General features: G+C 68.5%; 87 protein-coding genes, 1 pseudogene and 3 riboswitches (1 of these 91 only partly in view). Of the genes and pseudogenes, 21 read left to right on the top strand and 67 right to left on the bottom strand.

From position 1 onward, the window contains the following. Window positions 1-226 precede the first annotated feature (226 nt). Together CFB41_RS38080 and CFB41_RS08790 are read right to left on the bottom strand one after the other, a co-directional pair. Window positions 227-382 carry a hypothetical protein gene (locus CFB41_RS38080; protein ID WP_179249989.1) on the bottom strand — a complete coding sequence of 52 codons (156 nt, stop codon included), beginning with the start codon at window positions 380-382 and terminating at the stop codon, window positions 227-229. Between the two features lie 297 nt (window positions 383-679). Then, window positions 680-1,195 carry a MarR family winged helix-turn-helix transcriptional regulator gene (locus CFB41_RS08790; RefSeq protein ID WP_089440100.1) on the bottom strand — a complete coding sequence of 172 codons (516 nt, stop codon included), beginning with the start codon at window positions 1,193-1,195 and terminating at the stop codon, window positions 680-682. A 133-nt stretch (window positions 1,196-1,328) separates the two neighbouring features. Between CFB41_RS08790 and CFB41_RS08785 the strand changes: the two genes are divergently transcribed. Beyond that, on the top strand, window positions 1,329-2,507 hold the full coding sequence (locus CFB41_RS08785) for an MFS transporter (RefSeq protein WP_089456227.1): 1,179 nt from the start codon (window positions 1,329-1,331) through the stop codon (window positions 2,505-2,507). A 202-nt stretch (window positions 2,508-2,709) separates the two neighbouring features. Here the strand turns inward: CFB41_RS08785 and cobM are convergent, their stop codons facing one another. The 5 genes from cobM to CFB41_RS08755 form a co-directional block, all read right to left on the bottom strand. After that, window positions 2,710-3,438, bottom strand: a complete 729-nt coding sequence (gene cobM, locus CFB41_RS08775) for a precorrin-4 C(11)-methyltransferase (RefSeq protein ID WP_089456225.1) — start codon at window positions 3,436-3,438, stop codon at window positions 2,710-2,712. A 43-nt stretch (window positions 3,439-3,481) separates the two neighbouring features. Beyond that, a complete protein-coding gene (locus tag CFB41_RS08770; protein WP_089456224.1) occupies window positions 3,482-4,213 on the bottom strand; it encodes a cobalt-precorrin-6A reductase in 732 nt (243 codons plus the stop codon). Further along, window positions 4,210-5,298 carry a cobalt-precorrin-5B (C(1))-methyltransferase gene (locus CFB41_RS08765; RefSeq protein ID WP_089456223.1) on the bottom strand — a complete coding sequence of 363 codons (1,089 nt, stop codon included), beginning with the start codon at window positions 5,296-5,298 and terminating at the stop codon, window positions 4,210-4,212. The genes CFB41_RS08770 and CFB41_RS08765 overlap by 4 nt, the downstream gene beginning before the upstream one ends. Next, window positions 5,298-6,551, bottom strand: coding sequence for a precorrin-6y C5,15-methyltransferase (decarboxylating) subunit CbiE (cbiE, locus tag CFB41_RS08760; protein ID WP_089456222.1), 1,254 nt, complete (start codon window positions 6,549-6,551; stop codon window positions 5,298-5,300). Before cbiE ends, CFB41_RS08765 begins: the two co-directional genes overlap by 1 nt. Window positions 6,552-6,692: 141 nt before the next feature. Then, window positions 6,693-6,989, bottom strand: coding sequence for a hypothetical protein (locus CFB41_RS08755; RefSeq protein ID WP_144029911.1), 297 nt, complete (start codon window positions 6,987-6,989; stop codon window positions 6,693-6,695). A 142-nt stretch (window positions 6,990-7,131) separates the two neighbouring features. After that, window positions 7,132-7,323, top strand: a riboswitch (cobalamin riboswitch). Between the two features lie 106 nt (window positions 7,324-7,429). On the opposite strand from CFB41_RS08755, the gene cobG reads away from it, so the two are divergent. From cobG to cobJ, 4 genes are read left to right on the top strand one after another with little or no spacing between them, the layout of a single operon-like run. Then, window positions 7,430-8,794 carry a precorrin-3B synthase gene (gene cobG / locus CFB41_RS08750; protein ID WP_306427069.1) on the top strand — a complete coding sequence of 455 codons (1,365 nt, stop codon included), beginning with the start codon at window positions 7,430-7,432 and terminating at the stop codon, window positions 8,792-8,794. Beyond that, window positions 8,787-9,413 carry a precorrin-8X methylmutase gene (locus CFB41_RS08745; RefSeq protein WP_089456219.1) on the top strand — a complete coding sequence of 209 codons (627 nt, stop codon included), beginning with the start codon at window positions 8,787-8,789 and terminating at the stop codon, window positions 9,411-9,413. The genes cobG and CFB41_RS08745 overlap by 8 nt, the downstream gene beginning before the upstream one ends. Further along, on the top strand, window positions 9,410-10,144 hold the full coding sequence (locus CFB41_RS08740) for a precorrin-2 C(20)-methyltransferase (protein ID WP_089440092.1): 735 nt from the start codon (window positions 9,410-9,412) through the stop codon (window positions 10,142-10,144). Before CFB41_RS08745 ends, CFB41_RS08740 begins: the two co-directional genes overlap by 4 nt. Then, a complete protein-coding gene (gene cobJ, locus CFB41_RS08735; RefSeq protein ID WP_089456218.1) occupies window positions 10,141-11,886 on the top strand; it encodes a precorrin-3B C(17)-methyltransferase in 1,746 nt (581 codons plus the stop codon). Before CFB41_RS08740 ends, cobJ begins: the two co-directional genes overlap by 4 nt. 6 nt (window positions 11,887-11,892) lie before the next feature. On the opposite strand, the gene CFB41_RS08730 is transcribed toward cobJ, so the two are convergent. Further along, window positions 11,893-13,101: an MFS transporter gene (locus CFB41_RS08730; protein ID WP_089456217.1), complete on the bottom strand. Its 1,209-nt coding sequence runs from the start codon at window positions 13,099-13,101 to the stop codon at window positions 11,893-11,895. 94 nt (window positions 13,102-13,195) lie between these two features. On the opposite strand from CFB41_RS08730, the gene CFB41_RS08725 reads away from it, so the two are divergent. Beyond that, entirely contained in the window at window positions 13,196-14,098 is a 903-nt protein-coding gene (locus tag CFB41_RS08725; protein WP_089456216.1) for a LysR substrate-binding domain-containing protein, read from the top strand. A 250-nt stretch (window positions 14,099-14,348) separates the two neighbouring features. Further along, window positions 14,349-15,704: a chitinase gene (locus CFB41_RS08720; protein WP_089456215.1), complete on the top strand. Its 1,356-nt coding sequence runs from the start codon at window positions 14,349-14,351 to the stop codon at window positions 15,702-15,704. Window positions 15,705-15,821: 117 nt separating this feature from the next. Here CFB41_RS08720 and CFB41_RS08715 read toward each other — a convergent pair whose 3' ends face one another. The 4 genes from CFB41_RS08715 to CFB41_RS08700 all read right to left on the bottom strand — a co-directional run bounded on the left by CFB41_RS08715 (window position 15,822) and on the right by CFB41_RS08700 (window position 20,524). After that, complete coding sequence (locus CFB41_RS08715; protein ID WP_069247952.1) at window positions 15,822-16,565, bottom strand: IclR family transcriptional regulator; 744 nt, start codon at window positions 16,563-16,565, stop codon at window positions 15,822-15,824. A 60-nt stretch (window positions 16,566-16,625) separates the two neighbouring features. Next, on the bottom strand, window positions 16,626-17,792 hold the full coding sequence (locus CFB41_RS08710; RefSeq protein ID WP_089456214.1) for an acyl-CoA dehydrogenase family protein: 1,167 nt from the start codon (window positions 17,790-17,792) through the stop codon (window positions 16,626-16,628). A 145-nt stretch (window positions 17,793-17,937) separates the two neighbouring features. Continuing rightward, window positions 17,938-19,239 carry a CitMHS family transporter gene (locus CFB41_RS08705; protein ID WP_089456213.1) on the bottom strand — a complete coding sequence of 434 codons (1,302 nt, stop codon included), beginning with the start codon at window positions 19,237-19,239 and terminating at the stop codon, window positions 17,938-17,940. A 106-nt stretch (window positions 19,240-19,345) separates the two neighbouring features. Next, complete coding sequence (locus tag CFB41_RS08700; RefSeq protein WP_089456212.1) at window positions 19,346-20,524, bottom strand: CaiB/BaiF CoA-transferase family protein; 1,179 nt, start codon at window positions 20,522-20,524, stop codon at window positions 19,346-19,348. A gap of 275 nt (window positions 20,525-20,799) precedes the next feature. On the opposite strand from CFB41_RS08700, the gene CFB41_RS08695 reads away from it, so the two are divergent. Then, window positions 20,800-21,060, top strand: coding sequence for a hypothetical protein (locus CFB41_RS08695; protein ID WP_089456211.1), 261 nt, complete (start codon window positions 20,800-20,802; stop codon window positions 21,058-21,060). Between the two features lie 150 nt (window positions 21,061-21,210). Next, window positions 21,211-21,633 (top strand): NUDIX hydrolase, encoded by a 423-nt coding sequence (locus CFB41_RS08690; protein ID WP_089456210.1) that lies wholly within the window; start codon window positions 21,211-21,213, stop codon window positions 21,631-21,633. Window positions 21,634-21,654: 21 nt separating this feature from the next. Here CFB41_RS08690 and CFB41_RS08685 read toward each other — a convergent pair whose 3' ends face one another. The 7 genes from CFB41_RS08685 to cobW all read right to left on the bottom strand — a co-directional run bounded on the left by CFB41_RS08685 (window position 21,655) and on the right by cobW (window position 29,925). Next, a complete protein-coding gene (locus CFB41_RS08685; RefSeq protein ID WP_089456209.1) occupies window positions 21,655-21,981 on the bottom strand; it encodes a low molecular weight protein tyrosine phosphatase family protein in 327 nt (108 codons plus the stop codon). 31 nt (window positions 21,982-22,012) lie between these two features. Further along, complete coding sequence (locus CFB41_RS08680; protein WP_089456208.1) at window positions 22,013-22,585, bottom strand: DUF1993 family protein; 573 nt, start codon at window positions 22,583-22,585, stop codon at window positions 22,013-22,015. A 174-nt stretch (window positions 22,586-22,759) separates the two neighbouring features. Next, window positions 22,760-23,212: a YaiI/YqxD family protein gene (locus CFB41_RS08675; protein WP_089456207.1), complete on the bottom strand. Its 453-nt coding sequence runs from the start codon at window positions 23,210-23,212 to the stop codon at window positions 22,760-22,762. Window positions 23,213-23,273: 61 nt separating this feature from the next. Beyond that, window positions 23,274-23,882, bottom strand: coding sequence for a VWA domain-containing protein (locus CFB41_RS08670; protein ID WP_089456206.1), 609 nt, complete (start codon window positions 23,880-23,882; stop codon window positions 23,274-23,276). Window positions 23,883-23,950: 68 nt separating this feature from the next. Continuing rightward, window positions 23,951-25,027 carry an ATP-binding protein gene (locus CFB41_RS08665; protein ID WP_089456205.1) on the bottom strand — a complete coding sequence of 359 codons (1,077 nt, stop codon included), beginning with the start codon at window positions 25,025-25,027 and terminating at the stop codon, window positions 23,951-23,953. Beyond that, window positions 25,024-28,830, bottom strand: a complete 3,807-nt coding sequence (gene cobN / locus CFB41_RS08660) for a cobaltochelatase subunit CobN (RefSeq protein WP_089456204.1) — start codon at window positions 28,828-28,830, stop codon at window positions 25,024-25,026. Before cobN ends, CFB41_RS08665 begins: the two co-directional genes overlap by 4 nt. Window positions 28,831-28,836: 6 nt before the next feature. Beyond that, on the bottom strand, window positions 28,837-29,925 hold the full coding sequence (gene cobW, locus CFB41_RS08655; RefSeq protein WP_089440078.1) for a cobalamin biosynthesis protein CobW: 1,089 nt from the start codon (window positions 29,923-29,925) through the stop codon (window positions 28,837-28,839). Between the two features lie 333 nt (window positions 29,926-30,258). Then, window positions 30,259-30,523: riboswitch (cobalamin riboswitch) on the bottom strand. A gap of 113 nt (window positions 30,524-30,636) precedes the next feature. Continuing rightward, a riboswitch (cobalamin riboswitch) is annotated at window positions 30,637-30,874 on the top strand. A gap of 169 nt (window positions 30,875-31,043) precedes the next feature. Between cobW and cobA the strand changes: the two genes are divergently transcribed. From cobA to CFB41_RS08635, 4 genes are read left to right on the top strand one after another with little or no spacing between them, the layout of a single operon-like run. After that, window positions 31,044-31,793, top strand: coding sequence for a uroporphyrinogen-III C-methyltransferase (cobA, locus tag CFB41_RS08650; RefSeq protein WP_089456605.1), 750 nt, complete (start codon window positions 31,044-31,046; stop codon window positions 31,791-31,793). After that, complete coding sequence (locus tag CFB41_RS08645) at window positions 31,790-32,167, top strand: cobalamin biosynthesis protein (protein ID WP_089456203.1); 378 nt, start codon at window positions 31,790-31,792, stop codon at window positions 32,165-32,167. Before cobA ends, CFB41_RS08645 begins: the two co-directional genes overlap by 4 nt. A gap of 37 nt (window positions 32,168-32,204) precedes the next feature. Further along, complete coding sequence (gene cobO, locus CFB41_RS08640; protein ID WP_059552006.1) at window positions 32,205-32,807, top strand: cob(I)yrinic acid a,c-diamide adenosyltransferase; 603 nt, start codon at window positions 32,205-32,207, stop codon at window positions 32,805-32,807. A gap of 2 nt (window positions 32,808-32,809) precedes the next feature. Then, entirely contained in the window at window positions 32,810-34,114 is a 1,305-nt protein-coding gene (locus tag CFB41_RS08635; RefSeq protein WP_089456202.1) for a cobyrinate a,c-diamide synthase, read from the top strand. 70 nt (window positions 34,115-34,184) lie between these two features. Here the strand turns inward: CFB41_RS08635 and CFB41_RS08630 are convergent, their stop codons facing one another. From CFB41_RS08630 to CFB41_RS08620, 3 genes are all read right to left on the bottom strand, one after another. Then, the gene (locus CFB41_RS08630) at window positions 34,185-34,424 is read right to left on the bottom strand and encodes a type II toxin-antitoxin system RelE/ParE family toxin (protein WP_256940978.1); all 240 of its coding nucleotides are present in this window, start codon (window positions 34,422-34,424) and stop codon (window positions 34,185-34,187) included. A gap of 45 nt (window positions 34,425-34,469) precedes the next feature. Next, window positions 34,470-34,715 carry a type II toxin-antitoxin system ParD family antitoxin gene (locus CFB41_RS08625; RefSeq protein ID WP_089456200.1) on the bottom strand — a complete coding sequence of 82 codons (246 nt, stop codon included), beginning with the start codon at window positions 34,713-34,715 and terminating at the stop codon, window positions 34,470-34,472. Between the two features lie 116 nt (window positions 34,716-34,831). Next, complete coding sequence (locus CFB41_RS08620; protein ID WP_089456199.1) at window positions 34,832-35,995, bottom strand: M20 aminoacylase family protein; 1,164 nt, start codon at window positions 35,993-35,995, stop codon at window positions 34,832-34,834. A 341-nt stretch (window positions 35,996-36,336) separates the two neighbouring features. On the opposite strand from CFB41_RS08620, the gene CFB41_RS08615 reads away from it, so the two are divergent. Both CFB41_RS08615 and CFB41_RS08610 read left to right on the top strand, forming a co-directional pair. Next, complete coding sequence (locus CFB41_RS08615) at window positions 36,337-37,407, top strand: type IV toxin-antitoxin system AbiEi family antitoxin (protein ID WP_089456198.1); 1,071 nt, start codon at window positions 36,337-36,339, stop codon at window positions 37,405-37,407. Beyond that, entirely contained in the window at window positions 37,376-38,281 is a 906-nt protein-coding gene (locus CFB41_RS08610) for a nucleotidyl transferase AbiEii/AbiGii toxin family protein (protein WP_089456197.1), read from the top strand. Before CFB41_RS08615 ends, CFB41_RS08610 begins: the two co-directional genes overlap by 32 nt. Window positions 38,282-38,329: 48 nt before the next feature. Here CFB41_RS08610 and CFB41_RS08605 read toward each other — a convergent pair whose 3' ends face one another. The 9 genes from CFB41_RS08605 to CFB41_RS08565 form a co-directional block, all read right to left on the bottom strand. Then, on the bottom strand, window positions 38,330-38,746 hold the full coding sequence (locus tag CFB41_RS08605) for a PIN domain-containing protein (RefSeq protein WP_089456196.1): 417 nt from the start codon (window positions 38,744-38,746) through the stop codon (window positions 38,330-38,332). Then, on the bottom strand, window positions 38,743-39,006 hold the full coding sequence (vapB, locus tag CFB41_RS08600; protein WP_089440069.1) for a type II toxin-antitoxin system VapB family antitoxin: 264 nt from the start codon (window positions 39,004-39,006) through the stop codon (window positions 38,743-38,745). Before vapB ends, CFB41_RS08605 begins: the two co-directional genes overlap by 4 nt. Before the next feature lie 249 nt (window positions 39,007-39,255). Continuing rightward, window positions 39,256-40,272: a GNAT family N-acetyltransferase gene (locus tag CFB41_RS08595; protein ID WP_089456195.1), complete on the bottom strand. Its 1,017-nt coding sequence runs from the start codon at window positions 40,270-40,272 to the stop codon at window positions 39,256-39,258. Beyond that, entirely contained in the window at window positions 40,272-41,111 is an 840-nt protein-coding gene (locus CFB41_RS08590; RefSeq protein ID WP_089456604.1) for a formyltransferase family protein, read from the bottom strand. The genes CFB41_RS08595 and CFB41_RS08590 overlap by 1 nt, the downstream gene beginning before the upstream one ends. An 86-nt stretch (window positions 41,112-41,197) precedes the next feature. Beyond that, window positions 41,198-43,459, bottom strand: a complete 2,262-nt coding sequence (locus CFB41_RS08585) for a TonB-dependent siderophore receptor (protein ID WP_089456194.1) — start codon at window positions 43,457-43,459, stop codon at window positions 41,198-41,200. Between the two features lie 22 nt (window positions 43,460-43,481). Then, the gene (locus tag CFB41_RS08580; RefSeq protein WP_089456193.1) at window positions 43,482-44,858 is read right to left on the bottom strand and encodes a lysine N(6)-hydroxylase/L-ornithine N(5)-oxygenase family protein; all 1,377 of its coding nucleotides are present in this window, start codon (window positions 44,856-44,858) and stop codon (window positions 43,482-43,484) included. A gap of 32 nt (window positions 44,859-44,890) precedes the next feature. After that, window positions 44,891-45,925 (bottom strand): GNAT family N-acetyltransferase, encoded by a 1,035-nt coding sequence (locus tag CFB41_RS08575; protein ID WP_089456192.1) that lies wholly within the window; start codon window positions 45,923-45,925, stop codon window positions 44,891-44,893. Then, entirely contained in the window at window positions 45,915-50,915 is a 5,001-nt protein-coding gene (locus CFB41_RS08570; RefSeq protein WP_089456191.1) for a non-ribosomal peptide synthetase, read from the bottom strand. Before CFB41_RS08570 ends, CFB41_RS08575 begins: the two co-directional genes overlap by 11 nt. Before the next feature lie 9 nt (window positions 50,916-50,924). Further along, window positions 50,925-60,590 (bottom strand): non-ribosomal peptide synthetase, encoded by a 9,666-nt coding sequence (locus CFB41_RS08565; protein ID WP_089456190.1) that lies wholly within the window; start codon window positions 60,588-60,590, stop codon window positions 50,925-50,927. A gap of 272 nt (window positions 60,591-60,862) precedes the next feature. Between CFB41_RS08565 and CFB41_RS08555 the strand changes: the two genes are divergently transcribed. Continuing rightward, complete coding sequence (locus CFB41_RS08555; protein ID WP_089456189.1) at window positions 60,863-62,608, top strand: cyclic peptide export ABC transporter; 1,746 nt, start codon at window positions 60,863-60,865, stop codon at window positions 62,606-62,608. 347 nt (window positions 62,609-62,955) lie between these two features. On the opposite strand, the gene CFB41_RS08550 is transcribed toward CFB41_RS08555, so the two are convergent. The 7 genes from CFB41_RS08550 to CFB41_RS08520 form a co-directional block, all read right to left on the bottom strand. Then, window positions 62,956-63,996: an ABC transporter substrate-binding protein gene (locus CFB41_RS08550; RefSeq protein ID WP_089456188.1), complete on the bottom strand. Its 1,041-nt coding sequence runs from the start codon at window positions 63,994-63,996 to the stop codon at window positions 62,956-62,958. After that, the gene (gene fhuF, locus CFB41_RS08545; RefSeq protein ID WP_089456187.1) at window positions 63,993-64,796 is read right to left on the bottom strand and encodes a siderophore-iron reductase FhuF; all 804 of its coding nucleotides are present in this window, start codon (window positions 64,794-64,796) and stop codon (window positions 63,993-63,995) included. Before fhuF ends, CFB41_RS08550 begins: the two co-directional genes overlap by 4 nt. Then, the gene (gene fhuB, locus CFB41_RS08540) at window positions 64,793-66,883 is read right to left on the bottom strand and encodes a Fe(3+)-hydroxamate ABC transporter permease FhuB (RefSeq protein WP_089456186.1); all 2,091 of its coding nucleotides are present in this window, start codon (window positions 66,881-66,883) and stop codon (window positions 64,793-64,795) included. The genes fhuF and fhuB overlap by 4 nt, the downstream gene beginning before the upstream one ends. Beyond that, entirely contained in the window at window positions 66,880-67,728 is an 849-nt protein-coding gene (locus tag CFB41_RS08535) for an ABC transporter ATP-binding protein (protein WP_089456185.1), read from the bottom strand. Before CFB41_RS08535 ends, fhuB begins: the two co-directional genes overlap by 4 nt. Further along, window positions 67,725-68,735 (bottom strand): TauD/TfdA family dioxygenase, encoded by a 1,011-nt coding sequence (locus tag CFB41_RS08530; RefSeq protein WP_089456184.1) that lies wholly within the window; start codon window positions 68,733-68,735, stop codon window positions 67,725-67,727. The genes CFB41_RS08535 and CFB41_RS08530 overlap by 4 nt, the downstream gene beginning before the upstream one ends. Before the next feature lie 44 nt (window positions 68,736-68,779). Beyond that, a complete protein-coding gene (locus CFB41_RS08525; RefSeq protein ID WP_011351933.1) occupies window positions 68,780-69,022 on the bottom strand; it encodes an MbtH family NRPS accessory protein in 243 nt (80 codons plus the stop codon). An 86-nt stretch (window positions 69,023-69,108) separates the two neighbouring features. Then, window positions 69,109-69,765, bottom strand: coding sequence for an RNA polymerase factor sigma-70 (locus CFB41_RS08520; protein WP_089440055.1), 657 nt, complete (start codon window positions 69,763-69,765; stop codon window positions 69,109-69,111). A 320-nt stretch (window positions 69,766-70,085) separates the two neighbouring features. Between CFB41_RS08520 and CFB41_RS08515 the strand changes: the two genes are divergently transcribed. Together CFB41_RS08515 and CFB41_RS38075 are read left to right on the top strand one after the other, a co-directional pair. Continuing rightward, window positions 70,086-70,325, top strand: a complete 240-nt coding sequence (locus CFB41_RS08515) for a hypothetical protein (RefSeq protein ID WP_089440054.1) — start codon at window positions 70,086-70,088, stop codon at window positions 70,323-70,325. A gap of 46 nt (window positions 70,326-70,371) precedes the next feature. Beyond that, on the top strand, window positions 70,372-70,509 hold the full coding sequence (locus tag CFB41_RS38075) for an HHHH-motif protein (RefSeq protein ID WP_179243633.1): 138 nt from the start codon (window positions 70,372-70,374) through the stop codon (window positions 70,507-70,509). A 165-nt stretch (window positions 70,510-70,674) separates the two neighbouring features. Here CFB41_RS38075 and CFB41_RS08510 read toward each other — a convergent pair whose 3' ends face one another. The 7 genes from CFB41_RS08510 to CFB41_RS08480 form a co-directional block, all read right to left on the bottom strand. Next, a complete protein-coding gene (locus CFB41_RS08510; protein ID WP_089456183.1) occupies window positions 70,675-71,697 on the bottom strand; it encodes a fimbrial protein in 1,023 nt (340 codons plus the stop codon). Continuing rightward, the gene (locus CFB41_RS08505; RefSeq protein ID WP_089456603.1) at window positions 71,694-72,446 is read right to left on the bottom strand and encodes a molecular chaperone; all 753 of its coding nucleotides are present in this window, start codon (window positions 72,444-72,446) and stop codon (window positions 71,694-71,696) included. Before CFB41_RS08505 ends, CFB41_RS08510 begins: the two co-directional genes overlap by 4 nt. A gap of 16 nt (window positions 72,447-72,462) precedes the next feature. Then, window positions 72,463-74,916 carry a fimbria/pilus outer membrane usher protein gene (locus tag CFB41_RS08500; protein WP_089456182.1) on the bottom strand — a complete coding sequence of 818 codons (2,454 nt, stop codon included), beginning with the start codon at window positions 74,914-74,916 and terminating at the stop codon, window positions 72,463-72,465. A 119-nt stretch (window positions 74,917-75,035) separates the two neighbouring features. Then, entirely contained in the window at window positions 75,036-75,548 is a 513-nt protein-coding gene (locus CFB41_RS08495) for a fimbrial protein (protein ID WP_039358675.1), read from the bottom strand. Window positions 75,549-76,384: 836 nt separating this feature from the next. Further along, window positions 76,385-77,842 (bottom strand): efflux transporter outer membrane subunit, encoded by a 1,458-nt coding sequence (locus CFB41_RS08490; protein ID WP_089456602.1) that lies wholly within the window; start codon window positions 77,840-77,842, stop codon window positions 76,385-76,387. Further along, on the bottom strand, window positions 77,842-80,979 hold the full coding sequence (locus CFB41_RS08485) for a multidrug efflux RND transporter permease subunit (protein ID WP_089456181.1): 3,138 nt from the start codon (window positions 80,977-80,979) through the stop codon (window positions 77,842-77,844). The genes CFB41_RS08490 and CFB41_RS08485 overlap by 1 nt, the downstream gene beginning before the upstream one ends. A gap of 20 nt (window positions 80,980-80,999) precedes the next feature. Then, a complete protein-coding gene (locus tag CFB41_RS08480; RefSeq protein WP_089456180.1) occupies window positions 81,000-82,199 on the bottom strand; it encodes a MexX/AxyX family multidrug efflux RND transporter periplasmic adaptor subunit in 1,200 nt (399 codons plus the stop codon). A gap of 150 nt (window positions 82,200-82,349) precedes the next feature. Here CFB41_RS08480 and CFB41_RS08475 point away from each other — a divergent pair, with 150 nt between their 5' ends. Together CFB41_RS08475 and CFB41_RS08470 are read left to right on the top strand one after the other, a co-directional pair. Next, window positions 82,350-82,997 carry a TetR family transcriptional regulator gene (locus tag CFB41_RS08475; protein WP_089456179.1) on the top strand — a complete coding sequence of 216 codons (648 nt, stop codon included), beginning with the start codon at window positions 82,350-82,352 and terminating at the stop codon, window positions 82,995-82,997. A 338-nt stretch (window positions 82,998-83,335) separates the two neighbouring features. After that, complete coding sequence (locus CFB41_RS08470; RefSeq protein ID WP_089456178.1) at window positions 83,336-84,598, top strand: M23 family metallopeptidase; 1,263 nt, start codon at window positions 83,336-83,338, stop codon at window positions 84,596-84,598. 163 nt (window positions 84,599-84,761) lie between these two features. On the opposite strand, the gene CFB41_RS08465 is transcribed toward CFB41_RS08470, so the two are convergent. The 15 genes and pseudogenes from CFB41_RS08465 to CFB41_RS08395 all read right to left on the bottom strand — a co-directional run bounded on the left by CFB41_RS08465 (window position 84,762) and on the right by CFB41_RS08395 (window position 103,782). Further along, entirely contained in the window at window positions 84,762-85,487 is a 726-nt protein-coding gene (locus CFB41_RS08465; protein ID WP_089456601.1) for an amino acid ABC transporter permease, read from the bottom strand. 2 nt (window positions 85,488-85,489) lie between these two features. Further along, entirely contained in the window at window positions 85,490-86,212 is a 723-nt protein-coding gene (locus tag CFB41_RS08460; protein WP_089440047.1) for an amino acid ABC transporter permease, read from the bottom strand. Between the two features lie 97 nt (window positions 86,213-86,309). Further along, complete coding sequence (locus tag CFB41_RS08455) at window positions 86,310-87,125, bottom strand: ABC transporter substrate-binding protein (protein ID WP_089456177.1); 816 nt, start codon at window positions 87,123-87,125, stop codon at window positions 86,310-86,312. Between the two features lie 186 nt (window positions 87,126-87,311). Continuing rightward, window positions 87,312-88,295: a fimbrial protein gene (locus CFB41_RS08450; protein ID WP_256940895.1), complete on the bottom strand. Its 984-nt coding sequence runs from the start codon at window positions 88,293-88,295 to the stop codon at window positions 87,312-87,314. 241 nt (window positions 88,296-88,536) lie between these two features. Then, entirely contained in the window at window positions 88,537-91,545 is a 3,009-nt protein-coding gene (locus tag CFB41_RS08445) for a GLUG motif-containing protein (RefSeq protein ID WP_089456175.1), read from the bottom strand. 78 nt (window positions 91,546-91,623) lie between these two features. Continuing rightward, complete coding sequence (locus CFB41_RS08440; RefSeq protein ID WP_256940894.1) at window positions 91,624-92,328, bottom strand: molecular chaperone; 705 nt, start codon at window positions 92,326-92,328, stop codon at window positions 91,624-91,626. A 100-nt stretch (window positions 92,329-92,428) separates the two neighbouring features. Continuing rightward, the gene (locus CFB41_RS08435) at window positions 92,429-95,143 is read right to left on the bottom strand and encodes a fimbria/pilus outer membrane usher protein (RefSeq protein ID WP_256940893.1); all 2,715 of its coding nucleotides are present in this window, start codon (window positions 95,141-95,143) and stop codon (window positions 92,429-92,431) included. A gap of 90 nt (window positions 95,144-95,233) precedes the next feature. After that, window positions 95,234-95,989: a molecular chaperone gene (locus tag CFB41_RS08430; protein ID WP_089456172.1), complete on the bottom strand. Its 756-nt coding sequence runs from the start codon at window positions 95,987-95,989 to the stop codon at window positions 95,234-95,236. 24 nt (window positions 95,990-96,013) lie between these two features. Then, entirely contained in the window at window positions 96,014-96,592 is a 579-nt protein-coding gene (locus tag CFB41_RS08425) for a fimbrial protein (protein ID WP_089456171.1), read from the bottom strand. A 696-nt stretch (window positions 96,593-97,288) separates the two neighbouring features. Further along, window positions 97,289-97,558 (bottom strand): annotated as a pseudogene (locus CFB41_RS08420) (alpha/beta hydrolase); the annotation flags it as partial. A 272-nt stretch (window positions 97,559-97,830) separates the two neighbouring features. After that, complete coding sequence (locus CFB41_RS08415) at window positions 97,831-99,357, bottom strand: agmatine/peptidylarginine deiminase (protein ID WP_089456170.1); 1,527 nt, start codon at window positions 99,355-99,357, stop codon at window positions 97,831-97,833. 150 nt (window positions 99,358-99,507) lie between these two features. Then, the gene (locus tag CFB41_RS08410) at window positions 99,508-100,620 is read right to left on the bottom strand and encodes an agmatine/peptidylarginine deiminase (RefSeq protein ID WP_089456169.1); all 1,113 of its coding nucleotides are present in this window, start codon (window positions 100,618-100,620) and stop codon (window positions 99,508-99,510) included. A 76-nt stretch (window positions 100,621-100,696) separates the two neighbouring features. Beyond that, window positions 100,697-101,809, bottom strand: a complete 1,113-nt coding sequence (locus CFB41_RS08405; protein ID WP_089456168.1) for a polyamine ABC transporter substrate-binding protein — start codon at window positions 101,807-101,809, stop codon at window positions 100,697-100,699. A 10-nt stretch (window positions 101,810-101,819) separates the two neighbouring features. Continuing rightward, a complete protein-coding gene (gene aguB / locus CFB41_RS08400; RefSeq protein WP_089456167.1) occupies window positions 101,820-102,734 on the bottom strand; it encodes an N-carbamoylputrescine amidase in 915 nt (304 codons plus the stop codon). A 46-nt stretch (window positions 102,735-102,780) separates the two neighbouring features. Then, window positions 102,781-103,782, bottom strand: coding sequence for an agmatine/peptidylarginine deiminase (locus CFB41_RS08395; protein ID WP_256940977.1), 1,002 nt, complete (start codon window positions 103,780-103,782; stop codon window positions 102,781-102,783). 137 nt (window positions 103,783-103,919) lie between these two features. On the opposite strand from CFB41_RS08395, the gene CFB41_RS08390 reads away from it, so the two are divergent. Next, window positions 103,920-104,849, top strand: a complete 930-nt coding sequence (locus tag CFB41_RS08390; RefSeq protein ID WP_089456165.1) for a LysR family transcriptional regulator — start codon at window positions 103,920-103,922, stop codon at window positions 104,847-104,849. 87 nt (window positions 104,850-104,936) lie between these two features. Here the strand turns inward: CFB41_RS08390 and CFB41_RS08385 are convergent, their stop codons facing one another. The 7 genes from CFB41_RS08385 to CFB41_RS08350 form a co-directional block, all read right to left on the bottom strand. Continuing rightward, entirely contained in the window at window positions 104,937-106,241 is a 1,305-nt protein-coding gene (locus CFB41_RS08385) for an MFS family transporter (protein WP_089456164.1), read from the bottom strand. A gap of 234 nt (window positions 106,242-106,475) precedes the next feature. Beyond that, the gene (locus CFB41_RS08380; protein ID WP_089440032.1) at window positions 106,476-108,155 is read right to left on the bottom strand and encodes a SpoVR family protein; all 1,680 of its coding nucleotides are present in this window, start codon (window positions 108,153-108,155) and stop codon (window positions 106,476-106,478) included. Beyond that, complete coding sequence (locus tag CFB41_RS08375; protein ID WP_089456163.1) at window positions 108,152-109,420, bottom strand: YeaH/YhbH family protein; 1,269 nt, start codon at window positions 109,418-109,420, stop codon at window positions 108,152-108,154. Before CFB41_RS08375 ends, CFB41_RS08380 begins: the two co-directional genes overlap by 4 nt. A 125-nt stretch (window positions 109,421-109,545) precedes the next feature. After that, entirely contained in the window at window positions 109,546-111,468 is a 1,923-nt protein-coding gene (locus CFB41_RS08370; protein ID WP_011351905.1) for a PrkA family serine protein kinase, read from the bottom strand. A 553-nt stretch (window positions 111,469-112,021) separates the two neighbouring features. Then, complete coding sequence (locus CFB41_RS08360; protein ID WP_089456600.1) at window positions 112,022-113,788, bottom strand: methyl-accepting chemotaxis protein; 1,767 nt, start codon at window positions 113,786-113,788, stop codon at window positions 112,022-112,024. Window positions 113,789-114,066: 278 nt separating this feature from the next. Then, window positions 114,067-114,996 (bottom strand): ribokinase, encoded by a 930-nt coding sequence (gene rbsK, locus CFB41_RS08355; protein ID WP_089456162.1) that lies wholly within the window; start codon window positions 114,994-114,996, stop codon window positions 114,067-114,069. Next, on the bottom strand, window positions 114,993-115,343 hold the 3' portion of the coding sequence (locus CFB41_RS08350; protein WP_011351902.1) for a LacI family DNA-binding transcriptional regulator. Its footprint extends 681 nt past the window's final position; only the last 351 of its 1,032 coding nucleotides appear in the window; its start codon lies beyond the right edge, outside the window; the stop codon is at window positions 114,993-114,995. The genes rbsK and CFB41_RS08350 overlap by 4 nt, the downstream gene beginning before the upstream one ends.

The following is a 115,343-nucleotide window of genomic DNA, read 5'->3' as shown; positions in this document are numbered from 1 at the left end:
CCGCAAGCATTGCACCTGTAGATGCCTGCGTCCGGAGCTTGTGTGCCTGGATCGCGCAGAGCGTCGAAATTACCGTGCTGGTTTTGTTGCAAGTGATTGGAGTATTTGTAAAGCGCCATTTGTCACCCCGTTTTTCGATGCGTGGAAACGATTTATTTGAAAAGAATTTGGCTATCCATGAATCCGCAAAACCGTACCTCTTCTTTCCACTGCATTGCCAGCAATTTCATTTCTTCTTTGACTTTGCAGCGCCTTGCTTTACTGCGACAGATTTGTCTGCCATAGTGCGGCCGGCAGAGGAATGTCCCTTCGGCAACTGTTTGCTTGCGTCTTTCAATTCTTTCGATGTCGGTGGCTTTATTGTTTCCTTCTTGGTAACCATTTGTGCACCTCGTCGGCCAGTAGCTTAGATGGGTATGCCATTTGAATGGCAATAGCGAGCCTAGGATGTTCAACGTCGCCCATAAAGAGGTGTTAACCCGATGTTCTAACTGGATAAAAATACCAAAATGCTCGTCCTCACTCAGTTTGAATGTTTGGACGGCCGTTCTAACTTAGAAGCCACCATTTACACCGGAGTACGTTGACAGTCCACTCCGGGTCGGCAAGCGACATCCGAGAAAATTCACGAAGAACTTTTTTGTCCGCCTCGTGCGTTCGCGTCACGCATGCTGCGGCGCTACTTTCCCTCCGCCCCTTTCGACGCCCCGTCTCCCAGCCCCGCCAGCAACTTTCCCAGCAGTTCGGACAACTGCGCCTGTTCCGCATCCGACAACACGGCCAGCAATTCCCGCTGGTTGTCGATATGCGCGACGACTGCCTCATCGATCAGCGCGCGGCCGGTCTCCGTCAGCGCGACGAGCGTGCCGCGCCCGTCCGCCGGGTTCGGCCGGCGCTCCACCCACCCGGCCTTCTGCAACCGGTCGATGCGCGCGGTCATCCCGCCCGACGACATCATCAGCGCGTCGTACAGCGCCGTCGGCGTCAAGGCGAACGGCGCCCCGCCACGCCGCAGCGTGGCCAGCACGTCGAACTCACCGGGCTGCATCCCGTAGCGCGCGAACAGCGGATTGAGACGGTCGCGCGCGATCACGAGCGCCGCTTCCTGCAGCCGCCCCATCACCACCATCGACGACGCGTCGAGATCCGGGCGCTCGGCGCGCCATTGTGCGAGCGCATGCGCGGCTCGATCCATTAACCCTCCTCGGCTCACCAGTTATCTTGACGTCGAGATAAATCAGCATTTATCTTGATGTCGAGATACTTTACATGAAAAGCGCGCGGCACCTCCCCGGAGGCGGCCGCGCACCGATATCGAGGGCCTTGCAATGAATCGCTTCACTTCCCCCGGATGGCGGCTTGCCGCCATCGTCCTCGTCGGGCTGAACCTGCGGCCGGCGCTAGCCGCGGTCGGCCCGCTGCTCGACATGATCCAGCGCGCGACCGGCATCAGTGACGGCGCGGCGAGCCTGCTGACGACGATCCCGATCCTGCTGATGGGCCTCGGCGCGCTGAGTGCGCGGCGTCTGCAGCGCCTGACCGGCATCGCGGGCGGCGTCTGGCTCGGCGTCGCGCTGATCGGGCTCGCCTGCGTGTCGCGCATCGGCGCGCAGCATGCGTGGCTGCTGCTCGCGAGCGCCTGCTGCGCGGGCGTCGGGATCGCGATGGTGCAGGCGCTGCTGCCCGGCTTCGTGAAGGCGCATTTCGCGTCGCGGATCGGTGGTGCGATGGGCGTCTATTCGACGTCGATCATGGGCGGCGCCGTGCTCGCGAGCGTCGTCGCGCCGTTCGCCGCGGCCCAATGGGGCTGGCTCCCCGCGCTCGCGGGCTGGGCGCTGCCGGCCGGGGTGGCCGCGCTCGCGTGGCCGCTGGCCAGCCGCGGCGGCGACGCGCTCGCCGCCGGGCCGACGTCGGCGTCGAACGCGCAGCCGTCGCGCTCGCCGCGCGCGTGGCGGCTCGCGCTGTTCTTCGGCATCGCGACGGGTGCGTACACGCTCGTGCTCGCGTGGCTGCCGCCGTACTACATGCGGCTCGGCTGGTCGCCGACGGCGGCCGGCAGCCTGCTCGGCGGTGTGACGCTCGCGGAAGTCGTCGCGGGGCTGACGATCTCCGCGACGATCGACCGCCTGCCCGACCGCCGGCCCGCGCTGCATGCGGCGATCGCGTCGCTGTTCGTCGGCTTGCTGGTGATGCTGGCCGCACCGGAAGCGCTCGCGCTGCCGGCCGCGCTGCTGATGGGCGCGGGGATCGGCGCGCTGTTTCCGCTGTCGCTGATCGTCACCGTCGACCATGCGGCGACGCCGGCCGATGCTGCGTCGCTGACGGGGTTCGTGCAGGGCATCGGTTACCTGATCGCCGGGCTGTTCCCGTTCGCGGCAGGCATCGTGCGCCAGCATCTCGCGGATCTGTCACCGGCGTGGATCGCGATGGCCTGCCTGTGTGTCGCGCTGTTCGCGCTGGCGGCGGGGTTTGCGCCGAAGCGGGTGCTGCACGCCGCGCGCGCGTAGCACGTATCCCGCGCAATGTTGCCCCGCCGCGATCGGACAGGACGGTGGTCGTGCTCAACTGCTCAACCTGATCCCCGTCGTCGGCATTCTCGGTGAGTCGGCGTCGCCGATCCATTTCGCCGGCGGCGCGATCACGATCGGCGCGGCGCGCGACACGCCCCTGCGCGCACGCCGTACCGAACTCAGGGCGGCCCGGGCGTGATCAGCCCGCGCTCGCATACAGCGTCGAATCGGCGAACCCTTCGGCGTCGAGCACGCGCCCGATCAGGATCAGCGCGGTGCGCTCGATCTGCGTGCCCTGCACCTTGGCGACGATGTCGGCGAGCGTGCCGGTCACGCGTTCTTCATCCGGCCAGCTCGCGCGATAGATCACCGCGACCGGGCAATCGGCGCCGTAATGCGGCAGCACTTCGTCGACGATACGGGCGAGATGGCGCACGCCGAGATGGATCGCGAGCGTTGCGCGGTGCGCGGCGAGCGCGCCGAGCGCTTCGCCTTCCGGCATCGTCGTCTTGCCCGCGAAGCGCGTGAGGATCACCGTCTGCGCGACACCGGGCAGCGTCAGCTCGACGCCGAGCGTCGCCGCGCACGCGGCCGTGGCCGTGACGCCGGGCACGATTTCATACGGTATCCCGAGCGCTTTCAAGCGGCGAATCTGCTCGCCGATCGCACCGTACAGCGACGGGTCGCCCGAATGCACGCGCGCGACGTCCTGCCCTTTCGCATGCGCGCCGGCGAGCAGCGCGACGATGGCGTCGAGGTCGAGTTCGGCCGTATTGACGACCTGCTCGGCGCGATGGCCGTCGAGCACGGCCGCCGGCACGAGCGAGCCCGCATACAGGATCACCGGGCACGTGCGCACGAGGCGCTGGCCCTTCACCGTGATCAGCTCCGGGTCGCCGGGGCCCGCGCCGATGAAATACACCGTCATCGAAAAATCTCCGTCAATTCATGGGATGACCGGCCGCGCGGCGTCATGCGCGCGCGGCCGGATCGAGCGCGTCGATGAGCGCCGTGGCAGAATCGAACGCGCGGTCGGCGTCGGGCAGCGGCGGCCGGCGCAGCATCACGACCGGCAGCCTGCGTTCGCGCGCGACCTCGAGCTTGGCTTCCGTGGCCGTGCCGCCGCTGTTCTTGCTGACGACGACGTCGATGCCCATCAGCGCGAACAGCGTGCGCTCGCCGTCGAGCGTGAACGGCCCGCGCGCGGCGACGATCTGCGCATGCGCGTTGCCGGGATGCGCGTCGAGGCAGCGCACGAGCCAGAACTGGTGCGGCGGGATCGCGTCGAGATGCGCGAGCGGTTCGCGGCCGAGCGTGAACAGCGGCCGCCTGAACGGCGCGAGCACGGCCTCGATGCCGGCCCAGTCGTCGACCATGCGCCAGTCGTCGCCGGGTTGCGGCACCCACGGCGCGCGGCGCAGCGCCCACAGCGGCACGCCCGCTTCACGCGCCGCGACGGCGGCATTCGCGCTGATTTGCGCCGCATAAGGGTGGGTCGCGTCGATCACGAGGCCGATGCCGGCGTCGCGCAGATAGGCGGCCAGCCCGGCCGCGCCACCGAAGCCGCCGACGCGCACGTCGCAGCGCAGATCGTCGGGCACCTTGCCGAGGCCGGCCAGGCTGTAGACGTGCCGAGGCCCGAGCGCGCGCGCGATCTTCAGCGCATCGCCGGTGCCGCCGAGCAGCAGGATGCGCAGGCTCATCGCGCCTCCCCGACGAAGCGGCCCTGCCGGTCGATCGCGAACATCTCGACCGCGACGGACGGCGGCACGATGTCGCGCGCGACGCGCAACGCCTGCGCACAGACGAGATCGCCGAGCGGCACGCCGTCGGCGTGCGCGAGTTTCAGCGCTTCCTGGGTCGTGTTCGCGGCGCGCATCGCGGCCTGCAGTGCATCGCTTGCGCCCGCCTCGGCCGCCCACTGCGCGAGCAGCGGCAGGTCGATGCTCGAATGGCGGCTGTGCAGGTCGAGATGGCCGGCCGCGAGCTTGCTGAGCTTGCCGAAGCCGCCGCACATCGACAGCCGCGCGACCGGCGCGCGCCGCAGGTGCTTGAGCACCGCGCCCGCGAAGTCACCCATTTCGATCAGCGCCATGTCGGGCAGTTGATAGTGCGCGCGCATCGCGTCCTCGCTCGCGTTGCCGGTGCACGCGGCAATGTGCGCGATGCCGTTCGCGCGGGCGACGTCGATGCCCTGGTGGATCGACGCGATATAGGCCGAACACGAGAACGGCCGCACGATGCCGGTCGTGCCGAGGATCGACAGTCCGCCGACGATGCCGAGGCGCGGGTTCATCGTCTTCAGCGCGAGCGCTTCGCCGCCTTCGACGCCGATCGTCACGTCGAAGCCGCCCGCATAGCCGTGCTCGGCCGCCAGCGCGTCCAGGTGCGTCGTCATCATCTGGCGCGGCACCGGGTTGATCGCCGGTTCCCCGACCGGCAGCGTCAGCCCCGCGCGCGTGACCGTGCCGACGCCCGGGCCCGCATGAAACCGCACGCCGGGCGCCGCCGCGAGCGCGACGCGCGCGAAGATCAACGCGCCGTGCGTGACGTCCGGATCGTCGCCGGCATCCTTGATCGTGCCGGCTTCCGCACCGTCGGCGGTGGCCCGGCAGAACGCGAGCCGCATCATCACGCGCTGCCCCTTCGGCAGCACGATCTCGACCGCGTCGTCCGCACGACCCGCGAGCAGCAGCCGCGCGGCGGCGAGCGACGTCGCGGTCGCGCAGCTGCCGGTCGTATAGCCGAAACGTAGCGGCGCGGGCTGTTCGGGAGTCTCGTCGCGCATCACGCGTCCGTTGCGTTCGTCGCGGCCGACGCGGCGGGTGTGTCGGCCGCATCGGGCTTGCGCACGTCGTACAGCGTGACCGGCAACGGCTGCCGCCACGTATCGAAGCGGCCGAGCGGCTCGGCGTGTGCGAGCGACACGCGCGTGAGCGTGCCGCCATGCGCGTCGCGCCAGGCGGCGAGCGTCATCTCGCCCTGCAGCGTGACCGCGTTCGCGATCAGCCGGCCACCGGGCTTCAGCGTGGCCCAGCACGCGTCGAGCACGCCGGGCGCGGTCGCCCCGCCGCCGATGAAGATCGCGTCGGGTGCGGCGAGTCCCGCGAGCGCGTCGGGCGCGCGGCCCGCGACGAGCTGCAGGCCGGGCACGCCGAGCGCGTCGCGGTTGTGCTCGATGAAGCGCTGCCGCTCCGCATGCGCTTCGATCGCGATCGCCTGGCATGACGGATGCGCGCGCATCCATTCGATGCTGATCGAGCCGCTGCCGGCACCGACGTCCCACAGCAGCTCGCCGGGCGCGGGCGCGAGACGCCCGAGCGTCATCGCGCGCAGGTCGCGCTTGGTGAGCTGGCCGTCGTGACGGTACGCATCGTCCGGCAGGCCGGGCGTGAGCGCGCGGCGCGGCGCGTCGGGGCCGGCCTGGCAGTCGAGCGCGACCAGGTTGAGCGCGGCCGTTTCGTCGATGCGCCAGTCCTGCGCGAGGCCGTCGAGCCGCCGCTCGAGCGGGCCGCCCAGATGTTCGAACACGCTGATGCGCGTCGGCCCGAAGCCGCGTGCGACGAGCTCGGCCGCGACGGCGGCCGGCGTGCGTCCGTCGGCGCTCAGCACGAACAGGCGGCGCCCGGGCAGCAGGTGACGCGCGAGCGTCGCCAGCGGCCGGCCGACGAGCGAGACCGCGCCGACCTCCTGCAGCGCCCAGCCGAGGCGCGCGGCCGCGAGCGACAGCGACGACGGCGCGGGCAGTACGCGCCATTCGTCGGGGGAAAGCCGGCGCGCGAGCGTGGCGCCCACGCCGAACAGCATCGGGTCGCCGCTGGCGAGCACGCAGACGGGCGACGCGCGCCGCGCCAGCACGCCCGCGAGGTCGAACGGCGACGGCCACGCTTCGCGCGCGGCCGGCAGCCGCGCGGGCAGCATGTCGAGATGCCGCCTCGCGCCGACGACGAGCGTCGCGTCGAGCAATGCGCGCCGCGCACTGCGTCCGAGCCCCGCGTAACCGTCGTCGCCGATGCCCACTACCGTCAGCCACGCCGTCATGCACCCTTCCCCATCGTTCGATTTCCTACCGTGTGTTGCGATGCGCGGCGGCCGGGCTGCCGCGCGTTGATTCGTTGATGATCCCGATCCGCCCCCGCGCCGTGCGTGCTGCCCGCCCGCCGGTGCGATGCGGCGACGACGTCACCCGAGCGGCACGCCGACGACGAACGTCAGCAAGGCGAGAACCATCCCGCCGATCGACGCGATCAGCAGCCGGCCGAGCAGCAGCCACGTGAGCGAGCGTGCATCGGTTTTCCGGTACAGGACCGTGCCGCCCGCCACGATCGGCACGCCGAGGCCCGCGAGGCCGACATTCTTCGGCCACTCGACCGACGGCGCAAGCGGGATCAGTACGCACGCGAGCAGCATCCAGGCCGGGATGGCCAGCAGGCCGAGCGCAATGCCCATGCCGAACAGCTCCGTCCTGGCGAGTCTCATCGCGGATACCGGCGGTCGCCGGCCTGGTGTCGAGCTGCCAATCGTACCATTTGCGAGATAGAGCAAAACCGGCTGAAACTGCGCTGTGACGCGGTTGTGCGGCAAATCGACAATGCCGGATCGTCTCGAAAATCGGGTATCCTACGGCCGTTCGTTCGCCGGTGCCCCTCGGGGCCGAAGAGGGAACACAGGGCGCGCCACGCGCCGCTGTGGCTGCCCCCGCAACTGTAGACAGCGAGCCGATCTCCCCCTCATGCCACTGGTTCCACCGGGAAGGCCGGGAGCCGGCGCCGACCTGTCAGCCAGGAGACCTGCCGGCCAGAAAGTGCGTGCGTGCCAGTCGGCGTCGGGCGGGGTGTACCGATGCGTTGGCCGCGGCCCGACACTGTCCCGGTACCCCGTTGAGTTCCGCCCCCGTTTCGATTCCTGCGTCGCCCGTCGTGCGCCCGTCGGCCTGCCCGGGGCTCGTGCGCGTGGTCGCGGCCGCCGACGGCGGGCTGTGCCGGATCAAGCTGCCGGGCGGCCGGCTCGATGCGCGCCAGGCGCGTGCGATCGCCGCCGCCGCGCGCGCCTTCGGCTCGGGCGCGATCGACGCGACCAATCGCGCGAATCTCCAGCTGCGCGGCATTCGCGACGGCGCGGCCGACGCGCTGACGCGTGCGTTGCTCGAAGCGGGTCTCGGCCCGCCCGTCGACGCCACCTCGAATGCAGACGCCGATGCGGCCGCGCTCGCCGCGAGCGACGACGTGCGCAACGTGATGCTCAGCCCGCTCGCCGGCCACGACCCTGCCGCACTCGTCGACAGCCGCGCGCTCGCCGCGCCGCTCTTCGACATGCTGGCGCGCGAGCCGCGCCGCGGCGAGCTGTCGCCGAAATTCTCGATCCAGCTCGACGGCGGCGAATCGGTTGCGGCGCTCGACCATCCGCACGACATCTGGCTGGCTGCCTGGCGTCGCGGCGATGGCGCGGTGCGCGTCGCGGCCGGGCTGGCCGGTTGCCCGCCGGTCGCGCACGATGACCGTCCCGCTTCTGTCGATGTCGCGCCCGATCAAGGCGTCGCGCTGGTTCGCGCGCTGCTGCTCGCGTTCCTCGATCTCGCGCCGGCGGATGTCACGCGAATGCGCGCACTGCTCGCAACATGCGGCGAGCGCACATTACTCGAACGCGCACAGCACTACCTGCCCTTCCCGCTTGAAGCCGATCCGGCGCTTGCCGGCTGGCGCCGCACGTGCACCGACCCGACGCTGCGTTTCGGCGTGCGCCCGTCGCTCGATGCGACGCGCTGCAACGTCGGCGCGCAATTCGTGCTCGGCCGGCTCGATGCCACCCAACTGGAACGGCTCGCCGCGCTGGCCGAAACCGACGGCGACGGCACGCTGTCGATGACGCCATGGCAAGGCGTATTCCTGCATCGCGTATCGCGCGAACGCGCACCGGCCACGCTCGATGCGCTCGCGTCGCTCGGCCTCGTCTGCGCGTCGTCCGACGCGCTGGCGACGCTCGTCGCGTGCACTGGCAGCGCGGGCTGCGCGAAGGCGCGCGCCGACACGAAGCACGACGCCCTCGCGCTCGCCGCCCGCATCGGCCACGCAGTCGACGTGCACCTGACCGGCTGCGAGCGCCACTGCGCGCTGCCGCATCCCGCGACGCACACGCTCGTCGCGGTTGCGCCCGCGCACTACGACCTTTACCGGCGCGACGCCGCCGCGGGCCTCGGCGCCCCGCTCGCGCGCCATCTGACGATTGACCAGGCCGCGGCCCGACTGACGGGCGCGCGGCACAGCCAGGACACCACCGATGCTTGACTACATTCGCGACGGGCAGGAAATCTACCGCCAGTCGTTCGCGACGATCCGCGCCGAGGCCGACCTGTCGCAGGTTCCGCCCGACCTCGAGAAACTCGCGGTGCGCGTGATCCATGCGTGCGGGATGGTCGACGTCGTCTACGACTTGCGTTTCTCGGCCGGTGCCGGCACGGCGGGCCGCACGGCGCTCGCGGCCGGCGCGCCGATCCTGTGCGACGCGCGGATGGTCGCCGAAGGCATCACGCGTGCGCGGCTGCCTGCCGACAACCGCGTGATCTGCACGCTCGGCGAGCCCGAGGTGCCGGATCTCGCGCGGCATCTCGGCAACACGCGTTCGGCCGCCGCGCTCGAGCTGTGGCGCCCGCATCTCGCGGGCGCCGTCGTCGTGATCGGCAATGCGCCGACCGCGCTGTTCCACCTGCTCGACATGATCGACGCCGGTGCGCCGCGCCCCGCGCTGATCCTCGGTTTCCCGGTCGGCTTCATCGGCGCGGCCGAATCGAAGGCGCTGCTCGATGCCGACAGCCGCGGCGTGCCGTACGTCGCCCTGCTCGGCCGGCGCGGCGGCAGCGCGATGGCGGCGGCTGCGGTCAACGCACTCGCGACGGAGGTCGAATGACGACCGCGCGCGGACGCCTGTTCGGGGTCGGCGTCGGCCCCGGCGATCCCGAACTGATGACGATCAAGGCGCTGCGCGTGCTGCAGGCCGCGCCCGTGGTCGCGTATTTCGTCGCGAAGGGCAAGAAAGGCAATGCGTACGGCATCGTCGAAGCGCACCTGCAGGACGCGCAGACGCAACTGCCGCTCGTCTATCCGGTGACGACCGAGGCCTTGCCGCCGCCGCTGTGCTACGAGACGGTGATCGCCGACTTCTACGACACGGCTGCCGAGATCGTTGCCGCGCACCTCGACGCGGGGCGCGACGTCGCGGTGATCTGCGAAGGCGACCCGTTCTTCTACGGCTCGTACATGTACCTGCACGACCGCCTCGCGCCGCGCTACGACACCGAGGTGATCCCCGGCGTGTGTTCAATGCTCGGGGGCACCGCGGTGCTCGGCCAGCCGCTCGTCTATCGCAACCAGAGCCTGTCGGTGCTGTCGGGCGTGCTGCCCGAGCCCGAACTGCGCGAGCGGCTCGCGCGGGCCGACGCGGCCGTCGTGATGAAGCTCGGCCGCAATTTCGACAAGGTGCGGCGCGTGCTCGACGAACTGGGGCTCGCGAAGCGCGCGCTGTATGTCGAGCGCGCGACGATGGCGAGCCAGCGCATCGTGCCGCTCGACGAAGTCGATCCGATGGCGTCGCCGTATTTCTCGCTGCTCGTCGTGCCGGGGGAAAAATGGCAAGGATGACGACTCCGCCCGCGATCGTGATTCTCGGCGCGGGCGCGCTCGATACCGCGCGGCGCATCCAGGCGCGCTATCCGGGCGCGCGCGTGCATGGCCTCGCATCGCGCGTCGCGGCCGACGTGCCGTTCGACGATCTCGGCGCGCACCTGCGTGAACTCTATGCGCGCGGGCTGCCGATCGTCGCGCTGTGCGCGGCCGGCATCGTGATCCGCTGCATTGCCGCCGCGCTCGCCGACAAGGGCGTCGAGCCGCCCGTGCTCGCGGTGGCGGAAGACGGCTCGGCGGTCGTGCCGCTGCTCGGCGGGCTGACGGGCGTCAACGTGATCGCGCGGGAAATCGCCGCATGCGTCGGCGTTGCGCCGGCGATCACGACGAGCGGCGAACTGCGTTTCGGCGCGTGCGTGCTCAATCCGCCGGAAGGCTATGCGCTCGCCGATCTCGGCCAGGGCAAGCGCTTCGTGTCCGATCTGCTCGCGGGCGCGTCGACGCGCATCGACGGCGCGGCGCCGTGGCTCGACGATGTCGCGCTGCCGCGCGACGAAGCCGCCGCGCATGCGATCCGCGTGACCCCCGACGCATGGCGCGGCGCGCGCGACGAACTCGTGATTCATCCGCGCAGCGTCGTGATCGGCGTGGATGCGCAGGCTATCCACGCGGATGAAGCGCTTGCCGCACGCATCGATGCGGCACTCGATTCGCAAGGTCTCGCACGGCTGGCGCTCGCGGCCATCGTTGCGCCCGCATCGGCAATCGGTGATGGCGTGCTGGAAGAAGCCGCGCACACGCTCGACGTGCCGCTACGCTTCGTCGATACCGATACCGATACCGATACCGATACCGATAAAGACGGCGACGCTGACGCGACAGATGATGCGGCCACCCTGCTCGGTCGCGCGTTGCGCGTCGCACACACGCTGCGCGCCACGACGAACGGCATCGCATGCGCGGTCGCGTCGCATCCGGTCGACCCCGCCACGCTCGGCCGTGCGCGCGGCCGGCTAACGGTGCTCGGCCTCGGCCCAGGCTGCGCCGCGTGGCTCACGCCGGCTGCGCGCGCCGCGCTCGCGGACGCGACCGACATCCTCGGCTACACGACCTACGTGAACATGGCCGGCCCGTTCCGCAACGACCAACGCGTGCACGGCACCGACAATCGCGAAGAGATGCAGCGCGCCCGCCATGCGTTCGAACTCGCGGCCGAGGGCCGGCGCGTCGCGGTCGTGTCGTCGGGCGACCCGGGCGTGTTCGCGATGGCCGCGGCCGTGCTCGAAGCGCTCGACGAAGCGCGCGACCCGCATTGGGCCGCGGTTGACCTGCGCATTGAACCCGGCATCTCGGCGTCGCTCGCGACGGCCGCGCAGGCCGGTGCGCCGCTTGGCCATGATTTCTGTGCAATCTCGCTGTCGGACAACCTGAAGCCGTGGGACGTGATCGAGACGCGCCTGCGGCATGCGGCGCAGGCCGATCTGGTGATGGCGTTCTACAACCCGATCTCGCGCGCACGGCCGTGGCAGCTCGATCGTGCGCTCGATGCCGTGCGCGCGCACCGCAGCGCCGAGACGGTGGTCGTGCTCGGCCGCGACATCGGCCGGCCGGGCGCCACGCTCACGACGACGACGCTCGGCGCGCTGCGCAGCGATCAGGTCGACATGCGCACGATGGTGATCGTCGGCTCGTCGACGACGCGGCGCTTCGCGGTCGGCAACGCACGCGAGTGGGTCTATACGCCGCGCTGGTATCGCTGAACCCGGTCAGCGCGTCGGCGTAACGCCGCGCGTGTCTGCCTGCGCAGTGCCGGCTGCACCGTCGGCATGCCAGAACCGGCATACGAGCACGCCGACGATGGCCTGCGCCGCGACCACGAACGCGACGCAGCCGGCCCATCCCCACCGATGCCAGCCGGGCACCGGCAGGATCGAGCCGAGGCTGCCGCCGAAGTAATAGCAGGACAGGTAGATGCCGATCGCCGTCGAGCGCGCGCTCGACGCCGCCTGCGAGATGAACGTGTTGGCCGACGCCTGTTCGACGAACACGGCGGTCGAGCTGAGCGCGAGGCCGGCCAGGATCACCGGCACGTGGTCGGACAGCGTGAGCAGCGCCCCGCCGATCGCGAGCGCGGCCGCGGCAAGCCCCGGCGCGCGCGGACCGCGATGCCGCGCGAGGCGTCCTGCCAGCGGGGTCACGACCACCGCCACCAGAAACACCGCGTAGATCGCGCCGATCCCGACCGTGCCGAAATTGAACGGCGGGCGGGCGAGGCGCAGGCCGACGAACGTGAACGTCGCGACCTGCGACGCGAGCACGCATGCGCCGATCGCGAACGACGCAAGCAGCGGGCCGCGCGTGACGATGCGCCAGGACGGCCCCGCGCCGCTATCCGCATTGTGCTCGACGCGCCGCGCGATTGCGCCGGACGCCGGCAGGCTCGCGTAGATCGCGACGCCCGTGACGAGACACAACGCCGCGACGACGTCGAGCGCATGCCGCCAGCCCCAGATCGATGTCATCAGGTTGGTCGCGAAGCGGCCGGCGAAACCGCCGAGCGTCGTGCCGGCGACGAACAGCGCGCTGATCTCGGCCGACGTGCCGCGATCGAAGCGCTCGGCGATATACGCGATCGACAGCGCGAAAATGAACGGCATGACGAGACCGGCCGCAAAGCGCGCGCCGAGGAACGACGCGAAACTGCCCGCCTGCGCGGACCACACGACCGGCAGCGCGACGGCCACCGCCGCTAGCGAGATCGCGACGCGCCGCTCGATGCGCGCGGCCAGCACGCCGACGAACGGCGCGATAATGGCGACGGCCGTCGTGGTGGCGCTCACGCCCTGCCCCGCGCGCTCCGCGCTGACACCGAAGGTGGCCGCGAGTTCGTGCAGGATGCCCTGCGTCGAATACAGATTGAGAAACGCGGCGAAGCCGCAGAGAAAGAACGCGATGCGCGTGGTCCTGTCGTTCATCGGAGCGGCCTGGTCGTCGATACCGACAGTCTGACGAGCGCGCCGCGTGCACGCCAATACCGTTTTCATCGCGATTGATACCGGAACGACAACAATGCTCGACCTGCGCCGCCTCCGCTATTTCGTGGTCGTCGCCGACGAACTGCACTTCGGCCGCGCGGCGTTGCGCCTGCGGGTCGCGCAGCCGCCGCTGACGCGCCATATCGCCGCGCTGGAAAGCGAGCTCGGCGTCCGGCTGTTCGAGCGTTCGACGCGCGCGGTGCGGCTGACGCCGGAGGGCGCCGCGTTCCTCGACCATGCGCGCCACGTCGTCAGCGCGGCCGCCGAGGCCGAGGCGAGTGCACGCAAGATCGCGCAGGGCGTCGCCGGGCGCATCGTGATCGGCTATGCGAGCTCGATTCCGATGTCCGACACGTTCCCCGACGTGATCCGCGTCGCGAGCCGGACGATGCCCGATGTCGAACTCGCGTTTCGCGAGGCGGCGACCGCGAGCCAGCGCCAGCAGATCGCGGACGGCACGATGGACATCGGTTTCGGCTGGGCATGGCACGGTGCGCCCGGCGCGCCGGTGGCGTCGCTCGTCGTGTCGCGCGAACCGCTCGTCGCGGCCGTGCCGGCCGGCGATCCGCTCGCGAGCCGTGCGAGCGTGGATGTCGCGGCGCTTGCGCACGCAACCTTCGTCACCTTTCCGCCCGGTTACGGTTCGGCATTGACCGCGGCACTGGACGACTTGTGCGCGCAAGCCGGATTCACGCCGCGGATCGGCGCGACCGCCGCTCAGATCACGACGCTCGTGTCGCTGGTGGCCGCCGAGCGCGGCATCGCGATCGTGCCGGGCTTCACGGCGACGCTGCAGCGTCCGGGCGTCGTCTACGTGCCGCTCGCCGGCACGCGCGCGGTCGAGCAGATCGTGTCATGGAACGAGCCGTTCGCGTCGGCGTGCGTCGAGCGCTTCGTCGCACTGGCGCGCTCGCTCGTGCAGCCGCCATCGGCTTGAAGCGCGACGAACGGCACGCATCGGGCCTCACCCGATCGATCGGAAAAATCACCCGCGTCACGCATGCCGGAACTGTGTCGAATCGGCAAGATCGTTACGTATCGGGAATCAAATAACAAAAAGAACTCCTGACCATTCACTATTCGACGCGAATCCTCCAAGATGAGCACGCCGTCGGCCGGGCATGCCCGGTCGCCCGACCGGCGGCGATACGCGGGCCAGCGTATCCCTCTTCCACTTGGAGAACACAATGAACAACAATGTGTTGCCGCGTTTCATCCCGCGCGCACTTGCAGCGGGTTGCCTGCTTGCCGTGGCGAGCGTGTCCCACGGCGCCGGCGTCTATGCGCCCTATGTCGACGTGACGCTCTATCCGACGCCGCTCGTCGACCAGATCGGCGTCCGGCAAGGCATCCAGCAGTTCACGCTCGCGTTCGTGGTCGCGGGCAACGGCTGTGTGCCGTCGTGGGGCGGCGTGCAGCCAATCGGCAACGGCGCGAGCGGCGGCCTGCTGACCGCGCTGTCGACGTCGATCGCGAGCTATCGCGCGAAAGGCGGCGAAGTCGCCGTGTCGTTCGGCGGTGCGAACGGCACGCCGCTGATGCAGGCGTGCACGACGGTCCCCGCGCTGGCGAGCGCGTACCAGACCGTGATCGACACGTACGGCCTCACGCACGTCGACTTCGACATCGAAGGTGCGTCGCAAACGGACACGGCCGCGGTCGCACGCAACTTCCAGGCGGTCACGCAGCTGCAGGCGAGCTATGCGGCGAAAGGCAAGCCGCTGCACGTCACGCTGACGCTGCCGACGATGCCGACCGGGCTCACGCAGGACGGCCTGAACGTCGTCAACGCGGCGATCTCGAACAAGACCGCGTTCGATGCGGTGAACGTGATGGCGATGGACTATGGCCCCGCGAACCTCGACATGGGCGCGGCCGCAATCAGTGCCGCGCAAGCGCTCTATTCGCAGCTCGATACGGCCTTCAAGTCGGCCGGCCAGCCGAAGACGAATGCGCAGCTCTGGCAGATGGTCGGCGTCACGCCGATGATCGGCGTGAACGACGTGCAAGGCGAAACCTTCACGCTCGCGAATGCGCAAAGCGTGCTGAATGCGGCCGTCAGCAACGGCTACGGCTTCTTCGGCAACTGGTCGGTCGGCCGCGACCAGGCGTGCCCGTCAGGCGGCACGTATGCGTCGCCGACCTGCTCGGGCGTCGCGCAGCAGCCGTATGCGTTCGCGACGATCTTCAAGCAGCTCGACGGCAAGTGGGGCGCGGGCGTCACGCAGGATCCGAACTACGGCGGCGGCTCGAACGGCGGCACGCCGCAGCCGGGTGCGCCCTGGGCGGCCGGCCAGGTCTATACGGCCGGCGCGACGGTCACCTACCAGGGCACGACGTACCAGGCGCAATGGTGGACGCAGGGCGACGTGCCCGGCCAGGCCGCCGTGTGGAAGGCGGTCGGCGGCGGCACCGCCACGTGGTCGGCCACCACCGCGTATTCAGGCGGCACCTGCGTGATGTACCAGGGCGCGAAATACTGCGCGAAATGGTGGACGCAAGGCGACAACCCGAGTGCGGGCGGTGTGTGGGTGAAGTCGTGATGCGGCGTAGCGGCCGGCGCTAGGCTTCAGGCCCGTGCATCGGGGGCCGTTCACGGCGATCACCCGCTACCGGATCGCCAGCGGACGGCCCGCTGATCGGTAGCACCCTGCCCGCTTTCAGTCGCGCGCGTGCTCGGCCAGCAGCCTGGCCTTCGCGTCGACGAGCAGCGCCGCATGCGTGTCGCGATGCTGGCGAATCCGCTCGGTCGGCCCGACCACCGACAGCCCGTACCAGTCGCCGTCGAGCGTCAGTGCGACCGCAATGGCCGACAGCTCGGGCGCGCTCTCGCCGAAGTTCTCGGCCCAGCCGAGTTCGCGAAACCGGGCGGTTTGCGCGACGAGCGCGGGTAGATCCGCCACCGTCGCGTCGGTGAAGCGCTCGAACGGCAACTGCGCGCCGAGCGCCTGCTGCGCGTCGCCGGCCAGTTCCGCGAAGATCGCCTTGCCGATCGAGTTCGCATGCAGCGGGCGCAGTTCGCCCGGCGCGCGCGTGTAGCGGATCGCCTGCTCCGATTCGACGACGTCGAGATACGTGACCGACACCCCCTGGATCTTGCCGAGCACCGCCGTCTCGCGGCTCGCGTCGCGCAGCGCGACGAGATGCGGATGGACGATGTCGACGACCGGATCGGTCGCGTCGATCGCGGCGGCGAGCGTCTGCAGGCGGCGCGTCGGGTAGTAGCCGCCGCGCTTGCGTACTTCGTACAGGTAGCCGCGGCTCACGAGCGTGCGCGCCATCGCGAGGCAGCTCGACGCCGGCACATTGAGCAGGCGCGCGAGTTCGGTGAGCGGCAGCGGCCGCCGTTCGGCGGCGAACAGCTCGAACAGGTCGAGCGTGCGGGCAACGAGTTTGACGTCCATGACGAGTGCTTGAATCGGAACGGGACACCGCGCACCGGGCCGGCCGCCGGGTCGGACCGGTCAGTACGACTTCGGCAGCCCGAGCACCTTCTCCGCGATGTAGCACAGGATCAGTTGCGGACTCACGGGCGCGAGCCTCGGAATCATACACTCGCGCAGGTAGCGCTCGACATGGTATTCCTTCGCGTAGCCCATTCCGCCGTGCGTCGCGACGGCCGTCTGGCACGCCTGGAACGCGGCTTCCGCGCCGAGGTATTTCGCGGCGTTGGCCTCCGCGCCGCACGACTGCCCCGCGTCGTAGCGCGTCGCGGCCTTCATCACCATCAGCCACGCGGCCTCGAGCTGCATCCACGCCTGCGCGAGCGGATGCTGGATCGACTGGTTCTGCCCGATCGGCCGCCCGAACACGACGCGCTCGCACGCATACTGCGTCGCGCGACGCAGCGCGGCCTGTCCGAGCCCGATCGCCTCCGCGGCGATCAGGATCCGCTCGGGATTCAGCCCATGCAGCAGGTAGCGGAAGCCGTCGCCTTCGTTGCCGATCAGGTCGCCTTCCGGCACGCGCAGGTTGTCGATGAACAGCATGTTCGAATCGACCGCCTTGCGGCCCATTTTCTCGATCTCGCGCACCTCGACGCGCGAGCGGTCGAGGTCGGTATAGAACAGGCTCAGCCCGTCGGTCGGCTTCGCGACCTGGTCGAGCGGCGTCGTGCGCGCGATGATCAGCATCTTGTTCGCGACCTGCGCGGTCGAGATCCAGATCTTGCGCCCGCTCAGCACGTAATGGTCGCCGTCGCGGCGCGCCTGCGTGCTCAGGTGCGTGGTGTCGAGGCCCGCATCGGGTTCGGTCACCGCGAAGCACGCCTTGTCGCGCCCGGCGATCAGCGGCGGCAGGAAGCGCGCCTTCTGTGCGCCGGTGCCGAACACCTGCACCGGATTCAGCCCGAAGATGTTCATGTGGACGGCCGACGCACCGGACAGGCCGGCGCCCGACGCGCTGATCGTGCGCATCATCAACGCGGCCTCGGTCATCCCGAGCCCGGCGCCGCCATGGGCCGGGTCCATCGCGATGCCGAGCCAGCCGGCCTCGGCGAGCGCCGCATGGAAGTCGGCCGGAAACCCGCCCGCGCGGTCGCGTTCGAGCCAGTAGTCGTCGCCGAAGCGTGCACAGATTTTCTCGATCGCGCTTTCGATCGCGCGCTGGTCATCGGTCAGGTCGAACTGCATGGCATGCACTCCTGGAAAAGGCCAAGCGGCTGCGCCGCTTTCAAGAAGGAAAACGCCCGGCGGCGTCGAAGCTTGCGCTCCGACGAGCGTCCCTTGCGGGATCGCCCTCCCGGAGCGCAGGCACGAAGCGGCAGGTCCCGGGCGCTCACAACGGAAACACGCCCGCGATCACCGCGGCGAATACCATCAGCACCGTGGCGGCGAACAGGAACGGAATCGTGAATTTCTGGTGCTCGGCGAGCTCGACGCCGGTCAGGCCGACGATCAGGAACGTCGCGGGCGTGAGCGGGCTGACCGGAAAGCCCGTCGTCATCTGGCCGAGCAGTGCTGCCTGCGCCATCTGGATCGGTGGCACGCCGAGCAGCTTCGCGCTTTCCGCGAGCACCGGCAGCACGCCGAAGTAGAACGAATCGGGGTCGAACAGCAGGCTGAGCGGCATCGACAGCAGCCCGAGCACGAACGGCATGTGGCGCGCATGCTCGACCGGCACGTGCGCGACGACCACGTCCGCCATCGCCTTCAGCATGCCCGTGCCGGACATGATGCCGGTGAACGCGCCGGCCGCAAGCAGCACGCTCGCCATCATCAGCGCGGCCTTGGCATGCGCGTCGATCCGCTCGCGCTGGGCCTGCACGTCCGGGTAGTTGATCACGAGCGCGGCGACCGTGCCGAGCATGAACATCACCATCGGGTCGACGATACCCGACACGAGCGTGACGAGCACGACGAGCGTCAGCACGAGATTGATCCGGAAGCGTTCCGGCCGGCGCAATGCGCGCTCGTCGTCGGTCAGCGCCCGGGGCGCGATCGCGAGCGACGCCGCGCCGGCACGATCGAGCCCGAGCCGCTTCGCCTCGCGCACGCCGAGCACGTAGGCGGTGCCGAACACGAATACCAGCCCGACGATCTGCACCGGAATCATCGGCATGAAGATCGCGGAGCCGGGAATGTGCAGCGCCGCCGATGCGCGCAGCATCGGCCCGACCCACGGCAGGAAATTGACGCCGGCCGCCATCGACGCGACGCACGCGAGGATGCGGCGATCCATCCCGAGCCGCGTATAGAGCGGCATCATCGCGGGCAGCGTGACGAGAAACGTGACGGCGCCCGAACCGTCGAGATGGATCAGCAGCGCGAGCAGCGCCGAGCCCATCACGATACGCGGCGGATGGCAGCCGATCACGCGCAGCACGCCCGCGATGATCGGATCGAGCATTCCGGCATCGGTGAGGATTCCGAAAAAAAGAATCGCAAAAACGAACATCCCGGCGATCGGGCCGATGTTCTGCACGCCGTGCACGATGAACTTGCCGGTCGCGAGCCCGAACCCGGCCGCGAGCGACGCGGCCACCGGCACGACGATCAGCGCGACGAGCGGCGACAGCCGCTTCGTGATGATCAGGCCGAACAGCGCGACGATGGCGATCGCGCCGATCCATGCAAGCATGATGCGTCTCCTTTTCAGCCGGTGCGCGCGTCGTCGCCCGGCGTGGTGTGCGAGTGGCCGTGCGGCGCCGTCGGGCGCGCGACACGGCCGGCGGCCGCGGTGCCGGTCAGTCCCGGTGCGTGTCGTGGTCGCGGTCTTCAGCGTTGGGCTCCGCGTCGGCAAACACCTGCGCCGCGTGTTCGTTCAGCGCGGGCGGCGGCCGCCGGTACGTGGCCGGCGTGCGGCCGAGCTTGATCGGCGACGCGATGCCGCGATGCCGGCCCAGCTCGACCTTCATCTGCCGATGCGCGACATGCGGATGGTCGAGCGCCGCATCGAGCCCGAGCACCGGCGCGCACGGCACGCCGCGGCGCATCAGTTGCTCGGCGAGCGCCGCGCCGTCGTGGGCGGCCAGCGCCGTTTCGAGCAGCGTGCGCAACGCGGCGCGGTTCGCGCTGCGCGCGCGGTTGTCCGCGAAACGCGGATCGTCGAGCCAGTCGCGCGTGCCGAGCACGTCGCACAAGCCCGCGAACTGCCCGTTGTTGCCGACCGCCAGAAAGATGTCGACGCTCGCCGTCGGAAAGCTGTCGTACGGCGTGATGTTCGGATGCGCATTGCCGGTGCGCACGGGTGCCTTCCCCGAATGGAAGAAGTTCGGCGTATGCGGATGCAGGATCGACAGCGCGCAGTCGAACAGCGTCGATTCGACGAACTGGCCGCGGCCGCTCGCATCGCGCTCGCGCAATGCCATCAGCACGCCGAGCGCCGCGTTCAGCCCGGTGACGAGATCGACGATCGGCACGCCGACCCGCAGCGGCGCGCCACCGGCTTCTCCATTGACGCTCATCAGCCCCGCGAGCGCCTGCACGGCCGCGTCGTAGCCGGGCAGCCCGCCGAGCGGGCCGTCCGCGCCGAAGCCCGATACACGGCAATGAACGAGGCGCGGAAACCGCGCATGCAGCACGTCGAAGCCGAGCCCCCAGCGCTCCATCGTGCCGATCTTGAAGTTCTCGACGATCGCGTCCGCGTGTTCGAGCAGGCCTAGCAGCCGCTCGCGGTCGGCCGGTTGGGTCAGGTCGAGCGCGATGCCGAGCTTGTTGCGGTTCACGCCGAGGAAGTACAACGCGGTGTCGCCGTAGAACGGCGGGCCCCAGGTGCGCGTCTCGTCCCCGGACGGCGGTTCGACCTTGATTACCTCCGCGCCGTGGTCGGCCAGGATCTGCGTCGCATACGGGCCGCCCAGCACCCGCGACAGATCGATGATGCGCAATCCCGCCAGCGCGCCCTGCTGCTCGTGTTCCGCCATGCGTCCCGCTCCTGGTTCCGGTTGATCGGACGGCCGGTCCGGCAGGCCCGGCGCCTGGGCGCGAGCTTCCGGATTCGGCGAATAATTCTTGTATATGAATTTATATTCACACTCAGGAATTACATTGTCAACCCCGGCGGCATCCTGACGCGAAGCGAAAGACGCCGCCGTGAGTTAGCGGGAGCGACGCCGAACACGGGCCGGTTGCGGTGGCGTCCCGCCTTTCGTTAAGCTGGCGGGCAACCTTCATCTCAAAAAAATCGGACGGATCATTCATGAAACGGATGCTGCTGGCGGCCTTCATGCTGGCGTCGACGCTGGGCGTCGGACATGCGCAAACCCAGACGTTCCACTTCGGCGAAGGACAGACCGGGATGCCGGGTGGATCGCCGCAGGCGGCCTCACCGACCGCACGGCCCGCGCCCGCGCGCCGGCACGTCACACCGCCGCCGTCCCACCATCGGCGGGCCGTCCACAAGCGCCGCCAGTCGCGCCACGTGAAACCCACGCGCAGCGGCATCTATACGCACGCGTGACCCGGCGCGTGTCCCGCGAACGCGTGCATGGAACTGTCATGAACGGCGGCTAAGATCGGTGCGGCTGCCTGTACGCCGTTGCGGCCCGCTGCCGGGTCGCGCGCCGCCGACACGCATTTTCTCCACGATTCAGCACCTGTTTTACCGAACATGAGGACCGGGCTGGACACTCTCGCCGTCATCAAGGAACGCGCCACGATCGTGTGCCGTCAGCGCAGCAGCGTGCTGCTGGTCGCTCGCACCGCAGCGCGCTGGTCGCTGCCGGGCGGCACGATCCGGCGTGGCGAGACGCCGCTCGATGCTGCCCTGCGGGAGCTTGCGGAGGAAACGCGGCTGGAGGGGCTCGCGCTCGATTACGCGGTGCAGTTCGGCGGCCTGACGAAGCTCCATCACGTGTTCGTGGCCGACGTGCCGGCGCACCTGACGCCGCGCGCGAGCAACGAGATCGCCCGCTGCAAGTGGTTCACCGTCGACCGGCTCGACACGCTGCGTGCGAGCGTGCCGACGCGCAAGATCATCGAGCTGCTGCGTCTCGACTGTTTCTCGGCGATCGCGAACGGCCGGCTGCGCTGACGTCGATAGCGCTCCCGCCGGTCATGCGCGCAGCAACGGGCCAGCCTTGCGTTCGAGCAACGTGACAAGTTCCGGCTGCATGTAGGCGTACCGGTCGGGAATATCGAGGCACACGATCTTCTTCTCCCGCAGATGCACACCGAATTGCGCTGCCAGCCGCGCCTTGTGCGCACGTTCCATCACGAATACGACATCGGCCCAGTCGAGCTGCTCGGCGGACACGCGCGTGTCCGCATCCGGCGCGAGGCCCGCGGAGTCGGTTTCGACGCCCGGCCACGCGGCGAACACCGCTTCGGCCGTCGGGCTGCGCAGCCGGTTGCGGCTGCAGATGAAGAGTGCCCGCGTCATGTCGCTTCGCGGTTGCCCGGCGCCTGCCCGCTCAACCTTGCGGAATCGTGCCCGGCCGGACGTACGCGAGCATGTGCGGCACGTAGTCGGCCTTGCCGAGTTCGACGCCGTGGTGGCGCAGGATTGCGTACGCGGTGATCGCGTGGAAGTAGAACTGCGGCAGCGCCCAGTCGCGCGCGTACTGTTCGCCCGTCATGTCGAACGCGATCCCGTTCGGCATCTCGAGCGCGATCGGCCGCGCGGCACCGCCGTCGAGCGCATCCGGCGCGAGGTCGCCGAGAAACGTGAGCGTGCCGGCGATGATCGCCTGCGCATCGGCGAGCGTGCCGGGCTGCGCATCCGCATGCCATCCTGCCTCGCGCAATGCGAGCAACGCGGCCGGCAGCGGTTCGCCGCGCAGCCGGTGGACGGGCTCCATCGCCTGGAAGCACGAGAAGCGCACCTGCGCCGCGAGCGGATACATGTCGGGCGCCAGCTTCAGCGACATCGCCGCGTCGGGCGGATCGCCCGCGGCCTGACGATGTGCGGCAGCCTTGTCGAGCCACGCGGACTGCGCGCGCAGCATCTGGGTGAAGGTCGGAACGAGAAGTTGAGTCGGTGACACGCGCGCCCTCCTATGCTGTGTTGTGGTTTGCGCCACGATAGCAGCGTAGGGAGAAACCTGCATCCTCGCAGGGGCAACGAGCGCGATTGAACGCGGATTCGGTGAGGTAGCGCATGGCGCGCAGGTGCCGCCCCACGCGGGGCGATCACGACGCGCGGCCGCCGCGACCCAACCTCAAGGCTTGCCCTGTCGCGCCAGGAAGCGGTCGAACTGCGCGGCGAACGCCTTGCCGTCGCGTGCGCTGAACGGCGCCGGCCCGCCCGTGTCGATGCCCGCGCTGCGCAACTGATCCATCATCGCGCGCGTCGACAGGCGTTCCTCGATGTTCTCGCGGCTGAACCAGTTGCCGCGCGGGTCGAGCGCATGCGCGCCCTTGTCGAGCACGGCGGCGGCCAGCGGAATGTCGGCGGTGATCACGAGGTCGCCCGCTTCCACCAGCTCGACGATGCGCGCATCGGCCACGTCGAAACCGGCCGGCACCTGCACCGCCTTGATGAACGGCGACGGCGGCGTGCGCAGAAACTGGTTCGCGACCAGCGTCACGCAGATTTCGGCACGACGCGCGGCGCGAAACAGCATGTCCTTGACGACGGCGGGACACGCGTCGGCATCGACCAGTACTTGCATGGCGGGTTGTTCCAATGGGTTGAAGCAGAAGCGGCGATCATAGCGCACCGCCGGCCGGCCATCAGCCGGCGCGGCCCGTGCACAGCGCGTCGGCCGTCACCCACTGCGCGCCCCACGCCGCGGTGAGCCGCGCGCCCTGCCCGATCCGCACGGCCGCATCGTCGAAGTCGACGAACACGACGTGATCGGCCGCCGCGGGTTTCGCGGGCGTCTCACGCGTGCGGCCGTCGGACAGCACCCACAGCCAGCGCTGCTTGCCCGGCTCACGCCGCGCCGCGCGCGCGAGCAATTGCGCGGCGGCCGCGATGCCGTCCGCGAGCGGCGTGCCGCCGCCGCCTTCGACCGGTTCGAGCCAGCGCGCATTCCACCAGCGCGGCACGGCCGGGCCGAAGCGGCGCACGGCGCCATGGCCGCCGAAACAGATCAGCGCGGTTTCGACGCGGTCGCGCGCGGCCTGGTCGAAATACGCCACGATCAGCCCCTTCGCCAGTGCGAGCCGCTCGTGCGACAGCATCGACGCCGAGCAGTCGAGCACGAAGCAATGCAGTGCGTCCGGCGTGCCGGCGCGTGGGCGGAAGCGCAGATGGTCGCGCTGCAGCGGGCCGCCGCGCTTCGCGACGAGCGTCGCCGGCCACGCCACGGCCGCGCCGGCGCGCACCGTGCCCGGCACGCGCGCGGCTGCGCCTGATTGCCATCGAGGACCGCGAACGGTGTTCGCGGCGGCGCCGGCTCGATGGCTCAGCGTTTTTTTAGCGGCAGCGGCACCACGCCTTTCACGTCGCGCAGCCCGGCCGGCTCGGGTGGCAGGTAGCCCCAGTCGCCCTGGGATGCCGTGGCATTGCTTTGCGCGGCACCCGGTGAATCGTCGGGGCGATCGCGCGCATCGTGCGCAGAGCGACCGTCGCGTTCGTCGTTGGGTTGCTGCGCGCCGGACGACGGCGGTGGGCCCGCGTGGCGCCGATGCCGCAGCACCGCGTCGGCCACCCGCTCCACATGCGACACCGTCACCGCGTCGGCCTGCTCCAGCGCGGCGAGCGCACGCGCCGCGCGCAGCATCACGAGATCGGCACGCAGCCCGTCGACGGCCGCGTCGATGCACAGCGCGCTGACGCGTGCATGAACCGCATCGTCGAAGTCGAGCGCCGCGAGCCGTGCGCGTGCCGCGTGAATCCGGTCGCCGAGTTCACGTTGCGCGGACGCATGACGGGTGCGGAATGCGTCCGGATCGAGATCGAATGTAAGCCGCGCCTTCACGATCCGCTCGCGCTGCGCGGCGTCGAAGCAGTTCTCCAGCTCGACCATCAAACCGAAGCGGTCGAGCAACTGCGGACGCAGCTCGCCCTCCTCCGGATTCATCGTGCCGATGAGCACGAAGCGCGCATCGTGCGCGTGCGATACGCCATCGCGCTCGACGATGTTCACGCCGCTCGCGGCGACGTCGAGCAGCGTATCGACGAGACCGTCGGCGAGCAGGTTCACTTCGTCGACGTACAGCACGCCGAGATGCGCCCGCGCGAGCAGGCCGGGCCGGAAGCGCACGCCGTTTTCAGCGAGGGCATGCGCGAGATCGAGCGTGCCCGTCACCTGCTCGTCGCTCGCCGACAGCGGCAGCGTGACGAACTGCCCTTCGGGCAACAGCTCCGCGAGGCCGCGCGCCGCGGTCGATTTCGCGGTGCCGCGCGGCCCGCTCACGAGCACGCCGCCGAGCGACGGGTCGATCGCGGCGAGCAGCAGCGCCTGCTGCAGCGCATCCTGCGCGACGAGCGCCGCAAACGGAAAAACCGCGCGGGCGCGGTGCGTCGTCGGATCGGTCATCGCCGTCCCCCTTCCTGGAGTTGTTCGCTCGCGAGCCAGACCGCTTCGATCCGCTCGCGATAGTCGCCCGGTTGCTGCCACAGGCCGCGCTGCATCGCTTCGACGAAACGTTCGCAGATGCCGTGCAGCGCCTTCGGGTTGTGCCGTTCGAGGAACGCACGGGTGGCGTCGTCGAACAGGTACGCGTCGGCGACGAGCGCGTATTGATGGTCGGACAGCACGCGCGCGGTCGCGTCATAGCCGTACAGGTAGTCGACCGTCGCGGCCAGCTCGGCCGCGCCCTTGTAACCATGGCGCTTCACGCCGTCGAGCCATTTCGGGTTGACGACGCGCGAGCGGATCACGCGCGCGATTTCCTCGCGCAGCGTGCGCATCTTCGGCGCGGCCGGGTTCGCATGGTCGCCGTGGTAGATGCTCGGCTGCTGCCCCGAAAGGTGCCGCACGGCCGCCGTCATCCCGCCCTGGAACTGGTAGTAGTCGTTCGAATCGAGGATGTCGTGCTCGCGGCTGTCCTGGTTCTGCACGACGACGTCGATCGTCGCGAGCCGCTCGCCGAACACGTCGGCCGCCGCATCGCCCGCGCTGTTCTGTGCGTACGCATGGCCGCCCCACTGGCGGTACGCATCGGCGAGATCGGCGTCGGTCTGCCAGCGGCGCTGGTCGATCAGGTCCTGCAGGCCCGCGCCGTAGCTGCCCGGCCGCGCGCCGAATACGCGCCAGCCGGCACGGCGTCGCGCTTCGTCCGGCGCCACGCCCTGCGCGACCCATTTTTCGCGTTCGCGCTCGATGCGCGCGCGGATCGGGTTCAGCTCCTCGGGTTCGTCGAGCGCGGCCACTGCCTGCACGGCCGCGTCGAACAGGTGCATCAGGTTCGGGAACGCGTCGCGGAAGAAGCCCGACACGCGCAGCGTCACGTCGATGCGCGGCCGGTCGAAGATCTCGATCGGCAGGATCTCGAAGTCGGTCACGCGATGGCTGCCGTGCGCCCATTTCGGCCGCACGCCGAGCAGCGCGAACGCCTGCGCGATGTCGTCGCCGCCCGTGCGCATCGTCGCCGTGCCCCAGACGGACAGGCCGATCGCGCGCGGATAGTCGCCGTGATCCTGCAGATGGCGCTCGATCAGTTGCTGCGCGGATTTCAGGCCGAGCGACCACGCGGCCTGCGTCGGCACCGCGCGGGTATCGACCGAGTAGAAATTGCGGCCGGTCGGCAGCACGTCGGGGCGGCCGCGCGACGGCGAGCCGCTCGGCCCCGGCGGCACGAAGCGGCCGTCGAGCCCGCGCAGCAGCTGGCGCATTTCCTCGCTGCCGCACGCGTCGAGCGCGGGCAGCAGCGTTTCGCGAACGCGTTCGATCACCGCGAGCGTGTGCGGCCAGTCGCCGGGCGGTGTCGCGTCGGTGCCCGTGCCGCCGCCCGTTGCGCACAGCCCGTCCAGCCATTGCTGCGCGAGCCGTTCGAGCCGCTCGCGCGTGTCCCCCGCATGGCGCCACGGCGATGCGTCGAGCGCCTGCAGGATCGCCGGCCGCGGGCCAAACCACGGCGCGGCCCAGTCGGCTGCGAGCGGATCGAAGTCGTCGCCGAGTGCGAGATCGCGCGCCAGCGCACCGATCAGCCCGGCGCGCGGGCCCTTGCCGTCGCCGACCGGAAAGCGCGCGAGCGCGAGCAGCGTATCGCGCCGCTGACGCTCGGCGGGCGATTCGCCGAACACGTGCAGCCCGTCGCGGATCTGCGCTTCCTTCAGTTCGCACAGCCATGCGTCGACGCGCGTGAGCAGCGCATCTTCGTCGCCGGCATCGCGCGGCGGCGACACGCTCAGTTCGTCATGCAGACGATGCTCGGCGATCGTCGCGAGGATCGTCTTGCGCAGCAGCTTCGCGCGCCGCGCATCGACCATCAGCGCTTCGTAGTATTCGTCGACCTGCCGTTCGAGATCCTGCAGCGGGCCGTAGTTTTCCGCGCGCGTGAGCGGCGGCATCAGGTGATCGATGATCACGGCCTGCGCGCGGCGCTTCGCCTGGCTGCCCTCGCCCGGATCGTTGACGATGAACGGATACAGGTGCGGCAGCGGCCCGAGCGTCAGGTCGGGCCAGCACGCGTCGGACAGCGCGACGCTCTTGCCCGGCAGCCATTCGAGGTTGCCGTGCTTGCCGAGGTGGATGACCGCGTCGATGCGGTACGCATCGCGCAGCCAGAAATAGAACGCGAGATACGCGTGCGGCGGCACGAGCTCGGCGTCGTGGTAGCTCGCGTAGTCGTTCTCGTCGCGCGAGCGCGACGGCTGGATGCCGACGAACACGTTGCCCGCGCGCCAGCCCGCGATCGTGAAGCGGCCTTGCCGCAGCGTCGGGTCGGCTTCGGGCGGCCCCCAACGTTCGTTCAGCGCGTCGCGCACAGCCGCCGGCAATCGCGCGAAACGCGCGACGTAGTCGGCCAGCGGGAAGCTCTGGAAGGCGGGGCGCAGCGCATGCACGGCCGCGTCGTTGGTCACGCCTTCGGTGAGGCGCGCGATCAGCGCGTCGCCGTCGGGCGGCAGGTCGGCCACCGTGTAGCCCGCATCGCGCAGCGCCGCGAGCACGCGCAGCGCGGACGCCGGCGTGTCGAGGCCGACGCCGTTGCCGATCCGCCCTTCGCTTTGCGGATAGTTCGCGAGAATCAGCGCGACGCGCTTGTCGGCGTGATCGAGCGTGCGCAGCCGGCACCAGCCGCGCGCGAGCGTCGCGACGAACGCGATCCGCTCGGCATCCGGCTGGTAGCGCACGACGTCGACCTCGGTGTGCGGGCAGCGGTACGCGAGCCCCTTGAAGCTCACCGCGCGCGTGACGATGCGGCCGTCGACCTCGGGCAGCGCGATGTGCATCGCGATGTCGCGCGCGTGCAGGCCCTGGTTGTCGGCCACCCACGCGTCGCGATTGCCGCCGGACAGGATCACCTGCAGTACCGGCGCGTCGCCGGCGAGCACGTCGTGCTCGGGGCTGTCGATCGCGCCGGCCGCGAACGCGGTCGTGTTCAGCACGAGCGCGACGTCGTGCGCGTCGCAGAGCTGCGTGATGACTTCGCGGCTCACCGCGTCCTTCAGCGACGTGACCGCGATCGGCAGCGGATTCAGCCCCTCTTCGATGAGCGCATCGGCCAGCGCATCGAACACGGCCGTGTTCGCGGCCTGCCAGTGCGCGCGATAGAACAGGATCGCAACGACGGGCGCGCCGGGCGTCCAGCGCGGCCGCCAGTCGTCGACGCTCGCGCGGTCGCGCGCCGGGTGATACAGCGCGGCGGCCGGCAGCGGGCGCGGCAGTTCGGGTTCTTCGCCGAACCCGAGCGTGTGAAATGCAATGCTGCGCAGCAGCGCCTCGGCGTTGTGCACGCCGCCTTCACGCAGGTAGCGCCACCACAGCCGGCACAGGTCGGGCGCGACGGTGCTCTTCGCGACGAGGTTCGGGTCTTCCTGCAGGTCGCCCGAGAACATCGCGAGCTGCTGCCCGCGCTTCGACGCGAGCGACACGGCCTGCTCGATTCCGTACGGCCAGTACGCCTCGCCGCCGAGATGATCGATCACGACCGACTTCGCGTGCTGCAGCACGTCGTCGACGTAGAAGTCGACCGACGCCGGCTGCCGCAGGAACGTGACGTTCGCGAGCCGCACGCTCGGGAAGCCGGCCGGCAGATGCGGCACGACGCTCGCGAGCAGCGACAACGTCGTGTCGGCCGAGCTCAGGATCACGATGTCGGCCGGTTGCTGGTCGATCCGGACGACGCCCTGCGTATCGTCGACGAAGCCGCCCGGCGTGGTGCGCAGCAGATGCATCGTGCGTTACGCCTGTTGCGGTTCGGCCGCGCATGCGGCGTCGAACGCGCGTTGCAGCGCGGCCGCGTCGAGATCCTCGCCGATCAGCACGAAGCGGCTCGCGCGCGTTTCGCCGTCCTGCCAGCGACGGTCGAAATAGCTGTCGAAGCGGCGGCCGACACCCTGGATCACGAGCCGCATCGGCGCACCGGGCAGCGCGGCGAAGCCCTTGGCGCGGTAAATCGTGTGCGCTTCGACGACGCGTTGCAGCGCGGCGATCGTCGCTTCGCGCGTGCCGGCGTCGCCCGACACGACCACCGAGTCGAAATCGTCGTGATGGTGATCGTGATCGCCGTCATCGGCCGAGCCGTGATGGTCGTGACGCAGGTGGATCGTTTCTTCCGATGCCGATTCGAGGCCGAGCAGCATCGCGAGATCGAGCTCGCCGCGCGTCGCGCGCACGATCTTCACCTGCGGCGGGATCTCGTCGCGAATCGCGGTTTCGATCTGCGCGAATTCCGCGTCGCCGACGAGATCGGCCTTGTTCACGATCACGAGGTCGGCGGACGACAGCTGATCGGCGAACAGCTCGTGCAGCGGCGATTCGTGGTCGAGGTTCGGATCGGCGCGGCGCTGCGCGTCGACCGCCTGCGGGTTTTCCGCGAACTGGCCGCTGGCGGCCGCCGGCCCGTCGACCACGGTCACGACCGCGTCGACCGTGAAGGCGTTGCGAATCGTCGGCCAGTTGAACGCCTGCACGAGCGGCTTCGGCAGCGCGAGGCCGGACGTCTCGATCAGCACGTGGTCGATATCCGCGCGGCGCTCGACGAGCGCTTCCATCACCGGATAGAACTCTTCCTGCACGGTGCAGCACAGGCAGCCGTTCGCGAGTTCGTACAGCTGACCCGCCGCTTCGCCCTCAGCGCCATCGGCATCCTCGCAGCCGATGCCGCAGCCCTTGAGGATTTCGCCGTCGATGCCGAGCTCGCCGAATTCATTGACGATCACCGCGATGCGGCGGCCTTCGGCGTGCTGCAGGATGTGACGCATCAGCGTGGTCTTGCCGCTGCCGAGAAAGCCCGTGACGATCGTGACGGGAAGCTTGCGTAGGGTCATGGTAGGTCCTGTGTCGAAAATGGAATCAGCCCGGGATCGTCGCGTCGAGGGCGGCGTGGCAGTTCATCTGGCGGATCGCGGGCATGCCGCCGCGCGATCCGCATGGACAATCGCGGGACGGGCGGGACGACGAATCGGACATGGTGCTTCCTTGCGAACGGTCGACATCGTGAATGCCAACACGGCTGCCGCCGGCCCGGCACGCGCTGCCTGCCATTCGCCGCGCCGGCCGGCCGGCGCGGACTCGCGCAGGAACGGATCGGTGGAGCAAGCGGGCAATACGCGGGCGTCGGGCCGGCTGCGGCCGTGGACGATGCGCCGCCTCCCCGCGGCGCTGAACCCCAACGTTTCGGCCGGTATCCGGGCTGACGAACACGCCGCTTCGCCTTCCCGGATGCGCGGCATCCAGTGGCGGTCGTCCGCATGCACGCGGCATGCGGCGAAGCGGCGTTGCGTGGCGCATGCGCGCGACGCGTTCGCTTACCGTTGCGGGGGCAGCACAGGTTGGCTCGACTGCGGTGCAGGCAGGCTCCCTGTTTCCCGTTTAACTGCGCGCACCGGAGCGGCGCGCGCGAGCACCAAAACGCGTGCGAGTGTAGGCGGCGGTGCGGGGAGCGTCAAGGCGGAACGGGCCGCCGGGCCCGGTTCCGGATGGCTGCCGCGCGTGGCCGGAAGCCGTGCGAGGCGGTTCGCGCGGGGGAGGCGCTGTGCTATCGTAGCGCCGCGTTCGGTGCCCGCATGCGCATTCCGCACATGCAGTTAAACGGGAAACAGGAGGCGGACCCCCGCCCGGCCTGTGCTGTCCCCGCAACGGTACGCCGCCCGCGCGACGCGCTTTATCGCGCACGCGCCCAGGCCGCCCACGATGCCACTGCCCGTCAACCGGGCGGGAAGGCTGCGGCCTGGCAAGCGGCCAGCCCGGATACCGGCCGACGCAAGGGGCGAGCCCGACGCTCGCCGAACGCCCGATCCGCGGGGGACGGATGAGGTGCGCATTCCGCCCGCGTCCGCGCGGGCTTCGTTCGATCCATCATGGTTGACCTGTCCGCTGGCCGCCGCCGGGCCGCCCGCCTGCCCTTTTCCACTTTGACGACACGGTGCGCGCCGTGCCGCGTCCGATGAGCCGCGCGTGGCTCGTCGGCGCCGGCCCCGGCGACGCCGACCTGCTGACGCTCAAGGCCGTCCACGCGATCGGCACGGCGGACGTGCTGCTCGTCGACGATCTCGTGAATCCCGACGTGCTGCGCCATGCGCGCGCCGATGCGCACATCGAGCACGTCGGCAAGCGCGGCGGTCATGCGTCGACGCCGCAGGAGACGATCGTCGCCGCGATGCTCGCGCATCTGCGCGCGGGGCGCAGCGTCGCGCGGCTCAAGGGCGGCGATCCGTTCGTGTTCGGCCGCGGCGGCGAGGAGCTGGCCGCGCTCGGCGCGGCGGGATTCCCGGTCGAAGTCGTGAACGGCGTCACCGCGGGCATCGCCGCGCCGGCCGCGATCGGCATCCCGGTCACGCAGCGCGGCGACGCGCAGGGCGTGATCTTCGTCACGGGCCACGGCGCGGGCGCCGACGAACCCGACTGGCGCGCGCTCGCGGCCACGCGCATGACGATCGTCATCTACATGGGCATCCGCCGGCTCGACGCGATTGCCACCGCGCTGCGCGATGGCGGGCTGCCCGGCGCGACGCCGTGCGCGGCGATCGAGCATGCGACGCGCCCTGAGCAACGCCACGTGCTCGCGACGCTCGATACGCTCGTCGAACGCATCGGCACCGCCGGTATCGGTTCGCCGGCGATCGTCGTGATCGGGCGCGTCGCGGCGTTCGCCGACGATCCCGCGGTACGGGCCGCGCTCGGCGGCGGCGCATGATGCGTGTCGCGCTCGGCATCGGTTTCCGTGCAGGCGTGACGGCCGCGCAACTCGATGCCGCGATCCGCGCGGCGCTGATGCCGTACCCGGCCGCCGAACCCGCGCTCGTGGCCACGCTCGCCGACAAGGCGCGTGCCCGCGCACTGCGCACGTTGTGCGCGCGACGCGGCTGGCCGCTCGTCGCGTTCGACGCGGCGCAACTCGCGAGCCGCCCGGAACTGGCCGCGAGCGGCCCGTCGGCCGCCGCGCTCGCTCGCTTCGGCGTCGCGGGCGTGGCCGAGCCGTGCGCGCAGCTCGCGGCGCCGCATGGCCGGCTGTTGGGCCCCAAATCCATCCGGGACGGCGTGACGGTCGCACTCGCCGGCCCGCTCTGAACCCTTTGTTTCGCTTTCTTTCGACAGGACGAATCCGATGAAAACCGACGCCGAATCCCATCAACGGATGACCGAACGCCGCCGTGCCGGCCACGAGAAGAAGCAGGCCGCCGCCGTCAACGAAAAGGGCCTGCTGATCGTCAACACCGGCAACGGCAAGGGCAAGAGCACGGCCGCGTTCGGCATGGCCGTGCGCGTGCTCGGCCACGGCATGCGGCTCGGTGTCGTGCAGTTCATCAAGGGTGCGCTGCACACGTCCGAGCGCGACTTCCTCGGCGCGGTGGCCGAATGCGATTTCGTGACGATGGGCGACGGCTATACGTGGAACACGCAGAACCGCGACGCCGACATCGCGACCGCGCGCAAGGGCTGGGACGAGGCGCGCCGGATGATCGAGAGCGGCGACTACCGGATGGTGATCCTCGACGAACTGAACACGGTGCTGAAGTACGAATACCTGCCGCTCGACGAAGTGCTCGCGACACTCGCCGCACGTCCCGAGTCGGTGCACGTCGTCGTGACCGGGCGGCATGCGCCCGATGCGCTGATCGACGCGGCCGACCTCGTCACCGAAATGCGGCTCGTCAAGCATCCGTACAAGGAGCAAGGCGTGAAGGCGCAGCGCGGCGTGGAGTTCTGAGCATGCCCGCCTGTCCCGCGCTGTTCGTCAGTGCGCCCGCGTCGGGCCAGGGCAAGACGTCGGTGACGGCGGGCCTGGCGCGGCTGCACCGCCGGCTCGGCCGGCGCGTGCGCGTGTTCAAGACCGGGCCCGATTTTCTCGATCCGATGCTGCTCGAACGCGCGAGCGGCGCGCCGGTGCATGCGCTCGACCTCGGGATGGTCGGCGAGGCCGGCTGCCGTGCACTGTTGGCCGACGCGGCGCGCGAGGCCGACCTGATCCTGATCGAAGGCGTGATGGGGCTGTTCGACGGCACGCCGAGCAGCGCCGACCTCGCGGCCGCGTTCGGCGTGCCGGTCGTCGCGGTGATTTCGGCGAAGTCGATGGCGCAGACGTTCGCGGCGATCGCGTTCGGGCTCGCGCGGTTCCGGCCGGGGCTGCCGTTTCACGGCGTGCTGGCGAATCGCGTCGGGTCGGCCCGGCATGCGGAACTGCTGCAACAGGCGCTGCCCGACGACCTGCGCTGGCTCGGGCACGTGCCGGCCGATGCGGGCATCGCGCTGCCGGAGCGGCATCTCGGCCTGCACCAGCCGAACGACATCGACGATCTCGACGCGCGGCTCGATCGCGCGGCCGACGTGCTCGCGCAAACGGCGCTGGCCGAGTTGCCGCCGGCCGTTGCGTTCGCGGAACCGGATGCAGCGGCGCCGCTGCCGCGTGCGCTCGCCGGCAAGCGGATCGCGGTAGCGCGCGATGCGGCTTTTTCGTTCATCTATCCGGCGAATCTCGCGTTGCTCGACGCGCTCGGTGCGCAGGTGCGATTCTTTTCGCCGCTCGCCGACGAACCGTTGCCGGACGATTGCGACGCACTGTTCGTGCCGGGCGGCTACCCGGAATTGCATGCGGCGACACTCGCGGCGAATGCCTCGACCGCGCGTTCGATTCGCGCGCACGCAGCGGCCGGCCGGCCGATCGTCGCGGAATGCGGGGGGATGGTGTATCTGTGTGAGTCGCTGACCGATGTCGACGGTGTGACGACGCCGATGCTGGGGCTGTTGCCGGGTCACGCGACGATGCAGCGCCGGTTCGCCGCACTCGGCATGCAGCAGCTCGACACGCGCAGCGGGACGATGCGGGGGCATACGTTCCACTACTCGCGGCTCGCGACGCCGCTGGAGGCGGTCGCGCATGCCGCGCGTCCCGATGGCGCGGCGGGCTACGGCGAGGCCGTCTATTGTCGCGATACGATCGTCGCGACGTACATGCACATGTACTGGCCGTCGAATCCGGAAGCGGTCGTGGCGTTGTTCAGCGGGGAAGCGCTCTAGATTCGGGATCGCACGAGTCATACCGGGATTGCATGCCCCGTCGCAACGATCACGTGCCTGCCTTGTGCGACTACAAATGTTGTTCGATGTCCATGCGTTGATGCAGGACCCGAATCAAATCGATCGTGTATTCCGTTTCACGATAGAACACGACGTGGGAGCCCACGGCGTACCGGAAATATCCATCGCGAACAATGCAAGTCCGGCCGACCTTTTCACCGCGCGCCAGCGCTTCCATGGTTCCGATCAGATCGCGGTGGTAAAGGTCGGGTTGCTTGAGCGACCCCCGCCCGACGGTATCGCGCCAAATGTCTTCGCGATCGAGTTCGGCCAGCGAGGCGAGCCGACGCTGCCTTTAGCCGTCATGCGCGGCCCGCATGCGGGCCAGGAAGGCCTCGCGGTCGAATGGCCTGGGTGCTCCCGATACCTCCCCGGCCTTCAACGCTTCCTGCAACGCGCGCACCTGCATGTCGCGTGATTCGAGAAGCCGCAAACCGGTTCGTTCGACGTCGCTTGCGGAACCGTATTGTTCCGATTGCACTTGGGTATCGACGAGTTCGGCAAAGTGGTCGCGCCGGGAAACGGATGTGTTTTGCGACATGAGTCATTTCTCTTTCAATGCGGCCATCGTTTTCCCGAGTCTGGGACTTCCGGCGCTCCGCCGTTGCGGCGACCTTGTCGATGCCGCGCCTCGCGCCGTATGCGTCGTTTTCGCTGTCAAACCAGGAACGCCTCCGCCAGCTTCACCCAGTACGACGCGCCGGTCGGCAGCGCCGCATCGTTGAAGTCGTAGCCGGGGTTGTGCACCATGCAGCCGCCCTCCCCGTCGCCGTTACCGATGATCAGGTAGCAGCCCGGCCGCTTCTCGAGCAGGAACGCGAAATCCTCGCTGCCGGTGAGCGGCACCATCCCGTCGATCAGGTTCGCGTCGCCCACCCATTCGCGGGCGACGTTGCGCGCGAACGCGGTCATTTCCGCATCGTTGACGAGCACCGGGTAGCGGCGCTGGTAGTCGATCGTCGCGGTCGCGCCGAACACGGCCGCCTGCGCATGCACGACTTCCTTGATGCGCGTCTCGAGCAGGTCGCGCACCTCCGGCTTCAGCGCGCGCACCGACAGGCGCATCTGCGCGCGATCGGGAATCACGTTCGGCGCCTCGCCCGCGTGGATCGCGCCGACCGTGACGATCGCCATGTCGAGCGGCGACACGTTGCGCGACACGATCGTCTGCAGCGCGATGACGATCTGCGCGCAGACGACCACCGAATCGACCGCCTTGTGCGGCACCGCGCCGTGGCCGCCCCGGCCTTGCACGTCGACGATCACCGTATCCGACGACGCCATGAACGACCCCGGCAGGAAGCCGAACTTGCCCGTCGGGAAACCGGGCATGTTGTGCATCGCGAAGATCGCATCGCACGGGAACAGCTCGAACAGCCCTTCGTCGAGCATCTTCTTCGCGCCGCCGAGCCCCTCCTCGGCCGGCTGGAAAATCAGGTTCAGCGTGCCCGAGAAGCGGCGCTCGCGCGCCAGGTGCTTCGCGGCCGCGAGCAGCATCGCCGTGTGGCCGTCGTGGCCGCACGCATGCATCTTGCCGGCGATCCTGCTCTCGTACGGCAGGCCCGTGGCCTCGTGGATCGGCAGTGCGTCCATGTCGGCGCGCAGGCCGAGCCGCTGTGCGCCGCTACCGACCTTCAACTGCGCGACGACACCCGTGCCGCCCAGCCCGCGATGCACCGTGTAGCCCCACGACTGCAGTTGCTCCGCGACGAGGTCGCTCGTCGCGAACTCTTCGAAGCCGAGCTCGGGGTGGGCGTGGATGCGGTGCCGGATCTCGATCATTTCGTCGGCGAGGCTGGCGGGAATCACGCTGTGCGTCACGGTGTCGTCTCCTGTCCTGTGGGGAATGTGCAGGCAAGGATAGTGGGTTCGGCAGCAACCGGGCAGACGGAAAGTCGTCGTGGTAGCAACCCGCAGTTGCCATACTGAGAACGATGCGCGAGGCGCGCAAGCTGGCCATCCGGACGACTGCCGCCCACGAGCCTAATGCGCAACACTGTGTGCCACCCATCGATTTCTTGCGTGTGAGGGCCGCGGTGACTATCGTTCATAATCATCAAATAGTTCCTACGCATCAATATCTTGTGAATGCTTGTTCACTTTTTGACGCTTGTACATTTTTTGTGTACGCTGACAAAAAAGTGAACAAGCGATTCCCTTTGATGCCCGTGAACACCTCCCTCTCCGTGTCGGAACAGCGCGTGCTCGACGAAGCGTGCGCCGCGTTCGAAAGCGCGACCCGGCGCTTTCGTGCCCGGCCCGTGCGTGTGTCGGCCGCCTGGAAGGCGCGCGCCGACGCCATGATCCGCTTCGACGTTGCCGGGCAGGCATTCGAGATGCCGGTCGCCGTGAGCCTGCGCGTCGAATCGCTGTCGGGCGCGCTCGCGGAATTGCGCCGCCGCGGCGAACCCGCAGCGCCCGGCGAACGGTCGTTGATGCTGGTCGCACCGTATCTTTCGGCGGAACTGGCCGCCGGCCTGACCGACCAGGGCATCCCGTTTCTCGATACCGCCGGCAACGCATGCCTGACCGAACCGGAGGCGACCGTGATGATCGCGGGCCGGCCGAAGCCCGCACGCACGCCACGCCGACAGGCGTCGCGCGCGACGACGCCGAAGGGGCTGGCCGTGATGTTCGCCCTCGCGACGCAGCCGGGCCTGGTCGCGCAACCGTATCGGGCGATCGCCGCCGCGTCGGACGTCGCGCTCGGCACGGTCAATCTCGCGATGGACGACCTGATCGCGCGTGGCCTCGTCGGGCAACGCCGCAACGGCGAGCGCCTGATGCCCGACTGGCCGCGCTTCGTACAGGAATGGGTCGCGCTCTATCCGAGCCGCTTGCGCGCGAAACTGCCGAGCCGCCGGTTTGCGAGCCTCGCGCCCGACTGGTGGCGCGGCTTCGATTTCGCGGCATTCGATGCGCGACTCGGCGGCGAGCCGGCAGCCGACCTGCTGACGCGCGACCTGAAACCCGCCGCGATCACCGTCTATACGCACGGCACCGCGTCGAACCGGCTGCTGCTTCAGGGCCGCCTGCGTCCGGACGAGCGCGGCGATGTCGAGATCGTCGAAGCGTTCTGGCCGCGGTCCGCGGAGCTTGCCTGGCGCGAGCAGGAAGTACCGGTCGTACCGCCGCTGCTGATCTACGCGGATCTCGTCGCGTCCGGCGACAGCCGCAATCTTTCCATCGCCGATCGCATCCATGACCGATGCCTCGCCCAACCGCCCGCTTGAGGTCGACGCACGCCGGCCGCTGGAGCCTGCGGCGGTCGCGTTGCTGCAGGCCGTCGGCTCTGCCTGCGCGCGTCTCGACACGGCATTCGTGGTCGCCGGTGCAACCGCGCGCGACATCCTGATGTGGCACGTGCACGGCATCCGGCCGGTGCGCGCGACGAGAGATGTCGACGTCGCGGTGTGCGCGGTGAGCTGGCCGTTTCACGCGCAGCTCGTCGAGGCACTCGTCGCGACTGGGCAGTTCACGCGCGCACCGAAACAGCAGCAGAAACTGCTGTTCGAAAGCGGCGCGGACGGTTTTCGCACGGAGCTGGATCTCGTGCCGTTCGGGCCGCTCGAAACGCCTCCGGGCGAAATCGCATGGCCGCCCGGCGGTGAATTCGTGCTGAACGTGCTCGGGTTTCAGGAAGCGGTGGATACCGCACAGCCTGTGTCGATCGATGCGCGCACCGTGGTACCGGTGGCCAGCCTGCCGGCACTGGCGCTGCTGAAGCTGCTCGCCTGGAAGGACCGGCGTGCACGCCAGAACAGCGATGCGTACGACCTGCTGTTCCTGCTGCGGAATTTTCACGACGCCGGCAATCGCGAACGTATCTGGGATGCCGCGCCGGACCTGCTCGAAATCCACGCATTCCAGCCGGGACTCGCCGCTGCCGCGCTGCTCGCGCGAGAGGCGAAACGCATCGCTTCGCCACAAACGCGTGACGCGATCCGTGCGCTGTTGTCGGACGAAGCAACTTATGCCGTGCTCGGCCAGGATCTGCTGGCACGTGCATTTGCGCTGTTGCCCGGTGAATTCAGCGATGACGCCGACCGGTATCTCGACGCATTCCGCAACGCCTTTCTCGCAGACGAACCCGCGTCGCGCGCTTGACGCGCCGATGCGCAACCGCCGAGCGACCGAACAGATCCCGAACGGCGCTCAAGCCGCCCAGTCTTCGAGCGACAACCCGGCCACACGACCGAACTCGCGGCTGTTGTGCGTGACGAGCACCGCACCGGCCGCGATCGCATGGCCGGCGATCGATGCGTCGTTCGCGCCGATCGGCGTGCCGCGCGCGGCGAGATCGGCACGAATCGCGGCCGTTGCATCGACGGCCGCCGTGTCCCACGACAGCACGCCGTCCAGCCGCGAAACAAAGGCCGTCACGAGTTCCGCATGCTTCGGCGACGCCTTCCTGCCGACCGCGCCGAACCGCATTTCGGCATAGGTAATCGCCGAGACGACGATCCGGTGCTGCGCATTGACGCACGATTGCAATCGCGACAGCACCACGGGCGGCCGCTCACGCATGATGAACGAACAGATATTCGTATCGAGCATGTAGAGCGTGGTCACTGGCCGGACTCCGTCGGGGCGGCGCCACCATCGGCCAGGTCGAAGCGGCTGGACTCGATGACGGCCGGGCGTTCGGCGAGGAAGTCGGCGTCGGCCGGCGGTTCGCTCGCGAACGAGAGCCACGTGGGCCGCACCGGCCGCAGCAGCAGCGTGTCGCCCTCGCGGCGGATCTCGAGTTCCGTCACCCCCTCGAACTCCATGTCCTTCGGGATGCGGATTGCCTGGTTACGGGCGTTCTTGAAAATGGAAACGGTGCGCATGAGCCACTCCATGGGAGTACGATGCGTCCATTCTAGACATATGCTGGCATATGTCAATGCGGGCGCGCGCAAACGGGATGTCGCGCCCCATGCTGTCGCGGATGTTTTTGCCATGTCGCGGGCCTGTCGTCGATGAGGAGAGCGATCCATTCTTCACGACGCAGGCCGCGCGGTCCATATGCCGGACGGCCGATGCCCGCGAGCCACGGTGCCGCGCGCACCCTCGCACCGCACCGCGCACCCGCGCCGTCACGGCAATTTGAAAGTGTCGAAGAATGTATCGCGCTCGATCACGGTGAGCGCCGCGCGCTTGTGCGGGAAGTCGAACTCCTTCAGCGTGTAGAACCCGAGCCGGTGCATGTACGCGATGTGCCGCACGTGGTCGACGCGCGGCTCGCCCACGAGCCGTTGCGTGCGCGGTTCGTCGACGAACATGTAGTGCAGCACCCCGCTCCACCACGCATGCAGCTTGCCGGCGCTCTGGAAGCGCGAATCGCCGATCAGCAGGTGCAGCCCGCGGTCATAGTCGTGCGCGTCGTAGAACGGCGCGAGACGGTCCTCCTTTGCCCAGTAGAACTCGAAATAGCCGAACGGCGTGTCGTCGAAATAGCCGATCATCGGGTGCATGTGCGGATCCGCGAGCCGCTCGGCGAGATACGCCGCGTGTTCGTCGCGCGTGCCGCGCTGGTCCCAGAAATGCGCGACGCGATCGAGGTTCATCCAGCCGCTGAACAGGTCCGCGTGCGCGTCGACATCGACGGTGCGCAGGCTGAACGTCATCCCGACCTGCGGCATGGCGCGTGCATAGATCTCGCCGGCCGGCGACGGCGGCCGCACCGGGTGCCGGTGGCCGTTCGTGATCACATGGCGCAGCGGCATGCCACCCGACGCCGGCGCCTTCAGCCACGGCCGCGGGTTCTGCCAGAACGTCGCGCGCGACACGGTGAAGCGCAGCGCGTCGCCGGCAACCTGCGCGCCGTCGATCACGCCCTCGCGCACCGCGCGCGCGACGTACGCCGCCACGGCTGCCGCGTCGGCGCCGCCGAGCGGCACCGTGATCGTCGCCGCGTCGTAGCGCGTGTCGGTGTTGAACAGCGCGACGAACGCCGCGAGCAATACGTCCGGCGAATCGTCGGGCCGCCACGCGTCGAGCGTGTGCTCGGCGACGGCCATCGCCTGCCCGGGTGCGGCGCCGTCGAGCGCGGCGGCCACTTCACCTTCGACGGCGTCCGCCGTGCCGGCCGGTTTCGTCAACGTGTCTTCCATCACAGTGCTCCCGCGTCGTGGCGGTCGGCGAGGACGTGCAGCCCCCGCTCGAGCGCCGGAAACAGGCTACGCTGGAAGTTGTTCCAGCGCAGTTCGAGAATCGTGTCGTCCGGCGCGATCGGCGTGTCGAGCACGTCGCAGATCACCTCCCCGGAATCGATGCCGTTGTCGACGTAGTGAAACGACGCGCCGGTCATCGTCACGGGCTCGACGGGCGACGTCGTGCCGTTCGACCAGTCGACCCGTTCGCCGCGCGCGCCGTGCAGCGCGTCGAGCGTCGCCCACGCGCCGCGCCGCTGGTACGGCGAACCGTCGGCGGTGATGCCCGGGTGGATGTTGGCGATGCGCCGGTGAAAGCGCGCGCCGGGCCGCACGAGCTCGTCGAGGATCACGAGCAGCCCGTCGAGCACGACGACGTCGGCGTCGAGTTCGAGCAGGCGCTCGAGCAGGCGGCGCTCGAACGCCTGTTTGGCCCCAGCGCGCTCGCGCGAGTCGCGCGGCAGCCGCCGGTACGTCGACGCAATCGTGCAGAACAGTTCGTCGACCGGCCGGCCCTGCACCGTCAACCCTTCCGGCAGGATCCACGGGCGGCCCGGCGTGCGGGCGAAGCCGTAGTCGGCGACTTTCGCGCGGTCGGCCGGCGAACCGTCGTCGTCGTCGACGATCACGCCCTTGAGCGTGTAACGCTCGCCGAGCGGCGAATCGTTCAGGCGTTCGACGAGATATTCGAGCGGCGCCTTCATGTAGCGCGTGCCGCCCCGATAAGCGACCGGCTGCCCGGCGCGATCGGCCGCGCCGTTGCGCAGCGACTGGATGTAGACGAGATTTTTCTTCGGCATGGATGCGTCGTGGAAAAGCGGACGAAGGCGCCGCGGCCCGCCCGCGCCGGCCACGAAGGCCGGCCGGCGGGCCGCGGCGCGCGACGTCACCAGTTGTATTTCGCGGTCGCGATCACGGTACGGTCGGTGCCGAACACACAGACGTTCATCGACTGGCAGCCGCTGATGTAGTGGCGGTTGGCCAGGTTCGTTCCGTTCACGGCGAAGCGCCAGTTACGCGTGTCGTAGTGCACGCCCGCGTCGAACAGCGTGACGCTCGATACCGTCAGCGAGTTGTCGGCCCCACCGGCCGATGCGCTCTGGTAACGAATGCCGCCGCCCAGGCCGAAGCCCGCGAGCGGCCCCGTGTGCCACGTCCAGTCTGTCCACAGCGACGCCATCTGGCGCGGGCGCGGAATGTCGACCGGCCAGTTGTTCAGCGACACGTCGTTGGCCTTCACGTTCTTCACGTCCTGATACACGTACGACGCGATCACCGACAGGTTGCGCGTGACCTTGCCGGTCGCGCTCAGCTCGATCCCGCGCGAACGCACTTCGCCGGTCTGTACCGACTTCGTGCCGGTATTGTCCTGGCTCGGCAGCGCCGGCGTGAGCACGTTGGTCTGGTTGATCTGGTAGATCGCCGCGTTCAGCATCAGGTTCTTGCCGGGCGGCTGCCAGCGCAGGCCGGCTTCGATCTGCTTGCCGCGGGTCGGCTGCGGCAGCCCGCCGCCAAGCAGGTTCACGCCGATCAGCGGATTGAACGACGTCGCGTAGCTGACGTACGGCGACAGCCCGTAATCGCCCTGGTACGTGAGGCCGACGCGGCCGGTGAACGCCGTGACGTCCGCCTTCGTCGACGTGCCGGCCGCACGGTCGTCCATCCGCATGTTGACCCAGTCTTCGCGGCCGCCGAGCGTCAGCGTCCAGCGGTTCCACTTGATCTGGTCCTGCGCGTACAGGCCGAACGTGTTCATCGTCGTGTACGTGTTGGTGCGGAACGTCGAGTCCGGCGTGAACACCGCCTTCGTGACAGGCAGGTAGACCGGGTTGTAGATGTTCAGCGGCGGCGCGGCGGCGAGCCATTCGCTGTCGGTCGCGGTCTGGCGGTTGTACTGGAAGCCGAGCAGCAGCGTGTGCTGGAGCGGGCCCGTCGCGAAGCGGCCTTCGAGGTTGTTGTCGATGTCGAAGCGGCTGTAGTTCATCTGGAACACACCGGCCCAGCGCGACACGTCGGTCGTGCTGCCGTCGACGAAGCCATTGCCGAATACCGAACCGTTGTCGAGCGACAGGTGCATCAGGCGCGTGTTCTGGCGGAACGTCCACGCCGGCGTCAGGTTCCGCTCGAACTGATAGCCGACCGACCACTGCTTCTTGCGGTAGTAGTTGAAGTTCGGATCGCCTTCGTACACGTCCTTGTTGATCTGGCCGTTCGGGTTCGGCAGCACCGTACCCTGCGCGGGCAGGAAGTTCGACGAGATATCGCCCCAGTCCTGCAGATAGGTGGCCGACAGCGTCAGCGACGTATCCGCGTTCGGACGCCAGCGGAACGACGGTGCGAGCGCGACGCGCTGGTCGTTGTTCGGGCCGGTCAGCGCGTTGCCGTCGCGTGCGACGCCGACGAAGCGGTACGCGTACTTGCCGTCCGGGTCGAGCTTGTCGCCGACGTCGATCATGAACTGCTTGCGCGCGTAGTTGCCGATCTGCACGCCGGCCTCGCGCACGCGCTCGCCGTCGGCGAGCTTGGTCTGCACGTCGACGATCGCGCCCGGGTCGCCCGCGCCGTACAGCACCGAGGTCGGCCCGCGCAGCACGCTGATGCTGTCGATCATGTACGGATCGACGCGCCAGCTCGCGAGGTTGATCGTGTTCGGCACCTGCAGCCCGTTCACGTACGCGGTCGGCGTGAAGCCGCGCAGCGCGGCGTACCAGTCGGAACGGTTGTCCGAGCCGTACGACGAGAAGCCCGGCACGTAGCGCAGCGCCGCGTTCACGTCGGTCGCGCCGGTCATCTCGATCTGCTGCGCGGTGACGACGTTGATCGTCTGCGGGATCTCGTTGATCGACGTGCTGGTCTTCGTGCCGGTGCGGCTGCGCTTCGCGACGAGCCCGACCGTGCCGTCTCCTTCCGAGGCCGCGTTGACGTTGATCGTCGGCAGCGTGCCGGTCGATGCACTGGCCGACGCACTCGCCGCCGCACCGTTCTGCGCACTGCTGGCCGACGCCGCTGCGCCTGCGTTCACGGCCGGTGCCGTCTGGGCCTGTGCGTGCCCTGCCGCCACACCGAACGCCACGCTCGCCGCGGCTGCGATCGCACGCAAGCGCGTGCCTGTTGCCCACTCCATCTTTCTCTGCTCCACTTTTTTCATGCGGTCTCCGACCGCGCCTTTGTCAAAGAGCGAAAGCCATCCGGCTCGCGCTCACCCCGTTTTCCTGTCGTTTTTCCTGTGTTGCCCGGGCCGCGCCTTCTTCATGGGCGGGTGCGATCCCGTCTTCCAGCGACGCGCAGATTTCGTCCGCGCGGCGCGCCAGTACCGACAGCAGCGTGTCGGACAGGCCGTGGCTGTCTTCGCAGCAGCCTTGCAGGTAGATGCGCGGCGCGAAGTGCGCGGGCGTCGCGAGCAGGTAGTCGCGCGTGACGTCGCCGCGTGCGAGCGCGTCGCCCAGGTGCGGCGCGAGCCCGTCGAGCAGCGCCGAATGCGTGTCGCGGCGGTAGCCGGTGGCCAGCACGAGCGCGTCGAAGCGCTCGACGCGCGTGTCGCCGCTCATCCGGTCGCGCAGCGTCAGCTCGATGCGGCCGTCGGCGGTGCGCACCGCGGCCTCGATCGCGCTGTTCGCGAGCAGCGCATGGCGCGGCGTACCGTCGATGCGCTGCAGGTACAGCATTTCGTAGATCTGTTCGATCAGCGGCCGGTCGACCACCGCGTAGTTCGTGTCGCGATAGCGCTCGAGCAGCGCGCGGCGCGCGTCGTGCGGCTGCGCATAGACGACATCGGTGAACTCGGGGCTGAAGATCTCGTTGACGAACGGGCTGTCGTCGGCCGGCTTCAAGGCGCCTGCACGCATCACGAGGCTCGCGTCGACGTGCGGGAAGCGGCGCGCGAGATCGATGAACACCTCGGCCGCGCTCTGCCCCGCGCCGATCACCGCGACGCGGCGGCGCTCGCCGTCCGGCGACGCGACGAGCCGGTCGATGTCGGTCAGGTACGACGACGAGTGGATCACGCGGTCGCGGCCGAGCGCGGCGAACGCGTCCGGCACCGCCGGCGTGCCGCCTACGCCGACCGACAGCGCGCGCGTGACGCGCTGGCGCTCGTGGCCGGCGGCGTCGCGCGACAGCACGCGCAGCGCGTCGATCTTCGCGCCGTCGCCGTGCACGGGCTCGATCGCGAGGACGGTCTCGCTGTAGTGGACGCTATCGTCGAACGCCTGGGCCACCCAGCTCAGGTAGTCGTGGAATTCGACGCGGGTCGGATAGAAATTCTTCAGGTTGACGAATTCGTTCAGCCGGCCGCGTTCGAACAGGTAGTTGATGAACGTGTAGCGGCTGGTCGGGTCGCGCATCGTGACGAGATCCTTCAGAAACGAGATCTGCATCCGGCAGTCGTCGAGCAGCATGCCGCGATGCCAGCCGAATTCCGGCTGGCGCTCGATGAAGCAATGGGCGAGCGGGCGCGCCGCGCGCCGTTCCTCGAGGCGGATGGCCAGCGCCAGATTCGACGGCCCGAAGCCGACGCCGATCAGGTCGAATACGGTTTCTCTCTGCATGTCTCAGCTCCCTTGTCGGTGAATCCGGCGCGTCAGACGTGACGGCCGGAGAAGAACGTCTCGCGCAGCGTGTGCATCCACAGCGGCTGCGCGTCGGCCAGCGCGAGACGGCGCTGCCGCGCGAAGCCATGCCGCGCGAGATGGTCGGCAACCCGCGCGTGGCCGGCCGGAACGGCACAGCCGACCGCTTCGGTACGCGGGTCGTCGAGAAACAGGTAATGCACGACGGACGGCAGCCAGCCCGCCACGCAATGCGGGCCGCGCCAGCGCGACTCGCCGACCAGCATCCGCAGCCCGCGGTCGTAGTCGCGCGCCGCGACGTGCGGCGCGAGTGCGTCTTCCTTTAGCCAGTACGCCTCGACATACGCGAACGGTTCGCCGTCGAAGCAGCCGACGAGCGGAATCACGTGCGGATCGGTGTCGGGCGCGGCGCCTTGCGGGCCGTCCGCGCCGGGCTGCGAGCCCGGCCAGCCGTCGCGTACGCGCGGTTGGTCGAACCAGCGCGCGAGGCGTTCGGCATCCTCGGCCGGCTGCCAGCCGCGCAGCGTGAAGCGCACGCCGAGCGCCGGCAGGTCGCGCGCGTAGACCTCGCCGCGCGGCGCGGGCGGCCGGCGCGGATGACGGCGGCCGTCGGTGAACATCGGCAACGTCGCACACGGCAGATGCGCGCCGACGCGCCACAGATCAGCCTGCTGCGCCCAGCCTTCACGCATGCAGCGGCCGCCGTCGGCGAGCACGCCGCTCGCGCGCAGCGCATCGAGCGCGACCGCCGGCCACGCGGCCGGGTCGAGCCGGATCGCCGCGTGGCGCGCGCTGTCCGAAAACGCCGCGGCCAGTGCGGCCAGCAGCGCACGCCGCTGGTCGGCCGGCGCCGCGCGATGGTTGTAGGCGACGAGGCGCAGCGCGCCGTCGTCGCCGAGTTGGGCGCGCAGCAACTGTGCGCCGATGCCGTCGCCCTGCGCGACGCGGATCTCCGTGCCGTCGCGCACGGCGAACAGGCCGTCGGCGAACGCGAGGCGGTAGGTATCGAGCATCGTGAATCCGTCCGGACGCACTTCAGCCAGCATGGCGCGCCTCCTGTCCCGTTTCCGTGTGCGCATCGAGCCGCGCGCCGAGTGCCGCGAGCGTCGGCGACGCGAACACGTCGGCGACCGTCAGCGCGTGACCGGCGCGGCCGGCCGCGTCGACGAAGCGCACGACGTCGAACGACGTCGCGCCGGCTTCGAACAGGTCGGCGTCAGGCTCGGGCGCGGCCGTCGCGAACGTGTCGGACCACAGCGCCGCGAGCGCGGCCGCCGCATGCGGTGCGCGGGATGGCGTTGCGGCGCGTGCGTTGCTGTCGGTCCGCGCTCGATGCGACGCCTGCGCAACAACGCGCTTGTCGGGCCCACCGAGCACCGCTTCCGACGCGCCGGCGAAACGCGCGACTTCGTCGTGATAGAGATCGACGAGCGCATCGACGAAGCCGCGATCGAGCAGTTCGTCCGCATACGAGAACGCGGCGCTCACGCGGCCGTCCGGATGCTCGACGACGTCCAGCTCCAGCGTAAATACGACGCGATGGCGCACATCGTCGAATCCGGCCAGCGCCAGGCCGGCCCAGTCGCGCGCCGCGGCACCGGTCGGGCGCAGGTAGTTGAACATCACCTGGAACAGCGGATTGGCCTGCGCGGCACGCGGTGTGCGCAGCGCCGCGACGACGTCCGCGAACGGCACGTCGGCGTGCGCATAGGCGGCGAGCGCCGTGTCGCGCACCTGCGCAAGTACGTCCGCGCGACGCGCGGCCGGGTCGAGCCGCGTACGCACGACGACCGAATTGATGAAGAGGCCGAGCGCGTCGCGGGCCGCATCGCCCGTCAGCTCGCGCGTCGACGCGAGCACGCCGACCGGCTGGTCGACCGCGCCCGTCGCGCGGAACAGCGCGGTGTTGAGCGCCGCGTGCAGCAACATCGGCAGCGTCGCGTGCGCGGCCGACGCCGTGTCGCGTGCGGCGCGGATCAGTGCGCCGTCGAATTCGAACGCGATGCGGGCCGCGCGCCATTGCGGCACGGCCGGCGCGTCCGCGCGCTGCGGCAGCACGCGCGTCGGCAGATCGGCCAGCGCGTCACGCCAGTAGGCGATGCGTGCCGGATGGCATGGAGCGGGCAGCACGAGCGGCTGGGCGGACAGTTGGTCGGCCTCATCGGCCGGCACGGCGCTGGCGCCGCCCTGCACGCGGGCAACATAGCGCGCACGAACCGCATCGAGCCACAGCTCGATCGATTCGCCATCCGACACGATGTGATGAATCGTCACCGACAGCACGTGATCTTCCGCGCCCAGACGCAGCACGCGCGCACGCCATAGCGGCGCATCGGCGGCCAGATCGAACGGCGCGAGCGCATCCTCGTCGGTCAGCGCTGCGGCGCGGGCGAGCACATCGGCTTGCGCCGACAGGTCGAGCACCGGCAGTTCGACAGACGCATTGGCGTCGATCCGCTGGCCCGGCAGTGCGCCGTCACGCGCCACGAGCCGCGTGCGCAGCGCCGGATGCACGGCCGTGACATCCGAGAACGCCGCACGCAGCGCATCGACGTCGAGCGGGCCGCGCACCCGCAGTGCAACCGGAATGTTGTACGCGGCGCTGTCCGGCTGCGCGCGCCACAGGAACCACAGGCCGAGCTGCGCCGGCGACAGCGGCCACACACCGTGTGCGTCCGGTTTTGCGACGGCCACGCCCGGCGCCGCCGCACCGGCCTGCGCGGCGCGCGGCGCATCGGCCACCTGCAACGCATACTGCGCGAGCACCGGCGCCTCGAACAGCGCGCGCACCGGCACGTCGCGGCCGAGCCGTTCGGCCACGCGCGTCGCGACGCGCACGGCCGCGAGCGAATGGCCGCCGAGATCGAAGAAGTGATCGCCGCGGCCCACGCGCTCGAAATTCAGCACGTCGCACCAGATCGCCGCGAGCGCGGCTTCGTCGCCGTCGTGCGGCGCTTCGTACACGCGTTCGACGCGTACCGGCGCCGGCAGCCGTGCGCGGTCGACCTTGCTGTTGGCGTTGCGCGGCAGCGCGTCGAGCACGAGCAGCTGCGCGGGCACCATGTAGTCGGGCAGCGTGCGGCGCAGGTGCGCGTCGAGCGTCGCGGCTTCGACCGGCTGCGCAGCCGCCTGTGCGTCGGCGGTCAGTTCGACATACGCGACGAGCTGCGCCAGTGCGCCCTGCCCGTGCACGACCGCGCAGGCTTCGCGCACCGCGTCGTGCGCGGCGAGCTGCGCCTCGATCTCGCCGAGTTCGATGCGCAGCCCGCGCAGCTTCACCTGGTGGTCGACGCGGCCGATGAAGTCGAACACGCCATCCGCGCGACGCCGCACGAGGTCGCCGGTGCGGTACAGCCGCGCGCCCGGCGCGCCGTACGGATCGGGCACGAAGCGCTCGGCCGTCAGCGCCGGGCGGTCCAGATAACCGCGCGCGACGCCGATCCCCTCGCCGCCCAGGTACAGTTCGCCGATCACGCCGACCGGCAGCGGATGCAGCCGTTCGTCGAGCACGTGCGCGGTGCGCGCGCCGACCAGCGTGCCGATCGGCAGGTACGCGGCGTCGCCGAGTTTCGCGAGATCGTCGCCGGGCCGGAACATCCACAGCGTCGGCGTGATGACCGTCTCGGTCGGGCCGTAGCCGTTGACCACGCGCACGTTCGGCAGCGCGCGGCGCAGCAGCGCAAACGCCTCGCGCGACGTCGCCTCGCCGCCGACCGTCAGCGAACGCAGCGTCGGCGGCGCGCCATGCGCGAGCGCCCATTCGGCGAGCTGCGCGGCGCAGCCGGGCGGCACGTACGTCATCGTCACGCCGTCGCGGACCATCATCGCGCAGGTCTGCGCGGGCGGCCACAGCACGTCGGCCGTCACCGACACGGCGGCGCCCGACATGTATTGCGAAAACCAGCCTTCGTGCGCGCCGTCGAAGTTGACCGACTGGAACAGCAGGAACACGTCGTTCTCGCCCGCGCCGTAGCGTTCGGCAATCTCCGCGCAATGCAGCGCGAACGACGCGTGGTCGACGATCACGCCCTTCGGCTTGCCGGTCGAGCCCGACGTGTAGATCGCATAGGCCGCGTGGCCCGGCAGCACGTCCGGCAGCACGACGTGCGCGGCTTCGTCGAGGGCATCGACTTCGTCCGCACGCCACACGCGCAGCTCCGGCAGCTCGGGCAGCGACGCGGCGCTCGCGCGGTCGGTCAGCACATGCGTGATGTTCGCGTCGCCGACGATCTGCGCGAGCCGTTCGCGCGGATGCGCGGGATCGAGCGGCACGAACGCGGCGCCCGACTTCAGCACCGCGATCAGCGCGACGAGCAGGTCGACCGAGCGTTGCAGCGCGACGCCGACGCGCATTTCCGGGCGGACGCCGGCCGCCACCAGGTGACGCGCCAGCCGCGCCGCGCGCGCATCGACTTCACCGCGCGTCAGCGCACGATCGATATCGGCGACGCCGCGTGCGTCGGGCCGCGCCTGAGCATGCGCGGCGATGCGGGCATGCACGGGCACGAACGGTTCGGATTCGGTTGCGCTTGCCGGTGCGTTCCATGCGAAGAGTTGTGCGCGCTCAGCGGCGGGCAGCCAGTCGAGATCGCCGATCGGCATGTCGGGGCGTGCGAGCGCATCGGCGAGCAGCGTGACGAAGCGTGCGGCCAGCCGGGCGATCGCGTCCGCTTCGAACAGGTCGAGCGCGTAGATGAAGGCGGCATCGAACGTGCCATCCGGCGTCGCTTCGACCGACAGCGTCAGGTCGAATTTCGCGGATGGCGTGCCCGACGGCAGCAACGCGGCCGCTGCCGTGCCGAGCGCCGGCAGCGCGCGGCGCTCGCCGTACGCGGCCATCACCTGGAACAGCGGATGGTGGCTCGCGCTGCGCGGCACGCCGAGCGCATCGACCACCTGCTCGAACGGCACGTCCTGGTGCATCTGCGCGTCGACGAGCGCGCGCTGCGTGCGCGCGACCAGCGACGAGAAATCGCCGTGCGCGGGCACGTCGACGTCGATTGCCAGCGTGTTGACGAAGAAGCCGATCAGGCCGGCGACTTCCGCGCGCTCGCGGTTCGCGGCCGGCACGCCGACGCAGATCCGCGCGTCGCCGGTCGCGCGCGCCAGCAGCACATCGAGCGCGGCGAGCAGCACCGCGAACGGCGTGGCGCCCGAGGCGGCCGCGAAGGCGCGCAGTTGCGCACCGACGCGCGCGTCGAGCGCAAACACGTGGCGTGCGCCGCGCGCACTGCGGCGCGCGGGTCGTGCCGTCGCGCCCGGCAGCGTCAGTACGCCACGTTGCGGATCGAGCCGTTCGCGCCAGAACGCGAGCTGGCGGTCGCGCTCGCCGGCGTCGAGCCAGCGGCGCTGCCACAGCGCGTAGTCGGCGTACTGGATCGGCAGCGGCGCGAGCGGCACCGGCCGGTCGGACGCATACGCGCGATAGAACGCCGCGAGCTCCTCGAGCATCACGCCCGACGACCAGCCGTCCGACACGATGTGATGGACGGTCAGTGCGAGCCAGTGATGCGTCGCATCGAAGTGCACCAGGTGCGCGCGTATCAGCGGCGCGGCGCCGAGATCGAACGGCTCGGCTTCGTCGGCCGTCGCGACGGCTTCCGCGCGCGCCGTGCGCTGCGTATCCGGCAGCGCTTCGAGATCGGTTTCACGCCACGGGCAGTGCAACGGTGCGTGGATCGTCTGCGCGACGCCGTCCTGCGCTTCGTCGAAGGTCGTGCGCAGCGCCTCGTGGCGCGCGATCAGCGCATCGCACGCAAGACGCAGCGCATGCGCGTCGAGCGGGCCCGTCAGCGCCAGGCGCTCGGTGATGTGATACGCATCCGGCGCATCGATCAGCCGCGCATGCAGCCACAGCCGCGTCTGCGCGAACGACGCCGGCACGCGGTCGTGGCGCGCCGTGCGCGGCGGGATCGGCAGCACGCGGAAGTCGATGCCGGCCGCGCCGAGCTTGTCGATGAAGACCGCGCGCTGCGCGTCCGGCAGTTGCGCGAAACGCGTCGCTAGCGCGAGCCAGTCGGGTTGAACCTTCGTCATCCGTCGTCCTTATTGGGTTTCCAGTTCGCCGAGCAGCGCATCGATCGCGCTCGCCGCATCGGTCTCGCCGCGGGCCGCGCAGGCTGCGTCGATCGCTTCCGCGCAGCGCGCCAGCGTGCGTGTGTCGAACAGCGTGCGCAGCGGCAACGCGAGCCCCCAGTGCAGGTTCGCCTGCGCGTGAGCCTGCGTCGCAAGCAGCGAATGGCCGCCGAGCAGGAAGAAATCGCCGTCGCGGCCGATCGCGTCCACGTGCAGCACGCGTTGCCAGATCGCGGCGAGCGCGCGTTCGGTGTCGGTCGCGAGCGCGACGTCGGCCGCCGCTTCGCGCACCGGCGCGGGCAGCGCATGGCGGTCGCACTTGCCGTTCGGCGTCACGGGCAACGCGTCGAGTTCGATCAGTTGCGACGGCACCATGTAGGCCGGCAACTGCACGCGCAGCGTGTCGAGCAGCGCCGCCCGGTCGAGCGGGCCCGCGTCGCCGCGTGCGACATAGCCGATCAGCTGCTCGTCGCGCACGATCACGACCGCGTCGTTCACGCCGGGCGCCGCGCGCAGCAGCGCCTCGATTTCGCCCGGCTCGATCCGCTGGCCGCGCAGCTTCACCTGCGTGTCGACACGGCCGAGATAGTCGAGCGCACCGTCGGCGCGCCGGCGTGCGAGGTCGCCCGTGCGGTACATGCGCGCGCCCGGCACGAACGGATCGGGCACGAAGCGCTCGGCGGTCAGCGCCGGACGGCCGAGATAGCCGCGCGCGAGGCCCGCGCCCGCGAGATACAGTTCGCCGGTCGCGCCGGCCGGCACCGGCTGCCATGCCGCGTCGAGCACGTGCAGTTGCAGGTTCGCGATCGGATGGCCGATCGGCACCGCGGCCGCATGCGCATCGTCGGGGCCGCAGGTCCAGTGCGACACGTCGATGGCCGCTTCGGTCGGCCCGTACAGGTTCACGAGCGTCGCGTTCGGCAGCAGCCGCGCCATCTTCGCGACGAGTTCGGGCGCGAGCGCCTCGCCGCTCGCGACGATCAGGCGCACGCTGTCGCACTGCGCGGCGGCCGAGAAATCGTCGAGATGCGCGGCGAACGCGGCGAGCATCGACGGCACGAAGTGCAGCACCGTCACGCCGTGTGCGTGGATCGCAGCCGCGAGACGCGCCGGATCGCGATGGTCGCCGGGCGCGGCGATCGCGAGCTTCGCGCCGATCGCCAGCGGCCACACGAATTCCCACACCGACACGTCGAAGCCGAACGGCGTCTTGTGCAGCACGACGTCGTCGCGCGTGAGCCGGTACGCGTGCTGCATCCATGCGATCCGGTTCGCGAGCGCGCCGTGCGTGTTGCCGGCGCCCTTCGGCTTGCCGGTCGAACCGGACGTGTAGATCAGGTACGCGAGCTGGGCGTCGTCGGTCGTGGCCGTCTCATCGGCAGCGCCGCTTTCGGCTTCGTCGGCGAGCAGGTCCGCTACCGTCAGCAGCTGCGTCGTGACGCCCTCGCCGAGCGCGGCCTCGACCTGCTCACGCAGATGGGCCTGCGTGATCGCGACGGCCGGCCGCGCGTCGCGCAGCATGTAGGCGATGCGCTCGGCCGGATAGTCGGGATCGATCGGCAGGTAAGCCGCACCGGCCTTCAGCACGCCGACCAGCGCCATCACCATGTCGAACGAGCGCTCGACGCACAGCGCGACCGGCGTGTCGGGCTGCACGCCGCGCCGGCGCAGCGCGGCCGCGATGCGTGACGTGCTGACGTCGAGTTCGCGATAGGTCGCGCGATGCACGCCACCGTGAACGTCCGCGTATTCGAGCGCGATCGCGTCGGGCGTCGCCCGTGCCGCCTCGGCGAATTGCAGGTGCAGCGGCTGTTGCTGCGCAGCCGGCCATGCTTGGGCGGTGGCTTGCGCCTGCGCCAGTGCGTCACGGGTGGCTTCGTCGGCGATCGACAGCGTGCCGAGCCGCGCATCCGGCGTGCGGGCCAGTGCATCGAGTGCGCACGCGAACGCGCGGTGCCAGGTCTCCACCTGCCGCGCGTCGACGCGCGCGGTGTCGTAGCCGTAGTCGATCGTCAGTTCGGCACCGCTCTCGATCACGAGCGTCAGCGCGAAATCGGTCGCTTCGATGCTGCGCACGTCGCTCAAAGCGAGTGCGCGCGGATCGGCGTCGCGCGCCGACTCGTCGACCGGGTAGTTCTCGAACACGACCAGCGTGTCGAACAGTGCGCCGCCCGCGCCGCGCGCCCAGCGCTGGATGTCGGCGAGCGGCGTGTGCGCGTGCTCGGCGGCGGCCGCGTTCTCGCGTTGCAGCGTTTGCAGCCAGTCGGCCGCGCGTTGCTGCGGCGCGGGCGCCGTGATCACCGGCAGCGTGTTGATGAAGAGACCGAGCACCGAATCGACGTCCGCGAGTGCATCGGGGCGGCCCGCGACGGTCGCGCCGAACGCGACGGCCGGCTGGTGCGTCATCCGCTGCAGCGCGAGCGCCCACGCGCCCTGTACCAGCGTGTTGACCGTCAGTTTCAGTGCGCGCGCCGTCTGCGCGACACGCGTCAGCATGTCCGAATCGAGCGTCGCGCGCCACGTGACCATGTCGGCATCCGCGCGGTCGGCCGTGCGTTCCGCGATCAGCGTCGGTGCGTCGAGTCGAGCGAGGCGTTCGGTCCAGAAGCGCTCGTCGGCGTCGCGGTCGCGCGTGCCGAGCCACGCGATGAAGTCGCGATAACGCAGCGCCGGGCGGCTCGCGAACGGCGACACGGCGTCCGGGTCGCGATAGTCGCGCAGCACGTCGGCGAGCAGGCGCGCGGTGCTCCAGCCGTCGAGCAGCACGTGGTGACGCGTCCACACGACGCGCCACGCGTCATCGGTCACACGGATCAGCGTGAGGCGCATCAGCGGCGGCTCGCGCCAGTCGAAGCCGCGTGTGCGATCAGCGGCGAGCCATGCGTCGAAATCGGCATCGAACGTGTCGCCGCGTGTGCGCCAGTCGAGTTGCTCGACCGGCATTTGCGCGTGGCGATGCACGCACTGCAGCGGCGCGGCTTCGTCCGGCATCACGCTCGTGCGCAGGATGTCGTGACGCGCGATCGACGCTTCGAACGCGGCGGTGAACCGGTCGGCGTCCAGCGCGGTCGCGGTCGCGACGAGCTGGTTCACGTAGCTGGCGTGACCGGGGGCGAACAGCGCATGGAACAGGATGCCCTGCTGCATCGGCGACAACGGATAGACGTCGTCGATCGTGCGCCAGTCGAGCGGCGTGCGCTCGATCGCGGCCTGCGTGAGGCCGGCGGCCTGCGCGAGCGGGAAATCGCCCGGCGTCGCGCCACCGCCGCGATGCGCGACACGCGACGCGCAGGCGTCGACGAGCTCGCGCAGCGCCGCCGCGAAACGTTCGGCGAATGCGTCGATCGTCGCGCGCTCGAATTGCGGTGCACCGTAGACCCAGTGCACTTTCAGCGTGCGAGCGCCGTCGCGGTTCGTGTCGAGGTACGCGTGGATCGCGAGCGTATTGCCGAGCGGCCCCTGCGGATCGCGCTCGACGCCGGTGCCGCCGAAGCGCGGCACGAGCGTGGCATCGCGCGGCGCGTCGAACTGGCCGAGATAGTTGAACGTGACGCGCGGACGCGGCACGGCGGCCAGCGCCGCACGCGTCGCCGCATCGCCGTAGTGCGCGAGCACGCCGAAGCCGAGCCCCTTGTGCGGCACCGCGCGCAGCGTGTCCTTGACCGCGCACAGCGTGTCGCTTGCCGTGGCCGCGACCGGCAGCGTCACCGGGTAATGGCTCGTCAGCCAGCCGATCGTGCGGCTGGCATCCACGTCGTCGAACAGCGCCTCGCGGCCATGCCCTTCCAGTTCGACGCGGCACGATGCGGCGCCGCTCGTGCCGGCCAGCGCCCGTGCGAGCGCCGCGCCCAGCAGTTCGATCGTCTGCGTGCGATAAGCCGCGTGCGCGTCGGTCAGCGCCGCGCGGGTCAAGGCCGCGTCGATCGTCTGCACGACCGCGGCCGCATCGGCGTTCGTCGCCGCTGCATCGGGATGATCGGGCACGATGTCGTCGCCCTGCGCCATGCCGGCCCAGTACGCCGCCTCGGCCGCGAACGGCGATGCCGGTTCCGTTGCCGCACGGGCGAGCCGGGCCGCCCATGCATCCGCACGCAGGCCCGGCTGCGACAGTCGAACCGGCGCGCGTTCGCATGCGGCACGATAGGCCGTGTCGAGATCGTCGAGCAGGATGCGCCACGACACGCCATCGACGATCGCGTGGTGAATCGCGAGATAGAGCTGCGTCGAGCCGTCCGGCAAGCGTGCCGCGCAGGCGCAGGCAAGCGGCCCGCGGCCGAGGTCGAGACGGCGCTGCAACGCGTCGAAGCGCGCGAGCGCGTCGGCTGCGTCGCGGGCGGCGACTTCGACGAACGGCAGCGCGTCGTACGGCTTTGCCGCATCGCTGGCATGCCACGTACCGTCCGCGCCGCGCGCGAAACGCTGGCGGAACGCGTCGTGATGCGTCAGCAGTGCGTCGAACGCGCGCGCGAATGCGTCGACGTCGAACGGCCCGCGTACGTCGAATGTGACCGACTGGTTCCAGTGGCCCGGATGCGGGATATCGAGCGCGAAGAAGCGCTGTTGGGCAGGCGTGAGGACCTGCGCCGTCACCGACGCGCCGGCAGCGGCTGCGACCGCAGGTTTCACGGCGGCAGCGGCAGTGACGTCCTCCGTCTTCGCGATACGTGCGAGTTCGGCGACCGTCGGGCCGTCGAACAGCTGCTTCGGCGTGAAGCGCACACCGCGCTTGCGTGCACGGGCGATCACCTGCAGCACGAGGATCGAATCGCCACCGAGCTCGAAGAAGTTGTCGTCGCGGCCGACCTTCGGCGCCTTCAGCACGGCCTGCCAGACTTCGGCGAGCACCGTTTCGACCGCGCCCTGCGGTGCATCGCCGGCGGCCGTCACGACCGGCGCGGCCGCCAGTTCGCGCAACGCGGCGCGGTCGATCTTGCCGTTCGCGGTCACCGGCAGGCGTGCGAGTGCGACGAATTGCGCGGGCACCATGTAGTCGGGCAACTTTGCGGCAAGCGCCGAACGCAGGGCCGCCTCGTCGAATGTCGAACCGTCGCGCATCACGACGAACGTCGCGAGCCGCAGGCGGCCGTCGTGTTCGATCGCGAGCGTTTCGGCCTGCGCGACCGGGCCGGCCGCGCGCACTGCCGCACTCACCTCGCCCGGTTCGACACGATAGCCGCGAATCTTCACCTGGTCGTCGATACGCCCGAGGAACGCGAGACGGCCGTCCGCGCGCAAGCGCACGCGGTCACCCGTGCGATACAGCCGCGCGCCGGGCGTGAACGGATCGGGCACGAAGCGCTCGGCGGTCTGGGCCGGACGCCCCAGGTAGCCGCGCGCGACGCCCGGCCCGCCCAGGTACAGCTCGCCCGTCGCGCCGGCCGGCACGCATGCGCCGAACGCGTCGAGCACCAGCGCGCGCGCATTCGGCAACGGCAGGCCGAGCGGCACGCCGCTCGCCGGATCGCGCGCATCGGCGGCGATCGACGCCGTGTCGCAGGCGATCGCGCCGACGGTCGCTTCGGTCGGCCCATAGTGGTTGATCACGCGGCAGGCCGACGCCAGCGCGGCCACGCGCGCGACGAGCGCCCACGTGAGCGTTTCGCCGCCGGTCACGAGCGCGTGGCGCGGCAGCACGTCGGCCGGCACGCGTGCGTCGAGCAGCGCCTGCAGGTGGCTCGGCACGATCTTCAGCACGCCGACGTCACGGCGGCGCATTTCTTCGGCGAACAGGTCGGGATCGAACGCGCACGCGGCGGGCAGCAGGTGCAGCGTGCGGCCCGCGCATAGCGCGCCGAACAGCGTCGTGTGGCCGAGGTCGGCCGCGACGGTCGATACCATCGCGAACGACGCGTCCGGTGCGAACGCGAGTTCGTCGAGCATCCCCTGCACGTAGTCGGCCAGCGCGCCGTGCGACACGACGACACCCTTCGGCGTGCCGGTCGAGCCCGACGTATAGATCAGGTATGCGCCCTGCTCGGGATGCGGTGCGAGGCGCACACCGGTGGCGTGGGCGAGCGTCGCGTCCTGCGCGAGCGCATCGACGTCGAGCGGCTGTGCGTCGATGCCGGCAGGCCAACTCCCGACATCCGCGACGAGCACCCAGCGCGCGCCGCAGTCGGCTGCCGCCGCGGCCAGTCGCGCGGCGGGTTGAGCGGGATCGAGCAACACGGCGAGTGCGCCCGCCTTCAGCGCGCCGAGCAGGCCGACGACGAAGCGCGCCGAGCGTTCGATGCAGACGATGACGGACACTTCGGCGGCCACGCCGCGCTGGGTCAGCGCACGGGCGATGCGGTTCGATGCGTCGTCGAGTTCGGCGAACGTCAGCGACGCCGACGCATCGGCGAGCGCGACGCGATGCGGATACGCGGCCGCCTGCCGCGCGAACGCGGCGATGATGTCCGCATGTTCGACGCGCAGCGCACGGCCGTCGCGCGGCTGGCGCGAAGCGGCTGACGCGTCGCACGGCAAGACGGCCGTCGTCTGGCGCGGATCGCGCGCGGCCGCACCGACGAGCGCCGCGTAGCTGTCGAGCCACGCCCGCGCGGTGTCGGCGTCGATGCAGTCGGTCGCATAGGCCGCGACCAGTTCGATGCCAGTCGCATCGTCGGTGAAATCCACGGCGAAATCGAAGCGTGCGGCGAGGTCGGGCCCCGGCGTGGCAACGGCCGTCGCGCCCGGCAGCACGCTGTCGTGCCGCGCGTCGAACTGCTGCGCGAATTTCACGCGCAGCCATTCGTCGCCGCGCTTGACCGGCGGCTTCACCGCATCGACGACGCGCTCGAACGGCACGTCCTGGTGCGCGACCGCGTCGAGCGCCGCCGCGCGCGTCGCATCGACGAGCGCGCGGAACGGCAGCGTCGGCGCCACGTGCACACGCAGCGCGACCGTGTTCAGGAACAGCCCGAGTAGCGCGCGGGTTTCCGGGCGCTGGCGATGCGCGACCGGCACCGCGACGACGACGTCCGTTGCGCCGGTCACGCGCGACAACCACGCGTCGAACCCGGCCAGCAGCACCGTGAAGACCGTTGCCTGCGCGTCGCGCGCGAGTTGCCGCACGTCGGCCGCGACCGCGTCGGGCAGCCGCACCGACACGCGCGCGCCTTGCAGCGTGCGTGTGGCGCCCGGCTGGCGATCGACCGGCAGCGCGAGCGGGCCCGGCACGTCGCGCAACGCGCCGCGCCAGTAGTCGAGCTGGCGCTCGCCCTCGCCGCCGGCCAGCATGTCGCGCTGCCAGTCCGCATAGTCGGCGTACTGGATCGACAGGTCGGGCAGCGACGGCTCGCGGCCCTCGACATACGCGCGATAGGCGGCCGACAGTTCGTCGAACGCGCAGCGCGAGCTCCAGCCGTCGGTGATCGCGTGATGCGCGGTCAGCAGCAGGCGGTGGCGGTCGTCGGCGAGTGCGACCAGCGTCGCGCGCAGCAACGGGCCGCGGGCGAGGTCGAACGGCTCGGCCGCATCGCGCTCGGCGAGACGGGCGGCGTGCGCGTCCCGGGCGGCGGGCGGCTGGTCGCGCAGGTCGATGTCGGCGATCGACACCGGCAGATGGGCATGAATCCGCTGCATCACGACGCCGTCGTCGTTGTCGACGAGCGTCGTGCGCCAGGCTTCGTGGCGGCCGATCACGTGATCGAGCGCGCGCTGCAGCGCGGTGCGGTCGAGCGTGCCGTCGATCGTCCAGTGGGCGGCGATGTGATACGCGGCGCTCGCATCGCGCGTTTGCGCGAGTACCCAGAAACGTTGCTGGGCGAGCGACGCGGCACGGTCGACATGCGGTGCGGTGGACGCGGCCGCATCGGCCGGTGCACGGCGTGCGGAAATCGTGGCCAGCGGCTCGCCGGTTTCGCGTTCCGCACGATCGACCGTGTCGGCCAGTTCGAACAACGCCGGATCGGCGAACAGCGTGTCGAGCCGCAAGTTCACGCGCACTGCCGCACGGATCGCGGCCTGCAACTGCATCGCGGCGAGCGAATCGGCGCCCAGCGCGAAGAAACGGTCGTCGCGCGACGGCGTGACGTCGAGGCCGAGCAGCGTCTGCCACAGGCTGGCGAGCTGCTGCTCGGTCGGCGTGCGCGGTGCGTCACCGCTGCCTTGCGCGGTGTCGCGCGCGGCGGCAATCGTCTCGCGCAGCGCGGCGCGGTCGAGCTTGCCGTTCAGCGTATACGGCAGCGCAGCGCACCGGACGAACCGGTGCGGCTGCCAGGCGGGCGGCAGTTGCGCCGCCACATGCGCTTTCAGCGCCGCATCGTCGGTCGCCGCGCGCAGCGCGACGCACGCGATCAGCCGTGTCGGCCCGTTGCCGGTTTCAGCGACCACGGCCGCGTCGGCCACGCCCGGATGCGAACGCAGGCACGCAGCGATTTCAGCGGGCTCTACACGCACGCCGCGCACCTGGACCTGATCGTCGAGGCGCCCGAGATAGTCGAATGCGCCGTCGTCGCGCAGCCGCGTGAGGTCGCCGGTGCGGTACACGCGCGCACCGGGTTCCCCGTCGGCATCGGGAATGAAGCGTTCGGCCGTCAGCGCCGGGCGGCCGTGATAGCCGCGCGCGACGCAGACGCCGCCCAGCAGCAGTTCACCCACGCCGTCGCCCTCGCCGCCGTCGACACGCGCGACACGCGGCCCGATCACACGGCCGATCGGCAGCGACGCATACGCATCGTCGGCGGCCAGCACGGGCGTCTCGCCCGGCTCGACCGGCCACAGCATCGGCGAGATTACGGCCTCGGTCGGCCCGTAGCCGTTGATCAGGCGTACCGACGGGAATGTACTGCGCACGAATTCGAACGCCTGCTGCGGCAGCGCTTCGCCGCCGAACGCGAGCACGCGCAGGGCCGGCGGCACGCCGTCGCGTGCGGCCACCGCCGCGAATTCGCGCAGGTACGCGGGCGGGAACGCGGCCACGTTGACCGATTCATTCACCATCAGCGCATGCGCGGCATCCGGTGCGAACGGCTGCGGCGGCGCCACGACGATGCTGGCGCCGGTCGCGAGCGGCGCGAGCCAGCATTCGTGCGCCGCGTCGAAATTGACCGACGCGAAATGCAGCAGGCGGTCGCCGGCCTCGATCGGCAGCGCGGCCGCGAGCGCATCGCAATGCGCGGCGAGCGGCCCGTGTTCGACGACGACCGCCTTCGGCGTGCCGGTCGAACCCGACGTATAGATCATGTACGCGGCCGAACGCGGGTGGACGGGCACTGCTTCGTCATCCGCAACGATCTCCTGCCTGTCCGCCGCGCTGCCGGCCGCGTCAAACGCATGTTCGAACGGCGTGCCGAGCGCCGCGCGGCCGGCCGCGTCGACGATCCCGTGCCGCAACTGCGCATCCTGGACGATCCAGTCGAGGCGCGCGGCCGGATGACGCGGATCGAGCGGCACGAACACGCCGCCCGCCTTCAGCACGGCCAGCAGCGCGACGAACAGTTCGGCCGAGCGCTCGACGCACACGCCCACCCGCACTTCCGCGCCGACGCCGGCCGCGCGCAGTTGCCGGGCCAGCCGCGACGCCCGCGCGTCGAGCGCGCCGCGCGACAGGCGCAAGTCATTCTGGAAAGGGACCGCGATGGCGGGTGCGTCGGGCGCGACGCGCGCCAGTTCGCGGATTCGATGATGCAGCGCAGTCGGGAAACTCGTCATGTGCGTGAAGTCCTTCGGTCCGGCCGCTTCGGCCAAGTCTCGGGGCCGCTTGGGGCGGCTTCACTGGTGTGACGAACGGCGCGGCCGATTTTTTACCGTTTCGTGCGCAAAGCGCGTGCGGACGCTTTTTTTGTGCGGGCCGCTAAATATTTGCGCGGCCCGTTCGTCTATCAGGGAGGAAAGCCGGAACGGGGCCCGCCTCGCCCGCCGCTTTCGCATCAGTTTTTGCCGTTTCCGAGTTTTCGCTTGCCTTCCCTTTACCGACGTTGCCGATGACAGCCGCCCACGAGCCTTCTTCCCCGCCGTCCCTCGACGCTTCCCCCGGCCGCCCCGCGGCGCGCCTGATCCTTGCGCTGTTGCGCGAAAGCCGCGTGTCGCTCGCGCTGGCGCTCACCGCGTGCGTGCTGAACGGCGTCGCGAGCGTGCTGCTCGTCGCGACGCTGAACCGTGCGCTGTCGCAGCCGGGCGCGGCCGACGCATCGCTCGCATGGCGCTTCGCGCTGTGCGCGGTGATCGCCCTCGTCACGCGGATCGTGTCGGGCACGCTGTTTGCCCGCCTGTCGCAGGACACGATGGCGCGGCTGCGCGTGCATCTCGCGCGGCGCGTCGGCGCGGCCGAGCTGCGCGACATCGAGCGGATCGGCGCGGCGCCCGTGCAGTCGGTGCTGACCGACGACGCCACCAACGTGTCGATGCTGTTCTTTGCACTGCCGAACCTGGTCATGCACGGCTCGATCGTGTTCGGCTGCCTCGGGTACCTCGCGTGGCTGTCGTGGCCGGTGTGCCTGCTGGCACTGGCCGCGATCCTCGCCGGCTCGCTCGGCTATCACACCGGCGACCGCCGCGCGATCGCGGCGCTCGAAGCGGCCGGCCAGGCGCAGGACCGCCTGTTCGGCTATCTCGGCTCGCTGTTTTCCGGCGCGAAGGAGCTGAAGCTGCACGATGAGCGCGCCCGCCAGTTCGTCGACGGCCAGCTCGGCGCCGCGATCGGCGAAGTGCGCGACCACCGCCGCCGCGCATTCAGCGCGTATGCGGTCGGGGTCGGCTGGATCATCTTCCTGTTCTATGTGTTCCTCGGCATCGCATCGTTCTGGCCGCAGCTCGGCATACATGCCGATCCGGCCGCGGCCGCCGGCTACGTCGTCGTGTTCCTGTTCATGCTCGTGCCGCTCGACGGGCTGCTGAACAACCTGCCGACCGTCAACGCGGCGCGTGTATCGCTCACGCGGATCGAGGGCGTGATGGCCGAATTCGGCGCGCTGCGCACGGTGCCGCCGGCGTCCGACGCCCCCGACGTGCCGCCGGCCGGCGCCGTCACGCTGCGCGGCGTCACGCATGCGTACTTCCACGAACGCGACGAACGGATGTTCAGCATCGGGCCGATCAACCTGACGATCCAGCCGGGCGAGCTCGTATTCATCGTCGGCGGCAACGGCAGCGGCAAGACGACACTCGCGAAGGTGCTGACGGGGCTCTACGAGCCCGAGGAAGGCACGATCGAGGTCGACGGCCGCACGATCGGCTGGCGCGAGCGCGCCGCGTACCGGCAGCGCTTCAGCGCGGTGTTCAACGATTTCCACCTGTTCGATGCGCTGCTCGGCATCGTCGATCCCGACGATCCGTCCCGCGCGCAGGCCGATGCGCGTGCGAACGCGCTGGTCGCGAAGCTCGCGCTCGATCACAAGGTGAAGGTGGTGGACGGCGCATTCTCGACCCGTGCGCTGTCGACCGGGCAGCGCAAGCGGCTCGCGCTCGTCGTCGCCTATCTCGAGGACCGGCCGTTCTACCTGTTCGACGAATGGGCGGCCGACCAGGACCCGTCGTTCAAGGCCGTGTTCTACGAGCAACTGCTGCCCGAGCTGCGTGCGCGCGGCAAGGCCGTGATCGTGATCACGCACGACGACCGCTACTTCGATCTCGCCGACCGTCTGTTGAAGCTCGACAACGGGCGCATCGTCAGCGATACGACGCCGGCGCGGTCTCGCGCGCAGGACGGTGTCGATGCGCTGAGCGCGTAATTCTCGACAGTCGATGGAGAAAATCGCCGACGCGCTGCAAGGGCAGTACGTCGGCGATTGTCGTTTCAGGAAGCAATGTGGCAGGCGCGTCGCGCGATCGGATCGCAGAACGCCTGGGGCGATTCACCATGAGTCCCGTGCACAAGCGATGGCCGACGCCGGCGAGCACGCCGCTCGACCGAAGCGCATCACATCGAGCGCGACCGCCGGCCACGCGGTCACACGGCCACACGGCCACACGGCCAGGTCGAGCCGGATCAACGCGTGGCGCGCGCAGGTCGACCGCAACGCCCTGCCCGTCGAAGTCGAAGCGGCGTCATCCGCCGATCGACCGCCGCGCACTCGGCTCAACGCACGGCCGGCAGCTTCAGCATCGTATCGGTCATCACGTCGGCCAGCTTCAGCGCCGACATCGGTCCGCCGAACCCCCAGATATTGCGTTCGATCAGCGCGATCCGGTGTTCCTTCATCGCGGGCACGAAGCGCCACACCGGCGAATCGAGTTTCGCGGAAAGCGGCACGTCCATCCCCGACGCGGTCACGAACAGCACGGCCAGCTCGCGCTGCCTGAGCAAGTCGGCCGACGTCACGTACAGCGTGCCTTCCCGCGTCGGCTTCTTCGGCCACGGATCGAGCCCGAGCGCCCGCGCGAGCCCGGCCGACGTGCTGTTGCCGGTATAGGCCCAGTAGCGGTCGGGCAAGCCGAGATCCTGCAGCAGCGCGACGCGCTCGCCCTTGCGGCCCGCGGCCGCGAGCCGCGCCGCATTGCGCGCGATGCCCGCGTCGAGCTGCGCATCGACCGCCTGCGCACGCGCGTCGCGCCCTGTCACCGCACCGATCGTCCGAAAGATCTGCCGCATCCAGTCGAGCTGCGTGACCGGCACGCCGCCGTCCGACACATTCGGGCTGAACTGGAACAGGATCGTCGGTGCGATTCGGTCGAGCGCGTCGAAGATCGGCGCATGGCGGAAACCGACACCGATGATCAGGTCGGGCTTGACCGCCGCGATCGCCTCGAGCCCCGGCTCCTGGCGCGAACCGATATCGGTCACGTTCGCGAGCCGTTCGCTTTGATAGCCGAGCCAGCCCGGATAGAACGCGGTATCGGCCATCCCGACCGGCACGAGGTCGAGCGCGATCACGCTTTCCGCGAACATGAAGTCGAGCGCGACCACGCGCTGCGGGCGCACCGGCATCGTCGCGCTCGCCTGCGACACGACGGGATTGCCGGCCAGCGCCACCGCGCCCGCCGCTCGCATGCCCTGCGCGCGATGGGCATCGAGGGTCGCGGCCATTGCGCCGGACGATGCGGAAAACGTACCGCAGCACGCGGCGCCAAGTGCCGCCGCGAGTGCGCCGAGCGCGTGCCGGCGGCCGGCATCCATCACCGGATCGCGTCCTGCTCGGCCAGCGCCGCGTCGTCCATCGTCAGTAGCAGGGGGCAGCTTCCACACAGTTGCGTTTCTCCAGGAATTTCATAGCGCAGGCAGCACACGCGGCGCGCACGAAACGGCGTCGGCAGCAGCGCCGAGCGCGGCACGGCATCGCGCACGGGCACGCGCAGCGGATTCGGTTCGCCATGCACGCAGCGCGACCCGAACAGCCAGTCCGCATCGCGGACGGGATCGGCCGCGCATGGCAGCGCACGACACGTATCGAGCAGATAGTCGAGCAGGTTGCCCGCGTTGCTCCACAGCACGCGCGGCGTGACGCGGCCCATCGCCGCAAGCAGGTCGATCACCGCGCCGAGATGCGCGACGAGCCCCGCATAGCGGGGCGCCGGATCGTCGCACGGCGTGCCGAGCGCATCGTATGGGAAGTACAGCGCAGCGGGCATCCCGTCGTCGAGCGCGACGAACGTGCGCTCGGGCGACATGTCGAGCGGCCGGCCGAGCGTCAGCGCGGCGACGACGCCGGCCGGCGCCGCCCGGCCGAAATAGTATTTGCTCCATTGCGACATCAGCGCGCGTGCATGCTGCGCCGGATCGCCGCCGTAAAGGCCGACCATCGCGTCGAGCACGATGTCGCGATACGCAGGCAACGCGCTGACGGGTACGACGATCCGGCCCGGCGCATCGTGAGCGTCGTCCGGCATGCCGAGCCAGACGACGTCGAGGTGGTCCACAAACGGTTCGGGCGCGAACGCCGAGAAGCGCGTGGCGCGCGCGCCGTCGAGCGCGGGCGTCATTGCCCTGCGCGCCGGGCGCGGCGCCCCTCGAGGATCAGCAGCCCGAGCAGGTACGGCGCGCCGATCAGCGCGGTCAGCACGCCGGCCGGCACTTCGCGCGGCGCGACGACCGTACGCGCCGCGAGATCCGCCACGCCGAGGATCAGCGCGCCGCACCCGGCCGCGAGCCACAGCCGCGTCCGGTGCCGGCGCGCGCCGAGCATCGTCGCGACGTGCGGCGCCATCAACCCGATGAAGCCGACCGGCCCGACCGCCGCGACGGCCGCGCATGCGGCGAGCGTCGCGATCGTCAGCGCGAGCGGCCGCAGCGCGGCCACCGGCAGGCCGAGCGCGGCGGCCTGGTCGTCGCCGAGCGCGAGCATGTCGAGCGGTTTCGCGAGCCAGGCGAACACGGGCACCGCGAGCACGCACCACGGCAGCAGCATCGACACCTCGCCCCAGCTCCGGCCATAGGTACCGCCGACGAGCCACACGACGAAGCGCGCGGGCTGCACGCTTTCCTGCGTGATCAGCCATTGTGCGAGCGTGGTCCACAGCGCGCCGATCACGATGCCCGTCAGCGCGACCGCGAGCGGCGCATAGCGATGCCGGTGATTCAACGCGAGCGTGACTGCGAGCGACAGCCCGCCACCGGTCAGCGCGGCCGCGGCGAGCGTCACATGCCCCATCAGCGGCCACGTCGACAACGCGAACAGCGTGACGAGCCCCGCGCCCTGCGTGACGCCGAGCACTTCGGGGCCCGCGAGCGGATTGCGCACGACGCTTTGCATCGCGACGCCGCTCACCGCCAGCAACGCGCCGGCAAGCAGCGCGCACAGCAGCCGCGGCATGCGCAGGTCGATCAGCATCCTCGCGAGCGCATCGTGGCCGGACAGCGCAGCCGACCAGCGCGCGATCGACAGCCACTCGGGGCCGGCCGACACGCCGACGAACACGATCAGCACGCCCGCCACGACGAACAGCGCCGTGCGCAGCGGCCAGCCGAGCCGTTCGAGCCAGCCGACGAGCCGCGTCGAGCCGCCGCCCGCCGCGCGTTCGGCATCCGCGTGCAGCACGCCCGACCACGCGGCGCCGCGCCGGATCATCGCCAGCATCAGCGGCGTGCCGACCAGCGCGATCGCGACGCCGGTCGACAGCGTCGCGTCGAGGCCCGACGCGAGCACCGCACTGTCGGTGACGAGCACGAGCGCACCGCCCGCGAGCGCCGACAGCGGCACCAGCACGCCGAGCCGCGCCGCGCGCGCGCCGCGCACCTGGCGCAGCAGGTTCGGCGCGACGAGGCCGACATACGACAGCGGTCCCGCGATACTGACCGCCACGCTCGTGAACGCGACCGCGACGATCGTCGCGGCGAACCGCGTCGCGTCGACGCGCACGCCGGCCGCGGCCGCCGCATCGTCGCCGAGCGTGAGCGGGTTCAGCGGCCGGATCACGAACGGCAACGCGACGAGCGGCACGACGAGCCAGCGCGCGGCGAGCGCGAGGCCCGTCGCGCCCGGCTGGTAGAGGCTGCCGTTGGTCCACAGCGCGGCGCCCGCGATGTTCTGCTCGAAGAACGCGAGCACGAGCGTCGACAGCGCCGCGAACAGCAGCATGCACACGCTGCCCGCGAGCACGAGGCGCAACGGCGTCGCGCGCCAGCCGCCGGCCGCGACGATCGCGCAGGCGGCCGCGGCCAGCCCGCAGACGAACAGCAGCGGCACCGACGCGACGCCGGCCAGCGCCGGCACGAGCATCGCCGCGAGCAGGCCGAGCTGGGCGCCGCCCGTCACGCCGAGCAGGTCGGGCGACGCGAGCGGATTGCGCGTGAGCGACTGGAACAGCGCGCCCGCGATGCCGAGGCAGCCGCCCGCGACGAGCGCGGCCGCGACGCGCGGCAGGTTGAGGTCGAACAGGAACACGTGCGCGAGCGCGGCGGCATCGCTGCCGGGCACGGCGTCCCACCACACGCGCAGATCGGGGGCGACGCGCAGCACCGCGAGCGCGGCGATCAGCGCGACGAGGCCGAACGCGATCGCGCCGGCCCGGCTCGATGCCGTGCCCTTCCCCGCCGCCGCGAGGCGCTTGCGCATCGCGAACGTCGTCATACGGCGAGATCCCGGTCGAAGACGCCCGCCGCCTGCGGCACGCCGTCGGTCGTCGGCCCGTAGGCCGGCACGCACATCGGCGCGCCCGTCTGCGGATGCGAAAGCTTCAGCATCTCGACGCCGAACGCCGCGCGCAGCCGCGCCGGATCGAGCATCGCGTCGGGCGTGCCCTGCGCGACGAGGCGGCCCGCGCGCATCAGCACGATTTCGTCGCTGTACGCGGCCGCCTGGTTCAGGTCGTGCAGCACCCACACGATCGTCAGCCCGCGCGTGCGGTTCAGCGCGCGCAGTGCATCGAGGATGTCGAGCTGGTGATGGATGTCGAGATAGGTCGTCGGTTCGTCGAGCAGCACGATCGGCGCCTGCTGCGCGAGCGCCATCGCGATCCACGCGCGCTGGCGCTCGCCCCCCGACAGCGCGCCGACGTCGCGCTCCGCATCGTCGGCAAGGCCGCTCGTCTCGAGCGCCTCGTCGATCGCCGCGTGGTCGGTCCGCGACAGGCCGCGCAGGAAGCCGCCGTACGCATAGCGCCCGTACGCGACGAGCTCGCGCACGGTGAGCCCCGACGGAATCTGGTTGAACTGCGCAAGCATCGTCAGCTCGCGCGCGAGCGCGCGACGGCGAAACGCCGCAAGCGGCTGGCCGTTGACTTCGACATGACCGGCACGTGCAGGCTGCAGGCCCGCGAGCGTGCGCAGCAGCGTGCTCTTGCCGCAGCCGTTCGGTCCGCACAGCGCGGTTACGCGGCCGGCCGCGATCGACAGGTCCAGCCCGTCGATCACGACATGGTCGCGATACCCTACCGACAGCCCGCGCGCGGCAAGCGCGGCGGTACGACGCGTCATCGAGCCTCCGTTCGGTCGCGCGGGACCGTATAACTCTGCGCCATCGCGACGACGACCTTGCGCGGCCCCTCGAACGGGTCGCGCGCATGCGCGGTCAGCATGTTGTCGAGCATCAGCACGTCGCCCGTGCGCCATGGGAACACGATGCGCTGCTGGTCGAGCACGCCGCGGATTTCCGCGAGCGCGTCGGCTTCGAGCGGTTCGCCGTCGCCGTAATACACGTTGCGCGGCACGTTCTCGAGCCCGACCGCGTCGACGAGCGCTTCCTGCATGTCGTCGTCGAGCGCCGACAGGTGAAACAGGTTCGCCTGGTTGAACCACACGCGCTCACCGGTGCGCGGATGCCGCGCGACGGCCTGGCAGCGTTCGCGGGTGCGCAGCAGCAGCTCGCCGTCGTCGTCCGTGCGCCATGCGCATTCGATGCCGCGCGCCGCGCACATCCGCTCGACTTCGGCCGGCTCGTCGGTGCCGAACGACTGCTGCCACGGCAGGTCGAGCCCCTGCCCGAAATTGCGCACGTACAACAGCTCGCGTTTCTCGAAACGCGCAATCAACGCCGGATCGAGCGCGCGATAGACGGCGCGGCTGTCCGCGATCGGCGTCGCACCGCCCTTTGGCGCCGCGAGCGCGCAGTGGAACCAGATCCGCAGCGGCCATTCGCGCGTATACGACTGTTCGTTGTGCAGCGGAATCGCGCGGTGCGGCGGGTATTCGGTCGACGTGTAGACCGCGCCTTCGACCTGCCTGCGCGGCGTCGATGCGTATTCATAGCCGATCAGCGGATCGCCGAACGATGCCGCGAACTGCTGGAACGCGTCGATCGACGGCACGTGAAAACCCGTGAACAGCACGCCGCCCGCCCGTTCGAGCGTGTCGGCCGCGATCTCGCGCGCGAGCGGCGCGACGTCGTCGATCGACATGCCGTCACTGCCGCGCGGCGACACGACGGTGGGCAGCCCCGGCTCGATACGCAGGTCGTCGAGCGTCGGCAACGATAGCAGGGTCATGCAACGTCCTCTTCAGGTGGCGCGCCGGATCACGGCGCAGCGGGTCACGACGCGCGCGAGGCGCGCTCGCCGTCCATCGCGCGGCGCAGGCTCGCGGGGCGCATGTCGGTCCAGACGGTCTCGATGTGCGCGAGACAGTCGGCTTTCGGGCCGCTCACGCCGATCTCGCGCCAGCCGGCCGGCACGGGCCGGAACGTCGGCCAGATCGAATACTGTTCTTCGTCGTTGATGACGACCGTGTAGACGAGGTCGTCGGTGTCGGCGGAAGGCGTCGTGGCTTGCGTCATGATCGGAAATCGCTGAGGCGGTTGAAGGTGGCGAAGCGGCGGTTTCGGCCGCTCCTGTCTGATAGACGTTTGGCCGGCGCGGTTTTTTACCGGCGCCGTGCGCGGCCGCCCAGGAACACCGGGCACGCGACGCCGCGATGGCACGCGTCGAGGCATTCCGCGCAGTGGCGTTCCGCGTCGCGCACCATGAAATGCACGAGCGTCTGCGACACGTTCAGCGCACGCGCCGCAGTCTGCAGCGTCTCCTCGCGCAGCCGCACCATCTCGAACGCCGCACGGCTGCGCGCCGGCAGGTCGTCGAGCGCCGCCCACACGCGCTGCAGCGTGTCGCGCGTCAGCAGCGCGGCTTCCGGCGTCGGCTCGGGCGACGGCACGTCGAAGCCGTCGTCCTCTTCCGTGTGATAGACGTTCTCGAGGCTTTGCCGGCGGCACGCATCGATCGACGCATTGCGCACCATCCGCGTCACGTACGCGACCGGCTGGCGCACCGCGTCCTGGTTCGGGAATTCGACGAGCTTCACGAACACGTCGTGCACGACGTCCTCGGCGCGGCTCGCGCAGCCGACGAAGCCGCGCGCGACATTGACGAGCATCGCCCGATGCGAGATCAGCACGTCGAGCAACGCGCCCTGCGCACGGGGCTCCGCGGTGCGGCGCGCACGCGGCGGCCGGTCGGGAAAACTGCCGAGGAACGGGTTTGCCGCTGCCGCCGCCGGTCGGTCGAGCACTTCCGCCATCGCCATCGATCTGCTCCGTCAAATTCCGAGATAGCGAAATTTAACGTAAACGCAAATCATTCTCAATACGATTACGAAATGACCCTTCCGGTTATCAGGATTTGTCTGAACAATCGGCGGAATCGTTGTCGGGGCAGATAGGACGCATGCCGCCGGTCGTGGCAGGCGGCGATCGATGCGTCTGTCCGGCGGATACGGCTGCCGCTGCGTTCACGGGGTTCTGACGAAACGCCTGGGCCGTCGTGTCATGTGCGGTAGCAACTTCTTACCACGTGAAATTTTGAGGGCCCGTACGATCGACGTGCCGTTTCCCCAGGGAGAACAACATGAAATCCATCGTGCTATCCGCTGTCATGCTGGGTGCGCTGTCGAGCGTGATGCTCACCGGCTGCGTCGCCTATCCGGCCCCGACCGAAGTCACGATCGGCTGGCATGGCGATCGTTACTGGGACGGAAATCGCTACTGGGAGCGCCACGACTGGGAAGCTCGGCATCCCGACGGGCATGACGACCGCCGGGACGACCGCCGGGACGACCATCGCGACGATCAGCGGCCGCAGTGGTAATGCGCTGCCGCTCCCGTAGCCCGCTATTCAACGACAGGACCTCAACATGAAGACGCTACTCAAAACCCTGACCGTCGCGGCGCTCGCCGCCGCCGTACTCGTGCCGGCGATCGCCGAAGCCCGTCCGCACCGCGTGTGTCACTTCGAGCATCACCATCACAAGGTTTGCCGCTGGGTGCGGTAAACGACAAGAGGCGCCGGGAAACCGGCGCCTTTTCTACAGGCTGCGTCGGAACGCTCCATTTGCGTTGAACCGGGCGCAGCGCAGACTGAGCGAGACGGACTTGCCATAACATCGGCCGGTATTCGCTGTCCAGATACGCTTGCCCCGATCACGCTGCGATCGACCTCAATAGATGAACAACCGGATCGTCGCTGTCGCATCGAAGCGGCCGATCTTTGGCGGTCCGAACGACTTCAGCACGGCGTCCATCAGTACGCTCTGATTCATCACGTTCGACGGGAATTGCGCCAAGGTGAACTGCTCGTTGAACGGAACGGCCTTGCCCGTGCTGTCTTCGATCCCGATGCCGAAATTGCTGTCACTCGAAGGCACCAGCAAACCGTTCCTGACCGGAAAGCTCGTTTCGAAATATCCGTCGACCCGCACTGCGACGTTGCATTTCTTGGTCAGCGACAGCGAGAAGCGCTTGCGCGGCACGGCTGGCAGAAAGCCGTTGCCGACCGACTGGACCTGACCAAAGTTGACGATCCCCGGTTCAGGCGTCACGAGTACGTCGACGAAGCACGGCGTCGGTTTGAGATTGCGCAGGCCGCTCAGGCGATACTGAAAGCTGGTGCCGAACGCATTCAGGCCGCCCTCGCCGTCGAACTGGAACACCGTGTAGATGTCGTTGGGTGGCTGAATCCAGTTGCCCTTCTTTCGTATGACGATCTGATAGTCGATGCTGATCTGCGTGCGCTTGCAACGCCCGGCAACAAAATCGGAGCGCTTGCACGGATCCACCCAGAACCCGGTCGGTACGCCGCCGCCCGGTGCGCTGGTCCGGTCGAAGTAATCGACACCCTTGTAGCGGATCCCGATCTGGAGCCCCCATGCTGCGGGATCCGTCCGATTCGGATTGGCGTAGAAATAGATGTTGTCGATGACGCTCAGGCTTTTGTCGTCGCCCAGGTCCTTGTAGCAATACCCCGACGTCGTGCGCGGCGGCGACACCCAGATGACGTAGCCGTCAGGCGCGTCGGTCGGATACGAGGCGACCCCGCCAACCGGCTCGGTCAGCGACGTTGCACCGCTGTTGGTCAGACAACGCAGTGCCCACGCGGGCTGCACGGCCGCGATCAGCAGCGCGAGCACGACCCAGCGAAGCCAACCCGCGAGTGATCCCTGCTTATGCATCGCCCCGCTCATTTCTTCACGCTCTTGCAAACCGCAGCCTCACACGCATACTCGACCGCCACCTGGCCACCGTAGTCATCGATATGCGTGACGAACAGCGTCGACGGCGTCGCGGCCTTGAACGGCACGTCCGTGCTGCTCATCGGGCTCACCATCACCGGCTCCAGCGGCACCTGCGTCTTCTGCGCCCCCGAAACCAGGTTGACGATCGTGATGTGATACGGCGTCGGATTGTCGAACACGAGCGTGTGCGCGGCCTGATCGACCCGCAACGTCATCGGCAGCGTCCAGTCCACTTCGCGCGCCGGCTGCACGGCCTTCGGGCGATAGAACAGCTTCATCTGCGTATGCAGCGCGATCTGCAGCGTGTTCGGCGTATCCGTCTTCGGCGGCACTTCGCGGATGTTCAGGTAGAACACCGTTTCGCGATCGGCCGGCAGCTCGGTGCCCGGCAGCTTCGCGATCCGCAGCACGTTGCGCTCGTTCGCCTCGACGCGCTGCAGCGGCGGCACGACCATCAGCGGCGACGTGATCTTGTTGCCCTTCGCGTCCTCGAGCCACGACTGCACGAGATACGGGTACGTCGCGCTCTTGTTGGTGATCGTGACGATCGCGGCCTGTTCGCCTTCGTTGAAGATCACGCGCGTGCGATCGGGCACGATCGCCGCCTGCGCGGCGCCTGCGAACAGCGCGCCGGCGGTCGCGAGCACGCACCATGCGTGCCGCCAAAGGGGAAGGGAAAGGGAGAAGGAATGTTTCATCGCGGGATCCGTGAATTCATCGTTCGACCCGTGCGGCCGCTGCATGCGACTCGCCGGGCGTCTGGCACGTCACCGGAATCGGCGTGCCTTCGAGTTGGAGCTGGTTCGGCAGCGTGTCGATCGTGCAGAGCGTGCGTTCGCCCGCCCGCACCGCCAGCGTGGATTTCGGCTGAACCTGGGTCAGGAACGCCGCACCGCCCTCGCCGACGATGCCGAGTTCCTTGCCGTTCGCCACGTCCTGCACCGATGCACCGAACGGCAGCGGCTTGCCGGCCGCGTCGGTCAGCGTCAGGTACAGGTTGCTGCCGCGCGCGGCGGAAAACTTCACGAAGCCGATCGCGCCGTCGGTCAGCACCATGCGCTGGATCGGGTTCGTCACCTGCACTTCGAGCGGCAGCTTCTCGACGTTGACGGTCGCGTCGTACACGTTGTACGGCGAGATGCCGTCGAGCACCGCATAGCCGCGCGAATCGGTATGCGAGAGCGTGCCCGACAGCGGCACATCGGGCACGCCGTCAGTCGACACCAGCAGGCGCGTATCGCCCGCATTGCCGTTCGCGTGCGCCGACACGCCGTATTGCGTCGCGACGAACGAACCGTCGACTTCGAGCGATGCCGCCGCATACGCGTTGGCGAGCGTCGACGCCTGCGCGGTCAGCTGATACGCGGACGAGCGCTGGCGGTAGCTCGCGTTCGCCGACGCACGCCCGTCGGTCGCGCCCGCGTTGACCTGGTAGGTACGGCCATTCGGATCGTCGTAGATGTAGCCCGCGTTCACGCTCGTGCTGCCGCTGCCCGTCGTCAGGTTCGACGTGACGGTGTGACGGCCGCCGATCGGCAGCGTCGCGGTGACCGAGACCTGGTTGCCGCTTGCGCCGGCGCTCTGCGTGCGGAACGCCGACACGCTCACGTTCAGGTTGCGCAGCGTGCCGATCGAGAACGCCCGGGTGAGCGTGAGGCCGACGCGCTGCCCGTTCGCACGCTCCCAGTAAGTCGTCTGGTCGTACGAGAAATAGGTCGATGTATCGCCGAAACGTTTCGACAGCGTCGCCGAGTAGCGCTGCTTGCTGTTGGCGAGGCCGTACGCGGTCGGGTCGCCCGAGAACTGCGCGAAGTTCGTGTATTCGCGTTCGGAGAAGCGATAACCGAAGAAGCGCACGTCGGCATCGAGCCCGTCGAAGTGCTTCGAATAGTTGATGCGGTACGAGTTGCCGTTGCGCGTCGCACCGTTCCACCACAGCTTCGCCCGCGCATGCGTGACGTCGGCCGACAGCGCGCCGAACGCGCCGAAATCACGGCCCACGCCGAGCGCGATCGACGTATAACCCGACGCGGCGATGAAGCCGCCGTACGCGGTGACGTCGAACGGCAGGCCGTACGCGATTTCGCCGAAGCCGAAGAACGGCGTGATGCCGGCGCCGCCGAACTGGCGCGGCTTGCCGACGGCGGCCTTGTAGCGTAATTGCCCGGCGCGCGCGAGGAACGGCACGGCGGCCGTCGTCACCTGGAAGCGCTGCACGCTGCCGTCCTCTTCCTCGACTGCGACGTCGAGCGTGCCCTGCACGCTCGTGTTGATGTTCTGCAGCGCGAACGCACCCGGCGACACGCGCGTCACGTACAACACGCGGCCTGCCTGTGACACGGTCACGGTCGCGTTGGTGCGCGCGACGCCCGAGATCAGCGGCGCATAGCCGCGCAGCGACGGCGGCAGCATGCGGTCGTCGCTGCGGATCGACGCGCCCGTCAACGCGAACGTGTCGAAGATGTCGGAAGTCAGGTAGTCGTCGCCGAACGTCACCGTCGACTGGATCGACGGCAACGCACGAAAGGCATAAAGCCGGCTGAAGCGGAACGTGCGGTCCGCGTAGGCCGTATTGCCCACGTTCGATTGCGCCTGGTAGTCGCCGCGAAAGCGCCATGCGTCCCAGTTCGCGCCCACCGTCCCGTAGGCCTGGATCGAATTCGTCTGGCGGCCGCCCGTCCCGAAGTTGCGGTTCGTGTTCGCGATCACGCGATAGTCGAGCATCGCCCCCGGAATCCCCTCGGACCAGCGCGACGGCGGCAGGTAGGTCGAATCGGTGAACTCGAGCGCGGCCTGCGGAATCGTGATCTTGAGCCGCCCGTCGCTTTTGAGGTAGCGCACGGTCGCCCCCTCGATCGCGCCGAGATCGACGCAACGTCCGCCCTGGAAGCGCGGCAGGTCCTTCACGAGCGACGGCTTCAGCCCGAACTGCGCGACGAGTTCCGGCGGCAGGCACGGCTTGCCCGCCCCCGACGTGTCGACGGCGATGAATTCGATCGCCCGCAGCCCGTAGAACAGGTCGTTGACCTGCACGTCGAGCATGTACTCGCCGGGCAGCGTGAAGTCCGCCTGCGAGAACTGCGACAGATCGACGTTGTTCGAGCCGTCGATGTTCAGGAACGACGAATTGAATTCCGTCGCATGGCTCTGGCTGCCGACCACCAGCACGGAGACGCAAAGGAAGGAATGTCTGATTCGCACGCGGCGCTACCGGAAGTCCAGGGAAGGAGAAAAAGGAGGAAAAGCGAACGAGGAAGGGTGCGCGCACCCTTCCCCGGTACGGCGGCTTACTGGTAGCGAACCGTGAAGTTCGCGACGCCGTCGGCGGTACCCGGCGTCACGCCGGCTGCGGTCGCTTCGTACATCGCAGCGAAGCGCGCGATGTTCGTGCCGTTCTGCAGCACGGTCGGTGCCTTCTGTTCGGCGCCGTTGTCGAGGTATTCACCCGACGCTGCCTGCAGGCGGATACCGACGTTGGTCGCCGAACCGATCGTCGCGAGCAGCTTCGGCTGGCCTGCGCTCGACGTGCCCGTGAACGTGAAGTACGCGTTCTGCGCGACGCTCGTGTCGCAGTCGGTCAGCTTGATGTCGAAGTTGGTCGGCGTGGACTTGTCGCCAGCCTGCTTGAACACGTTGGTCGGCACCTTGCCGAGGTTCACGGTCTGGTTGACCGAGCCCGAATCGATGCCGCATGCGCCCGCGACGATCTCGCCCGTGAAGTTGATCGTGCCGGTGCCCGCTGCGAAGGCCGAGGTCGACAGGGCCGCGAGTGCGACAGCGGTCAGGATGGATTTTTTCATGACGTTTCCCGTAAGGACTGCAAATGGAGTAGTTGACGTGGCGGACACAAACGGCAGCGCATGGTGGCTTCCGTCCGACACGAGGCGGCATTATCGAGATAATCATGAAAGTTTTCTGTAAATCATTGTCAAATGCTTCTGACAATGTCCGATTTACCCCTCTAAATCCGCATTCTTTCCTGTCGATTTACAATCATTCAATTTTTATCCGCAGTCCTTTTTTATTTTCCGGAAGCAATTGAAGATTAAGGATATTTTCGATCGACAGCCGAAACCATCCCGCTCCTCCTTGCTGGGATTGACTCCTGAGAAATCATCGTCGAAAAGGACAAAGCATTGTCCAATGCCGCCATCGTTGCCGGACGACAACGCCAATATCAAATCATTTTCAACAAACAGGAAATTAACCGGCGATTCAATCAATTCAATTCTTTCGCGCAAACGATTGCGACACGAATACAAACGTTTTACTGCGACACTTTGCCGCTCTCATTATTTCCAATATATTGATTAATTCATCGATCAATTCCGGATCGTCAATCACGTGCATGAGCGGTCGTCGGAACCCGCCATCCGGTCTGTATCGCAACAGGGCAAGAAGGAAAAATGGCCCGCACACGTTTGCGCGGAATGGCGACGCGAGCGGTCGCACGACGACGTCTGTTCCGGAACGCACGCATGCGCGTTGCTACAGGATGAAAGCGTCCTGGCCAGCCTGGCAGTGAGGGGAAAGATATCGCCGAAACAGCGGTATGGATCGAAGGAAGCGGCGGCGGCACATCGAAGCGCACCGCCACCGTCGTGCCGCCCGACGCGCTTGCGTCAGGCGACAGGCATTACGCGGATGCCGCGGCCTCCGCCGACGCCGGCGACCAGCCGCCGCCGAGCGCGCGGTACAGCGCGATCGCATTCGCGAGCCTGAGCTGCTTGAGCCGGATCAGCTCCTGCCCCGACTCGTACGTGCTGCGCTGCGCGTCGAGCAGTTCGAGATACGTCGCGACACCGCCCGCGTAACGGCGCTCGGCGAGCTTCAACCGCGCACCGTCGGCCGCATACACGTCCTGTTGCGCGGCAAGCTGGCGATCGATCCAGTCGCGCGCGGCGAACGCGTCGGCCACTTCACGGAACGCGGTCTGCACCGTCTTCTCGTAATCGGCCACCGCGATGTGCTTGCGCGCGTTCGCGACGTCGAGGTTCGCCTGATTGCGGCCGCCCGCGAAGATCGGCAGCGTGAGGCGCGGCGCGAACGTCCACACGCTCGTGCCGCCGGTGAACAGGCTCGAGAACGCATCGCTGACCGAGCCGTAGTCGCTCGTCAGCGTGATGCGCGGGAAAAACGCCGCGCGCGCGGCGCCGATCTGCGCATTGGCGGCCTTGAGCCGTGCCTCTGCCTGCCGGATGTCCGGCCGCCGTTCGAGCAACGCACTCGGCGCGCCGGGCGCCACGGGCGCGATCGACAGTGCGTCGAGCGCAGTCGTGTCATCCGGCACGTTGCGCGCGAAGTCGCCGGCAAGCAACTGCAGCGCCCGCACGGACTGCGCATGCTCGCGCTGGAGTGCAGCCTGAGACGCGCGCGCGGATGCCACCAGCATCTCGGCCGAGCGCAGCTCGATCGCGTCGCTCGTGCCGGCCGCATAGCGGCGCTGCGTGAGCGCGGCCATGCGTTGGCGCGCATCCAGCGTGCGCTGCGCCAGCGCGAGTTGCTCATGCAGCGAGCGCTCCGATACATAGGCGCCCGCCACGTCGGCGATCACGCCGATGCGCACCGTGCGTTGCGCATTGGCCGTCGCGAAATAGTCGGCGAGCGCCGCGTCGGACAGGCTGCGCACGCGGCCGAACAGGTCGAGCTCGTACGCGCTGATGCCGACGCCCGCGCGATACAGCCCGCTGATCGCGCTCTCGCGCACGACCGGGTCGTACTGGCGGGTACGGTCATAGCCCAGGTTCGCATCGACCGACGGCATCCGGTCCGCGCGCTGCACGCCGTACAGCGCGCGCGCTTCCTCGAGGCGGCCGGCCGCGACCCGCAGGTCGCGGTTGTTCGCGAGCGCGGCATCGATCCACGCCTGCAGCGCGGCATCGGGAAAGTAGCTGCGCCAGTCGTCGAGCAGCGCGGCGTCGGCGGGCGACACCTCGGCCGCGGGCGCGGCACTGCCGTCGACCGGCGTATAAGTCGCCGGCACCGGCGCCGCCGGCCGCTCGTAACGCGGCGCGAGCGTGCAGCCGGCCAGCGCGAGCGCGGCGGCCAGCGCAACCTGGGCCCGCAGCGCGGCGCGTGCATTGAGCGCAAACATCATTGAGAACCCTCCATCGTCGCCGGCTGTGCCCCGCCGCGCCGGCGCGGGCCGACGTCGAACAGGCGGCCGACGATCACGAAAAACAGCGGGACGAGGAACACCGCGAGCACGGTCGCCGTGATCACGCCGCCCAGCACGCCGGTGCCGATCGCCATCTGCGCGCCGGACGCGGCGCCCGACGCGAATGCGAGCGGCAGCACGCCGACACCGAACGCGAGCGACGTCATCACGATCGGCCGCAGCCGCAGGCGCGCGGCCTCGAGCGCCGCGTCGACGAGCGACATCCGCTGCGCGACCAGGTCCTTCGCGACTTCGACGATCAGAATGGCGTTCTTCGCGGACAACCCGATCGTCGCGATCAGCCCCACCTTGAAGTAGATGTCGTTCGGCATCATCCGCAGCGTGACGCCGAGTACCGCGCCGATCACGCCGAGCGGCACGACCAGCATCACCGCGAACGGAATCGACCAGCTCTCGTAGAGCGCCGCGAGCGCGAGGAACACGACGAGCACCGACAGCGCGAACAGCATCGGCGCCTGCGCCCCCGACAGCCGCTCCTCGAACGACTGCCCCGACCACGAGAAGCCGGTACCGGCCGGCAGCTTCCCGGCAAGCCGCTCGATCGCGGTCATCGCCTCGCCGCTGCTGTGGCCTGCCGCGGCCGAGCCGTTGATCGTGAACGACGGAAAGCCGTTGTAGCGCGTGAGCTGCGGCGGCCCGAGCGTCCAGTGCAGCGTCGCGAACGCCGCGAGCGGCACCATCTCGCCGCGCGTGTTGCGCACGCGCAGCTTCTTCACGTCGTCCGGATCGAGCCGGTGCAGCCCGTCGGCCTGCACGATCACGCGCCGCACCTGCGTGCCGTGCATGAAGTCGCCGATATAGTCGGAGCCGAACATCACCGCGAGCGTCGTGTTGATCTCGTCCATCGACACGCCGAGCGCGGACGCCTTCGCGCGATCGATGTCGAGCTTCAGCTGCGGCGCGTCCTGCGTGCCGGCGAACATCAGGTCGGTCAACGCCGGATCCTTGCGGCCCGTTTCGAGCAACTGCTCGCGCGCGGCGCTGAACGTCGCGTAGTCGAGCCCGCCGCGGTTCTGCAGCCGGAAGTCGAAACCGCTCGACGAGCCGAGATCGGGCAGCGCCGGCGAATTCATCGCGAACACCGTCGTGTTCGGCGTGCTCGCGAAGCGCTCGTTGATGCGCGCGATGATCGCCTGCACGTGCGCGTCTTCGTTCTTGCGCTCCTTCCAGTTCTTCAGCGTGACGTAGATCATCCCGCCGTTCGGGCCTTCGCCGTACAGGTTGAAGCCGCCGAGCGCATACGTGAACGCGATCGGCTCATCGCGGCGGATGGCCGACTCGACTTCCCGCACGCTCTGCATCGTTTCCGCGAGCGGCGTGCCTTGCGGCCGGATCACCATCACCATGAAGTTGCCCTGGTCCTCGTCCGGCAGGAACGCGGTCGGCAGTTGCGTGAGCATCAGTGCCGCCGCGCCGGTCAGCGCGCCGTACACGACGAGCCAGCGCACCGGCTTCTTCAGCATCGCGCCGACGCGCGTCGCATAGCGCTGCGTCGCGTTCGCGACGAAGCGGTTGAACCAGCCGAAGAAGCCGCGCTTCTCGTGGTGGTCGCCCGACACGGGCTTGAGCAGCGTCGCGCACAGCGCGGGCGTCAGCGACAGCGCAAGGAAGGCCGAGAAGCCGATCGACACCGCGAGCGACAGCGCGAACTGCCGGTAGATGTTGCCCACCGCGCCGCCGAAGAACGCCATCGGCAGGAACACCGACGTCAGCACCACGGTGATCCCGATGATCGCGCCGCTGATCTGCTTCATCGCCTTGACGGTCGCGTCGTAAGGCCCGAGCCGCTCCTCGACCATCAGCCGCTCGACGTTCTCGACCACGACGATCGCATCGTCGACGAGGATGCCGATCGCGAGCACCATCCCGAACATCGTCAGCACGTTGATCGAGAAACCGGCCGCATACATCACGCCGAACGTGCCCGCGAGCGCGACCGGCACGACGAGCGTCGGGATCAGCGTCGCACGCAGGTTCTGCATGAACAGGAACATCACGAGGAACACGAGCACGCCGGCCTCGATCAGCGTCGTGACGACCTTGTTCATCGATACGCGCACGAACGACGACGTCTCGAACGGGATCTGGTACTTCACGCCCGGCGGGAAATACGCGGACAGCTCGTCCATCGTCGCGCGCACGCGCTTCTCGGTGGAGACCGCGTTCGAGCCCGGCGCGAGCTTGATCCCCATCCCGGTCGCGACCTTGCCGTTCACGTACGACGGATAGTTGTAGTCGTTGCCGCCGAACTCGATGCGTGCGACGTCGCGCAGGTAAAGCGCCGCGCCGTCGGCCTGCGTGCGCAGCGCGATCGCGCCGAAATCGGCCGGCGTCTTCAGCGGCGCGTCGGCGAGCACGGTCGCCGCGATCGGCGCGCTTTCCGGCACCGCGGAGCGGCCGATGTCGCCGATCGTCACGCGCGCGTTGTGCGCACGCACGGCCGATGCGATATCCGACGCGGTGAGGCCGTGACCGGCCATCTTCACCGGGTCGGGCCAGATCCGCATCGCGTACTCGGTGCCCCAGACCTGCACCTTGCCGACGCCCTCGACGCGACGCAGCGCCTGCACGACGTTCGCCGACGCATATTCGCCGAGCTGCACGGCGGTCATCCGCCCGTCGTCGGACGTCAGCGACACCACGAGCTGGATGTTGTCGGCGGCTTTCTCGACCTGGATGCCGTCGCGTCGCACCGGTTCCGGCAGCCGCGCCTCGACCGTCTTCAGCCGGTTCTGCACTTCGACGGCCGCGAGATCGGCGTTCACGCCCTGCTTGAACGTCAGGTACAGCGACGCCATCCCGGCGCTGCTGGTGGCCGACGTGTACATCAGCCCCGGCGCGCCGTTCATTTCGCGCTCGATCAGCGCGGTCACCGATTCCTCGACGACCTGCGCGGACGCGCCCGGGTACGTCGCATAGAGGCTGACGACGGGCGGTGCGATGTCCGGGTACTGCGCAACGGGCAGCGCGCGGATCGCGAATGCGCCGCCCAGCATGATGAAAATTGCGATCACCCACGCGAAGACGGGGCGATCGATGAAGAAACGTGCCATGGTGGTGTGGTGTTGACCAGTCAGGTTTGACGGGCGGCCGCCTGCGAAGCGGCCGCTGCCGGCACCGCCTTCGACGGCGGCGCCTGCTCGACGGGCTTGACGTCCGTGTCGGGCGCGAACTGCGCGGCGTTGTCGACGATCACGCGCTCGCCGCCCGCGAGGCCGCGCGTGATGCGCCAGTCATGGCCGCTCATCTGGTCGGCCGTGACCTCGACGTCCTTGACCTTGCCGTTCGTACCGACGACCCGCACCGACGTGCGGTCGGCCGTGCGCAGCAGCGCATCGCGCGGCACGAGGATCGCCCGCTGGTCGACCGCCGTGTCGAGCGCGATCCGCACATACGCGCCCGGCAGCAGCTCACGCTCCGGATTCGGGAACAGCGCGCGCATCGCGACGGTGTCGGTGGTCGGATCGACCGCGAGATCGCTGAACAGCAGCTTGCCCTTCAGCGGATACGCGGTGCCGTCGGCGCGCAGCAGCGTCACCGCGATGTCGTGCTGCGCGATGCCCGTCGCCCGCCCGCTCTTCACCGCGCGGCGCAGCGCGTCGACGTCGGCGGCCGGCTGCGAGAAGTTCACGTAGATCGGATCGAGCTGCTCGACGGTCGTGAGCGGCGTCGCCTGGTCCTGGCCGACCAGCGCGCCTTCGGTCACGAGCGCGCGCCGGGCGCGGCCCGCGATCGGCGCGGTGACGGTCGCATAGTCCAGTTGCAACTGCGCCCGCGCGAGTTCCGCCTTCGCGGAAGCGACGTCCGCCTTCGCCTGCGTGTCGGCCGCGACGGCCTCGGTGTGGTCGCGCTCGCTCACCGCGCGATCGCGCACGAGATCGTCGTAACGGCGGCGCTTGTCGCTCGCCGCGAGCGCGGCGGCCTGCGCCTTCGCGAGCGCGCCCTGCGCGGCGTCGCGCGCGGCCTTCAGCGGTGCGGGATCGATGCGGAACAGCACCGCGCCCTGCTTCACTTCCTGGCCTTCCTCGTAGGTGCGCGCGGTCACGATGCCCGCGACCCGCGCACGCACCTCCGCCTGCCGGTACGCGTCGAGCCGGCCCGGCAATTCGACGGTCATCGGCACGGCCGTCGGGCGCACCGTCACGACCGTCGCCCGTTTCGCGGCCTCCGGCGCCGCGTCCTTGTCGCCCTTTCCACATCCGGCCAGGGCCAGCACGGCCGCCAGCGCGAACGGCGCCAGTCGGTGGCGCAACAGGGAGCGATTGTTATTCATGTGTGACCTCGGATCGTTCGCCACCGATAAAATGCGGCGGCTCAGGGTGGCCGATTATAATCAGTCACGACTGATTAAATACACGCCGTTTCAATCTGACCGTCACACTGTCTCAATAAAACGACAGCGAACTGTAAGGAATTTCAGGACATGGCTCGCAAGACCCGCGAAGAATCGCTCGCCATCAAGCACCGGATCCTCGACGCCGCCGAGCTCGTGCTGCTCGAGAAAGGCGTGGCGCAAACCGCGATGGCGGACCTCGCCGAGGCCGCCGGGATGTCGCGGGGCGCCGTCTATGGCCACTACCGCAACAAGATGGAAGTGTGTCTCGCGATGTGCGACCGCGCGTTCGCGCGCACGTCGGAAGGCTTCGACGCGGGCGAAGGGCTGCCCCCGCTCGCCACGCTGCGGCGCGCCGCGTCGCACTATCTGCAGGAATGCGGCGAGCCGGGCCCGATGCAGCGCGTGCTCGTGATCCTCTATACGAAGTGCGAGCAGAGCGAGGAGAACGGCGCGCTGCAGCGGCGCCGCATGCTGCTCGAATTGCAGATGCTGCGGATCACGAAGGCGCTGCTGCGCCGCGCGATCGCGGCCGGCGAAGTCGCCGCCGATCTCGACGTGCACCTGGCCGCCGTCTATCTCGTGTCGCTGCTCGAAGGCGTGTTCGCGTCGATGATCTGGACCAACCGGCTGCGCGGCAACCTGTGGAACGACGCCGAGGCCATGCTCGACGCCGGCTTCGACACCGTGCGCATGTCCGCCGCGCTGCGAAGCCGCGCGCACAAATTGCCGGACTGACGGAATTTGTCGTAATAAATGCTGATTTAACCCGATTTACCGCACTGCGAAACGAATGAGCTGACCCCCTTTAAAATTTTTAACGTTTCGCGGAACATCGGTAGACTGACGCTGTCATCTTTCTTTAGCGTCTTCGTGATAACCGGGTACGACCCGGCATGCACGCCGCCGTTCGAAGCGGGCCCGCCCCGCGCGTTGGGTCGAACGGAAACGACACAGGCCCCTGGCGGGGCCTGTTTTGTTGCACGCCCGCCGCCCGCCCCGTCGCTGCCCGACGGATGTGCCGCCGGTGGACCCCGCCCACACCCCTTTGAACCGCTTTCCTGGATGTGGACACCTTGGTCAAGTCTGCCGCTACCCCTGATGCTTTCGCGCCCGGCCGCGCGCAGCGCATTGCGCGCGCGCTCGTGCCGGCCGCCGTGCTCGGCGCCCTCGCCGCACTCGGCCTCGCCGCGCTGCCGGCCGTGTCGCAACTGCCGGGCGCCGTCGATTCGGGCACGGCCGCGCTGCCGCAGCGCGTGCTGTCCGACACGCCGTTTCCCACCGCGCAGCATTTCGTGACGAGCGAACTCGCCCGCACGATCGGCGAGCGCAACGATGCCGGCGAACGCAACGACCGCAACCCGCAGCCGGGGCTGTTCGCGCCGCTCAGCGCGCACCGCAACGAGATGCTCGGCTACGCGAACCTGTTCCAGTTCGCGGCCCCAGAAAACCAGCACGGGATGCGCGCGGGCGACATCGAGCTCACGCTGTCCGATACGCTGAACCGTCTCGACGTGCCGCCCGAGGTGCGCATCCAGCTTGGCGATCTCGTCAGCGGCAAGGTCGCGATGCGGGCGAGCGCGCAGCGCGGCGACTACTACCGCGTCGCGTTCGATACGAGCGACGGCACGCCGCGCCTCACCGCGCTCGAACTGCGCGTCGCCGGCCGCACGTTCGGCGCGATCTGGTTCCGCGCGCCGGGCGCCGAGCACGGCGCGTACTACGCGCTCGACGGCTCGCCGCTCGAAGCCGCCGCCTTCACGATGCCGGTCAAGTGGACACGCATCAGCTCGTTCTTCGGCGAACGCATTCACCCGCTGTCGCAGGCGATGGCGTTCCACACGGGCGTCGATCTTGCCGCGCCGAGCGGCACGCCCGTCGATGCGGCGGCCGATGGCGTCGTGTCGTTCGTCGGCACCGATCCGGGCGGCTACGGCCGCTACGTGATCGTCGATCATGCCGATGGTTACTCGACCTACTACGCACACCTGTCCGCATTCGCGCACGGCCTCAAGACGGGCGAGACCGTGAAGCAGGGCCAGCGCATCGGCTCGGTCGGGATGACGGGCGCCGCGACGGGCCCGCACCTGCACTTCGAGGTGCGCGTCGCCAACAATCCGGTCGATCCGCTCGTCACGCTCGCGAGCGCGCAGACGGCACTGTCCGACATGCAGCTCACCGCCTTCCGCCAGGAAGCGGCGCAATGGCGCTTCCGTCTCGCGTCGATCCGTACGACGCCGTTCGCGTTCGCGCAGAACGACGGGCCGCTGTGGGGCGATTTCGCGACCGATTCATCGACGCTGCGCGCCGTCTTCAATACGCATTACTCGGCATCGTGATGCACGTGCTGCGCGCCGTTGCTCGACTCGCAGCGGCGCGCAGCAGGCGCTCAACCGTCCGTGCCCCTGCCCCCGAGCGGGGCTGGCCTGCGTGACGCGCTGTCCGCTGCGCGGACTTAACGACACACCATCTTCGGCCATTCGAAACGGCCGCGGCATGCCGTCACCGCGCGGGTTCCGTGTATTCGGCCGCCGCGTGCGCGGCGCGTTCCGCGCGCGGGCGCCGCGACAGCAGCCAGCGTGCCGCGCCGTCGAGCGACGTGCACAGCACCAGATAGATCAGCGCGACGAACAGGAAGATCGGTGCCGGATACACCATCAGCCGGTTGTTCACCTGCGTCGCGACGAACGACAGCTCGGGCACGCCGACGATATACGCGAGCGACGTGTCCTTCACGAGCGCGACCCACTGGTTGACGAATGACGGCGTCATGATCCGGATGGCCTGCGGCAGCAGCACGTAGCGCACCGTCTGCCAGCGCGTGAGCCCGAGCGACAGCCCGGCCTGCCATTGCCCGTCGCCGGCCGCTACGATGCCCGCATGCACCGCATGCGCGAGATACGCGCCGCCGATCAGCGCGAGCGCGCACACCACCGTCGCGAGCCCCGGCACGTCCATGTGCAGCAGCATCGGCATCAGGAAGTAGGTCCAGAAAATCAGCATCAGCACCGGAATCGCGCGGAAGAAGCCGATGAACGCGAGCAGCAGCACGCGCACGGGGCCGCGCGCAAGCGCCATCGCCACGCCGAGCGCGATGCCGAGTACGGCGGAGGCGACGGCCGACGCGATCGCGAGCAGCAGCGACAGCGCGGCGCCGCCGAGCGGCCCTTCCGGGAACGCGCCCACGAGCAGGTACGGCAGATTGGCGAACAGCAGCGAGAGATCCATCGTCAGCGCCCCGCTCCCAGCCGGTCGCGCCATTGCGTGGCCGCATACGCGAGCGCTTCGATCGCGGCCACCGCCGCGACATACAGCACGGTCGCCACGCCAAAGGCGGCGAAGGTCTTGAACGTCTCGGTCTCGACCTGCCGCGATGCATACGACAGCTCGGCCACGCCGATCGCCATCGCGAGCGACGAGTTCTTCACGAGATTCATGTATTGGCCGAACAGCGGCGGCAACGCGATGCGCACCGCCTGCGGCAGCACCACGTAACGCAGCGACTGCATCGGCGTGAGGCCGAGCGCGGCCGCCGCATCGTGCTGCGCGCGCCGCACGCCGCGCAGGCCGGCTTCGCACTCCTCGGCGACGAACGCAGCCGTATAGGCGCTCAGCCCGACCCAGCCCGCGACGAATTCGAACGACGGCCACGCAAGCGTGAACGGGCCGATGCTCAACGCATGACGCGCGTTCAGCCACGCGATCCATGGTTCGGGCAGCAGCGACGCGACACCGAAATACCAGAACAGCAACTGCACGAGCAGCGGCGTGTTGCGGAACGTGACGACGTACGCGGCCGCCATCGCGCGCGGCGCCGTGCCGCGCGCATGGCGCATGACCGCGAGCAACAGCCCGCCGGCGGTCGCGACGACGGCCGACGCGGCCGCGAGGCCGAGCGTCAGCAGGAAGCCCTGCCAGAGCCAGGACAGGTATTTGGGAGCCAACCCGAGCATGCTGTGTTGCGGGCGCGAAGCGCGCGATCGGAAGAATGCGAAAAGCGCCGCTCGGCCAATGATGCTTTGGCCAGTCGCGGCGCGCGTGCGATGCGGATCAGGTCTTGTCGCCGATCCGGAAGATGCGTGTGAGCGGCGTCTTCGTCGTCGGCCCGAACCATGCGTCGTAGATCTGCGCGGCGCGGCCGTTCGCCTCGAGCCCCTTCAGCGTGTCGTTGACGAAGCCGAGCAGGCGCGTCTCGCCCTTCGGCACGCCGACACCCATGTAGTCGTTCGAGATCGTGAACGCCGGGATCTCGTAGTTCTGCTTGTCCGGCACGTTCGCGAGCAGCCCGATCAGTTTCGGGCCGTCCTGCGTGATCGCCTGCACGTTGCCGGCGCGCAGCGCGGCGAACGCGAACGGCGTGTCGTCATACGCGACGATCGTCGCCTTCGGGAATTTCTCGCGCAGCGTGATCTCGTTGGTCGTGCCCTTGTCGGCACCGACACGCAGCGCGTTCAGCTGGTCGGCCGATTTCAGCACGCCCTTCTTCGCGAGAAACTGCTGGCCCGACGAGAAATACGGAATGCTGAAGTCGACCTGCTTCGCGCGCTCGTCGGTGATCGTGAAGTTCGCGAGCACGAGATCGACCTTGCCGGACGTCAGGAACGGAATGCGGTTCGCCGGGTTGGTCGGCTGGAGCTGCAGCTTCACGCCGAGCTTGTCGGCGAGTGCCTTCGCATAGTCGACGTCGAGGCCGACGATGTGATTGCTTTTGCCGTCGACATAGCCGAACGGCGGGTTGCTGTCGAACGTCGCGACGCGCAGCACCCCGGCCTTCTTGATGTCGTCGAGACGGTCCGCATGCGCGACGGTGCCTGCGGTGATGAGCGCGGCTCCGACGAGCCACGTAGCGAGCGTGTGGAATTTCATGAGCACGACCTGATTTGTTATGAAGGCCGCCGCGGATCGCGCGGCGGCCCGGTTCGAAGAACATCGCAACGGAGTGTGTCGTCGCGAAGCCGCTAACCTATCAGCGCGTGCGGCGAATCCGAACCAACAAATGGTGCTTTGCTCAGCGGGTTTCGTGATGAGGCATGCGCGACGCGGCGCGCGCCATCACGGGAACGTGAACGTGAATTCCGCCGCCCCATTCGCGCTCCCCGGGCTCAGCTCGCCATCCGTGCCGGTTCGGATGTACTGGGCAAGCAGCGGGATCGTCGCCGTGTCGCCGCTGCGTATCATCGGATAGGTCGGTGCCGTGCCCGGATCGCCGTATGCAATCCGTTGCTTCGTCTGCCCGTGCGTCATCACGATATTGAACCCGCGTGCGACTGCCCGGCCGGCCGGCGCGCTCAACTGCAGCAGCGTTGTGTCGGGATTCGGCTGCGGGGCCTTGTCGCGGAAACTGATCGACGGCTTGGCCGCGGCCGCGCACTGGCTGAGCGTGATATCGAAACTGACGGGCTCCGACACCGCGTGCAAGGCCGGAAAACGGGTGATCGCGAAATTCCCGAGCGTCACCGGCTTGACCCAGTCCGACTGGATCTCGCAGCGGTTCGGTACATGTAATTCGCACTCGCTGCCGATGCAGACGTTGCCGACGCCGACGAAGGCGATAGCCTGTGCGCACAAGGACGTCTGTTCCGGCACCGTCACGGTGCCGCCCACCGACGCGGCGCCTTTCGGCAAGTCGATCGCATAGACCTCGACGGTCGGATTGCCCGGCAAGCTCTTGACGACCAGCTTGCCTTGCGGCAACTGCGAGACGGGCTTGTCGAGCACGAGATATTGCCGGAAGCTCATCGTCTGTACGTCGCCACCGCCCTGGTTCGCGCGGCCGAGATTGCGCTTCATGGTCACCATCGGCTGCGAATCTTGCCGCAGGGTATTCTCGACGCCGTCGCCGGACACGCCTGCCCACTTGAAGCCGATCCCGTTGACGTTCGTCTTCGCGACACCGTTCGTGACAAGAGCGCCGTTCGTCCAATGCCCGGCTCCCACCAGTTCGTGCTCCTCGGGCGCAGTGCCGTATTTGAACGAAACGAAGAGCGTAACGGTGCGTTGATACAGGATCGAGTCGACCGGTGTGATACTCGTCAACGGCGTGATCATCTTCCAGGGTGACGCCTGGGTGTTGCTGAATGTGCAATTCTGCGCCGTCGCAGCACTACCGCCCTGCGCCATGACGTGTGTGGCGAATGCAAGCGCCAGATATCCCGCCATCGCCACGCGACGGACGGTCCGGCCGGTTCGCCATGGCTTGCACCATTGACTCGTCTTCATGTTTTCTCCCGTTGCTGCAGCGGCGGGCGCCGGTCATGCGCGCCCGCCGCCCGCCGCATTACTCGATCACACCGAGATTGAGACCGGCAATCTTCTGCAACCCGGCCTCGCCGACCGCGATGCTGTTGCGGAAGATGCCCCGGTTGATGCCGACGAGACCGCCCAAGGTCTGGTACGACGACACGTTGATCCGCCCGCTCGCGGCCGAGCGTTCGACGAACCCCGCATTCAGGCCGATCAGGCCGCCGAGTGTCGCGTAACAGCCGGCGCCGATCGAGCCCGACGCCGATGCATCGTGCACCGTGCCGAGGTTTTCGCCGGCAAACCCGCCCACCGTGCTCGACGCGCCGCCCGTGACGTTGCCGGTTGCCGACGCGGTATCGATCTCGCCGGATGTCGTGTTAGCGCCGGCGAAGCCCCCCACCGATGCACCGACACCGCCGAATACGTCGCCGCTCGCATCGACGTTGGTCAGTTCGGCCGCGTTGCTGCCGACGAAACCACCCGTCTTGCTGTAGTTGCCGCCGGTCGTCTTGCCACGCGCGACCGAGTGTGCAATCCGGCCGCCGAGATGGCTGCCGACGAAGCCGCCATTGGCGCCCTGCCCGCCGGTGACCGCGCCGTGCGCTTCTGCCATGTCGATGGACGCATACATGCCCAGGTTGATGCCAACGAAACCGCCGGTCGAACCCGTCGATGCGCTCATGACGGCGCCCAGCGCCTTGCTGCCGGTCACGATGCCCTGGTTCAGCCCGACGAAGCCGCCGATCGCTTGCGCATATCGGCCGTCGACGACACCGCTTGCGCTCGAATTGGCAATCTTGCCGGTATTGACGCCGACGAGTCCGCCCGCCGTACCGCCCGAGCCCCCTGTCACACGCCCCAGCGCCGTTCCGTCGTCGATCCTGCCAAGCAGGTTCGCGCCCACGAGCCCACCGACGTTCACGCCGGCGATATTGACGCCCGACGTGGTGCCCCGACTCGTCGACCGCAGAATGACGCCGCCCCGATTCACGCCGACGAGACCGCCGATCGATGCCTGGTTCGATGCGCCGCCCGTGACGGTGGCGTTGGATTCGCTGTCGGACACGATCCCTGCCCCCGTCAACTCGATGCGGTTTTCGCCGACCAGGCCGCCAACGGCATACGACATCCCGTTACCGGCCACGGATCCGGCAAATGACGATTGCGAAAGCTCGCCGCTATTGATGCCGACCAGGCCGCCCAGCGCGTTGCTGCGGCTGGCGCCGGCACTCACCTGCATGCCCGTCGCGGTCACGTTCGTGATCTTGCCGGCGTTTTCGCCCACCAGCCCGCCGATGGCGACCGGACCGACACCGGACGCGGCACTGACGCGCAGCGACGCCAGCTTGAGGTTGGCGAGCGTACCGGTGTTGCGGCCGAACAGCCCCGCATACGGATCACTGCTCGTGATGGTGAGGTTGCTGATCGTGTTGCCGAGGCCATCGAACACGCCGGAGAACGACGCGCCCGAACCGAGGGTCTTGAACGTGGGGCAGGAGTAGTAGGAACAGGAACCGGCGATGTTGTTGCCGAGGACATACAAGCCATCGAGATTCGTATTGACGCCCTGCAACTGCTGCAGGTTCTGGATCACGGTGTAGCGATAGCCGTTCGACTCGAAGCCGGCGCCGGTGCCCGACAGCGTCACGGCCGCGGCGCCCGTCAGCGAATGCGCGACGCCGTAGTCGAGCGTCAGCAGCGCGTTCGCGCCGGTCAGTGCGATCGGTGCCGCGATCCGCACGTTGTTCTTCGCATCGATGGCCACCCGCGCGTTCGCCCCCGTCGCGCGCAGCGCACCGTTGACCGACACGTCGCCTTGCCGGCTGGCCAGCGCCAACCGGTTGCCGCTGGCCCAGGTCACCGGCCCGTCGACCGATACCGCGCCGCGTTCGGCGACCAGTTCGACATCGGTCGTCGCGAGATTGCGCGACAGCGTGTCGGCCACGATCGTACCCGGCTGGTTCGCTCCCGCCTTGACCGACACGTCGGACGATGCGATGCGCCAGGTGCCGCCGCGCCCATTGGTCGCGCGTGTATCGACCATCGCGCCGAGCGCCACCTTCACGTCGGCGCCGCGGGTGTCGACCGTGCCGCCATTGCCCGGCGTCGTCGCGCTCGCGTTCAGCGTGCCTGCAACATTGACGGTGCCGGCGTCGTAACCGTCCAGCGAGATCCGGCCCGCGACGTTCCTGAGCGTGCGCGCCTCGATGGTGCCCTGGTTGTTGACCACCGTGCGCAGCAGCGTATCCGCGGTCTTCGCGCTCATCAGCACCTGCCCGCCGTCGGCCTTCAATAGCTGTTCGTTGCTGACCAGCGCATTGATGGCGCCCTGGTCGATCTGCACGTTCAGCAATTTGCGGCCATCGAAGTTCAGCGTGGCGTCGCTGCCCGCACCCAGCGCGACGGTGCCCATCTGCGCCTGGACGATCCCCTTGTTGATGACTCTCGCGCCGAGCAGCGCGATCGCGCCACCGTCGCTCGCCACGAGATTGCCGACGTTGTGCACTTCGCTCGGAGATTTGCCGGAGAACCGGAAGCGGCCGGCTTCGAAATCGTCGTTCTTGATGTCCAGCGTCGTCGCCACCAGGCCGCCGACATTGACCTGTGCCCCCTTGCCGAACACGATGCCGTTCGGGTTGACGAGGAACACACGGCCGTTCGCCTCGATGTTGCCGTGGATGGCGCTGGCATCCTGGCTGATCACCCGGTTCAGTGCGATCGACCTGTCGGACGGCTGGTTGAACGTGATGCGCTGCCCCTTGTCGACGCTGAACGTCTGCCAGTCCGTCACCAGCTTGTCGGTGTGCTGGTTGACCGACATCTGCTGCCCGTTGTCGTAGCGCAGAATGTCGGCCTTCCCGGACACGATGTTCTCGCCCGTCGGCAGCGCATGCACGGACGTCGCCGCATTACCCGCAAGCAGTGTCGCCACCGCGACGACGCGCGCGCGCATCGCGGACTTGCCGTGCCGGCGTACCCGTTCGCCGACTGCCTGCCAAACGCCCTGCCTGGCGTTCCATACCAAAGCGTATGTCTTGTTCATGCTCGTTTTCCTTGTTGTGGTTGAAACCCTGTCGATGCCCCGACAGGACGGGTACTGCAAGCACTGACGGTCCGTCGGTCACGGCGGCGCGAACTGCGCCCGGTATTCGTTCGATGCGCCGCTATCGTCGACGGCGTCGAACACGATCTCGGCGTCCCCCTTTCCGTCGGACCGCGTGCCGGCCGGAATCTCGGCCCGACCGAACGGCGCGATGTCCACCGCGCGGCTCGCCGGCACGACGGGTTCGCCGTTCAGCAGCACGCGCGTCAGCGTCACGTAGTACGGCGTGGGATTGGTGGCGACGATCGTCGGAGCAGCCTGCCGGTTCGCGCGTGTCCAGGTCAGCGCATTCGGCGCACGATCCGGATCGCCGGCGAGGCCGGGCGGTCGATACAGGAGCTTCATGCGCAGCCGGTAAGCGATGCGCAGCGTGTTGTCGTGCGTCGGCGCGGCCGGCGGCACTTCGAGCAGGTTGATCCAGAAACAGGATTCCCGGTCGGTCGGCAAATCGCTGCCGATGGACTGCACGCGAATCGCCAGCGGCCGTGCCGGATCGAGTCGCACGAGCGGCGGCGTCACGACGAACGGCACGCGCAGGCGGTCGGGATCGGCATTCGCGTCGCCTACGTCGAGCCACGCCTGAACCAGGATCGGCTCGGCGCCACCGTTGCGCGCGAGGATCGTCAGCGCACGGGCATCGCCGGGATAGACGAAGCGGGTGCCGACCACGGACAGCGCCGCGTGGCCGGTGACGGCGCCGACGCTCGCCGCGCAAGCCACCACCGCCGCGCGCGCGATCCTCCCGGCGCGGGTCGTTGCGAGGGCTCGGCACGACGTTCGGATAACCACCGGTGCGGGCAGGAAATCGTGACCGTGCATCGACCTATTGCCCCTCGCCACGGCCTGGAGCGACCGGCGCCGTCACGGGGATCGCACGGCAGACGCGCGTCAGCGTCACGTAGCCGCGCGCGGTCCGCTCCTGCGGCGACACCGAGTAGTCGATCACGCACTGCTGATCAGCCCGCGCGCCCCATTCGACGCGAATTTGCCCGTCGTCGTCGGCGCTGCGCGCCAGCAGGCGACTGCCCTGCCCGACCGCGCCCAGCGTGGCGCCGGTGCGGGCATCGAGCGCGCGCGCCGCGAACGGCAGCGGCCGGCCGTCCTCGGTCTGCGCGTCGATCAGCAGCGCGCGCGCCTTCAGCGTGTCGTATGACAGCATGACGACCGATCCCGAGCGCGGCGCGACGCTGCGCGATGTCGTCTTGAGTTCGACATCGTCCGGAATATCCTTCGGATCGAGGTTGACCTGGTTGAGCTGATACGGTGTGAGGCTCGGCACGATCGCGTAGCCGAACCGATTGACGCGTGCGTTCGTGTTCGCCACCAGTGCGCCGCGCGCATGCGGCGCATGCACGACGCCGATCGTCTCGCTCAGGGTAGGCGCGAGCGTCAGCCCGCCCGGGTGCAGCACCACGGCGCCCGCCGCGTTCGCCGACGCCTGCTGATAGTCGCGCCCGATGCCGACGTTCGCTGACACGGACGCGACCGGCAGTTGATAGCCCACGCCGAAACTGCCCGACGACGCGCGGTTGTTGCCGTCGTAGCTCGACGACAGCGAGTACGATCCGTCGCCGCGCTCGCCGAAACGCCCGGCCACGCTCGCCGTGGCACTCGTGCCGTTGCTGCTGTCACGGGTCATCAGCGTGCTGAAGATCGGTGCGCGCCGCGAGTCGCGTCCGAGCGGAATCGAAACGTTCACGCTGACGAGCGTGCTGCCCGCCCCGCCGCCGAACGACGCGTAACGGGTGGACAGGTTGCGCACGCGCTGCACCGACGCCGTCACGGTCGCATCGCGCCATTGCGTGCTGTAGCCGAGCGTGAAGCTCAGCGATTGCCCGCCTCCCGCCCAGTAGCTGAGCGCCGATCCGTTCGCGTAGACGCTGCCCGATCGCCCGATCTGCTGACTCACGTTGAGATCGACCCGATTGCGCAGTCGCGCGAATGCGTCGGCGCCCACGCGCTGATCGCTCCGGCCGTTCAGTATCAACGCATCGCGCAGGCCGAGATAGCCTTTGGTCGAGTAGCGATACGCGAGCAGCGAAAAGTTCGTGCCGCTGTTCGGCAGGTTCTTGCTGTAAGACACGCGAATACTCGAACCGCTCAGGCGCTCGGTGCCTGGCGGCTGGGTTCGCGCGATCGTGACGTCCGCGGCGAAGCCGCCGATCGGCGTATTGAGCCCGACGCCCATCAGTACCGACTGGTAGCGGTTCGCAAACGCGGCGCCGCCATAGGCCGTCAGTGCATTGTTGACGCCGCGTTGCACCGTGAACTGGCCGACGTACTGCGTGCCGATGTCGCCGCCGAGTTCGATCGCCCGGCCTGCCATCGCGCTGAACCGTGTGCGGCCGGGACGCAGCAGCTGGACTGTGGTCGCGAACGGCACCACGAAGCTGCGTGTCTCGCCGTTGGCCTCGGTCACGGTCACGTTCAGATCGCCGCCGTAGCTCATCGCCTGCAGGTTGTCGATCGCGAACGGCCCCGGCGCGACGGTCGTCTCGTGAACGAGATAGCCGCGTTGATGGATCGTCACCTTGGCATTCGACTGTGCGACGCCACGCACGACCGGCGCGTAGTAGCGCTGCTCGTCGGGAAGCATCCGGTCGTCACTGTCGATCTGTACACCGCGGAACGACACGGCGTCGAACAGCGCGCCGCTGGTCGAACTCTCGCCGGCCAGCAGTTGCGCGTGCCAGTCGGGCAAATCGGTTTGCGCGTAGATGTAACCGCGCTGATAACGGGCACCGCCGCGCTGCGACCAGGTGAGGTTGCCGTTGTGGCGAATCCGGAACCGCCCGGCGCTGGCCGCCATCGAGAGCCCGGTGTAGAGCTGCGAGGATTCGTAGCCGCTCGAACGCGTCGAGAACACACTGGCGTTGTAGCTCAGCTGTGCGGCCGGCACACCGTTCGTCCAGTTCGCCGGATCGACGTAGCTACTTTGACTGGCGAGGCGCATGTAGAACTGCGGCACCGTCAGATACAGCTTCTGCTCCGCCGCGTCGAACGACAAGGCTGCCCCCGGTACATACCGGGAAGGGGTGTCGCAGATCAACCCGTCGGGCAGCGGATTCGGCGGCTGACTGCCGTCCTGGCCCCGCGCGCTTCGCTCGAGGTCGACACCGGCGCGCTGCAGCAACAGCCGGTCGTAGCAGGGCCGCACGTCATCGTGCGCATCGTGACGGAACGTGATCTGTTCCACGCCGCGCCACTGCCCGTTGACGATCAGGTCTGCACGATGCTGCCCCGGCACGACGGCGTTCGGACGTTCGAACGGTGTCGTATCGATCGCCCCACTGTCGGGGCCGTGCATCAGCATCGAATCGTCGAAATGCGTCTTGCCGGTTGCCGGCGATGCGCCGGCGGTCTCGCGGCGCGCGTCGTCCCGCACGACCGTGTCGACCGTATCCGCGACGGCATTGGCCCCCGACGTCATCGCGACCGACGCAAATACCGAAGCGACTGCCAGCAGGCACGGCCGCTTCGGTAGCCGCGGGGCGAGGTCCGGCGCGCATGAATGATGAAAACCTGCTGAACTGCGCATGTGGATACGTTAATTTCGCATACCGAATCGAAATATCGGGATCGGCATGCGGGGGTCGTGCCTGCTGGATACGTTGCGTGTAAAAACTGCTCAGTCGGTCAGTTTCTTTGTTATCGTGCTGCGCCCGCCGTAGTCGTCGATGGTCATGTAGCGCACGGTCGTCGGGCGATGCGACGGCGCGACACCCGGCAACGGAAAACGCTGGGCACCGAACGGCTCGACCATCCCGCCACCGGCCTCGACGAAGGTGCCGCCTACCTCGCCCTCCACCCTGCCGAACGACACGTAATACGGCGTCGGATTGGATACCTCGAGCGCGACCGGATGCCTGCCCGCGTGCGCCGTACCGTCAGCCACCTTCCAGACCAGCTTGTCCTCCGCCATCGCGACGTCGTTCGCCAGCGCCGAGGGCCGGTAGAACAGCTTGATACGGGTTCGGAAGGCAAAGCGCAGCTGGTTGTCCGCGTCTTGCTGCACCGTCGGCACCTCGAGCACATTCAGCCAGAACACCGATTCGCGGTCGGCGGGCAGCGACGCCTGCATGTTCGTGATGCGCAGGACGGCCCCCCGCCCGGCTTCGACACGCACCAGTGTCGGCGCAACGACGAACGGCGTGCGCATCTTCTCGGGCGGAACGTCGACGCGACCATCGTCGATCCAGCTCTGCGCGAGCACCGGTTCCGTACCGGAATTTTCCATCCGGACCGTCACGTCGCGCGCCCGCTCGGGAAAGATCACGCGGGTACCGTTCAGCAGAAGGGCTGCCTGCGCCAGCGTGGCGCAGGCAGCCCACGCCACGACACAGGTCACGACTCGAAAATAAGGAATGCGAATGGACAATGTCATGACGTGTAACGGGAATGGGACCGGTCAGTGGTAAGCGAGCACGTACCGGATGAACGAGTTGCCGGAACCTGCCTTGATGCCAGCCGGCAAGGCCGTCGACACGTATGCCGCCTTGTAGGTCAGGGTCGCGGTGTTGCTCGCGACGGTCGCAATCTGCGGGTCGGTCTGCGGCGTGCCGAGCATGATCTTGCCGCTCTTGGTGTTACCCGCGTCCTTGATCTGGATTTCGATGCCCTCTGCCGGCCTGGTGCCGATGAGCTTCAGGTTGCCGGTCGACGGGTTGATGTTGACCGACACCGGATCGAATTCCATCACGACCTTCGTGCCGTCAGTACAGCCCGTATTGCCGCCAATCTTTACACTGAACTCGACGTCATTCGACGTCTTGCCGATCGCATCGAACATGGCCGGGTCGACGCGATCGCCCAGTTGCACCTCTTGCCGATTGCTGGAGCCAGGTGCCTGGCCGTTCACGTTGCAGGTGGCGTCGGAAATGCTGCCGTAGAAGGCCAGTTCACCGTCGAACGCGTGGGCAAGCGACGGTACCAGCGCGGCGCTGGCGATGCCTGCTGCAACACAACCCCGAAGCAAGTTCATTTTCATCGTTGGACTTCCTCTCAAATGGATGATTTTTCTCGAAACAGTCCGATCGGCTCAGGATTTTCCAGAGGGCTTGAATTCCCGAAATACAGATCGCATCGCGCCATCTCGAATAAATGAATTTCTATCCTCGAAAAACGACGACTTCGCAATTCTATTGGCCCGGAAATGTTCCTCAAATAGTACGAGTAAGAAATATGAATTCCATTTATCCATTAGGCCGCCTTGTCTTGCGACGATGGTTGTGGCAGGCAAATCGCCGCGACGATTCTCGTGACCGCGACGTATGGCGCATGCCCCACTGGCAATGCGATATCACACGTCGATATAAGAAATAAACAATCAATTTGATTGAGCAAATAATTAAAACAATTCGATATAAACGAGAAAATCTTGAGAATTTTCCATTTCTCAAAATTTCAAAATAAGAAAAGTCAGATCCCCGATCTCCAACACGAATGAGTCGCGCAAGATCGAGAAGCGACGTGTCGATCGGGTTTTCGAAATCGAAATCCCGTCTCGGCGGCGCATTTCACTAGGGTCGCATGCAGTCAAATCGCACACGAACCGGCTGCATGCGGCGCTGCTGGCGGGCAGGAACCTGTTGGCGTATGGAAGGAGTGGAGACCCGTCGCTTCGCGACGAGATGCGCGTTGCCGCACCGGCCCGGAGCGCAGCAACGCGCCGTGCCCTGCTACCTCATCCGGCGAGTGCGATCGCCGCCTCGTCGATCAACGCTGCATCCGCCACCGGTTTCGACGCAAGCGACGCACGGCTTGCATCGAGCGCGATGACCTTGCGCGCGTCCCTGCGCGCCGACATCCGCGGCTGGTTCCCCGGCGCGATCATCCGGTCTTCGCTCGAGATCGGGTACCACGACGGTTTCACGCGGCAGGCCGGCGTATGAATGGTGTCCGCGAAGGTGCTCACCACTGGCGCTTTCTGCGTGACGGCCATCACGAGCGCTTCTCTCCCTGACGTGGCAAGTCATCGATCCGTCACCGGCCCGGCCGATCCGGGCCATCGCGCGGACGTGCAGCAGCCGGCATAGGCGAGCCGCCGTGCGCGACCGCCCCCGCCGAGATCGGCGTGAGACGCGGCGCACCAAAAAAAGACGCCCGCTGCAAGCAGCGGGCGCGAATCCCAGTCAAGGAGGTGTCACACGAACTACAGGCTCAGATTAAGGAATTCGCCCGTCATGGACAACGAATCGATTTCAATATCGATATGACGGGATTCGCTCACGCCGGCACTTCGCGGGTCGAGCAGTGGATGCCGCCGCCGCCCGACGCGATGCCGAGGATGTCGACCTGCACGATCGCGCGACTCCCCGCATACGGCCGGATCGCGGCGACCGCGGCCGCATCGGCCGCCGCGTCGTTGAACTTCGGCATGACGATGGCACCGTTGCAGGCGTAGAAATTGATGTAGCCGGCCGCGAAATTCGTCATCTGCCGGTCGTTCAGCGTCGTGCCGGCCGACGTGCCGAAATTGACCGGCGGCACCAGCTCGACGATCTGCAGCGGCCGGCCGTTCGCATCGGTCTGGCCGGCGAGCCGTTGCCGGTTCGCGTCCGTCAACGCGCGCTCGCCGGTCGAATTCGACGCGTCGTAACAGCACGCGACCACGCCGGGCGCGAGAAAGCGCGCGTAGAAATCGACGTGCCCGTTGGTGATGTCGGTCTCGCCGGCCGGGGTCGCCGCGCCGCCGGCGCCGCCCACGCCGCTGCCGCGCGGATAGGTCGCCGTGCCGGGCAGCCAGATGATCTTCCGCACGCCGAGCGTGCGCTGCAGTTCGGCGAGCACCGTGTCTTTCGCCGTCGGCAGCAGCGTCGCATTCGCGATCACGCCGTTCGGGATGTCGAACAGCTGCGGATTCCGGTTCACGTGCAGCACGGACGATTCGGTGAGGATCGCCGTCGCGTCGCCGTCGAATTCGATCGCGCCGCCTTCGAGCGTCAGCGTGCTGCGGATCAGGCTCGCGCCTTTGCGCTGCGCCATCCAGCCCGCCACCGCGTTGTCGCGACTGAACGGCTGGAAGAACTTGCCCGCCTTCGACCGGTTGCTCGCGGCCGCGACTTCCGGCGGAACCGTCGCGCCCGGGCTCATGCCGGCGCCGTCGGTGTTCGCGTTGCCCCAGCCGTTGAAATTGAAGCCGATCGCATTCAGCGCATCGCCGTTCGTCGTATCCCTGACGAACAGGCACCCCGTGTCGCGCACCCAGAAATCGTTGAAGCCGTCGGCGAGCGGCACGAGGTTGATCCCGCCGGCTCCCGCGGCGCGTGCCGCATAGCGCGCGTGCAGGTCGGGGTTCGCGACGCTCGCGGTCGCGAGCAGCGCGCGGGCCGCGTCGAGATCGGCCGGCAGCACCAGCATGTCGACCGGTTCGGTCGCGCCGATCGCTTTCGCGACGTCCATCAGGTCGGCCCGCACGCGGTCGATGCCGGCATCCGTGCTTTGCGGCGTGACGGGCATCCAGATGCCATCCGCGCCGGACGCAAACGCCATGTAGGTCGACGCGTGCGGCGCATCTTCGGCCGGCAGCCGGTACTGGACCTGCCGCGTCGACGGCGTCGTGCCAGATGTCGTGCCTGGCGACGTGGAAGCCGCGCCGGATGCACCGTCGCCGCCGCCACCGCAAGCGGTCAGGCTGCCCAGCAGCGGCACGCCGATAAAGGCGGCCGAATATCGGATGAAGCCGCGCCGACCGCTATCGGGTGTGCGCTGCATCCGCTTGCCGGTGCTCGCATGGGTACGTCGTTTCATCATGTTTCAACTCCCTTGTGCGGTCGGCGCGCACGCGAGCACGCCGGCTTCCGTCCCGCAAGACGGATTCCGCATTGTTGTCAGTAGTCCGGAATGAACAGCTGCCTACTACGGTCGTACGGGCCGTTCACGCGTGCCGGCCCGCAGCCGCGCTCAGGCCGGCTGCTGTTGCGTCGTGCAGTGGATGCCGCCGCCGCCCGCGGCGATGCCGTCGATGTTCAGCTGGATGATCTCGCGCCCCGGAAACAGGTCGACGAGCGTGTCGCGCGTATTGCGGTCGGCGCGGCTGTCGCCGAACGCCGGCGCGATCACCGCACGATTGCACACGTAGAAGTTGATGTAGCCGGCCGCGAACGCCTCGTTCTCGTATTGATGCCGGACGGACTTCGGCCCCGGCAGCACGACGACTTTCAACGGGCGGCCCTTCGCGTCGGTGGATTTCCGCAGGATCTCCAGATGCTGCCGCGTCACCGCGTGGTCGTATGAAGACGGATCGGTATCGAGCCCGGCCACCACCACACCCGGGCTCGTGAAGCGCGCGTAGAAGTCGGTATGCCCGTCGGTGATGTCCTTGCCCGCGATGCCCGGCAACCAGATGATCTTCTTCAGCCCGAGCAGCCGGCTCAGCTCAGCCTCGCACTGGGCCTGGCTGACGCCCGGATTGCGGTTCCGGTTGAGCACGCAGCTGCGCGTGATGATCGCCGTGCCCTCGCCGTCCACCTCGATGCCGCCGCCTTCGAGCACCAGCCGCGTGTCGAGCAGCCGCGCACCGGCGCACTCCGCCACGAACGGCGCGACTTCCGCATCCTGGTCGTGCTCCTGCTTGTTGCCCCAGCCGTTGAAATTGAAGCTCACGCCGCCGAGCTGGCCCGACGCGTTCTTCACGAACACGGGCCCCGTGTCGCGCATCCACAGATCGTCGACCGGGTGCTGGACGAGCTCGACCGATGAACCGCACAGCCGCGACGCGATCGCATAGTCCTGCTCGCGCACCAGCATCTTGAGCGGCTCGTGCGCGGCGATCGCCTTCGCGATCGCGGCCAGGTTCGCGCGCGCAACGGGCAACAGCCGCGCGCCCCAGATGTCCTCGCTCGGGCCGAACGCCATCCAGGTCGCCGTGTGCGGCGCGCCCTCGTCCGGCATGTGCCAGGTTGCGCCCTGCTGCGCGTGCGCGGTGCGGCCGAGCAACCCGCCCAGCGCGCCGGCGGCCAGCGCCGCCCCCGATACGGACAGGCCGCGTTTCAACAGTTGACGTCTCGTTGTCATGACATTCCTCTTTCGCTTGCCGATTGCTTCGTGTGCTTCGGTGGTTTCAATCGTTCGGCGGCTTCATGATGCGCGGTCACGGCCGCGCCGTCTTGAAGCCGAGCCAGGTCCGGCCTTCCAGACGCATCGCGGCCGGCGATTCGGCGATCGGCGTGAACAGCGTCCGCCGCGTCGCCTCGTCCGGATAGATGCCCGGATCGCGTACCAGCGCCGGGTCCATCAGCTTCAGCGCACCCTGGTTCGCATTCGCGTAGCGCGTCGAATTCGAGATCTTCGCGGTCACGTCCGGACGCAGGATGTAGTTGATGAACGCATGCGCGTTGTCCGGATGCTTCGCGGAGGCCGGAATGACCATCGCGTCGAACCACATCAGGGTGCCGATCCGCGGAATGTCGTACACCACGTCGCGGTTCGGATCGCGCGCCTTCGCCTTCTGCGCGGCCAGGTTGATCGCGCCGGAGAAGCCGACCGTCACGCACAGCTCGCCGTCGATCAGCTCGTTGGCATCGGAGGAATTGACGAACTCGCGGATGTACGGCCGGATCTTCATCAGCATCGCCTGCGCGGCCGCATAGTCCTGCGCGGACGGGTGCATCGGATCGCGGCCGATATAGCGCAGCGCCAGCGGCAGCACGGTGCTCGCGGAATCCTGCAGGCCCAGCCCGCACTTCGCGGCGACGCGCGCCGCGATCTCCGGCTTGAACAGCAGGTCGAGGCTGTCGGCCGGCAGGTCCTTGCCGAGGATCGCGCGCACCCTGGCGCGGTCGTAGCCGACGCCCACGGTGCCCCACATGTACGGCACGCCGTACTGGTTGCTCGGATCGGATTGCGCCATCTGCTTCAGCAGCGACGGATCGAGATACTTCAGGTTCGGCAGCCGGGTCTTGTCGAGCTTGCGAAACACGCCCGCCTGGATCTGCTTGGCCATGAAGTCGTTGGTCGGCCACACGAGGTCATAGCCGCTGTTGCCGGTCAGCAGCTTCGACTGCAGGGTCTCGTCGCTGTCGTACGCGTCGTAGCGCACCTTGATGCCGGTTTCCTTCTCGAAGCCGGCCAGCGTATCCGGCGCGAAGTAATTGCTCCAGTTGTACAGGTTCAGCACCTTCTCGTCGTCGGCGCGGGCCGTGCCGGCCAGCACGCACAGCGCGAGGCCCGGCACCGCGAAGCGCAACCCGGCTTTCCGTTTCATCGGGCCTCCTTCAGCGATAACACGACGACACGCCGTCGCTGGTCAGCAACGTGCGGTACATCTCCGGGCGGCGATCGCGGAAAAAGCCCCACGATTGCCGGTCGGCGCGGATCGCGTCGAGATCGAACGTGTGCACGAGCACGGCTTCATCGGTGCGGTTCGCCTCGGCCCGCTTCTCGCCGGTGTGATCCGCGATGAAGCTCGACCCGTAGAACACGCCCGCGAGCCCCTGCTGCGCCGGATTGCCGTTGCCGAAGCCGACTTCGCGGCCGATCCGGTTCGCGGCCACGACCGGCACCATGTTGGCGGCCGCATGGCCCTGCATCGTGCGCTGCCAGTGGCCGGACGAATCGAACGTGCTGCTGAACGGCTCCGAGCCGATGATGGTCGGAAAGCACAGGATCTCGGCGCCCATCAGCGCGAGGCTGCGCGCCGTCTCCGGGTACCACTGGTCCCAGCAGATGCCGATGCCGATCCGGCCGAAGCGCGTGTCCCACACCTTGAAGCCGGTGTCGCCCGGCGTGAAATAGAACTTCTCCGTATAGCCCGGCCCGTCCGGGATATGTGTCTTGCGATAGACGCCGAGCACGCGCCCGTCTGCATCGGCCACGGCGATCGAGTTGTACGCGGCATTGCCCGCACGCTCGAAGAAGCCGATCGGCAGCACGATGCCGAGCTCGCCGGCCAGCGCCGCGAACCGGGCGATCTGCGCGTTGCCTTCGAACGGCTGCGCGAGTTCGAGATGGCGCACGTTCTGGTCGAGGCAGAAGTACGGCATCGCAAACAGTTCCGGGCACAGCACGAGATTCGCGCCCTGTGCGGCGGCCGCGCGGATCAGGCGCTCCGCGGTGGCCATGTTGTCTTCGAGATTCCAGCTGCCCGACGCCATCTGGACGGCGGCGACGGTGATGTGTTTGGACGGCATTGCGATGGCTCCTCGGTGGGATCGGAAACCGCTGACGAAACGTCGCTCAGTGCGCGACGGACGGCTGCTGCTGCGTCGAGCAGTGGATGCTGCCGCCGCCGATCGACAATGTCGGAATCGGCAGCATCTCCACGTTACGCCCGGGGAACGCGCGGCTGAATGCCTCGCGCGCCGCCTGATCCTGCTCGACGCCGAACGCGGACACGATCACCGCGCCGTTCACCAGAATGTAGTTCGCGTAGCAATCGCAGTAGCGCTCGGAGCCGAAGCGTTCGGTGACGATCGGCGACGGCAGGTCGAGCAGCTCGAAGCGACGCCCCGCCGCATCGGTTGCCAGCTCCAGCGCGCGACGGTTTTCCCGCATCACGTGAAAATAGTCGCCCTGCTCCGGTAGCGCCGTCTGGCACAGCATCCGGCCGGGGGCGATGAACGACGCGATGCCGTCCACGTGCCCGTTCGTCTCCACTTCGTCGGGATTGCCCGGCAGCCAGATGATCTTCTCGACGCCCAGCATCCGGCGCAGCTCCGCCTCGATCTCCGCGCGGCTCAAGTGCGGATTGCGATTCGGATGCAGCAGGCAGCTCTCGGTGGTGACCAGCGTGCCCTGCCCGTCGACATAAAACGCGCCGCCCTCCAGCACCAGGTGCGAATTGAAGATCTCCGCGCCCGCCGCACGGGCGATGTCCTGCCCGGCCTGCTGGCAGCCGTCGTACGGCTGGTACTTCTCGCCCCAGCAGTTGAAGCGGAACACGGCCGCGCCCAGCCCGCGCTGTTCGCTCACCAGGAAGACCGGCCCGCAGTCGCGCAGCCAGTTGTCCTCCGCCGCGACCGGCAGCACGTCGACGCTCGCGCCGACCATCTCGCGCGCGGCGTCGGCCTGGCTGTGGTGCGCGGCCACCACGCAGCGCTGGTAGCGGGCGATCGTCCGCGCGACCAGCGCGAATTCGCGGCACACCTGCGCGTAATGGCTCCCCCACAGATCCTCGCGATCGTGGAGAACCGGCCATCCGAGCCACGTGGCGTCCATGGATTCCCATTCCGCGGGCATCCGGTAACCGCGCTGGCGAGCATCAAAGCGACCCATCGTTCCGTCTCCGTTGTGATTGATGGCCGATTGTGCGTCAGGTTAAACTTGATGAATATTGATATTTCTTGGCCGAATCAATCAATTCACCTCATACCTCGATGCAACGCGTTCCGTCCCTGAAACTGCTGACCGGCTTCGAAGCCGCGGCCCGATTGGGCAATTTCTCGCGGGCGGCCGATGAGCTGCACCTGTCGCAATCGGCGATCAGCCATCAGATCCAGCAGCTCGAAGCACAACTCGGGCAGCCGCTATTCCGCCGGCGCGGCCGCGGCGTCGAACTGACCATCGCCGGCGAGGTTCTGCAGCGCAGCGTGCAGCGCGCGATGGACACGTTGCGCGGCGGCCTCGACCGCATCGCGACCTACCTGAACCCGGGGCTCGTCGTGCTGGTGTGTCCCGCGCCGTTGCTGCACGGCTGGCTGCAGCCGCGCCTCGAGCAGTTGCAGCAGGCACTGCCCGACCTGTGCCCACTGCTGTCGACCGACGAAACCGCGCGCTACGTCGACGAAATCGACGTCGACATGACGATCGGCACGCGGCCGATGCTGCAGCCCGGCCTGCTCGATATCCCGTTCATGCGGGACGAATGGGTGACGGTGTGCGCGACGCCGCTGGCGGAACGACTCGAACGCGTGCCGCGCGACGCGCACCCGCTGCACGCGGGCGTCATCTGTCTCGAAGCCAGCCTGACCGACGAGCGCTTGGCGACGGTGTTCTGCGAGCAGCTGTCGGCGTTCCGGATGCATGCGATCTACGACGACCAGCGGCTCGTGCTGGACGCCGTGCTGCGCGGCCGCGGCATCGCGTGCCTGCCGCGCCTCGTCGCGCAGGCGGGCATCGACCAGCGCACGCTGACCGTGCTCGCCGATTACCCGCGCCTGCCCGGCACCACGTGGTGGCTGTCGCGCATGGAAGGCCCGTCGCGCTCGCCGATCGTCGAGCGGATGTTCGAATGGCTGGTCGAGCAAGGCAGCCTGTCGAGCGCATCCGATCCGGCGACCGACCAGGCGCCGCCACCGCCCGCGTAATCGCACGCCGCAAAAAAAAACGTCCCGCCGGGTGGCGGGACGTTCGTCATGATGCGCATGCGCTCAATGCGCACACTGCGCAGCCGATCACGGCTCGTGACGCAGATACCCTTCCTTGCTCGGATCGCGCATCTGCCACGACACGAGCAGCGAGATCGCGCACAGCACGGTCACGTACCAGTAGAAGGTTTCCTCGCTGCCGATCGACTTGAACCACAGCGCGACGTACTCGGCGGAACCGCCGAAGATCGCGTTCGCGACCGCGTACGACAGGCCGACGCCCATCGCGCGCACTTCCGGCGGGAACATCTCGGCCTTGATCAGGCCGCTGATCGACGTGTAGAAGCTGACGATCGCGAGCGCGACGGTGATCAGCACGAATGCGGCGACCGGGCTCGTCACGTCCTTCAGCGCATGCATCAGCGGCACCGTGCCGATCACCGCGAACGAACCGAACAGGATCATCGACGTGCGGCGGCCGATCTTGTCGGACAGCGCGCCGAACACCGGCTGCATCAGCATGTAGACGAGCAGCGCGACGGTCATCACGTTGCTGGCCGTCTTCGCATGCATGCCGGCCGTGTTCACGAGGTACTTCTGCATGTACGTCGTGAACGTGTAGAAGATCAGCGAGCCGCCGGCCGTGAAGCCGACCACCGTGAAGAACGCGCCCTTGTGCTGCCACACGCCGCGAATCGTGCCCGCGTTTTTCTTGTCGCGCGATTCGGTCGTCGACGTCTCGTCGAGCGACTTGCGCAGGTACAGCGAGATCAGCGCGGCCGCCGCGCCGACCACGAACGGAATGCGCCAGCCCCACGCCTTCAGTTCGTCGGCCGACAGCGTCTGCTGAAGGATCACGAGCACGAGCAGCGCGCACAGCTGGCCGCCGATCAGCGTCACGTACTGGAACGACGCGAAGAAGCCGCGGCGGCCCTTCAGCGCCACCTCGCTCATGTAGGTCGCGCTCGTGCCGTATTCGCCGCCCACCGACAGCCCCTGGAACAGCCGCGCGATCAGCAGCAGCGCCGGCGCGAGCGCGCCGATCTGCGCATAGGTCGGCAGCACCGCGATCACGAGCGAGCCGCCGCACATCATCAGCACCGAGATCATCATCGCGTTGCGGCGGCCGTGACGGTCGGCGATGCGGCCGAACAGCCAGCCGCCGATCGGACGCATCAGGAAGCCGGCCGCGAACACACCGGCCGTGTTCAGCAGCTGCGTCGTCGTGTTGCCGCTCGGGAAGAACGCCGGCGCGAAGTACAGCGCGCAGAACGAGTAGATGTAGAAGTCGAACCACTCGACGAGGTTGCCCGACGAGGCGCCGACGATGGCGAACACGCGCCGCCGGGTGTCATGCGCGGACAGCGCAGCTTGGTCGGTCTGGACGTCCATGGATTGGTCAGTTCCTTTTTAGTGCTTTCTGGGCGAGACGGCTGGGGGCCGCCGCGTGCGATCGTACGTGGCACCGGTTCCGGCGCACGGCGCTACGGAATTTTAGCGAAATGTAAAGTAACGGGCTCTCCGGGTTCGTCCCGATGTAGAAAATTTTTCTCCCGCCACGCGCTCGTCATATGAAAACGCCAGCCGCAAGGCTGGCGTCCGATGCAAACATTCCGCAGGCGACGCTCAGATCCGCACCTCCGGCGGCACGTAGCGGCACTCGTAGCGCTTGCGCACGGTGCCGGCCTCATCGACGCTTTCCAGGAACACGTCGAATTGCCAGAGCCGCGCCATGTGCTTGAGCACCTCGTCGCTGTCGTTCGACAGGTGGCGGTTGTCGGTCATGAAGTGGCGCAGCGTGAGACTGCGATCCCCGCGCGTATTCACCGCCCACACCTGGATGTTCGGCTCGCGGTGATGGATGTCGTACTGCCGCGACAGCGCCTGCCGCACGTACTGGTAGCCCGAATCGTCGTGGATCGCCGACACCTCGAGCGAATCGCGCATGTCGTCGTCGAGCACCGAGAAGAGCCGCATGTCACGGATCAGGCTTGGCGACAGGTACTGCGCGATGAAGCTCTCGTCCTTGAAGTTGCGCATCGCATAGTGCATCGCCGGCAGCCACGGGGTGCCCGCGATCTCCGGAAACCACTTGTAGTCCTCTTCCGTCGGCGCTTCGCAGATCCGCCGGATGTCGCTCATCATCGAGAAGCCGAGCGCATACGGGTTGATCCCGCTGTAGTACGGCTTCGTGACGGGCGGCTGGTAGACCACGTTGCTGTGCGAGTGCAGGAACTCCATCATGAAGCTGTCTTCCAGCTTCCCCTGGTTGTACAGCGTGTTCAGCAGCGTGTAGTGCCAGAACGTCGCCCAGCCTTCGTTCATCACCTGCGTCTGCCGCTGCGGGTAGAAATACTGGCCGATCTTGCGCACGATGCGGATCACTTCCCGCTCCCACGGCTCGAGCAGCGGCGCATTCTTCTCCGCGAAATACAGCAGGTTCTCCTGCGGCTCGGGCGGATAGCGCTCTTCCTGTTCTTCCATCAGCTCGGGCTTCTTGCCCGGCAGCGTGCGCCACAACTCGTTCACCTGCGACTGCAGGTACGCCTCGCGCTCGCGCCGCAGCGCGGCTTCCTTCGACAGCGAAGGCTTCTGCGGCCGCTTGTAGCGGTCGACGCCGTAGTTCATCAGCGCATGGCACGAATCGAGCAGTTCCTCGACGCGATCGAGGCCGTAGCGCTCCTCGCATTCCGCGACGTAGTTCTTCGCGTACACGAGATAGTCGATGATCGCGTGCGCGTCGGTCCACAGCCGGAACAGGTAGTTGCCCTTGAAGAACGAGTTGTGCCCGTACGCCGCGTGCGCGATGACGAGCGCCTGCATCGTCATCGTGTTCTCTTCCATCAGGTACGCGATGCACGGGTTCGAGTTGATGACGATTTCGTACGCGAGCCCCATCTGGCCGCGACGGTAGCTCTTCTCGGTCGACAGGAAATGCTTGCCGAACGACCAGTGACGGTAGTTGACGGGCATCCCGACCGACGCATACGCGTCCATCATCTGCTCGGCGCTGATCAGTTCGAGCTGGATCGGGTAGATATCGAGCTCGTATTGTTCGGCAACCTGCGAGATGTGCGTGTCGTATTCCTCGAGCAGTTCGAACGTCCAGTCGGACGGGCACGGCAGCGGCTTGCGTTCGGCAACGTTCATACGCGCTTCCTTTCGCCCGGAGCCGGGCAAGTCGGCGGCCGGCGGCGGCGGTTCGGCCTGCCCGCGTTGCTGCGATGCGGCAGGGCCGGCCGTGTCGTCGCCGGAGGGGCGCGGCGCATAGCCGCGCGACTCGTTGTGCAGATGGCGGGTCGTCATGACATTTCCACCTGCTTTTCGAACAATTCGCGAAACACCGGGTAGATGTCGGCAGCCGATTCCACTTTTTTCATCGCGAGATGCGGCTGCGACAAGGCCAGTTGCGCGTATTCCAGCCACAGGTTCTGCTCTTCCGGCGCGACCTGGATATACGCGAAGTAACGCGTCTTCGTGAGGATATCCTCTTCCAGGATTTTGCGACACTTGGGCGAATCGTCGGTCCAGTTGTCGCCGTCGGACGCCTGCGCGCCGTAGATGTTCCACTCGGTCGGCGAGTAGCGCTCGTTCATCACCTTGCGCATCAGCTCGAGCGCGCTCGACACCACCGTGCCGCCGCTCTCGGTCGAATGGAAGAAGGTGTCTTCGTCGACTTCCTCGGCACGCGTGTGGTGACGGATGAACACGACCTCGATGCGCTCGTAGTTCCGCTTGAGGAACAGGTAAAGCAGGATGAAGAAGCGCTTCGACAGATCCTTGCGCTGCTCGTCCATCGAGCCCGACACGTCCATCAGGCAGAACATCACGGCCTGGCTCGACGGTTGCGGCTGCTTCACGCGGTTGATGTAGCGCAGGTCGAACGGATCGATGAACGGAATCCGCCAGATGCGCCCCTTCAGGTGATGGATCTCGGCCTCGAGCACCGCGATCTCCGCGCGCCGGTCTTCCGGATCGCGCTTCATTGCCTCGAGCTGCGCCTCGAGTTCGCGCAACTCGTTGACGAGTGGCGAGCCGAGCGCGATGCGACGCCCGAGCGCGCTGCGCAGCGAACGCACGACGTCGATGTTGTTCGGCGTGCCTTCCGCCGACCAGCCCGCGCGCACGTTCTTCCAGCTCGGCACCGTCAGCAGGTGCGTCTTCACGAGGCGCGGAAGTTCGAGATCGTCGAAGAAGTACTGCATGAACTCGTCACGCGACAACTCGAACACGAAGTCGTCCTGCCCTTCGCCCTCGTTGCTCGCCTGACTGCCGCCCCCGCCCGAGCCGCCCTGCGGACGCGGGATCTTGTCGCCGCGCACGTAGTCCTCGTTGCCGGGGTGCACGTATTCACGACGTCCGCCAGGGGCGTGCCGAAAATTCGGCTCCGCGATGTCCTTGCGCGGAATCGTGATGCTTTGCGTGCTCTGGATATCCTTGATGCTACGGTCGCGCACCGCATCGGACACGGCGCGACGAATGTAGTTCTTGACGCGACGCAGAAAGCGTTCGCGGTTGGCGATACTCTTGTTCTTGCCGGCCAGCCTGCGGTCGATGATTTGATGAAGCACTCCCGGTCTCCCGCTCGAAAGTCGATATGCCGGGACGCTCGCCGCACATGCCGTCTCCCGTCATGCGGGCGGCGTCTCTGAAAACACCCGTACGGCGACGCCGTACGGGCGCGGTACCGCGCGTGTCATGACGACTTGCGCACGCGCAGGTACCAGTCGCAAAGCAGCCTCACCTGCTTCGGCGTATAGCCCTTCGCGACCATCCGGTTCACAAAGTCCTCATGCTTGCGCTGCTCCTCCGCCGAACCCTTGGCGTTGAACGAAATCACCGGCAACAGTTCCTCGGTGTTCGAGAACATCTTCTTCTCGATCACGACGCGCAACTTCTCGTAGCTCGTCCACACGGGGTTCTTGCCGGCATTCGCCGCCCGTGCACGCAACACGAAGTTCACGATCTCGTTGCGGTAATCCTTCGGATTGCTGATGCCGGCCGGCTTCTCGATCTTCTCCAGTTCCGCGTTCAGCGCGGCGCGGTCGAAGCTCTCGCCCGTGTCGTGATCGCGGAATTCCTGGTCCTGGATCCAGAAGTCCGCATACGTGACGTAGCGGTCGAAGATGTTCTGGCCGTACTCCGAATACGACTCGAGGTAGGCCGTCTGGATCTCCTTGCCGATGAATTCCGCGTAGCGCGACGCGAGCACGTCCTTCACGAAGGACAGGTACTTCTGCTCGGTTTCCGGCGGGAACTGCTCGCGTTCGATCTGCTGTTCGAGCACGTACATCAGGTGCACGGGGTTGGCCGCCACCTCGCTCGAATCGAAGTTGAACACGCGCGACAGGATCTTGAACGCGAAGCGTGTCGACACGCCCGTCATCCCTTCGTCCACGCCAGCGTAGTCGCGGTATTCCTGGTACGACTTCGCCTTCGGATCGGTGTCCTTCAGGTTCTCGCCGTCATACACCTGCATCTTCGAGAACAGGCTCGAATTCTCCGGCTCGTGCAGGCGCGACAGCACCGAGAACTGCGACATCATCTTCAGCGTGCCCGGCGCGCACACGGCTTCGGCCAGCGACGAGTTGCGGATCAGCTTCTCGTAGATCTTGGTCTCTTCCGACACGCGCAGGCAGTACGGCACCTTCACGACGAAGATCCGGTCGAGCAGTGCCTCGTTGTTGCGGTTGTTGCGGAACGCCTTCCACTCCGACTCGTTCGAGTGCGCGAGGATGATCCCGTCGAACGGAATCGCGCCGAAGCCCTCGGTGCCCTTGAAGTTGCCTTCCTGCGTGGCGGTGAGCAGCGGGTGCAACACCTTGATCGGCGCCTTGAACATTTCGACGAACTCGAGCAGCCCCTGGTTCGCCAGGCACAGGCCGCCCGAGTAGCTGTACGCGTCGGCGTCGTCCTGCGCGTACTGTTCGAGCTTGCGGATATCGACCTTGCCGACCAGCGACGAGATGTCCTGGTTGTTCTCGTCACCCGGCTCCGTCTTCGCGATGCCGACCTGCCGCAGGATCGACGGATAGCGGCGCACCACGCGAAACTGGCGGATGTCGCCGTTGTATTCGTGCAGCCGCTTGACGGCCCACGGACTCAGGATGTTCTTCAGGTAGCGGCGCGGAATGCCGTACTGTTCCTCGAGGATCGGACCGTCTTCGTCGTAGTCGAACAGCCCGAGCGGCGATTCGTTGACGGGCGAACCCTTCAGCGAATAGAACGGCACGCGCTCCATCAGTTGCTTCAGACGCTCGGCGATCGACGACTTGCCGCCGCCCACCGGGCCAAGCAGATAGAGGATCTGCTTCTTCTCTTCGAGCCCTTGCGCAGCGTGTCGGAAGTAGGCGACCACCTGCTCGATCACCTCCTCCATTCCGTAGAACTCACGGAATGCGGGATAGACCTTGATGACCTTGTTCGCAAAGATCCGCGACAGGCGCGGGTCGTTGCGGGTATCGATGTGTTCAGGTTCCCCGATTGCTTCCAGCATGCGTTCACCAGCCGTCGCGTACGCGGATGGATCGTTCTTGCAGAGCGCGAGATACTCCTCCAGCGAGAGCTCTTCCTCTCGCGTTTTTTCGAAGCGGTTCGCGAAGCTGCTGTAAATATCCATGCTACCTCCCTCGCCTGAGTCTGAAGACGTGCCTGCCTTCGTACGACTGCGCAGAAGCAAGCGCGTTCGAATTCATCCTAAACCCTTTCTTATTTTTTTTCACGAACTCTTCGTATGAAGTTCGTCATTCTCGACAACACCGCTTGGACAACACATTTCGTCGTTTTACAATCGACCTCCCGAGCCGCAGAAACTGCATCCGTCGCGTCTCGTCGAACAACGGAACGTCTTGTGTGTTGGACATATCCGACGTCGTCACCTCTCCCCTTCATCCCTATACGTTCGAGCGGTCGTTTTCGACGACACGTTGTGCGCACCGTTACAAATTTTTTTCGCAGCGCCCTTACGGAAATACCCGTACGACGGATGCGGGAACATGACGCACCACCTGTGCACGCATCCTTCGACGCATGTTTCACCCTGCATGCGACGCCGCACGATCGTCGTTCATGCCCGTCGCCTGTCACATTATTTCCATCACGGAAACGACGACGCCCGCATGTCGCGGGCGTCGTTCGTCACCAAATGGGGATAGATGCGCGATGCGCGCGAATCAGAAGGTTTCCCAATCGTCCGCGCCGGCGGTAGCGGCCGCTTGCGCGGGCGCCGCTGGAGCAGCGACGGGCTTGCGTGCCGGCGCCGCTGCGGCGACGCGTTTCGGTGGTGCGTCGCGCTCGTCGCGCACGGCAGCCTGGACGGGCACCGCGACCGTTGCCGCGGCCGCACGCGGCGCGTGACGTACGGACACCGGTGTCGAGACACCCGGGCGTGCGTCGTCTTCATTGAGCTGGAAGACCGCTGCCGTTTCACGCAGGCGCCCGGCCTGTTCGTCGAGCGATTGCGCGGCAGCCGCGGCTTCCTCGACGAGCGCCGCATTCTGCTGCGTGACCTCGTCCATCTGCGCGACCGCGCGCGCCACCTGGTCGATCCCGCCGCTCTGCTCCTCGGAGGCCGCCGCGATCTCGCCCATGATGTCCGTCACGCGCTGCACCGCACCGATCACGTCGCTCATCGTGCGCCCTGCTTCGTCGACCAGCGTGGAACCCGAGCGAATGCGCTCCACCGACGCGTCGATCAGCGCCTTGATCTCCTTGGCCGCGGCCGACGAACGCTGGGCCAGGCTGCGCACCTCGCCCGCGACGACCGCGAAACCGCGGCCTTCCTCGCCTGCCCGCGCCGCCTCGACTGCGGCATTCAGCGCAAGAATGTTGGTCTGGAACGCGATTCCTTCAATGATCGCGATGATGTCGGCGATCTTCGCCGAGCTGTCGTTGATCTCGCCCATCGTGCCGACCACCTGGCCGACCACCGTATTACCCTTGTTTGCAATCTCCGACGCGTTCGCGGCCAGCGAACTCGCCTGGCGTGCATTGTCCGCGTTCTGTTTCACGGTGCCGGTCAGCTGCTCCATGCTCGACGCGGTTTCCTGCAGCGCCGCGGCCTGTTCCTCGGTGCGCGACGACAGGTCGATGTTACCGGCCGCGATCTGGCGCGCCGCGGTCGCGATCGACTCGCTGCCGCCGCGCACGGTGCGCACCGTGTCGACGAGCCCGCGCTGCATCTTGCCGAGGCCTTCGAGAAGCTGGCCCATCTCGTCACGGCGATCCACGACGATCGGCCGGCGCAGGTCGCCGGCGGCAATCGCGTCGAAATGCGCGAGCGCGTCGGCAATCGGACGGCCGATCGCGCGGCTCAGCGTCAGCCACGACACGACCGCGGCGGCAAGGCCGGCCACCAGCGCGACAATCGCCAACACGCGCACCGTGTCGAACGCCGATTCCGCACGGTCGAAACCGGCTTGCGCATCGGTGAACTGGAAGTTGCGCAGCGCCTCGCTCGCCACCGAGAGGTCGTTGTAGCTCGCCTGGAGCTGCTTCGCGCCTTCGCCGATCCGGTCGGCCTGATTTGCCGCGATCACGCTCGCGAACGCGTCACACGCGTGCTGCAACGCCTGCCGCTTCGCGGCGACGTCCTGCGCGAGCCGGTCTTCCTCCGGGCCGCGCGGCAACGCGAGGTATTTCTGCCACCACGTGTCGGACTGCGCGCGCATCGCGCGGCTTCGTTCGACGGCCGCCGCCGCGTCGGGTGTGCCGGCCAGCAGCGCCCCACGGTCGAGCGCCAGGCGTTCGCGCGCAGCGTAGATCTCGGCCACCGAAACGTCGACCGCGCTAGGCATCTGGTTCGTGAAAATATCGCGCGTCGTGTCGTTCGCGCGCGTCATGCCGTACACGCCAAGCGCGCCGATCACCCCCAGGAGTACCGCCAGAAACGCCATCGTGAGACCGATGCGCGCACGAATCGTCAGGTTTTTGAACACCATCATCCTTCCTGTGTTGCGTCGTGATGGACGGGACAGCCCGTCGCTTCGAAGCATTGCTTCACTTGGTGCATTTACGACCACGCACCGCACAACTTGATGGTGTTTCCGCTATTTTTTCGAATTATTCGTCTGTTTATTACAAATAGCTAAATGAATAATGCGTGTTTCAGCGTGGGTTTGGAAGCCAAGGGAGGGGCGGCGCTCCGCTGCCGGCGCGCGTCGCAGGCGGGCGGCCGGCCGTCGTTTGCGACGGACCGGCCGCGATGCTTGATCGGGCCCTATTCGGCCAGTTCGGCCAGCGTGGGAATCGACGGCTGCGCGCCCGCTCGCGTGACCGAGAGTGCCGCGGCGCGTTGCGCGAAGCGGATGGCCGTGTCGACGTCCGCGCCGGCCGCGAGCCGCGCGGAAAAGCCGCCGATGAAGGTATCGCCGGCGGCCGTCGTGTCGACGGCCTGCACGGCCGGCGCCGGATAATGCCGCGCCGCGCCATCAGCCGTCAGCGCCAGCACGCCGCGCGCGCCGAGCGTCACCAGCACGTTGCGCGCGCCGCCTGCCTGCAGCACGCGCGCGGCCGCTTCCGCCTCCGCCGGGTCACGCACCGGCAGCGCGGTCAGCGCGGCCGCCTCGACCTCGTTCGGGATCAGGTAGTCGACGAGCGGCAGCCAGCCGTCCGGCAGCGGTGCGACGGCCGGGGCCGGATTGAGCACCACGGTGCGGCCGAGCCGCCGCCCGGCCGACAGCGCCGCGAACACCGCGTCCGGCGGCGTCTCGAGCTGGCAGATCAGCACGTCGGCCGACGCCAGTGCGTCTTCGTGCCGGGCGACCGTCTCGGTCGTAACCTCGCCGTTGCCGCCCGCGACGATCACGATCGCGTTCTGGCTCGCATCGTCGACGACGATCAGCGCGACGCCGGTCGACGCCGATGCGCTCGTCGCGAGCCCCGCACAGTCGATTCCCTCGGAGTCGAGCCCCGCGCGCAGGGCGGCACCGTGCGCATCCGCGCCGACGCAACCGATCATCGCGACCTGCGCGCCGAGCCGGGCGGCCGCAACCGCCTGGTTGCCGCCCTTGCCGCCCGCCGCCTGCGCGAACGCATGACCGGCGAGCGTTTCGCCCGGCAGCGGCAGACGCGGCGCGCGCACGACCAGATCCATGTTGAGACTACCGACCACCGTCACGCGGCCGGCGCCTGCCGCGGGCGCCGTCATGCGCGACCGCCGGAGGCCGGCGGCTCGCGGTAAATCGCCGTCGACTCGCGCAGCACGAGGCGCGGCGACACGACGCGGCGGCGGCTCGGCACGGCGGTCGAGCCGCCGCCGATGCGCTCGATCAGCGTCTGCGCGGCCATTTCGCCGAGCGCGCGCACCGACTGGCCGACCGTCGATAGCGCCGGATACGTGTAACGGGAGAATTCGATGTCGTCGAACCCGATGATCGAACAGTCGTCGGGCACGCGCATGCCGCGCTCGGCCGCCGCGCGCAGCGCGCCGACGCCCATCAGGTCGTTGCCCGCGAAGATCGCGCTCGGCCGCACCGATTCGAACAGCCGCGACGC

The sequence above is a fragment of the Burkholderia sp. AU33803 genome (genome assembly GCF_002223095.1).
In the GTDB taxonomy this organism is placed as follows: domain Bacteria; phylum Pseudomonadota; class Gammaproteobacteria; order Burkholderiales; family Burkholderiaceae; genus Burkholderia.
The sequence above is the reverse complement of the archived record's forward strand: the minus strand, read 5'-3'. Positions and strand labels throughout refer to the sequence as shown.

Bases quoted from the DNA above. Each gene is read 5' to 3' on its own strand.
- CFB41_RS38080 (WP_179249989.1), bottom strand. From the start codon at position 382: ATGGTTACCAAGAAGGAAACAATAAAGCCACCGACATCGAAAGAATTG.
- CFB41_RS08790 (WP_089440100.1), bottom strand. From the start codon at position 1,195: ATGGATCGAGCCGCGCATGCGCTCGCACAATGGCGCGCCGAGCGCCCG.
- CFB41_RS08785 (WP_089456227.1), top strand. From the start codon at position 1,329: ATGAATCGCTTCACTTCCCCCGGATGGCGGCTTGCCGCCATCGTCCTC.
- cobM (WP_089456225.1), bottom strand. From the start codon at position 3,438: ATGACGGTGTATTTCATCGGCGCGGGCCCCGGCGACCCGGAGCTGATC.
- CFB41_RS08770 (WP_089456224.1), bottom strand. From the start codon at position 4,213: ATGAGCCTGCGCATCCTGCTGCTCGGCGGCACCGGCGATGCGCTGAAG.
- CFB41_RS08765 (WP_089456223.1), bottom strand. From the start codon at position 5,298: ATGCGCGACGAGACTCCCGAACAGCCCGCGCCGCTACGTTTCGGCTAT.
- cbiE (WP_089456222.1), bottom strand. From the start codon at position 6,551: ATGACGGCGTGGCTGACGGTAGTGGGCATCGGCGACGACGGTTACGCG.
- CFB41_RS08755 (WP_144029911.1), bottom strand. From the start codon at position 6,989: ATGAGACTCGCCAGGACGGAGCTGTTCGGCATGGGCATTGCGCTCGGC.
- CFB41_RS08745 (WP_089456219.1), top strand. From the start codon at position 8,787: ATGCTTGACTACATTCGCGACGGGCAGGAAATCTACCGCCAGTCGTTC.
- CFB41_RS08740 (WP_089440092.1), top strand. From the start codon at position 9,410: ATGACGACCGCGCGCGGACGCCTGTTCGGGGTCGGCGTCGGCCCCGGC.
- cobJ (WP_089456218.1), top strand. From the start codon at position 10,141: ATGACGACTCCGCCCGCGATCGTGATTCTCGGCGCGGGCGCGCTCGAT.
- CFB41_RS08730 (WP_089456217.1), bottom strand. From the start codon at position 13,101: ATGAACGACAGGACCACGCGCATCGCGTTCTTTCTCTGCGGCTTCGCC.
- CFB41_RS08725 (WP_089456216.1), top strand. From the start codon at position 13,196: ATGCTCGACCTGCGCCGCCTCCGCTATTTCGTGGTCGTCGCCGACGAA.
- CFB41_RS08720 (WP_089456215.1), top strand. From the start codon at position 14,349: ATGAACAACAATGTGTTGCCGCGTTTCATCCCGCGCGCACTTGCAGCG.
- CFB41_RS08715 (WP_069247952.1), bottom strand. From the start codon at position 16,565: ATGGACGTCAAACTCGTTGCCCGCACGCTCGACCTGTTCGAGCTGTTC.
- CFB41_RS08710 (WP_089456214.1), bottom strand. From the start codon at position 17,792: ATGCAGTTCGACCTGACCGATGACCAGCGCGCGATCGAAAGCGCGATC.
- CFB41_RS08705 (WP_089456213.1), bottom strand. From the start codon at position 19,239: ATGCTTGCATGGATCGGCGCGATCGCCATCGTCGCGCTGTTCGGCCTG.
- CFB41_RS08700 (WP_089456212.1), bottom strand. From the start codon at position 20,524: ATGGCGGAACACGAGCAGCAGGGCGCGCTGGCGGGATTGCGCATCATC.
- CFB41_RS08695 (WP_089456211.1), top strand. From the start codon at position 20,800: ATGAAACGGATGCTGCTGGCGGCCTTCATGCTGGCGTCGACGCTGGGC.
- CFB41_RS08690 (WP_089456210.1), top strand. From the start codon at position 21,211: ATGAGGACCGGGCTGGACACTCTCGCCGTCATCAAGGAACGCGCCACG.
- CFB41_RS08685 (WP_089456209.1), bottom strand. From the start codon at position 21,981: ATGACGCGGGCACTCTTCATCTGCAGCCGCAACCGGCTGCGCAGCCCG.
- CFB41_RS08675 (WP_089456207.1), bottom strand. From the start codon at position 23,212: ATGCAAGTACTGGTCGATGCCGACGCGTGTCCCGCCGTCGTCAAGGAC.
- CFB41_RS08665 (WP_089456205.1), bottom strand. From the start codon at position 25,027: ATGACCGATCCGACGACGCACCGCGCCCGCGCGGTTTTTCCGTTTGCG.
- cobN (WP_089456204.1), bottom strand. From the start codon at position 28,830: ATGCATCTGCTGCGCACCACGCCGGGCGGCTTCGTCGACGATACGCAG.
- cobW (WP_089440078.1), bottom strand. From the start codon at position 29,925: ATGACCCTACGCAAGCTTCCCGTCACGATCGTCACGGGCTTTCTCGGC.
- cobA (WP_089456605.1), top strand. From the start codon at position 31,044: ATGAGCCGCGCGTGGCTCGTCGGCGCCGGCCCCGGCGACGCCGACCTG.
- CFB41_RS08645 (WP_089456203.1), top strand. From the start codon at position 31,790: ATGATGCGTGTCGCGCTCGGCATCGGTTTCCGTGCAGGCGTGACGGCC.
- cobO (WP_059552006.1), top strand. From the start codon at position 32,205: ATGAAAACCGACGCCGAATCCCATCAACGGATGACCGAACGCCGCCGT.
- CFB41_RS08635 (WP_089456202.1), top strand. From the start codon at position 32,810: ATGCCCGCCTGTCCCGCGCTGTTCGTCAGTGCGCCCGCGTCGGGCCAG.
- CFB41_RS08625 (WP_089456200.1), bottom strand. From the start codon at position 34,715: ATGTCGCAAAACACATCCGTTTCCCGGCGCGACCACTTTGCCGAACTC.
- CFB41_RS08615 (WP_089456198.1), top strand. From the start codon at position 36,337: ATGCCCGTGAACACCTCCCTCTCCGTGTCGGAACAGCGCGTGCTCGAC.
- CFB41_RS08610 (WP_089456197.1), top strand. From the start codon at position 37,376: ATGACCGATGCCTCGCCCAACCGCCCGCTTGAGGTCGACGCACGCCGG.
- vapB (WP_089440069.1), bottom strand. From the start codon at position 39,006: ATGCGCACCGTTTCCATTTTCAAGAACGCCCGTAACCAGGCAATCCGC.
- CFB41_RS08595 (WP_089456195.1), bottom strand. From the start codon at position 40,272: ATGGAAGACACGTTGACGAAACCGGCCGGCACGGCGGACGCCGTCGAA.
- CFB41_RS08590 (WP_089456604.1), bottom strand. From the start codon at position 41,111: ATGCCGAAGAAAAATCTCGTCTACATCCAGTCGCTGCGCAACGGCGCG.
- CFB41_RS08585 (WP_089456194.1), bottom strand. From the start codon at position 43,459: ATGAAAAAAGTGGAGCAGAGAAAGATGGAGTGGGCAACAGGCACGCGC.
- CFB41_RS08580 (WP_089456193.1), bottom strand. From the start codon at position 44,858: ATGCAGAGAGAAACCGTATTCGACCTGATCGGCGTCGGCTTCGGGCCG.
- CFB41_RS08575 (WP_089456192.1), bottom strand. From the start codon at position 45,925: ATGCTGGCTGAAGTGCGTCCGGACGGATTCACGATGCTCGATACCTAC.
- CFB41_RS08570 (WP_089456191.1), bottom strand. From the start codon at position 50,915: ATGACGAAGGTTCAACCCGACTGGCTCGCGCTAGCGACGCGTTTCGCG.
- CFB41_RS08565 (WP_089456190.1), bottom strand. From the start codon at position 60,590: ATGACGAGTTTCCCGACTGCGCTGCATCATCGAATCCGCGAACTGGCG.
- CFB41_RS08555 (WP_089456189.1), top strand. From the start codon at position 60,863: ATGACAGCCGCCCACGAGCCTTCTTCCCCGCCGTCCCTCGACGCTTCC.
- fhuF (WP_089456187.1), bottom strand. From the start codon at position 64,796: ATGACGCCCGCGCTCGACGGCGCGCGCGCCACGCGCTTCTCGGCGTTC.
- fhuB (WP_089456186.1), bottom strand. From the start codon at position 66,883: ATGACGACGTTCGCGATGCGCAAGCGCCTCGCGGCGGCGGGGAAGGGC.
- CFB41_RS08535 (WP_089456185.1), bottom strand. From the start codon at position 67,728: ATGACGCGTCGTACCGCCGCGCTTGCCGCGCGCGGGCTGTCGGTAGGG.
- CFB41_RS08530 (WP_089456184.1), bottom strand. From the start codon at position 68,735: ATGACCCTGCTATCGTTGCCGACGCTCGACGACCTGCGTATCGAGCCG.
- CFB41_RS08525 (WP_011351933.1), bottom strand. From the start codon at position 69,022: ATGACGCAAGCCACGACGCCTTCCGCCGACACCGACGACCTCGTCTAC.
- CFB41_RS08520 (WP_089440055.1), bottom strand. From the start codon at position 69,765: ATGGCGATGGCGGAAGTGCTCGACCGACCGGCGGCGGCAGCGGCAAAC.
- CFB41_RS08515 (WP_089440054.1), top strand. From the start codon at position 70,086: ATGAAATCCATCGTGCTATCCGCTGTCATGCTGGGTGCGCTGTCGAGC.
- CFB41_RS38075 (WP_179243633.1), top strand. From the start codon at position 70,372: ATGAAGACGCTACTCAAAACCCTGACCGTCGCGGCGCTCGCCGCCGCC.
- CFB41_RS08510 (WP_089456183.1), bottom strand. From the start codon at position 71,697: ATGAGCGGGGCGATGCATAAGCAGGGATCACTCGCGGGTTGGCTTCGC.
- CFB41_RS08505 (WP_089456603.1), bottom strand. From the start codon at position 72,446: ATGAAACATTCCTTCTCCCTTTCCCTTCCCCTTTGGCGGCACGCATGG.
- CFB41_RS08495 (WP_039358675.1), bottom strand. From the start codon at position 75,548: ATGAAAAAATCCATCCTGACCGCTGTCGCACTCGCGGCCCTGTCGACC.
- CFB41_RS08490 (WP_089456602.1), bottom strand. From the start codon at position 77,842: ATGTTTGCGCTCAATGCACGCGCCGCGCTGCGGGCCCAGGTTGCGCTG.
- CFB41_RS08485 (WP_089456181.1), bottom strand. From the start codon at position 80,979: ATGGCACGTTTCTTCATCGATCGCCCCGTCTTCGCGTGGGTGATCGCA.
- CFB41_RS08480 (WP_089456180.1), bottom strand. From the start codon at position 82,199: ATGAATAACAATCGCTCCCTGTTGCGCCACCGACTGGCGCCGTTCGCG.
- CFB41_RS08475 (WP_089456179.1), top strand. From the start codon at position 82,350: ATGGCTCGCAAGACCCGCGAAGAATCGCTCGCCATCAAGCACCGGATC.
- CFB41_RS08465 (WP_089456601.1), bottom strand. From the start codon at position 85,487: ATGGATCTCTCGCTGCTGTTCGCCAATCTGCCGTACCTGCTCGTGGGC.
- CFB41_RS08460 (WP_089440047.1), bottom strand. From the start codon at position 86,212: ATGCTCGGGTTGGCTCCCAAATACCTGTCCTGGCTCTGGCAGGGCTTC.
- CFB41_RS08455 (WP_089456177.1), bottom strand. From the start codon at position 87,125: ATGAAATTCCACACGCTCGCTACGTGGCTCGTCGGAGCCGCGCTCATC.
- CFB41_RS08445 (WP_089456175.1), bottom strand. From the start codon at position 91,545: ATGAACAAGACATACGCTTTGGTATGGAACGCCAGGCAGGGCGTTTGG.
- CFB41_RS08435 (WP_256940893.1), bottom strand. From the start codon at position 95,143: ATGCGCAGTTCAGCAGGTTTTCATCATTCATGCGCGCCGGACCTCGCC.
- CFB41_RS08430 (WP_089456172.1), bottom strand. From the start codon at position 95,989: ATGACATTGTCCATTCGCATTCCTTATTTTCGAGTCGTGACCTGTGTC.
- CFB41_RS08425 (WP_089456171.1), bottom strand. From the start codon at position 96,592: ATGAAAATGAACTTGCTTCGGGGTTGTGTTGCAGCAGGCATCGCCAGC.
- CFB41_RS08415 (WP_089456170.1), bottom strand. From the start codon at position 99,357: ATGATGAAACGACGTACCCATGCGAGCACCGGCAAGCGGATGCAGCGC.
- CFB41_RS08410 (WP_089456169.1), bottom strand. From the start codon at position 100,620: ATGACAACGAGACGTCAACTGTTGAAACGCGGCCTGTCCGTATCGGGG.
- CFB41_RS08405 (WP_089456168.1), bottom strand. From the start codon at position 101,809: ATGAAACGGAAAGCCGGGTTGCGCTTCGCGGTGCCGGGCCTCGCGCTG.
- aguB (WP_089456167.1), bottom strand. From the start codon at position 102,734: ATGCCGTCCAAACACATCACCGTCGCCGCCGTCCAGATGGCGTCGGGC.
- CFB41_RS08395 (WP_256940977.1), bottom strand. From the start codon at position 103,782: ATGCCCGCGGAATGGGAATCCATGGACGCCACGTGGCTCGGATGGCCG.
- CFB41_RS08390 (WP_089456165.1), top strand. From the start codon at position 103,920: ATGCAACGCGTTCCGTCCCTGAAACTGCTGACCGGCTTCGAAGCCGCG.
- CFB41_RS08385 (WP_089456164.1), bottom strand. From the start codon at position 106,241: ATGGACGTCCAGACCGACCAAGCTGCGCTGTCCGCGCATGACACCCGG.
- CFB41_RS08380 (WP_089440032.1), bottom strand. From the start codon at position 108,155: ATGACGACCCGCCATCTGCACAACGAGTCGCGCGGCTATGCGCCGCGC.
- CFB41_RS08370 (WP_011351905.1), bottom strand. From the start codon at position 111,468: ATGGATATTTACAGCAGCTTCGCGAACCGCTTCGAAAAAACGCGAGAG.
- CFB41_RS08360 (WP_089456600.1), bottom strand. From the start codon at position 113,788: ATGGTGTTCAAAAACCTGACGATTCGTGCGCGCATCGGTCTCACGATG.
- rbsK (WP_089456162.1), bottom strand. From the start codon at position 114,996: ATGACGGCGCCCGCGGCAGGCGCCGGCCGCGTGACGGTGGTCGGTAGT.